This is a genomic window from Methylobacterium brachiatum (assembly GCF_900113845.1).
Lineage (GTDB): Bacteria > Pseudomonadota > Alphaproteobacteria > Rhizobiales > Beijerinckiaceae > Methylobacterium > Methylobacterium brachiatum.
Genome location: NZ_FOQW01000012.1, coordinates 1 through 112,267 on the forward strand (window position 1 = coordinate 1; position 112,267 = coordinate 112,267).

The 112,267-nt window shown below is 70.0% G+C and carries 102 protein-coding genes and 1 pseudogene (1 of these 103 cut by a window edge); 52 read left to right on the forward strand and 51 right to left on the reverse strand.

The window, feature by feature from the left end:
- From BMZ47_RS16590 to BMZ47_RS16615, 6 genes are all read left to right on the forward strand, one after another.
- The coding region (locus tag BMZ47_RS16590) for a DNA translocase FtsK (protein WP_280142733.1) at positions 1 to 393 on the forward strand (393 nt) is incomplete at its 5' end.
- Between the two features lie 492 nt (positions 394 to 885).
- Positions 886 to 1,410: an Hsp20 family protein gene (locus BMZ47_RS16595; protein WP_007563478.1), complete on the forward strand. Its 525-nt coding sequence runs from the start codon at positions 886 to 888 to the stop codon at positions 1,408 to 1,410.
- Positions 1,411 to 1,562: 152 nt separating this feature from the next.
- A complete protein-coding gene (locus tag BMZ47_RS16600; RefSeq protein ID WP_007563476.1) occupies positions 1,563 to 2,090 on the forward strand; it encodes an Hsp20/alpha crystallin family protein in 528 nt (175 codons plus the stop codon).
- A gap of 231 nt (positions 2,091 to 2,321) precedes the next feature.
- Positions 2,322 to 2,738: a hypothetical protein gene (locus BMZ47_RS16605; RefSeq protein ID WP_091863477.1), complete on the forward strand. Its 417-nt coding sequence runs from the start codon at positions 2,322 to 2,324 to the stop codon at positions 2,736 to 2,738.
- Between the two features lie 16 nt (positions 2,739 to 2,754).
- Entirely contained in the window at positions 2,755 to 3,108 is a 354-nt protein-coding gene (locus BMZ47_RS16610; RefSeq protein ID WP_091863478.1) for a hypothetical protein, read from the forward strand.
- A gap of 69 nt (positions 3,109 to 3,177) precedes the next feature.
- Positions 3,178 to 3,933: an NADH dehydrogenase ubiquinone Fe-S protein 4 gene (locus BMZ47_RS16615; protein ID WP_091863479.1), complete on the forward strand. Its 756-nt coding sequence runs from the start codon at positions 3,178 to 3,180 to the stop codon at positions 3,931 to 3,933.
- Positions 3,934 to 3,937: 4 nt separating this feature from the next.
- Here BMZ47_RS16615 and BMZ47_RS16620 read toward each other — a convergent pair whose 3' ends face one another.
- From BMZ47_RS16620 to BMZ47_RS16630, 3 genes are read right to left on the reverse strand one after another with little or no spacing between them, the layout of a single operon-like run.
- Positions 3,938 to 4,978: an aldose epimerase family protein gene (locus tag BMZ47_RS16620; RefSeq protein WP_091863480.1), complete on the reverse strand. Its 1,041-nt coding sequence runs from the start codon at positions 4,976 to 4,978 to the stop codon at positions 3,938 to 3,940.
- 14 nt (positions 4,979 to 4,992) lie between these two features.
- A complete protein-coding gene (locus BMZ47_RS16625) occupies positions 4,993 to 6,270 on the reverse strand; it encodes a nuclease (RefSeq protein ID WP_091863481.1) in 1,278 nt (425 codons plus the stop codon).
- A gap of 42 nt (positions 6,271 to 6,312) precedes the next feature.
- Positions 6,313 to 7,164 (reverse strand): hypothetical protein, encoded by an 852-nt coding sequence (locus BMZ47_RS16630; protein WP_091863482.1) that lies wholly within the window; start codon positions 7,162 to 7,164, stop codon positions 6,313 to 6,315.
- 291 nt (positions 7,165 to 7,455) lie between these two features.
- Here BMZ47_RS16630 and BMZ47_RS16635 point away from each other — a divergent pair, with 291 nt between their 5' ends.
- The 3 genes from BMZ47_RS16635 to BMZ47_RS16645 are packed head-to-tail and all read left to right on the forward strand — an operon-like array spanning position 7,456 to position 9,967.
- Positions 7,456 to 8,409, forward strand: coding sequence for a lipid kinase (locus BMZ47_RS16635; RefSeq protein WP_091863483.1), 954 nt, complete (start codon positions 7,456 to 7,458; stop codon positions 8,407 to 8,409).
- The gene (locus tag BMZ47_RS16640; protein WP_091863484.1) at positions 8,406 to 9,155 is read left to right on the forward strand and encodes a TerC family protein; all 750 of its coding nucleotides are present in this window, start codon (positions 8,406 to 8,408) and stop codon (positions 9,153 to 9,155) included. The genes BMZ47_RS16635 and BMZ47_RS16640 overlap by 4 nt, the downstream gene beginning before the upstream one ends.
- A 29-nt stretch (positions 9,156 to 9,184) precedes the next feature.
- Positions 9,185 to 9,967, forward strand: a complete 783-nt coding sequence (locus tag BMZ47_RS16645; protein WP_091863485.1) for an ABC transporter substrate-binding protein — start codon at positions 9,185 to 9,187, stop codon at positions 9,965 to 9,967.
- A 181-nt stretch (positions 9,968 to 10,148) separates the two neighbouring features.
- On the opposite strand, the gene leuS is transcribed toward BMZ47_RS16645, so the two are convergent.
- On the reverse strand, positions 10,149 to 12,731 hold the full coding sequence (leuS, locus tag BMZ47_RS16650) for a leucine--tRNA ligase (RefSeq protein WP_091863486.1): 2,583 nt from the start codon (positions 12,729 to 12,731) through the stop codon (positions 10,149 to 10,151).
- A 375-nt stretch (positions 12,732 to 13,106) separates the two neighbouring features.
- Here leuS and BMZ47_RS16655 point away from each other — a divergent pair, with 375 nt between their 5' ends.
- The 3 genes from BMZ47_RS16655 to BMZ47_RS16665 all read left to right on the forward strand — a co-directional run bounded on the left by BMZ47_RS16655 (position 13,107) and on the right by BMZ47_RS16665 (position 14,651).
- Complete coding sequence (locus tag BMZ47_RS16655) at positions 13,107 to 13,859, forward strand: YggS family pyridoxal phosphate-dependent enzyme (protein WP_091863487.1); 753 nt, start codon at positions 13,107 to 13,109, stop codon at positions 13,857 to 13,859.
- A gap of 109 nt (positions 13,860 to 13,968) precedes the next feature.
- Positions 13,969 to 14,367, forward strand: a complete 399-nt coding sequence (locus tag BMZ47_RS16660; protein ID WP_091863488.1) for a type II toxin-antitoxin system RelE/ParE family toxin — start codon at positions 13,969 to 13,971, stop codon at positions 14,365 to 14,367.
- Positions 14,364 to 14,651 (forward strand): helix-turn-helix domain-containing protein, encoded by a 288-nt coding sequence (locus BMZ47_RS16665; RefSeq protein WP_244536845.1) that lies wholly within the window; start codon positions 14,364 to 14,366, stop codon positions 14,649 to 14,651. The genes BMZ47_RS16660 and BMZ47_RS16665 overlap by 4 nt, the downstream gene beginning before the upstream one ends.
- Before the next feature lie 9 nt (positions 14,652 to 14,660).
- Here the strand turns inward: BMZ47_RS16665 and BMZ47_RS16670 are convergent, their stop codons facing one another.
- Complete coding sequence (locus tag BMZ47_RS16670) at positions 14,661 to 15,158, reverse strand: L,D-transpeptidase family protein (RefSeq protein ID WP_091863600.1); 498 nt, start codon at positions 15,156 to 15,158, stop codon at positions 14,661 to 14,663.
- Between the two features lie 448 nt (positions 15,159 to 15,606).
- Between BMZ47_RS16670 and BMZ47_RS16675 the strand changes: the two genes are divergently transcribed.
- The 4 genes from BMZ47_RS16675 to BMZ47_RS16690 all read left to right on the forward strand — a co-directional run bounded on the left by BMZ47_RS16675 (position 15,607) and on the right by BMZ47_RS16690 (position 18,695).
- A complete protein-coding gene (locus BMZ47_RS16675; protein ID WP_007563457.1) occupies positions 15,607 to 16,293 on the forward strand; it encodes a response regulator transcription factor in 687 nt (228 codons plus the stop codon).
- 123 nt (positions 16,294 to 16,416) lie between these two features.
- On the forward strand, positions 16,417 to 16,866 hold the full coding sequence (locus BMZ47_RS16680; RefSeq protein WP_091863490.1) for a cyclic nucleotide-binding domain-containing protein: 450 nt from the start codon (positions 16,417 to 16,419) through the stop codon (positions 16,864 to 16,866).
- Between the two features lie 97 nt (positions 16,867 to 16,963).
- Positions 16,964 to 17,809: a 2,3,4,5-tetrahydropyridine-2,6-dicarboxylate N-succinyltransferase gene (gene dapD / locus BMZ47_RS16685; protein WP_050734628.1), complete on the forward strand. Its 846-nt coding sequence runs from the start codon at positions 16,964 to 16,966 to the stop codon at positions 17,807 to 17,809.
- A gap of 25 nt (positions 17,810 to 17,834) precedes the next feature.
- Entirely contained in the window at positions 17,835 to 18,695 is an 861-nt protein-coding gene (locus BMZ47_RS16690) for an alpha/beta fold hydrolase (protein WP_091863601.1), read from the forward strand.
- A gap of 326 nt (positions 18,696 to 19,021) precedes the next feature.
- Here the strand turns inward: BMZ47_RS16690 and BMZ47_RS16695 are convergent, their stop codons facing one another.
- Positions 19,022 to 19,594 (reverse strand): glutathione S-transferase family protein, encoded by a 573-nt coding sequence (locus BMZ47_RS16695; RefSeq protein WP_091863602.1) that lies wholly within the window; start codon positions 19,592 to 19,594, stop codon positions 19,022 to 19,024.
- 90 nt (positions 19,595 to 19,684) lie between these two features.
- Here BMZ47_RS16695 and BMZ47_RS16700 point away from each other — a divergent pair, with 90 nt between their 5' ends.
- Entirely contained in the window at positions 19,685 to 20,350 is a 666-nt protein-coding gene (locus tag BMZ47_RS16700; protein WP_091863603.1) for a helix-turn-helix transcriptional regulator, read from the forward strand.
- A 90-nt stretch (positions 20,351 to 20,440) separates the two neighbouring features.
- Here the strand turns inward: BMZ47_RS16700 and BMZ47_RS16705 are convergent, their stop codons facing one another.
- On the reverse strand, positions 20,441 to 20,887 hold the full coding sequence (locus tag BMZ47_RS16705) for a hypothetical protein (RefSeq protein ID WP_091863491.1): 447 nt from the start codon (positions 20,885 to 20,887) through the stop codon (positions 20,441 to 20,443).
- Between the two features lie 246 nt (positions 20,888 to 21,133).
- Between BMZ47_RS16705 and BMZ47_RS16710 the strand changes: the two genes are divergently transcribed.
- The 5 genes from BMZ47_RS16710 (at position 21,134) to holA (ending at position 27,175) form a co-directional block, all read left to right on the forward strand.
- A complete protein-coding gene (locus BMZ47_RS16710; protein WP_091863604.1) occupies positions 21,134 to 22,003 on the forward strand; it encodes an acid phosphatase in 870 nt (289 codons plus the stop codon).
- A 131-nt stretch (positions 22,004 to 22,134) separates the two neighbouring features.
- Positions 22,135 to 24,393 carry a TonB-dependent siderophore receptor gene (locus BMZ47_RS16715; protein ID WP_091863492.1) on the forward strand — a complete coding sequence of 753 codons (2,259 nt, stop codon included), beginning with the start codon at positions 22,135 to 22,137 and terminating at the stop codon, positions 24,391 to 24,393.
- A 112-nt stretch (positions 24,394 to 24,505) separates the two neighbouring features.
- Positions 24,506 to 25,459 (forward strand): AEC family transporter, encoded by a 954-nt coding sequence (locus BMZ47_RS16720; protein ID WP_091863493.1) that lies wholly within the window; start codon positions 24,506 to 24,508, stop codon positions 25,457 to 25,459.
- A 119-nt stretch (positions 25,460 to 25,578) separates the two neighbouring features.
- Positions 25,579 to 26,124: an LPS assembly lipoprotein LptE gene (gene lptE / locus BMZ47_RS16725; protein WP_039902944.1), complete on the forward strand. Its 546-nt coding sequence runs from the start codon at positions 25,579 to 25,581 to the stop codon at positions 26,122 to 26,124.
- 7 nt (positions 26,125 to 26,131) lie between these two features.
- On the forward strand, positions 26,132 to 27,175 hold the full coding sequence (gene holA, locus BMZ47_RS16730; RefSeq protein ID WP_007563444.1) for a DNA polymerase III subunit delta: 1,044 nt from the start codon (positions 26,132 to 26,134) through the stop codon (positions 27,173 to 27,175).
- Between the two features lie 211 nt (positions 27,176 to 27,386).
- Here holA and BMZ47_RS16735 read toward each other — a convergent pair whose 3' ends face one another.
- The 6 genes from BMZ47_RS16735 to BMZ47_RS16760 all read right to left on the reverse strand — a co-directional run bounded on the left by BMZ47_RS16735 (position 27,387) and on the right by BMZ47_RS16760 (position 33,095).
- Positions 27,387 to 28,301 (reverse strand): ParB/RepB/Spo0J family partition protein, encoded by a 915-nt coding sequence (locus BMZ47_RS16735; RefSeq protein WP_091863494.1) that lies wholly within the window; start codon positions 28,299 to 28,301, stop codon positions 27,387 to 27,389.
- Between the two features lie 60 nt (positions 28,302 to 28,361).
- Positions 28,362 to 29,255, reverse strand: a complete 894-nt coding sequence (locus BMZ47_RS16740) for a ParA family protein (RefSeq protein ID WP_007563442.1) — start codon at positions 29,253 to 29,255, stop codon at positions 28,362 to 28,364.
- A complete protein-coding gene (rsmG, locus tag BMZ47_RS16745; RefSeq protein WP_091863495.1) occupies positions 29,252 to 29,887 on the reverse strand; it encodes a 16S rRNA (guanine(527)-N(7))-methyltransferase RsmG in 636 nt (211 codons plus the stop codon). Before rsmG ends, BMZ47_RS16740 begins: the two co-directional genes overlap by 4 nt.
- A complete protein-coding gene (gene mnmG, locus BMZ47_RS16750; RefSeq protein ID WP_091863496.1) occupies positions 29,884 to 31,773 on the reverse strand; it encodes a tRNA uridine-5-carboxymethylaminomethyl(34) synthesis enzyme MnmG in 1,890 nt (629 codons plus the stop codon). Before mnmG ends, rsmG begins: the two co-directional genes overlap by 4 nt.
- Positions 31,774 to 31,941: 168 nt before the next feature.
- Entirely contained in the window at positions 31,942 to 32,163 is a 222-nt protein-coding gene (locus BMZ47_RS16755) for a heavy-metal-associated domain-containing protein (protein ID WP_007563439.1), read from the reverse strand.
- A 59-nt stretch (positions 32,164 to 32,222) separates the two neighbouring features.
- The gene (locus tag BMZ47_RS16760; protein WP_091863497.1) at positions 32,223 to 33,095 is read right to left on the reverse strand and encodes a MipA/OmpV family protein; all 873 of its coding nucleotides are present in this window, start codon (positions 33,093 to 33,095) and stop codon (positions 32,223 to 32,225) included.
- 300 nt (positions 33,096 to 33,395) lie between these two features.
- Here BMZ47_RS16760 and BMZ47_RS16765 point away from each other — a divergent pair, with 300 nt between their 5' ends.
- Complete coding sequence (locus BMZ47_RS16765; RefSeq protein WP_091863498.1) at positions 33,396 to 34,847, forward strand: EAL domain-containing protein; 1,452 nt, start codon at positions 33,396 to 33,398, stop codon at positions 34,845 to 34,847.
- Positions 34,848 to 34,857: 10 nt separating this feature from the next.
- On the opposite strand, the gene BMZ47_RS16770 is transcribed toward BMZ47_RS16765, so the two are convergent.
- The 6 genes from BMZ47_RS16770 to bla form a co-directional block, all read right to left on the reverse strand.
- Positions 34,858 to 36,135 carry an OprO/OprP family phosphate-selective porin gene (locus tag BMZ47_RS16770; RefSeq protein ID WP_244536846.1) on the reverse strand — a complete coding sequence of 426 codons (1,278 nt, stop codon included), beginning with the start codon at positions 36,133 to 36,135 and terminating at the stop codon, positions 34,858 to 34,860.
- Positions 36,136 to 36,235: 100 nt separating this feature from the next.
- Positions 36,236 to 37,150: an alpha/beta hydrolase gene (locus BMZ47_RS16775; protein ID WP_091863500.1), complete on the reverse strand. Its 915-nt coding sequence runs from the start codon at positions 37,148 to 37,150 to the stop codon at positions 36,236 to 36,238.
- Between the two features lie 291 nt (positions 37,151 to 37,441).
- Positions 37,442 to 38,290 carry a pantoate--beta-alanine ligase gene (gene panC / locus BMZ47_RS16780; RefSeq protein WP_091863501.1) on the reverse strand — a complete coding sequence of 283 codons (849 nt, stop codon included), beginning with the start codon at positions 38,288 to 38,290 and terminating at the stop codon, positions 37,442 to 37,444.
- Positions 38,291 to 38,359: 69 nt separating this feature from the next.
- Complete coding sequence (locus tag BMZ47_RS16785) at positions 38,360 to 38,722, reverse strand: hypothetical protein (RefSeq protein WP_091863502.1); 363 nt, start codon at positions 38,720 to 38,722, stop codon at positions 38,360 to 38,362.
- Positions 38,723 to 38,793: 71 nt separating this feature from the next.
- Positions 38,794 to 39,282, reverse strand: a complete 489-nt coding sequence (locus BMZ47_RS16790) for an aminoacyl-tRNA deacylase (protein WP_091863503.1) — start codon at positions 39,280 to 39,282, stop codon at positions 38,794 to 38,796.
- Between the two features lie 12 nt (positions 39,283 to 39,294).
- Positions 39,295 to 40,182: a class A beta-lactamase gene (gene bla, locus BMZ47_RS16795; protein ID WP_091863504.1), complete on the reverse strand. Its 888-nt coding sequence runs from the start codon at positions 40,180 to 40,182 to the stop codon at positions 39,295 to 39,297.
- A gap of 170 nt (positions 40,183 to 40,352) precedes the next feature.
- Here bla and mnmE point away from each other — a divergent pair, with 170 nt between their 5' ends.
- A complete protein-coding gene (mnmE, locus tag BMZ47_RS16800; protein ID WP_091863505.1) occupies positions 40,353 to 41,678 on the forward strand; it encodes a tRNA uridine-5-carboxymethylaminomethyl(34) synthesis GTPase MnmE in 1,326 nt (441 codons plus the stop codon).
- Positions 41,679 to 41,956: 278 nt separating this feature from the next.
- Here mnmE and BMZ47_RS16805 read toward each other — a convergent pair whose 3' ends face one another.
- Together BMZ47_RS16805 and BMZ47_RS16810 are read right to left on the reverse strand one after the other, a co-directional pair.
- On the reverse strand, positions 41,957 to 42,436 hold the full coding sequence (locus BMZ47_RS16805; protein WP_091863605.1) for a hypothetical protein: 480 nt from the start codon (positions 42,434 to 42,436) through the stop codon (positions 41,957 to 41,959).
- A gap of 85 nt (positions 42,437 to 42,521) precedes the next feature.
- Positions 42,522 to 44,144 carry an ABC-F family ATP-binding cassette domain-containing protein gene (locus BMZ47_RS16810; protein ID WP_007563425.1) on the reverse strand — a complete coding sequence of 541 codons (1,623 nt, stop codon included), beginning with the start codon at positions 44,142 to 44,144 and terminating at the stop codon, positions 42,522 to 42,524.
- 239 nt (positions 44,145 to 44,383) lie between these two features.
- On the opposite strand from BMZ47_RS16810, the gene BMZ47_RS16815 reads away from it, so the two are divergent.
- On the forward strand, positions 44,384 to 44,644 hold the full coding sequence (locus BMZ47_RS16815) for a hypothetical protein (RefSeq protein ID WP_007563424.1): 261 nt from the start codon (positions 44,384 to 44,386) through the stop codon (positions 44,642 to 44,644).
- Between the two features lie 135 nt (positions 44,645 to 44,779).
- Here BMZ47_RS16815 and ypfJ read toward each other — a convergent pair whose 3' ends face one another.
- On the reverse strand, positions 44,780 to 45,685 hold the full coding sequence (gene ypfJ / locus BMZ47_RS16820) for a KPN_02809 family neutral zinc metallopeptidase (protein ID WP_091863506.1): 906 nt from the start codon (positions 45,683 to 45,685) through the stop codon (positions 44,780 to 44,782).
- A 140-nt stretch (positions 45,686 to 45,825) separates the two neighbouring features.
- On the reverse strand, positions 45,826 to 46,707 hold the full coding sequence (locus BMZ47_RS16825; RefSeq protein WP_091863507.1) for a uracil-DNA glycosylase: 882 nt from the start codon (positions 46,705 to 46,707) through the stop codon (positions 45,826 to 45,828).
- 282 nt (positions 46,708 to 46,989) lie between these two features.
- Between BMZ47_RS16825 and BMZ47_RS16830 the strand changes: the two genes are divergently transcribed.
- The 3 genes from BMZ47_RS16830 (at position 46,990) to BMZ47_RS16840 (ending at position 52,599) form a co-directional block, all read left to right on the forward strand.
- Complete coding sequence (locus BMZ47_RS16830; protein WP_007563421.1) at positions 46,990 to 48,663, forward strand: electron transfer flavoprotein-ubiquinone oxidoreductase; 1,674 nt, start codon at positions 46,990 to 46,992, stop codon at positions 48,661 to 48,663.
- Positions 48,664 to 48,814: 151 nt separating this feature from the next.
- Positions 48,815 to 50,683: a tetratricopeptide repeat protein gene (locus tag BMZ47_RS16835; RefSeq protein WP_007563420.1), complete on the forward strand. Its 1,869-nt coding sequence runs from the start codon at positions 48,815 to 48,817 to the stop codon at positions 50,681 to 50,683.
- A gap of 242 nt (positions 50,684 to 50,925) precedes the next feature.
- Positions 50,926 to 52,599 carry a formate--tetrahydrofolate ligase gene (locus BMZ47_RS16840; RefSeq protein WP_007563419.1) on the forward strand — a complete coding sequence of 558 codons (1,674 nt, stop codon included), beginning with the start codon at positions 50,926 to 50,928 and terminating at the stop codon, positions 52,597 to 52,599.
- Positions 52,600 to 52,838: 239 nt separating this feature from the next.
- On the opposite strand, the gene BMZ47_RS28070 is transcribed toward BMZ47_RS16840, so the two are convergent.
- Positions 52,839 to 53,018 carry a hypothetical protein gene (locus BMZ47_RS28070; RefSeq protein WP_139221008.1) on the reverse strand — a complete coding sequence of 60 codons (180 nt, stop codon included), beginning with the start codon at positions 53,016 to 53,018 and terminating at the stop codon, positions 52,839 to 52,841.
- Positions 53,019 to 53,155: 137 nt separating this feature from the next.
- Positions 53,156 to 54,520, reverse strand: coding sequence for an 8-oxoguanine deaminase (locus BMZ47_RS16845; protein ID WP_091863508.1), 1,365 nt, complete (start codon positions 54,518 to 54,520; stop codon positions 53,156 to 53,158).
- A gap of 160 nt (positions 54,521 to 54,680) precedes the next feature.
- On the opposite strand from BMZ47_RS16845, the gene BMZ47_RS16850 reads away from it, so the two are divergent.
- Both BMZ47_RS16850 and BMZ47_RS16855 read left to right on the forward strand, forming a co-directional pair.
- The gene (locus BMZ47_RS16850) at positions 54,681 to 55,340 is read left to right on the forward strand and encodes a MarR family transcriptional regulator (protein ID WP_091863606.1); all 660 of its coding nucleotides are present in this window, start codon (positions 54,681 to 54,683) and stop codon (positions 55,338 to 55,340) included.
- Entirely contained in the window at positions 55,337 to 56,044 is a 708-nt protein-coding gene (locus BMZ47_RS16855) for a response regulator (RefSeq protein WP_007563416.1), read from the forward strand. The genes BMZ47_RS16850 and BMZ47_RS16855 overlap by 4 nt, the downstream gene beginning before the upstream one ends.
- 10 nt (positions 56,045 to 56,054) lie before the next feature.
- Here BMZ47_RS16855 and BMZ47_RS16860 read toward each other — a convergent pair whose 3' ends face one another.
- The 6 genes from BMZ47_RS16860 to BMZ47_RS16885 form a co-directional block, all read right to left on the reverse strand.
- Positions 56,055 to 56,309: a hypothetical protein gene (locus tag BMZ47_RS16860; RefSeq protein WP_007563415.1), complete on the reverse strand. Its 255-nt coding sequence runs from the start codon at positions 56,307 to 56,309 to the stop codon at positions 56,055 to 56,057.
- A gap of 205 nt (positions 56,310 to 56,514) precedes the next feature.
- Positions 56,515 to 57,339 carry a 2-keto-4-pentenoate hydratase gene (locus tag BMZ47_RS16865; protein ID WP_091863509.1) on the reverse strand — a complete coding sequence of 275 codons (825 nt, stop codon included), beginning with the start codon at positions 57,337 to 57,339 and terminating at the stop codon, positions 56,515 to 56,517.
- Positions 57,340 to 57,374: 35 nt separating this feature from the next.
- Positions 57,375 to 58,256, reverse strand: coding sequence for a TIGR01459 family HAD-type hydrolase (locus tag BMZ47_RS16870; RefSeq protein WP_007563413.1), 882 nt, complete (start codon positions 58,254 to 58,256; stop codon positions 57,375 to 57,377).
- A gap of 86 nt (positions 58,257 to 58,342) precedes the next feature.
- Positions 58,343 to 59,587: an extracellular catalytic domain type 1 short-chain-length polyhydroxyalkanoate depolymerase gene (locus BMZ47_RS16875; protein ID WP_425285073.1), complete on the reverse strand. Its 1,245-nt coding sequence runs from the start codon at positions 59,585 to 59,587 to the stop codon at positions 58,343 to 58,345.
- 138 nt (positions 59,588 to 59,725) lie between these two features.
- Complete coding sequence (dnaQ, locus tag BMZ47_RS16880; protein ID WP_091863511.1) at positions 59,726 to 60,442, reverse strand: DNA polymerase III subunit epsilon; 717 nt, start codon at positions 60,440 to 60,442, stop codon at positions 59,726 to 59,728.
- A gap of 238 nt (positions 60,443 to 60,680) precedes the next feature.
- Complete coding sequence (locus tag BMZ47_RS16885) at positions 60,681 to 62,465, reverse strand: glucan ABC transporter ATP-binding protein/ permease (RefSeq protein WP_039902940.1); 1,785 nt, start codon at positions 62,463 to 62,465, stop codon at positions 60,681 to 60,683.
- A 272-nt stretch (positions 62,466 to 62,737) separates the two neighbouring features.
- Here BMZ47_RS16885 and BMZ47_RS16890 point away from each other — a divergent pair, with 272 nt between their 5' ends.
- Both BMZ47_RS16890 and BMZ47_RS16895 read left to right on the forward strand, forming a co-directional pair.
- Positions 62,738 to 63,511 (forward strand): motility protein A, encoded by a 774-nt coding sequence (locus BMZ47_RS16890; protein ID WP_039902939.1) that lies wholly within the window; start codon positions 62,738 to 62,740, stop codon positions 63,509 to 63,511.
- A 1-nt stretch (position 63,512) separates the two neighbouring features.
- Positions 63,513 to 64,346, forward strand: coding sequence for an OmpA/MotB family protein (locus BMZ47_RS16895; RefSeq protein WP_007563408.1), 834 nt, complete (start codon positions 63,513 to 63,515; stop codon positions 64,344 to 64,346).
- A gap of 5 nt (positions 64,347 to 64,351) precedes the next feature.
- Here the strand turns inward: BMZ47_RS16895 and BMZ47_RS16900 are convergent, their stop codons facing one another.
- Entirely contained in the window at positions 64,352 to 64,861 is a 510-nt protein-coding gene (locus BMZ47_RS16900; protein WP_208601062.1) for a CAP domain-containing protein, read from the reverse strand.
- Positions 64,862 to 65,008: 147 nt separating this feature from the next.
- Between BMZ47_RS16900 and BMZ47_RS16905 the strand changes: the two genes are divergently transcribed.
- Together BMZ47_RS16905 and BMZ47_RS16910 are read left to right on the forward strand one after the other, a co-directional pair.
- Positions 65,009 to 65,308, forward strand: a complete 300-nt coding sequence (locus BMZ47_RS16905) for a toxin-antitoxin system TumE family protein (protein WP_007563406.1) — start codon at positions 65,009 to 65,011, stop codon at positions 65,306 to 65,308.
- Positions 65,305 to 65,682 carry an HVO_A0114 family putative DNA-binding protein gene (locus tag BMZ47_RS16910; RefSeq protein WP_007563405.1) on the forward strand — a complete coding sequence of 126 codons (378 nt, stop codon included), beginning with the start codon at positions 65,305 to 65,307 and terminating at the stop codon, positions 65,680 to 65,682. Before BMZ47_RS16905 ends, BMZ47_RS16910 begins: the two co-directional genes overlap by 4 nt.
- Before the next feature lie 14 nt (positions 65,683 to 65,696).
- Here BMZ47_RS16910 and BMZ47_RS16915 read toward each other — a convergent pair whose 3' ends face one another.
- Positions 65,697 to 68,405: a DUF3772 domain-containing protein gene (locus BMZ47_RS16915; protein WP_091863512.1), complete on the reverse strand. Its 2,709-nt coding sequence runs from the start codon at positions 68,403 to 68,405 to the stop codon at positions 65,697 to 65,699.
- A gap of 622 nt (positions 68,406 to 69,027) precedes the next feature.
- On the opposite strand from BMZ47_RS16915, the gene BMZ47_RS16920 reads away from it, so the two are divergent.
- Positions 69,028 to 69,576 carry an HNH endonuclease gene (locus tag BMZ47_RS16920; RefSeq protein WP_007563401.1) on the forward strand — a complete coding sequence of 183 codons (549 nt, stop codon included), beginning with the start codon at positions 69,028 to 69,030 and terminating at the stop codon, positions 69,574 to 69,576.
- Between the two features lie 814 nt (positions 69,577 to 70,390).
- On the opposite strand, the gene BMZ47_RS16930 is transcribed toward BMZ47_RS16920, so the two are convergent.
- Complete coding sequence (locus tag BMZ47_RS16930; protein ID WP_091863514.1) at positions 70,391 to 71,254, reverse strand: outer membrane protein; 864 nt, start codon at positions 71,252 to 71,254, stop codon at positions 70,391 to 70,393.
- A 449-nt stretch (positions 71,255 to 71,703) separates the two neighbouring features.
- Between BMZ47_RS16930 and BMZ47_RS28985 the strand changes: the two genes are divergently transcribed.
- From BMZ47_RS28985 to BMZ47_RS16955, 6 genes and pseudogenes are all read left to right on the forward strand, one after another.
- Positions 71,704 to 72,657 (forward strand): NAD-dependent epimerase/dehydratase family protein, encoded by a 954-nt coding sequence (locus tag BMZ47_RS28985; RefSeq protein WP_244536847.1) that lies wholly within the window; start codon positions 71,704 to 71,706, stop codon positions 72,655 to 72,657.
- A 10-nt stretch (positions 72,658 to 72,667) separates the two neighbouring features.
- Positions 72,668 to 74,566, forward strand: coding sequence for an HAD-IIIA family hydrolase (locus tag BMZ47_RS16940; RefSeq protein WP_091863516.1), 1,899 nt, complete (start codon positions 72,668 to 72,670; stop codon positions 74,564 to 74,566).
- An 18-nt stretch (positions 74,567 to 74,584) separates the two neighbouring features.
- On the forward strand, positions 74,585 to 75,586 hold the full coding sequence (locus BMZ47_RS16945; RefSeq protein ID WP_091863517.1) for a GHMP family kinase ATP-binding protein: 1,002 nt from the start codon (positions 74,585 to 74,587) through the stop codon (positions 75,584 to 75,586).
- 360 nt (positions 75,587 to 75,946) lie between these two features.
- Positions 75,947 to 76,507 carry a D-sedoheptulose-7-phosphate isomerase gene (locus tag BMZ47_RS16950; RefSeq protein WP_208601063.1) on the forward strand — a complete coding sequence of 187 codons (561 nt, stop codon included), beginning with the start codon at positions 75,947 to 75,949 and terminating at the stop codon, positions 76,505 to 76,507.
- 144 nt (positions 76,508 to 76,651) lie between these two features.
- Positions 76,652 to 77,191, forward strand: a complete 540-nt coding sequence (locus BMZ47_RS28075) for a class I SAM-dependent methyltransferase (protein ID WP_139221010.1) — start codon at positions 76,652 to 76,654, stop codon at positions 77,189 to 77,191.
- Positions 77,192 to 77,639: 448 nt separating this feature from the next.
- Positions 77,640 to 78,440 (forward strand): annotated as a pseudogene (locus BMZ47_RS16955) (IS5 family transposase).
- 188 nt (positions 78,441 to 78,628) lie between these two features.
- Here BMZ47_RS16955 and BMZ47_RS16960 read toward each other — a convergent pair.
- Complete coding sequence (locus BMZ47_RS16960) at positions 78,629 to 79,621, reverse strand: outer membrane protein (RefSeq protein WP_050734593.1); 993 nt, start codon at positions 79,619 to 79,621, stop codon at positions 78,629 to 78,631.
- 223 nt (positions 79,622 to 79,844) lie between these two features.
- Here BMZ47_RS16960 and BMZ47_RS16965 point away from each other — a divergent pair, with 223 nt between their 5' ends.
- Positions 79,845 to 80,177: an MmcQ/YjbR family DNA-binding protein gene (locus BMZ47_RS16965; protein WP_007565394.1), complete on the forward strand. Its 333-nt coding sequence runs from the start codon at positions 79,845 to 79,847 to the stop codon at positions 80,175 to 80,177.
- Between the two features lie 70 nt (positions 80,178 to 80,247).
- Here the strand turns inward: BMZ47_RS16965 and glmM are convergent, their stop codons facing one another.
- The 5 genes from glmM to ybgF all read right to left on the reverse strand — a co-directional run bounded on the left by glmM (position 80,248) and on the right by ybgF (position 86,973).
- Positions 80,248 to 81,591 (reverse strand): phosphoglucosamine mutase, encoded by a 1,344-nt coding sequence (glmM, locus tag BMZ47_RS16970; RefSeq protein WP_007565392.1) that lies wholly within the window; start codon positions 81,589 to 81,591, stop codon positions 80,248 to 80,250.
- Between the two features lie 134 nt (positions 81,592 to 81,725).
- Positions 81,726 to 82,472, reverse strand: coding sequence for a sulfite exporter TauE/SafE family protein (locus tag BMZ47_RS16975; protein ID WP_050734591.1), 747 nt, complete (start codon positions 82,470 to 82,472; stop codon positions 81,726 to 81,728).
- A 346-nt stretch (positions 82,473 to 82,818) separates the two neighbouring features.
- The gene (ftsH, locus tag BMZ47_RS16980) at positions 82,819 to 84,741 is read right to left on the reverse strand and encodes an ATP-dependent zinc metalloprotease FtsH (RefSeq protein WP_007565388.1); all 1,923 of its coding nucleotides are present in this window, start codon (positions 84,739 to 84,741) and stop codon (positions 82,819 to 82,821) included.
- Between the two features lie 147 nt (positions 84,742 to 84,888).
- Positions 84,889 to 85,899, reverse strand: coding sequence for a tRNA lysidine(34) synthetase TilS (tilS, locus tag BMZ47_RS16985; RefSeq protein ID WP_091863519.1), 1,011 nt, complete (start codon positions 85,897 to 85,899; stop codon positions 84,889 to 84,891).
- Between the two features lie 75 nt (positions 85,900 to 85,974).
- Positions 85,975 to 86,973, reverse strand: a complete 999-nt coding sequence (gene ybgF / locus BMZ47_RS16990; protein WP_091863520.1) for a tol-pal system protein YbgF — start codon at positions 86,971 to 86,973, stop codon at positions 85,975 to 85,977.
- 244 nt (positions 86,974 to 87,217) lie between these two features.
- Here ybgF and BMZ47_RS16995 point away from each other — a divergent pair, with 244 nt between their 5' ends.
- Positions 87,218 to 88,234, forward strand: coding sequence for a class I SAM-dependent methyltransferase (locus tag BMZ47_RS16995; protein WP_091863521.1), 1,017 nt, complete (start codon positions 87,218 to 87,220; stop codon positions 88,232 to 88,234).
- 61 nt (positions 88,235 to 88,295) lie between these two features.
- Here BMZ47_RS16995 and pal read toward each other — a convergent pair whose 3' ends face one another.
- On the reverse strand, positions 88,296 to 88,790 hold the full coding sequence (gene pal / locus BMZ47_RS17000; protein WP_007565379.1) for a peptidoglycan-associated lipoprotein Pal: 495 nt from the start codon (positions 88,788 to 88,790) through the stop codon (positions 88,296 to 88,298).
- A 347-nt stretch (positions 88,791 to 89,137) separates the two neighbouring features.
- Between pal and BMZ47_RS17005 the strand changes: the two genes are divergently transcribed.
- Positions 89,138 to 89,530, forward strand: coding sequence for a response regulator (locus BMZ47_RS17005; protein ID WP_091863522.1), 393 nt, complete (start codon positions 89,138 to 89,140; stop codon positions 89,528 to 89,530).
- A gap of 11 nt (positions 89,531 to 89,541) precedes the next feature.
- Here BMZ47_RS17005 and BMZ47_RS17010 read toward each other — a convergent pair whose 3' ends face one another.
- Complete coding sequence (locus tag BMZ47_RS17010; RefSeq protein WP_091863523.1) at positions 89,542 to 90,609, reverse strand: WcbI family polysaccharide biosynthesis putative acetyltransferase; 1,068 nt, start codon at positions 90,607 to 90,609, stop codon at positions 89,542 to 89,544.
- A gap of 40 nt (positions 90,610 to 90,649) precedes the next feature.
- Between BMZ47_RS17010 and BMZ47_RS17015 the strand changes: the two genes are divergently transcribed.
- Positions 90,650 to 91,717 (forward strand): GSCFA domain-containing protein, encoded by a 1,068-nt coding sequence (locus BMZ47_RS17015; RefSeq protein ID WP_091863524.1) that lies wholly within the window; start codon positions 90,650 to 90,652, stop codon positions 91,715 to 91,717.
- A 31-nt stretch (positions 91,718 to 91,748) separates the two neighbouring features.
- On the opposite strand, the gene BMZ47_RS17020 is transcribed toward BMZ47_RS17015, so the two are convergent.
- Both BMZ47_RS17020 and BMZ47_RS17025 read right to left on the reverse strand, forming a co-directional pair.
- Complete coding sequence (locus BMZ47_RS17020; RefSeq protein ID WP_007565372.1) at positions 91,749 to 92,141, reverse strand: DUF5615 family PIN-like protein; 393 nt, start codon at positions 92,139 to 92,141, stop codon at positions 91,749 to 91,751.
- Positions 92,138 to 92,851 carry a hypothetical protein gene (locus BMZ47_RS17025; protein WP_091863525.1) on the reverse strand — a complete coding sequence of 238 codons (714 nt, stop codon included), beginning with the start codon at positions 92,849 to 92,851 and terminating at the stop codon, positions 92,138 to 92,140. Before BMZ47_RS17025 ends, BMZ47_RS17020 begins: the two co-directional genes overlap by 4 nt.
- A 139-nt stretch (positions 92,852 to 92,990) precedes the next feature.
- Here BMZ47_RS17025 and BMZ47_RS17030 point away from each other — a divergent pair, with 139 nt between their 5' ends.
- Together BMZ47_RS17030 and BMZ47_RS17035 are read left to right on the forward strand one after the other, a co-directional pair.
- Positions 92,991 to 93,590 (forward strand): nitroreductase family protein, encoded by a 600-nt coding sequence (locus BMZ47_RS17030; protein WP_007565368.1) that lies wholly within the window; start codon positions 92,991 to 92,993, stop codon positions 93,588 to 93,590.
- 99 nt (positions 93,591 to 93,689) lie between these two features.
- Complete coding sequence (locus tag BMZ47_RS17035; protein WP_091863526.1) at positions 93,690 to 94,472, forward strand: SHOCT domain-containing protein; 783 nt, start codon at positions 93,690 to 93,692, stop codon at positions 94,470 to 94,472.
- A gap of 216 nt (positions 94,473 to 94,688) precedes the next feature.
- On the opposite strand, the gene BMZ47_RS17040 is transcribed toward BMZ47_RS17035, so the two are convergent.
- A complete protein-coding gene (locus tag BMZ47_RS17040; RefSeq protein ID WP_007565364.1) occupies positions 94,689 to 95,714 on the reverse strand; it encodes a KpsF/GutQ family sugar-phosphate isomerase in 1,026 nt (341 codons plus the stop codon).
- A 211-nt stretch (positions 95,715 to 95,925) separates the two neighbouring features.
- Here BMZ47_RS17040 and BMZ47_RS17045 point away from each other — a divergent pair, with 211 nt between their 5' ends.
- Positions 95,926 to 97,368, forward strand: a complete 1,443-nt coding sequence (locus BMZ47_RS17045) for an FAD-linked oxidase C-terminal domain-containing protein (RefSeq protein WP_007565362.1) — start codon at positions 95,926 to 95,928, stop codon at positions 97,366 to 97,368.
- A gap of 74 nt (positions 97,369 to 97,442) precedes the next feature.
- Here BMZ47_RS17045 and BMZ47_RS17050 read toward each other — a convergent pair whose 3' ends face one another.
- From BMZ47_RS17050 to BMZ47_RS17075, 6 genes are all read right to left on the reverse strand, one after another.
- Complete coding sequence (locus tag BMZ47_RS17050; RefSeq protein WP_091863527.1) at positions 97,443 to 100,211, reverse strand: bifunctional diguanylate cyclase/phosphodiesterase; 2,769 nt, start codon at positions 100,209 to 100,211, stop codon at positions 97,443 to 97,445.
- Positions 100,212 to 100,368: 157 nt separating this feature from the next.
- Positions 100,369 to 102,597: a putative bifunctional diguanylate cyclase/phosphodiesterase gene (locus BMZ47_RS17055; RefSeq protein WP_091863528.1), complete on the reverse strand. Its 2,229-nt coding sequence runs from the start codon at positions 102,595 to 102,597 to the stop codon at positions 100,369 to 100,371.
- A 290-nt stretch (positions 102,598 to 102,887) separates the two neighbouring features.
- On the reverse strand, positions 102,888 to 103,439 hold the full coding sequence (locus BMZ47_RS17060; RefSeq protein ID WP_007565356.1) for a Ros/MucR family transcriptional regulator: 552 nt from the start codon (positions 103,437 to 103,439) through the stop codon (positions 102,888 to 102,890).
- Positions 103,440 to 103,840: 401 nt separating this feature from the next.
- A complete protein-coding gene (locus BMZ47_RS17065) occupies positions 103,841 to 105,055 on the reverse strand; it encodes an ABC transporter permease (protein ID WP_007565354.1) in 1,215 nt (404 codons plus the stop codon).
- A 58-nt stretch (positions 105,056 to 105,113) separates the two neighbouring features.
- On the reverse strand, positions 105,114 to 105,632 hold the full coding sequence (locus tag BMZ47_RS17070; protein ID WP_091863529.1) for a DUF4112 domain-containing protein: 519 nt from the start codon (positions 105,630 to 105,632) through the stop codon (positions 105,114 to 105,116).
- A gap of 81 nt (positions 105,633 to 105,713) precedes the next feature.
- The gene (locus BMZ47_RS17075) at positions 105,714 to 106,868 is read right to left on the reverse strand and encodes an aminotransferase (RefSeq protein ID WP_091863530.1); all 1,155 of its coding nucleotides are present in this window, start codon (positions 106,866 to 106,868) and stop codon (positions 105,714 to 105,716) included.
- A 333-nt stretch (positions 106,869 to 107,201) separates the two neighbouring features.
- On the opposite strand from BMZ47_RS17075, the gene BMZ47_RS17080 reads away from it, so the two are divergent.
- The 4 genes from BMZ47_RS17080 to BMZ47_RS17095 all read left to right on the forward strand — a co-directional run.
- Positions 107,202 to 107,381, forward strand: coding sequence for a hypothetical protein (locus BMZ47_RS17080; RefSeq protein WP_091863531.1), 180 nt, complete (start codon positions 107,202 to 107,204; stop codon positions 107,379 to 107,381).
- 212 nt (positions 107,382 to 107,593) lie between these two features.
- The gene (locus tag BMZ47_RS17085; RefSeq protein ID WP_091863532.1) at positions 107,594 to 108,982 is read left to right on the forward strand and encodes an MdtA/MuxA family multidrug efflux RND transporter periplasmic adaptor subunit; all 1,389 of its coding nucleotides are present in this window, start codon (positions 107,594 to 107,596) and stop codon (positions 108,980 to 108,982) included.
- A gap of 22 nt (positions 108,983 to 109,004) precedes the next feature.
- The gene (locus BMZ47_RS17090; protein ID WP_091863533.1) at positions 109,005 to 112,130 is read left to right on the forward strand and encodes an MdtB/MuxB family multidrug efflux RND transporter permease subunit; all 3,126 of its coding nucleotides are present in this window, start codon (positions 109,005 to 109,007) and stop codon (positions 112,128 to 112,130) included.
- A protein-coding gene (locus BMZ47_RS17095; RefSeq protein WP_244536848.1) for an endonuclease domain-containing protein crosses the window boundary here: on the forward strand, positions 112,127 to 112,267 show its start. The gene runs 597 nt beyond the window's last position; 141 of the gene's 738 nt are visible here — the first part of the coding sequence; its start codon is at positions 112,127 to 112,129; the stop codon falls past the right edge of the window. The genes BMZ47_RS17090 and BMZ47_RS17095 overlap by 4 nt, the downstream gene beginning before the upstream one ends.

Sequence of the window (112,267 nt, forward strand, 5' to 3'; positions counted from 1 at the left end):
GGGCCGTTCTGCTCGGACAGCGAGGTCGAGAGCGTGGTCGCCCACCTCAAGCGCCAGGGCCGTCCCTCCTACCTCGACGCCGTCACCGCCGACGACGAGGAGGCTGCCCCCGAGAAGGGCGCAAAGGGCAAGGCCGGCGCGGCCGAGCTGGAACTCGACGGCGCCGTGTTCGACCAGGGCTCCTTCGGCGAGGCCGGCGGCGACCTCTACGACCAGGCCGTGCAGGTGGTTCTGCGCGACCAGAAGGCGTCGACCAGCTACATCCAGCGCCGCCTCCAGATCGGCTACAACCGCGCCGCCTCGATCATGGAGCGGATGGAGACCGAGGGCATCGTCGGCCCGGCCAACCACGCCGGCAAGCGCGAGATCCTGCTGGAGGAGGCTGCGGGCTGAGCCTCTTTAGGCTCGGCCGGGGGGCGGCTTCCTGTCGCCTCCGCGCCCCGATGCTCAGACATCGCACCTTGCAGGCCGCGACAGGCCCCCTCTCCCGGGCGGGAGAGGGTTGGGGTGAGGGATCAGGCTCTTCCGGAGGGGTCGCACCCCTCACCCTGTCCCTCTCCCGCATGGCAGGGGCGACCCGCGCCTCATCCGGAGATGCCTGGACCCAGTTGTCCGGGGAAGAGGGGTTGGCAAAGACGCACGCGTCCGCCCGCCAACCTCATCGGGAGCGATGCGTGAACCGCACGGTCCCACGCACCAGGCTTCGCGATCCCGGCTGAGGCAACGAAGTCCAGAATCCCACGAAAAAAATCGCCCCTCTTGCGGAACCTCCCCGCAAGGCAAACGTTACGCGCGTGCGAGGCTCGGAAACGAGCTCGCCTGTTGGGCGCCGGCCATGGTGTCCGGCGTCTCTTGTAGTCACGTTGCTCAATGGAGGATGTGGTTATGAGGACTTACGACGTTGCGCCCCTGTTCCGGTCGTCCATCGGGTTCGACCGTCTGTTCGAGCTGCTGAACCAGCCCGAGCGTGTCGAGACCACGGCCGCCTGGCCGCCCTACAACATCGAGAAGGTCGCGGACGACCAGTATCGGATCACCATGGCGGTTGCGGGCTTCACGCCCGACGAGATCGAGCTGACCCAGCAGGACACGGTTCTTCTCGTGTCGGGCCAGAAGAAGACGCCGGAGAACGAGCGGCAATACCTGCACCGCGGCATCGCGGCCCGCACGTTCCGTCAGACCTTCAACCTGGCCGACCACGTGAAGGTCGTGGGTGCGAACCTGGAGAACGGGCTCCTGACCGTCGAGCTCAAGCGCGAGGTGCCGGAGGCCCTGAAGCCCCGTCGCATCGCCATCGGCGGCGTCACGGCCACGTCCGGGCAGGACAACGCGCCCGCGCAGATCACCGAGAGCAAGGTCGCGCAGGCCAAGGCCGCCGAACCCCGGGTCGCCGAGGCCAAGGCCGCCTGATCGCGGCCGGTCCGAGCCCGGGCCGCCCGATTCGCGGACCGCCCGGGTTCCCCGCTTTGGACGAACGCCATCCCTCGGGGGCCCGCAGGCCCGCGGGCCGCCGACGGTCGATCCCATGAGATGCCCATGATGCCAAACTGAAGGAGGTCCCTATGAGCGTGAGAGATCTGATTCCGTGGAACCGCACGACCGGAACCCCGGCGCCGACCGCCCTGTCGAACGAGGCGGCCAATCCTTTCCTGACGCTCCACCGCGAGGTGAACCGCCTGTTCGACGACGTGTTCACCGGGTTCGGCTCGGTCCCGAGCCTGGCCAATCGCAGCTTCGGCTGGCCCAATGTCGAGCTGGTCGAGGCGGATGGCGGGCTGCGGCTCTCGGCCGAGCTTCCCGGCCTCGACGAGAAGGACGTCGAGCTCCTGGTCGAGGACGGCGTGCTGACCCTGCGGGGCGAGAAGCGCGCCGAGAACACCGACAAGGCGCGCGGCTACTCGGAGCGCAGCTACGGCCGCTTCGAGCGGGTGATCGCCCTGCCCTTCCCGGTCGAGGAAGAGAAGGTCGAAGCGTCGTTCCGCAACGGCGTGCTCACCGTGACGCTGCCGCGCTCGGAAAAGGCGCCGGAGCGGGGCCGCCGCATCGCCATCAACAGCGGCAACAACGGCGGCCAGAAGACGGCGCATTGAGGCGCGCCGCCGCTCGGGCGGGATCACGACGCCTGACGCGGTGGCCGACCCGGACCGGCAGGACGACCGACCGAGGACCTGCCGGCCGTGCCGGCCGCCCTGGAGCCGGCCCCGACCGCCTGGCGGGCGGGGGCCGGCTCCCGGTCCTTGGTCTGACGCGCTCGCCCGTGCCGAACCGCAATTCCCCGGGCGGCGAGCGGTTCAGCCTTCGCTGACGAGCAGGAGGGTCGCATGCAGCCAATCGATACAACCCCGATCGACACGCATATCGAGCGCCTCGGCCCGATGGCCGCGGCCAATCTGAGGGCGACCGCGGTCGACCCGTTCGAGGCCTTCGTGGCGCCGGGCGACGTGTTCCGGCATCCCCGGGAGGTCCTGTCCTATCCCGGCCTGTCGCGGGCCGAGAAGCGGGCAATCCTGGCCTCCTGGGCCTCGGATGCGCGCGCCGTGGATTCGTGCCCGACGCTGCGCTGCCTGCCCGGCTGCCGCGCCGAGCCGGTGCCGATCGACGACGTCCTGGCCGCGCTCCAGGCGCTGGACGGCACGCCCGCGCCCAGCGGACAGGCGACCGGCAAGCCGCGGATCCCGGTGGTGCTCGGCCGCCGCCTGCGGCGCGGCCCGGCGGCCCGGGACGCCGTGCTGAACTGAGACCCGGAGGCGATCGATGACGACCTTCGACCTGAAGGACCGCTATCGGTGGTCGGCCCGGCTCCGGCGCAGCCGGGCCGCGCCGCCGGCCGAGGCGGCGGAGCGGGCGACGTGGTCCACCCTCACGGGCTGGATCGCGTCCGCCGCCCTCTGCCTCGCCCTGGCGGCCCTCAGCCCGGCGCCGGCCATGCCCTGGGTCCTGGCGGGATTGCTGAGCGTGTCGGGCTTCGTCTGGCTCGGCGCCGCGATCACCCGGGCCGGGCCGCCGGCCAACGCCACGCACCTCACCGCCTGGGACGCCGCCCTCCTCGCCTTCGCGGCGAGCTTCGGCGTCCAATCCGCGGCGCGCCTCGGGCTGCTGGGCGCCTGAGCGCACCGCATCACCACCATCGCGCCGCCCGACGGCCCGGCTGTCGGGCGCCGCTTCAGGGAGGCACCTATGCAGACGACCATTCAGGATCGCGTGATCGGACTCGGACACAACAATCCCCCCGCCTTCATCGCCACGGCCCCGTGGCTCGCCGGCCGGAAGGCCCTGATCCGGCGCCAGCAGCGCCCGGTGGAGACCTCGGGCCGCGCCCGGGAAGGCACCTGGATCCTCACCTTCGCGCGCGAGACGCCGCCCGAGATCGAGCCGCTGATGGGCTGGACCGGCGGCAGCGACCCCCTCGCCACAGATGTCCGGCTCACCTTCCCGACCCGGGCGCAGGCCATCGCGTATGCGGAGCGCCAGGGCCTCGACTACGATGCGGATCCGGACCCCGCCGAGGCGCCCCGCAAGCGCCCGGTCGGCGCGGCGCGCTCGGATGATCGGCGGCACCCCGAACGCGCGCCGCTTCGGGTGGTGCTCGGCCGGAAACAGGCGCCGGCCGCGCCGCCGGGCTTTCCGGACGGGCCGGAGCTGGAACGGGCGCTGGTCAATCCGGCGGCGGTCTTCGCCACGCCGTCCGCCGTGCTGAACCACCCGCGGCTGCTGCGCGAAGGGAAGCGCGAAATCCTGCGGCGGTGGGCCTGGGACGAGTACCTGAAGGAGGTCGCCGCCGCCGAAGGCATGGCCGAGGGCGAGCCCTCGCAGCTCGAAGCGGTCAAGGCCGCGCTCCTGGCGCTCGGCGAGACCTGGCGTCCGAAACCCTCCGCCCCGGCGGTCGCCGTGCCGGTGCCGCAGGAGGACGAGGAGATGGTCCTCGCCGCGTGAGGCTTTACGCCACCGAGAACCGGAACGTCGTGACCGCCCGGAACACCTCCCCCGGCCGCAGGACCGCGGAGGGGAAGCCCGGCTGGTTCGGGGCGTCCGGAAACCCTTGCGTCTCGAAGCAGACGCCGTCGCCGGAGCGGTAGATCCGGCCGGAGGGGCCGATCAGCGTGCCGTCCAGGTTGTTGCCGGTGTAGAGCTGCAGGGCCGGCTGGGTGGTCGCCACGTCGAGCCGCCGGCCGCTGGCGGGATCGATGCAGGTCGCGGCCGGGCGCAGGCTGCCGGCGGGGCCGCGCAGCACGAAGGTGTGGTCGTAGCCCTTGGCGAAGGCCAGTTGCGGATCGCCGACCCGGATGCACTCGCCCAGCGCGTGCGGGGTGCGGAAATCGAACGGGGTGCCGGTCAATGCCCGGATCTCGCCGGTGGGGACCTGCGTCGCGTCCGTGGGGGTGAACGCGTCGGCCTCGAGCTGGACCACGTGGTCGAGGACGCTGCCGGTCCCCTCCCCGGCGAGGTTGAAGTAGCTGTGATTGGTGAGGTTCAGGACCGTCGGCCGGTCGGTCACGGCCTCGTAAGCGATGCGCAGCACCCCGTCCTCGGGCAGACTGTAGCGCACGCGGACGTCGAGATTGCCGGGAAAGCCCTCCTCGCCGTCGGGGGAGCGCCGGGCCAGGGTCAGGCTCGTGCCGTCGGCCGCCTCCACGCGCCAGAGATGGTTTCCGAAATTCCGGTCGCCGCCATGCAGGGTGTTGGGGCCCTCGTTCACCGGCAGCCGGTAGGTGTGGCCGTCGAGGCTGAAACGCCCGCCCGCGATGCGGTTGGCGTAGCGCCCGACCACGGCGCCGAAGCTCGGGCTCACCGTCTCGTAGCCCGCCAGCGTGTCGAGCCCGAGCACGACGTTGGCGCTGCGGCCGGCGCGGTCGGGCACCTCGATCGCCGTGATGACCGCGCCGAAATCGATGACGTGGACGCGCAAGGTCTCTCGGGCCAGCAGATGCCGGGTGACCGGCTGCCCGTCCACGGTGACGCCGAAAAGGTCGCCCGGCATGCCGCGATCCCCGCTCAGCGCTTCCAGACGCCGAGCCGCTCGCTGCGCGCGTGGTCCTCGGCCGCCACGAGTTCCGGGCTCGCCTCCGGGGAGGCCCGGCCGCCGCCATTGAACAGCACGACCTCGGACAGGTCGCGCCCGTTCACCAGGCAATTCATGGTCTCGCTGCCCGGTGCCGGCTGGCAGGTGACCGTGCGTCCGCCGATGTAGCGGGCCAGCTCGTCCGTCTGGCCGCCCCGCACCCACTCGACACCGAACAGATGCACGACCTTGCCGCCGACCTTCAGGGTCGCGGTGTCGATCACCTGGGCCGGGCCGGTGATGGCGTTCGCCGCGGGCGGCGGCGTGTCGGGCTCGGGCTCGCCGCCGGTCTCGGGCGGCGGTGTCACCGTGTCGGCGGCCGCGGGGGGGGATCCGGGCTGGGACGCCGTCGGCGGGGGATTCGTCGGCGCATTGGACGCCTGGGGCGGCGTCGGCTGGGTCGTCGGGGTGCTCGCGGAATCGGGCCGCGGGGGTTCTGGCTCGCGACCGGCCAGGACCAGCCCCGCCGCGACCACCGCCACCAACGCGGCCGTGCTCGCGCCCACGAGCCAGCGGCGATGCCGACGGCCGCTCTCATCCCCGATGCCGGTGCCGAAGCCGAGCCGATCGCGCAGACGGGGCAGGCCGTCGCGCAACGTTTCGCCGAGCCGGCCCGGCCCCTCGTTCCACGCCGCGACCGGATCCGAACCGCGCTCGGGCGCGGCGCTCTCCTCGGCGACGGGGTGGCCGAACCGCGTCCGCAAGCCAGTCCGCAGGCTCGCGAACCGGCCGGCCGCGTTCTGCGCCAGCACCCGCCCCTGCACCGAGGAGCGCTCGGCGAGCGAGCGGGCACGCTCGGATTGGGTCTCGACGAAGCGGGCCGTAGCCGCCTTCATCTCGTAGGCGCCGGTCAGGATCGGCGAATCCTTGGCCTCTTCCGCGACCGGTACGGGGGCCGGCTCGGGTTCCGCCGGCAGGAACAGGGCCGGGTGCCGCGCCTGGAGCTCGGCCACGAAATCCGCGAGCGTCATCGGCTCCGAGGTGCCCGGGCGCAGGCGCGGCACGCCGTGGCGGTCGAGCACCCGGTAGCCGTACGCCCCGGGCACGATCGCCGCCTCGGCCATGAGTTCGAGGGTCCGCACGGAGACCGGGCGCGGCCGCGCCCGGGCGATCGCCGTCCGGATCGCCTCGCGGAGGGCGGCGCGCTCCGGATCGTCGAGCGCCGGACGCGCCGGCGCCGCTTCCTGTTCCGCCACGGTTGAAGACGTCATAAACCCGATCCCGGCATCACCGTGCGCCGCACGGATGCCGCTTTACGCTTTGCCGGGCGAAGGGGCCAGGGTGCCGGCCTGGACGCTCCGGCGCAGGACCCGCCCGCTCTCGCCGACGATCACCGGGCGCGCCCCCGCGAAGCTCACCTCCAGGACCAGCTCGGCCGCCCCGGTGGAGATGGCGCCGCGATCCGGATTCGCGGTGCGGAAATCCACGATCGTGCGGATCGTGCAGGTCTCGGAATCGCAGGCGGTGCGGATCGACCGCGGCTCGTAGCGCCGTTCTGGCCAGCGCTGGACGAAGCTGCGCTTCTCGGCCACGAGGCCGGCCAGGGTGATCGGATGGCCGTAGAACCGCACCCGGCTCCCGTAGAAATGCGGCGCGGCGCCGACCATGGTCTCGCCTGAGCTCGAGACGGTGGCGAGGTAGTTCGCCGCGAGAGCCCGCGCGATGGCGGCCCGCTCGGCGGACGCCGCCGAGACCGGCGCCGGGGCGATGGCGGCCGGCGTGTCGGCGAGCCGGCGGGGATGCGCCGCATGGCGCCGCAGGGGCTCGCGGCTGGCCGGGCGTTCCAGCGCGGCCGCCCGTCTCGGGGCGGCGGCCCGGGTCGAAGCGGCCTTGGGCAGGGCGTCGTCCGCGGGCTCGGGCTTGGCCGCCTGCCTGACCGGCTTCCGGTCCTGCGCCGGCGGCTTGGCCTGTTCCTGAGACGCGGCTTTCGTCGGCTCCTTGGCCGGGGCAGCCGGCGCGGACGCCGCGGTACGTGCCGGCGGATCGACCCAGGAACTGGCAGACGTCGCCCCCTGCTGCTGGGCCGCGGCACCGCCGATGAGGGCCAGGGGCAGGATCACGCCGAGCGCGAGCGCACGGGCAGGGGTGGGAATGGTGGCGGACATCGGTGCCTTCCTGGCGGCCGGGGCGGACGTGATGAGAACGCGCCCGCATGCCGAAGCGGTTCCACGGGTGTTCCGGGCGCGCCCACGACTCTGCCGATCCGCAGGGCCGGCACCAGACGGGGATTGCGTGGATGACGGGGTTGCGCTCGCTCGTTTTGCCACCAAGTCGGGGACAATCTTGGCTGTCGCCCGTTCTAGGTTCTCATCGGGCCATTCCGCCGCCCAGCACATCGAGGTTCCCGTGGCCCCACCCGAGACCGAGGCGACCTCAGACCTGCATCGGAGTCCCCGGTGAGCGCGGGGCAGCGTCGGGCGCTGCTGATCTGCAACGCGAAGGCCCGCAACGGCGGCCTCGACCTCGACGAGGTGCGCAGCATCCTGCGCGCCGGCGGGATCGAGCCGGTGGAGCCGCCGCCGGATGCCGATTGCCGGGACGAGATCCGCGCCCGCGCCAAGGACGTCGATCTCGTGATCCTCGGCGGCGGCGACGGCACCATGAACATGGCCGCGCCGGCCCTGGTGGAGAGCGGGCTGCCGCTCGCCATCCTGCCGCTGGGGACCGCCAACGATCTCGCCCGGTCCCTCGGCCTGCCGCTGGATCCGCTGGCAGCGGCCCGGTTCATCCCGACCGCCCAGCCGCGGCCGGTCGATCTCGGCTGGGTCAACGGCCATTATTATTTCAACGTCGCCAGCATCGGCTTCTCGGCCGAGCTCGCCGGCGAGCTCACGGCCGAATCGAAGAAGACCTGGGGGGTGTTCGGCTACGCGGTCGCGGCCATCCGGGTCTTGCGCCGGGTGCGGCCCTTCACCGTGACGATCGAGCATGACGGCACGACCGAGAAGGTGACGACCATCCAGGTCTCGGTCGGCAACGGCCGGCACTACGGCGGCGGCATGACCGTGGAGGAAGCCGCCACGGTCGATGACGGCAAGCTCGATTTCTACAGCCTCGAAGTCGCCCATTGGTGGCGGCTGATCGCGCTCCTGCCGGCCCTGCGCCGGGGCACCCAGGGACGCGCGGCCGACGTGCGCGCCTTCCAGACGCGGGAGATCAAGATCTCGACGCGCAGGCCCCGGCCGGTGAACACCGACGGCGAGCTGACCACGCACACGCCGGCCCATTTCAAGGTCGTCCCGAAGATCCTCCAGGTCTTCGCCCCCGACCTGGCGAGCCGCCCCGGCCCGTTCCACTTGACTGCCCTCGGCAGCCGCCTCTTCCCGACCAGCGAGACGCCCGAGCCGTGACCGACCTGATTCAGCTTGCCACGCAGCCGGCCGTCTGGGTCGCGCTCGCGACCCTCGTGGTGATGGAGGTCGTGCTCGGCGTCGACAATCTGATCTTCATCTCGATCCTGACCAACAAGCTGCCCGCCGATCAGCAGACCCGGGCGCGTCGGATCGGGATCGGGCTGGCCCTGATCCTGCGGCTCGGGCTGCTGGGCACGGTCGCGTTCATCGTGCACCTGACCGAGCCGGTCTTCTCGGTGCTGGGCCAGGACTTCTCCTGGCGCGACCTGATCCTGATCGGCGGCGGCCTGTTCCTGCTGTGGAAGGCCACCAAGGAGATCCACCACAGCGTCGATCCCGATGAGACCGGCGAGAAGACGGTCGGCGGCACGATCGGGTTCGGCGCGGCCATCGGCCAGATCCTGCTCCTCGATCTCGTGTTCTCGATCGACTCGATCATCACCGCGGTCGGCATGACCGAGCATGTGCCGGTGATGATGGTGGCTGTTGTCGTGGCGGTGATCGTGATGCTGGTGGCGGCCGAGCCGCTCTCGGCCTTCATCGCCCGCAACCCGACCGTGGTGATGCTGGCGCTGGGCTTCCTGATCATGATCGGCATGACGCTGATCGCCGAAGGGTTCGGCGCCCATGTGCCGAAGGGCTACATCTACACCGCCATGGCGTTCTCGGCCGGGGTCGAGGGCCTGAACATGCTGGCCCGCGGGCGTCGGCGGGCGGCGGGCGGAGGCCAGAACCAGGCCTGAGCACGCGCCCGGAGAGGACGGGATCGACCATGCGGATCGCCGCGGCCCTGTGCGCCCTGCTCGTCTCCGCCCCGGCCCATGCGGAGCCCCGGATGACGCCCTCTCCCGCGATCCTGCACGACCTCGCCCCCACCGGCACGCTGCGGGCGGCGATCAACCTCGGAAATCCGGTGCTGGCCCAAGCCGGACCGGACGGCCCTGCGGGCGTGTCGGTCGATCTCGCCCGGGCGCTGGCGCGGAAACTCGGCGTGCCGGTGGCCTTCGTGACGTTCCCCGGGGCGGGCGCGGTCTCGGGCTCGGCCGGATCCGGAACCTGGGACATCGGCTTCCTGGCGATCGACCCGAAGCGCGCCAAGGGCATCGCCTTCACGGCGCCCTACGTGCTGATCGCCGGCAGCTACCTCGTGCCGGCCGCCTCGCCGATCTCCAGCATGGAGGCCGTCGATCGCGACGGGATCCGCGTCTCGGTGGGGCGCGGCAGCGCCTACGACCTGTTCCTGACCCGCACGCTGCGCCACGCCACCCTGGTGCGGGCGCCGACCTCGGCGGAGGCGATCACGGCCTTCGCCCGGGACGGCCTCGAGGTCGTCGCCGGGGTCCATCAGCCGCTTGCCGCCTACGCGTCCACCCACAAGGCGGTGCGGCTGCTGCCGGGGCATTTCATGGCGATTCCGCAGGCGATGGGCCTGCCGGTCGGACGGGATGCGGGCGCGGCCTATCTGGCCGAATTCCTCGCGTGGGCGAAGGCAGACGGACTCGTCGCGCGGAGCTTGGAGGCCAACGGGCAGGATCCCGGGCTGGCGGCGCCGTAGGGATGAGGTTACGGCAAGTCCAATCCACCACCTCATTCTGAGGCGCGAGCGCAGCGAGCCTCGAAGGAGACCTCCCGCCGGCCATGCGATTCCTGGAGGCCTCCTTCGAGGCCTCCGCTTCGCTACGGCACCTCAGGATGAGGGGGTGCGCGGGATAGACAGGCCAACTCCCGGCCAATCATCACACCACCAAATTCACGATCCGCCCCGGCACCACGATCACCTTGCGCGGCGGCTTGCCCTCCAGGATCTTCTGGACCGTCTCCAGGGCCAGGGTGGCGGCTTCCACCGCCTTGGCGTCGGCGTCGCGCGGCACGGTCACGTCCGCCCGCTTCTTGCCGTTGATCTGGACCGGCAGGGTGACCTCGTCCTCGACCAGGAGGCCGGCCTCGGCCTCGGGCCACAGGGCCTGGGCGGCGAGGCCGGGCCGGCCGAGCACCGTCCAGCATTCCTCGGCGAGGTGCGGCATCATCGGGGCGATGAGCTGCACCAGGATCCCCGCCGCCTCCGTCGCCGCCGCGCGCGAGACCGGCCCGCGCAGCCCGTCCTCGAGGGCGTTGGCCAGGGTGTAGATATGGGCGACGCAGCGGTTGAAACGCAGCCGCTCGATATCGTCCTGCACGGCGGCGAGGGCCCGGTGGGCGGCCTTGCGCAGGGTGAGGTCGGCGGCGCCGTCACCGGTCGCCACCTGGGCGGCGTTGACCAGGCGCCAGACCTTCTGGACGAACCGGGCGGCGCCCTGCACGCCCTCCTCGCTCCAGATCACGTCGCGCTCGGGCGGCGAATCCGAGAGCACGAACCAGCGCGCGGTGTCGGCCCCGTAGCTCGCGATGATGTCGTCCGGGTCGACCACGTTCTTCTTCGACTTCGACATCTTCTCGATGGAGCCGATCGCGATCGGCGCCTGAGTTTTCACGTGAAACGCGCGGCGCTCGCCCTCCTCGGCGGAGAAGCGGATCTCGGCCGGCGGCACCCAGGCGCCGGTCGCGTCCTTGTAGGTCTCGTGGACGACCATGCCCTGCGTGAACAGGCCGGCGAAGGGCTCGGAGACGCCGGCCCAGCCGGTCTCGCGCATCGCCCGCATGAAGAACCGGGCGTAGAGCAGGTGCAGGATCGCGTGCTCGATGCCGCCGATATACTGGTCCACCGGCAGCCAGCGGTCGACCACCGCGCGGTCGGTGGGGGCCTCGGTCAGCCAGGGCGCGGTGAAGCGGGCATAGTACCAGGACGAATCGACGAACGTGTCCATCGTGTCGGTCTCGCGCCTTGCCGGCGCGCCGCATTGCGGGCACGGCACGTTGCGCCAGGCCTGGTCGCGCTCCAGCGGATTGCCGGGCTGGTCGAAGGACACCTCCTCGGGCAGCTGCACCGGGAGGTCGGAGACCGGCACCGGCACCGGGCCGCAGCTCTCGCAATGGATGATCGGGATCGGGCAGCCCCAGTAGCGCTGGCGCGAGACGCCCCAGTCGCGCAGGCGGAACTGGACCTTGCGCTTGGCAACCCCCTCGGCTTCCAGGCGCTGCGCCACGGCCTCGAAGGCCTCCGCGGTGGTCATGCCGTTGAGGAAGCGCGAATTGATCATCCGCCCGTCCTCGACATAGGCGGTGGTGGTGATCAGGAAGGCTTCCGGATCCTGGCCCTCGGGGCACACCACCGGGACGTTGCCGAGCCCGTACTTGTTGGAAAAGTCGAGGTCGCGCTGGTCGTGCGCCGGGCAGCCGAACACCGCGCCGGTGCCGTATTCCATCAGCACGAAATTCGCGACGTAGACCGGCAGGGTCCAGGCCGGGTCGAGGGGGTGGCGCACCGTGAGGCCGGTATCGAAGCCGAGTTTTTCCGCCGTGTCGATCGCCGCCTGGGCCGTGCCCGTGCGCCGGCATTCCTCGATGAAGGCCTGGAGGTCCGGGTTATGCGCGGCGACCGTGGCGGCCAGCGGATGGTCGGCGGCGATCGCCAGGAACCGGGCGCCGAACAGGGTGTCGGGCCGAGTGGTGTAGACCGTTACGGATTCGGCCGCACCCGCCGGCGGCTGGGCGAGGACGAACCGGACCTCCAGACCCTCGGACCGGCCGATCCAGTTCTTCTGCATCAGCCGGACCTTTTCCGGCCAGCGGTCCAGACCGTCAAGGGCCGTGAGTAGGTCCTCGGCGAAGTCGGTGATCTTGAAGAACCACTGGGTCAGCTCGCGCTGCTCGACCAGGGCGCCGGAGCGCCAGCCGCGCCCGTCGATCACCTGCTCGTTGGCCAGCACCGTGTGATCGACCGGATCCCAGTTCACCTTGGCGGTGCGCCGGGTCACCAGACCCTTGTCCAGGAAGTCGAGGAACATGCGCTGCTGGTGCTTGTAATAGTCGGGATCGCAGGTCGCGATCTCCCGGCTCCAGTCGAGCGACAGGCCCATGGCCTTCAGCTGGTCGCGCATCGACGCGATGTTGGCGTAGGTCCAGTCCCGCGGGTTGACCTTGCGCTCCATGGCGGCGTTCTCGGCCGGCAGACCGAACGCGTCCCAGCCCATCGGGTGGAGCACGTTGAAGCCCCGGGCACGCTTGTAGCGGGCGACCACGTCGCCCATCGCGTAGTTGCGCACATGGCCCATATGGATCCGTCCCGACGGGTACGGGAACATCTCCAGGACGTAGTATTTCGGGCGCCCGTCGGCGTTGTCGGTCTCGAACAGCTTCTGCTCGGCCCAGGCGGCCTGCCAGCGCGGCTCGGCATCCTTGGCGTTGTAGCGCTCGACGGCGGAGGGGACGGTGCTGGTCATGGGTCCGGCTGGGTCAGGGGCTCGGCGGCTGATCGGGGCCAGCCGCGGCACGTTGCGGCCCAGTAGCATATCTGCGCCGGAGCCGGTCAACGGATGCATGGCTCCGGGCTTGCGCCCGCCACGCAACGGCATAGGTCGGCGGGCAACACATGATTCATGAGAGGGCCCGCACCAGGTCGGTCCCACCCATCCCCCTCATCCTGAGGCGGCGGAGCGAAGCGGAGACCTCGAAGGAGGTTTCCAGCCAGCCGCGCGATCCCTGGAGGGCTCCTTCGAGGCCCAGTGATCTTCGATCGCTGGGCACCTCAGGATGAGGGGGTGGGTGGGATCGCCCTTCTCCTGGGACGGGTCCGGCAGCGACAGGACAGGCACGCGATGGACGACGCGATCACCGCCCCGAACGCCCCCCCGACGGACGGGATGGGCCAGCCGACCGCCAAGCCGCCGGTCGGCGAGGCCGATGTCGCCGCCGGGCTCGCCGAGGTCCGGGCCGCCATCGCGCAGGCGGCCGAGGATTCGGACCGCGACCCGGCGACGATTCAGCTCGTGGCGGTCTCCAAGACCGTGCCGGCGGCGGGCATCGTCCCGGCCCTGGAAGCGGGGCACCGGGTGTTCGGGGAGAACTACGTCCAGGAATCCACCGCGAAATGGCCGGCGCTGCGCGCCCGCTATCCGGACGTCGAGCTGCACCTCGTCGGGCCGCTGCAATCCAACAAGGCCCGCGAGGCGGTGGCCCTGTTCGACGTGATCCACTCCCTCGACCGGCTGTCGCTGGCGGCCGCGCTCGCCAAGGAGATCGACCGTGCTGGCCGGGCCCCGAAGCTGCTGATCCAGGTCAATACCGGTGCGGAGCCGCAGAAGGGCGGGGTCCTGCCGGACCAGCTCGACACCCTGCTGGCCGAATGCCGTGACACCCACGGCCTCGCGATCCAGGGCCTGATGTGCATCCCCCCGGCGGACGACCCGCCCTCGGGCCATTTCGCCCTGCTCGCCGGGCTGGCGCGCGAGCACAACCTGCCGATCCTCTCCATGGGCATGAGCGCCGATTTTCCGGCGGCGATCCAGCAGGGCGCCACCCATGTCCGGGTCGGGACGGCCATCTTCGGGGCTCGGGCCCGGAAGGCGTGAGGGCGACCTGATCTGAGGCGGTCGGCGGTCGACGTGCTGAACGGGCTATCAAATGTCGTGATCCGTGATATGCTTTTTCACGCATATATCGAGTCTCGGTCGCGGACTCATGGTCCTAGGCAAGAAGCCGCTTCGGCGCACAACATCGCGCATAGCGAATGCTCCTCAAGAAGCTTGGTCGGTTTCATTTCTCGACGAGACTGTCGTTGCTGAAGTCGACGCTTGGCCGATCAAGCTTCGTGCTGCATTGGACCGGATCGTTGCGCGGATTGAGACGCGGGGCCTGCTGAGCCTCACCGAGGAGCATGCGAAACACATTCGGGGTCGGATCTGGGAATTGAGAGCTCGGACTGATGGCACCATCGGCCGTGCCCTCTACGTCACGGTGACTGGCAGGCGTGTGATCATCGTTCTCTGCGCGATCAAGAAAACACAGGCTACGCCGAAGCGATGGATCGATCTCGCCGAGGCTCGGGCCCGGAACATCGACACAGGAGAAACGGGGTGACGATTCCCTTCAAGACCGTCCGGGAACGCTGGCATGCGGATCCCGCCTATCGTGAGGCGCACGCAGCGATCGGACCCGAGATGGATCTCGGCTTCTCCATGGCGGAGGCACGGGCACGGGCCAAGCTGACCCAGGAAGAGGTCGCCCGGCGGATGCAGACATCCCAGGGGCAGATCGCCCGATGGGAGCGCGGACAGGTTATGCCATCGACCGCCTCGCTGCGCCGCTACGCGGAGGCCGTCGGTGCCCGCCTCCGGATTCAGCTCGAGGTCACGGAGACCTAACGGCCCTCGTCACCCGATCCGTAGATGCGTCCGCGGGCCGAGGCGTTTGAGCAGCCGAAGCAGGTCCGCCCGGGCGAGCGCCACGCAGCCCTCGGTGGGGCGGTAGCCGTCCCGGGCGATGTGCAGGAAGATCGCCGAGCCCCGCCCCTTCCGGATCGGGGCGCGGTTGTAGTCGAGGTCGATCACCACGTCGTAGAGCCCGTCGTCCCGCCACATCGACTCGGCGCTGACGCCCGGGGCCGGCAGGCGGATCGGCCGGTTGTAGCGGCGGTCGCGGCTTTCGTCGCACCAGCCATCATCCGGGCGGGTCGCCCGCAGGGGTAACGCCGTCGGCGGCCGCAGGCCCAGATGATCCGGCCGGTAGGCGCCACCCCGCAGGCGGAAGCGTCCGCGCGGGGAGCCGCCGTCGCCCTCGCGCTTGTCGCAGACGATGCCGCCCGCCCCGAGGGCGCAGGGGATCACGGCCGGGCCGACCAGGAGTTGCCCCCGGCGGCGGTCGCCGACCATCGCCCGGACCCGGATCTCGCTCAAGGTCACGCGAACGGGTCCGGGCCGCTCACGCCGATGTCCACGCACCAAAGCCCCCTCCCCTGCCGGCGACACGCGCCCCGTCCGGCCCGCGCTGCCGCGGGTCTGGGACGGATCGGTGGGCGTTATGCCCGGTATCCAATACCGAAACCGCGAAAAATTGCGCGCAAGGCAATTTCCGGCCACAAACGCAGCCCTATCCTTGCCGTGGAACCCAGGCCGTCGAAGCCGGGATTCGGGAGCGAACCAGCCCACCGCCCTGCGACGGGGGGACCGAACGCCCTCGGATTCCGGAGCGCCGGCCCCGTTTCCCTGGAGCCAGCCGTGTTGTCACACGATGGGCGGCGTGCTCCAGATCCTTGTCATCGCACGCTGTTTCCGGACCACGACTCGTCCGGTCCCGCAGCGTGTTCCAGGGCCCCGGACGATGTCGAATGTCTATCGCCTGCTGATCTGTGACGACGACGCGATCCTGCGCGACACGCTCACCGAGCAGCTCGATCTCTGCGAAGAATTCACCGTGGTCACCGAGGCCAACGCGGCGGATGCGGTCCGGCGGGTCGGGGCCGAGCGCATCGACCTGGCGGTGATGGATGTCGGGCTGCCCGATCTCGACGGGCGCGAGGCCGTGCGCCGGATGCGCGCCGGCGGCTTCCGCGGCCCGGTGATCATGCTCACCGCGCAGGATTCCGAGGCGGACCACGTCGAGGGCCTCGAGGCCGGCGCCAACGACTACGTCACCAAGCCGTTCAAGTTCGGCATCCTGCTCGCCCGGATCCGCGCGCATCTGCGCAGCCATGAGGCCTCCGAGGACGCGGTGTTCCAGATCGGCCCCTACACGTTCCGGCCCGGCGCCAAGCTGCTGGTCGGCGAGCGCGGCTCGAAGCTCAAGCTCACCGAGAAGGAGACCGCGATCCTGCGCTTCCTGTACCGGGCTGGCCGCGCCGTGGTGAACCGCGACACGCTGCTCGCCGAGGTCTGGGGCTACAACGCCCACGTCACCACGCACACGCTGGAGACCCACATCTACCGGCTGCGCCAGAAGATCGAGCCGAACCCCGCCACCGCGGCGATCCTCGTCACCGAGGGCGGCGGCTACAAGCTGTTGCCCTGATCGGCGCGCGTCAGGGCGAGACCCCGGAGCCGGGCCCGATTGCCACGTGATCGGAAACCGCTTTAGGGATTTGCGTGTAGGCGAGACCGAGGCTCGTTTGCGCGCAGGTGGTGGGGCGGTTCTTTGGGGCTCGACGACGACATCGCGATCCTCGCAGACGCGCCGCTGTTCGGCTTCCTCGACCGGGACGCCCTGCGCCTGCTGACCTTCGCGGCCGAGCGGCGCGAGCTGGCCGACGGCGACCTGCTGTTCGCCCGCGGCGACCCGGCCGATGGCGGCTTCGTGGTGATGTCGGGCACGATCCGGCTGGCGCCCCGGGTCCCGGATGCCGAGCCGGTGCGGGCCGGGCGCTCGGCGCTGATCGGGCAGCTCGCTCTGTTCGTGCGCGGCACCCGCCCGACCGAGGCCCGGGCCGAGGGCGCCGCCGAGGTCATGCGGATCACCCCCACGCTGATGCGCCGGGTGCTGGAGGAATTCCCCGCGGCCGCGCAATCCGTCTACGACACCCTGGCGATCGACTTGGTCGACCTCGTTGCCGATCTCGACCGCGTGCGGGTGCTGCTGGAGGATTGAGCGGGGTGGATTGCGGCTGCCCCGGGTGACAGCCCCGGTGCCCGCTTGTAAGCACGGGCTTCCGCAGAATGTCCCTCCGCAAGAGCAGCGTGCGCCCATGTCCACCTCCGACCTCGCCAAGACCATCGAGACGGCCTGGGAGGAGCGCGCCGGCATCTCGACATCCACGCAGGGCGCCGTGCGCGAGGCGGTCGAGGAGGCGCTGAACCTGCTCGATTCCGGCAAGGCCCGGGTCGCCGAGAAGAGCGGCAATCAGGATTGGGTCGTCAATCAGTGGCTGAAGAAGGCGGTTCTGCTGTCCTTCCGCCTCAACGACATGGCGGCGATCGAGGGCGGCCCCGGCGGCGCGCCCTGGTGGGACAAGGTCGCCTCCAAGTTCGCCGGCTGGGGCGAGGCCGAGTTCCGCGCCGCGGGCCTGCGCGCCGTCCCGGGCTGCTTCGTGCGCCGCGGCTCCTACATCGCCCCGGGCGCCGTGCTGATGCCGAGCTTCGTCAATCTCGGCGCCCATGTCGGCGAGGGCACGATGGTCGACACCTGGGTGACGATCGGCTCCTGCGCGCAGGTGGGGAAGAACTGCCACATCTCCGGCGGCGCCGGCATCGCGGGCGTGCTCGAGCCGCTCCAGGCCAACCCGGTGATCATCGAGGACGATTGCTTCATCGGCGCCCGCGCCGAGGTTGCCGAGGGCGTGATCGTCGGCCAGGGCAGCGTGCTGTCCATGGGCGTCTATATCGGCGCCTCGACCAAGATCGTCGACCGGACCACCGGCGAGGTGATGTACGGCCGCGTGCCGCCCTACTCCGTGGTGGTGTCGGGCACGATGCCCGGCAAGGCGCTGCCCGACGGCACCCCGGGCCCGGGCCTGTACTGCGCCGTGATCGTCAAGCGCGTCGATGCCGGCACCCGCTCCAAGACCGCCATCAACGAGCTGCTGCGCACCTGATTCTTTGGGACTCGAGGACGGTCCGGTGGAAACGACGCGCAAGAACCTGGACCTGATCGTGGCGGGCCGGCCCGTGCCGACTCCCTGCGACGTGATCGGCACGGGGCGGGACGCGCTGCTGCTGCCGGCCCTGTCCACGATCTCGGACCGGGCCGAGATGCGCGACCTCGCCCACGCCCTCGGCTCGGCGTACCGCTGCCTGGTGCCCGACTGGCCGGGCTTCGGCGCCCGGCCGCGGACCCGCCTGCCGCTGGAGCCGGGCACCCTGCACGCCTTCCTGGACGCGCTGCTCGCCGCCGCCCCCGGCCCCTACGCGATCGGGATCGCGGCGGGTCATGCCGCCGGCTACCTGGTCGCCGCGGCGCGACGACACCCGAAAGCCTTCGAGCGCTTGGTGCTGGTGGCGCCGACCTGGCGCGGGCCGCTGCCCACCGCGATGCCGAACCGGGCGCACTGGTTCCCGCGGATCCGCCGGGCCGTGGAGGCGCCGGTGCTCGGGGACGCGCTCTACCGGCTCAACATCAGCCCGCCGATCATCGGCCGGATGATGCGCGCCCATGTCTACGCCGACCCGGCCCACGTCACCCCGGCCCTGGTCCGGGCCAAGCACGCGGTCACCCGCCAGCGCAACGGCCGGTTCGGCACCGCCGCCTTCGTCACCGGCGGCCTCGACCCGGTGGGCGACCGCACCGCCTTCCTGGACCTGTTCGGCGACGGCCTGCCGCCGACCCTGGTGCTGCGCCCCGAGAAGGCCCCGCGCCGCTCCGGCGCCGAGATGGACGCGCTGATCGCCCACGGCCGGGTCACGGGCGTCCCGATCCCCGGGGCACTCAGCCCGCACGAGGAGTTCCCCAGCGCGGTGGCGGCCGCGATCCGGACGGGCTGACCTGAACAGCCCAGGTCTCAAGGTCTGTCCCACCACCTCCAGGGTGTTTGCAGCAGCGGATTGTCCCGCCTGCCCCAAGACGCTGGGTTCTTGCAGAGGCCGTTGCGGAAACGACCCCGTTTTCCCAGGACCGCGAAGCGGAGCCCGGGATCCAGAACCATCTTTGGGTCAAGGGCTTGCACCGTCGGCGTCTCTGGATCCCGGGCTCGCCTGGGGCGCCCCGGGTTAACGGAGTGGAGGCTGATGCCTCGGTGGAAATCCGGATTTCATTGAAGGAGCCTTGAGGCGAGGATCGTGTCAGCCAACCCGATCCTCGCGACCGGCGCTCAGGACGTGGCCTCTCCCATCATCCCCGCGCAGCGTTCCACCCAATCGCGAACGGCCGGATCGTCGGGGGTCATTTCCGTGAACCAGTGAAAGGGCGAGCTGCACAGCATATCCACGGCGCTGAACCGATCGCCCAGAAGCCAGGGCTTTTGGCGAAGCGGCTCTGCCAAGCGCTCGATCATCGTATCGAAGTTACGCAGGCTCGCTTCGATCGCCGGATGGTCGATGCCTGCCCATTTGAGGATCAACAGCGGCTCCATCACGCCCTGATAATAGAATAGCCAGGACAGATAGGCGCCACGCCCCGCCTCGCCGGGTAACGGAGCAAGCTTCGCCTTCGGATAAGTGTCGGTCAGATACAGGATGATTGCCCCACGCTCCCGCACGGCATCGGCGCCGTCCGTCAGATAAGGCACTTTCTTTTCGGGGTGCGGATTTGCGGGATCGGGGTGTCCCGACCCATCCAGTCGGGCGATGCTGACGTCGCGGATATCGAGATCGGCACCGAGCATTCTCGCCAGCGCGACCACTGTATCGGAACGCGATTGCGGCGCGTGGTAGAGAACCGGCACGGGAGCCTCCTTGGTCATGAGAGAGGCCGCAGGATAGAAAGGGCGTCCTGACAGAATACGGCAGCAGACGTGGCGCGACACGACAGGCTGATGCGATTGCTGGACGTGTTGCGGCGGCTGCCTCAACCCGTCACGGCCACGCGCTTGGCGGCAGAGACGGAGATCTCGTTGCGGCAGCTCTACCGCGATATCGCGACCTTGCGCGCGGGCGGAGCCCTGATCGATGGCGCGGCCGGTTACGGCTACACCCTCACGGAAGACCCGGCATTGCCGCCACAGAGCTTCTCCCGCCTCGAGATCGAGGCCTTGCTGTTGAGTGTTGCCAGTCTCGGCGATCTGGGCGACGCGAATCTCGCCGAGGCGGGACGCAATGCGCTGGCCCGCATCATCGGAACCCTTCCCGATCGTCAAGCGCGTCAGGCCATGCATGCCACGATGCATTCCTGGCGACCGCCAGCGGTACGCGCTGCCATCACCATCGACCTGGAAATCCTGCGTCAGGCTTGCTGGGACGAGCAGAGCGTCCGGATCGCCTATCGCGACAGGTCCGGACAGCGATCCGAGCGCGAGATCTTCCCGCTGGGTATGTCCTACAGCCCGAGGACGCTGATGCTGGTGGCCTGGTGTCTCCTGCGCGAAGCCTACCGGACCTTCGAAGTCGCCTGCATCGAGGGGCTTCAGCACGGCGACACCAGCTTTCGTCCAAGACGGGCGGAATTGCTGCGCCGATATATTGCGGTTAGCAAGAACAACTAAAGCATTTTGATCATTTTATTCGATATTCCTTAGAAAACCCAGACTCCAAAAGATCCGCGACTCTTTGGAGGCGCGGGCCGACCCCTGGCCTCATCGGGGCTCAGCCTTCGGGAACCCATGTTCCGGCGGCATCGTGATCACGCCGCGATGGTAGGGGAAGCGGGCGCGCTGGAGCGGGTCCGGCCCGGTGAAGATCAACCGCGTCCGGAACGACACCGGGCTGACGCACAAGAGATAGCCCCGCAGGGCCTTGTCGTCGGGTACGAACAGGGCGGTCGTCAGATACCGGCTCTCCGCCCGGACCCAAGCGGGCATTCGCAAACCCCAGCGCCGTGCCAGATGCTCCCCGGCCCCGCCCAGGAACGCATCGGCCTCCGGAAGCCCGAGCAGGCCCGGCTCGTCGGCGATGAACGCCGCCTGCCGCGCGACATCGCCGTCGGCGGCGTAGAAGGCGTCGAGGAAGTCGCGCAGGTGGTGGTCCCAATCCCCGTCCTCCCGCGCCCGCTCGACGACCTCCGCCAGGGAATGCGGTCTCATGGCGCCACCGGCAACGAAGCCTCCAAGAGGCGGGAGCGGTCGAGGGGCTGGGCCATGCGGTCGAGAAACTGAAACGGGGACGCCACAGCGTGCGCGCGGCCGGCAGTCCCGGTCAACCGCCGGTCGTCCGTCACGGCGCCCCCTGGACAGGATCGGAGGCCTGTGCACGGACTGAACCGTCCGGCCGAGCCGTTCGTTTGTCTGCGGGAGCGGCCCGCCTCCTTGCTCGACACCGCCACGGATCCGATGCTGCGCACCCTGTCCCTGCCGGCCCTCGCCGTCCTGATCGCCGCCGCGACACCTGTGCGCGCCGAGGATACGCCCTCCCCTGCCCCGCCGAACCCGCCGGCGGCGCCGTCCGTGGGGGCCGAAACGCTCAAGCCCGGCAAGCCGGCGGTGAAGCCCTATCTGGCCGACACGGCCGTTCCCGACGCCCTCCAGATCCTGCCGCCGCCGCCGGCCCACGATGCGCCCCTCGACAAGGCCGACCGGGCGGCCTTCAACGGCACCCGCGCCCTGAAGGGCAGCGCCCGCTGGGAGATCGCCGCCAACGACGTGTCGGAGGGCGCGACCGCAGTCCTCGACAATTTCGCCTGCGTGCTCGGCACCCGGCTCGACCAGACCCGGGTGCCGGCAGTGCTCAACCTCCTCGAGCGCGCCCGGCTCGATCTCGCGCGCGCGACCCGTGGCCCGAAGGTCCATTACCGCCGGCTGCGCCCCTTCGTGGGGAACGAGGCGCCGATCTGCGTCCAGCGGACCCAGGCGCTGACCGACAGCTTCAGCTACCCGTCCGGCCACGCGACCCAGGGTTGGGCCTATGCGCTGATCCTGGCCTCCCTGGTGCCCGAGAAGGCGACCCCGATCCTGGCCCGCGGCCGGGCCTACGGCGAGAGCCGCGTCGTGTGCGGGGTGCACTGGCTCAGCGACGTGGCAGCCGGGCGGATCACCGGCTCCTCGGTCCTCGCCACGCTGATGGGCGATCCGGGCTTCCGGGCCGACTTGGAGAAGGCCCGCACCGAGTTGCGCGGCGCCCTGTCCGGCGGCGGCACGGCACCCGACCAGGCCACCTGCACCCGCGAAGCGGAGGCCCTGCGCGAACCGCCGCTGGAGTTCTGAATGCGAATAACTTCAGATTTTAACAGCTCTAAGTGTGTGATTTGCAACACATTTTTGGGTTGATCAACGACGCGTGAACGAGGAATCCTGAGAGCGAAGCGCCGTCAAACAGCGCATCTCAGGGTTTGTCCATGTCCATGCGTTCCGGCCGCCTCGGGCTGCTCCTCACCTCCACGGCTCTGGCCACCGCCGCCACCGCCGCCATCGCACCGCACGCCGCCGCGCAGGGCGCCAACGTGCAGCTCAACGAGATCTCGGTGGAGGCCGCCCGCCCGGCTTCCGCACCGGCGGCCGGAGCCGGCTTCGGCGGCGCGAATGTCAGCGGTGGCGACGGCAACAGCGCGGCCACCAGCGGCGGGGGCGGCGGTCCGTCGGGGGTGACCGGCTATGTCGCGCGGGTGAGCCCCACCGCCACCAAGACCAACACACCGCTGATCGAGACCCCGCAATCGGTCTCCGTGGTCACGCGCGAGCAGCTCAACGACCGGAACGTCCAAAGCATCAACGAGGCCTTGGCCTACACGCCGGGTGTGTCCAACAACGTGTTCGGCTTCGATCCGCGCTACGACAGCTTCTACATCCGCGGCTTCGACGAGACCTATACAGGTGTGTTCCGGGATGGGCTGAGACAGGCGGGTGTTGGTTTCTCGGCGCCCCGCATCGAGCCCTACGGAACCGAGGCGGTCACCATTTTGCGGGGACCGGCTTCCGGTCTCTACGGTCTCGGGTCACCGGGCGGCATCGTCGATGTGACGTCGAAGCGGCCGGTCTTCGTGTCCTTCGGCGAAGTCTGGTTCCAAGGCGGCAATTTCGATCGCTACCAGGGCAATTTCGACATCGGCAGCCCCGTCGAGGGGAGCGACGGCACCCTCGCCTACCGGCTGACCGGCGCCTTCCGCGACTCGGACACGTTCCTGCCGAGCGGTAAAGATAACCGCTTCACGATCGCCCCAGCCATCACGTGGAAGCCCTCGGCCGACACCACCTTTACGCTGCTCACCGAATATCAGCGATCGAAGACACCTGGTGTCTCGACGTTCTATAATGCCCCTGGCTTCGTGGTGACACGCCTTTACCAAGGTGATGCCAGCTTCAATACCATCAACCAGGAATCCTACCGGATCGGCTACGCGTTCGAGCACAAATTTACGCCCGACCTGATCTTTCGGCAGAACTTCCGCTATCAGAACGTCGACACAACGCTGGCCTACACGCAGATCGACAGCGTGACCGGGCTCTCGGCCCAGCGCTCGAACGGCCTGATCAAGGACCGGCTCGGCTCGGTGGCGCTGGACAATCAGCTCGAGGCCCATCTCGTCGCCGGCCCGGTGGCTCACACGCTGATCGGCGGCGTGGATTATCTCCATTACGATTACCGGCGCCAGGCCGGCTTCGGGCTCATCCCGGACCTCGACCTCACGGGCATCACCACCTTCTCGACCTTCCGGGCCCGCACCTTCGTGCCGCGGCCGGCCCTCAGCTCCGCGTCGGAGCAGACCCATGACCAGTTCGGCCTCTACATCCAGGAGCAGGCCAAGTTCGACCGCTTCGTCCTGACCCTCACGGGCCGCCAGGACTTCGTGACCCAAACCACCCGCACCGGCACACCGGGCGACCTCGGCGCGGTGCAAAGCCGGAACGATTCCGTCTTCACGGGCCGCGTCGGCTTGAACTACCTGCTGACGCCCGATCTGGTGCCCTATGCCAGCTATGCGACGACCTTCACGCCTCAGAACGGCGTCGACATCAACGGCCGCTCGTTCAAGCCGGCCACCGGCGACCAGATCGAGGCCGGCGTGAAATACGCCATCCCCGGCACCAACATCACCGGCGCGGTCGCGGGCTTCGACATCGTGCAGTCGAGCGTGCTGCAGACCGACCCAACCAACGTCGCCAACACAGTCGCGAGCGGCGCAATCGAGTCCAAGGGCTTCGAGGCCGAGCTGACGGCCAATTTCGCGCCGGGCACGAACCTGACCCTCGCCTATACCCACCTCGACCTGCGCTATCTCAGCGCGACCTTCCCGGGCACGCAGCAATCGATCTCCGGAAACGCCGTCTCGGGAATCCCGGGCGATACCTTCGCGGCCTTCGGGACCTACCAGTTCCCGCTCGCCTCGCCGCTGCGCGGCCTCCAGATCGGTGGTGGCATCCGCTTCTCGGGCACCAGCTTCACGGACGACCTGAATACCGTCCGTAACCCGACGGTGACGCAGTTCGACGCGCTGGTCGCCTACGATTTCGCGGCCCTCGACCCGAAATACAAAGGCTTCCGGGCGCAGATCAACGCGTTCAACATCTTCGACCGCGATTACTACAACTGCCAGGCCGGCTTCTGCTACCGCGGCGCGCCCGCCACGGTGATCGGAAGCCTGATCTACCGCTGGTAGACGCCGGACCGGGCTGGGGCAGGGGAGCATGGCAGATCCCCGCTCCCGGCATTGGAGGTCGGCGGCACATCCGTCCTAAGGCCGGAGCATAATCCTCCGACTTGGGCCGCCCATGCTCTCGACCCTCCTGGTCGTGCTGCCGATCTTCGCGCTGATCTTTTCGGGCTGGCTGGCCCGGCGGCTCGGCGTGCTCGGCGCTGCCGCGACCACCGAACTCAACCGCTTCGTGGTGTTCCTGGCCCTGCCGGCGCTGCTGTTCGACGTCACCGCGCAGGTCCATTGGAGCGAGATCTGGAAGCCCGGCTTCATCGGCGCCTTCGGGTTGAGCAGCCTGGCGGTCTTCGCCGTCACCGTGCTGCTGCGGCGGGCCGGAGGGCATCCGCTCAGCGATGCCGCCGTGGACGGGCTCAATGCCGGCTATCCTAATACCGGCTTCATGGGCTTCCCCGTGGCACTGCTCGCCTTCGGCCCGGAGGCGCTGGCCCCGACCACCGTGGCGGCGATCCTGACGGTCTGCGGGGTGTTCGCCGTCGCGATCGTGCTGATCGAGATCGGGCTCCGGCGCGAGGCGCGGGGTGCCGGCCGGGACCGGCCGGGCGTTCCGGTCTGGCTCGCGGCCGGCCGGTCGCTGATCCGCAACCCCCTCCTGGTCTCACCGGCGCTCGGCGCCCTGATACCGATTGCCGGCCTCACCCTGCCGGCGTCGGTCGAGTCCTTCCTGAAGCTCCTCGGCGGGGCCGCCTCGCCCTGCGCCCTGGTGGCGCTCGGCCTGTTCCTGGCCCAGAAGCGCCGGCCCGGAGCCGCGCAGCCCCGGGCGGCCGCCCTGCTGGTCGGCCTCAAGCTCGTCGGGCAGCCCGCGCTCGCCTACGCGCTCGGCCGTTACCTGTTCGACCTGCCGCCGCTGCTGCTGCATGTCGCGGTGCTGATGGCCGCCCTGCCCACCGGGACCGGCCCGTTCATGCTGGCGGAGTTCTACCGCCGGGAGGCCGACCTCACCTCCACGGTGGTGCTGGTCTCGACGATCCTGTCGATCCTCACGGTCTCGGGCTATCTGGCGACAGTTTGAAACGACACGACCACGCTCTTGCCGCAGACAAATCGTAACGGTTGCCGCGTAGCGTCATGGCGCGGCCCTCCGGGTCCGCGCTAAACACGATCGAACAGAGCGGGGCGGACGGCGACGTGATGGTGCGTTCGGGAGTATCGGTTGCGGGCCGGATCGGCCGCCTCGCCTGCGTCGCCGGCCTGGCGCTGAGCCTGTCGGCCTGCTTCCGCCCCCTCTATGGACCGACCGCCTCCGGCGAGACCGTGCAGGCGCTGCTCGCCGCCGTGCAGGTCGACGACGTGGCGATGGCTCAGGGCCAGGAGCGGCTCGGGCATTACCTGCGCAGCGAGCTGATCTTCGAGCTCGACGGATCGGGCCAGCCCGCGAGCAAGCGCTACCGGCTGAAGCTCTCGGGCTCCGAGATCGTGCAGACCCCGATCGTCTCCTCCACCACCGGCCGCGCCGAGGCCGGCACGCTGGTGGCCAACATCAAGTACAGCCTGGAGGATATGGCCGGCGCCAAGGTCTACACAGAGGGCGTGGCGACCTCGACCGCGACCTACGACCGGTCGGTCCAGCGCTTCGCCAGCCAGCGGGCGGCGCGCGACGCCGAGATCCGCCTGGCCAGCGTGCTGGCGGACCAGATCAAGACGCGCCTGGCCGCCGTGCTCTCGACCAAGCCGTGAGCCGGCTTTGACCGCGGTCAAGGCGGGCGAGATCGAGGGCCTGATCCGGCGCGGGCCCGATCCGCGCATCCCGGTGATCTTGGTCTACGGGCCCGATACCGGCCTGGTCACCGAGCGTGCGCGAAAACTCGCCGAGGATTTCGTCACCGACCCGGGCGATCCTTTCGCGCTGGTGCGGATCGACGGCGACACCCTCGCCTCCGATCCCGGCCGGCTCTGCGACGAGGCCGGGACGATGGGGCTGTTCGGCGGCCGCCGGTCGATCTGGGTGCGGCCGGGCAGCCGCAACTACGCGCCGGCCGTCGAGGCGGTGCTGGGTGCCGCGGTGGCCGATGCCCGCATCGTCGTCGAGGGCGGCGACCTCGCGAAGAACAACCCGTTGCGCGTCCTCTGCGAGCGCTCGCCCAAGGCGCTGGCGATTCCCTGCTACGCCGACGACGAGCGCACGCTCTCCGACCTGATCGAGCGCACCCTGCAGGAGCGCGGCCTGCGCATCGACCGCGCCGCCCGGGAAGTCCTGGCCCGCAGCCTCGGCGGCGACCGCCGGGCCAGCCTGATGGAGATCGAGAAGCTTGCCCTCTACGCGGCCGGGGAGGGGCACGGGGACACGGTCGTCACCCTCGACCATGTCGAGGCCATCACCAGCGACGTGGCAGCCAGCGTGCTCAACACCCTGATCGACGCCGCCTTCGACGGCCGTCGCGAGGCGGTGGAGCGCGACTATCGGCGCTTCCGGCACGAGGGCCTGGATCCCGGCGTGGTGCTCGGCTCGGCCCTGCGGCACGCCCTAACCCTGCTGGCGACCCGCCTCGACAATCCCGACAAGACCCCGGCCCTGATGGCGGCCTCGTGGCGGGGGCTGCATTTCAAGCGCAAGGCCAGCATCGAGGGGCAGCTCGCCACCTGGCCGGCCGGTACCCTCCGGCAGGCGGTCAAGGCCCTTCAGGACGCGATCCTGGCCTGCCGGCGGGCCGAGCCGGAGCTGGCGCACGCCCTGGCCTCCGCGGCGCTGCTGCGGGTGGCGGAGGCGGGCGCCCGGCGGCGGCGTTAGGCCATCCAGCAGCTTCGCCTTCGACAAGGCAAGACGGTCTGCATCCATCCCATCCGCGCCCTCATCCTGAGGTCGGCCCGCGCAGCGGGCGCCTCGAAGGAGCCCTCCAGACGCCTCCGCGATCCCTGGAGCTCTCCTTCGAAGCCTTCGCTTCGCTCCGTCACCTCAGGATGAGGGAAGGGGTGGGATGGACGCCGGAAAGAAGCTTTTCTCAGCTCTCTTCCGAAACCTTGAACCGGTTGAGCAGCGCCTCGAGCTCGTCCCGGGTCTCGTAGCGGATCCGGATCTCGCCCGAGGCCTCGTCCTTGGGCTTGTAGGTCACCTCGACCCCCAGGGCCCGGCGGATCCGCAATTCCAGGTCGCGCACCGGGGCAGGGCGCTCGGCGGAGAGGCGCGGGCGGCCGGGGCGGGGGGTATCGGGGGCCGCGGCCTCGGCCGCCTCGGCGGCCGCCACCGCCTCGACCTCGCGCACCGACAGGCCCTCGGCCACGACCCGGCGGGCCAGGGTCTCGGGATCGCGCACCGCCAGGAGCGCGCGGGCATGGCCGGCCGTGAGCTCCCCGGCGGTGACCCGGTCCTGCACGGCGGGCGGCAGGTTGAGCAGCCGCAACGTGTTGGCGAGGTGGCTGCGGCTCTTGCCGAGGATCTCGGCCAGTTCCTTCTGGGTGTAGGCGAAGTCCTGCATCAGGCGCTCGTAGCCCGAGGCTTCCTCGATCGGGTTGAGGTCGGAGCGCTGGACGTTCTCCAGGATGGCGAATTCCAGGGAGGCGCGGTCGTCGATCTCGACGATCACCACCGGCACCTCGTCGAGCCCGGCCTTCTGGGACGCCCGCCAGCGGCGCTCGCCGGCCACGATCTCGAAGGCGCCCGGCACGTCGGCCAGCGGCCGCACCACGATCGGCTGAATGATGCCGCGCTGGGTGATCGAGGTCGCCAGTTCCGCGAGTTCCGCCTCGCCGAAGCTCCGCCGCGGGTTGCGCGGGTTCGGGCGCAGGAACTCCACCGGGACCTTCCGCTGCGGCTCGATCTTGCCGTCGGTCTTGGCCGCCTGTCCGGCATCGCCGAAATCGCCGATCAGCGCCGCGAGCCCGCGCCCGAGACGGGGTCGTGCCCCCTCCTCCGCCATCCTTGTCACCCGTGTCACGCTCCGCACTCGATCCGTCCGAATAGGAAAAGGATCACACAATCACGCCGCCGCCGGCACGCGGCCTTCACGCTGGATCACCTCGGAGGCGAGGCGCAGATACGCCTGGCTGCCGGCGCATTTCAAATCGTAGAGCAAAGCCGGCTTGCCGTGGGACGGCGCCTCGGAGATGCGGACGTTCCGGGGGATCACGGTCTCGTAGACCTTGTCGCCCATGAAACCGCGGACATCCGCCACCACCTGGGCGGAGAGGTTGTTGCGCGGGTCGAACATCGTCAGCACGATGCCCTGGATGGTCAGCTTCGGGTTGAGGGCGCCGCGGACCTGCTCGACGGTGCGCAGCAGCTGGCTCAGGCCCTCAAGGGCGAAGAACTCGCATTGCAGCGGCACCAGCACCGCGTCGGCGGCGGCCAGCGCGTTGATGGTCAGCAGGTTGAGCGAGGGCGGGCAATCGATCAGCACGTAGCTGATCCGCTCCAGACCCTTGGCCTGGGCGATGTCCTTCAGCACGCCGCGCAGCCGGTGGGCGCGGTCGGGCAGGGTGGCCAGCTCCATCTCCAGGCCGAGGAGATCCATGGTGGAGGGCGCGATCGACAGGCGCGGCACCGCCGTGGGGATCACCGCCTCGGCGAGCGACGCCTCGCCGGTCATGACGTCGTAGGTCGAGACCTGGCGGCGCGCCCGGTCGATCCCCAGCCCCGTGGAGGCGTTGCCCTGCGGGTCGAGGTCGAGCACCAGCACGTCCTCGCCGATCGCCGCCAGGGCCGTGCCGAGGTTGATCGCCGTGGTGGTCTTGCCGACGCCGCCCTTCTGGTTGGCCAGCGCCAGGATCCGCAGGGGATGTCTCACGGACGGTCTTTCGGCAGGGGTTAAGACGGGATCGCTGGACGGATCCACGGACCGGTCGGCGGAATCGCCGAGGATCGCTTCGGTCATCGATGGCTCGGGGCGGCGAGGGCAGTGACGCGCACGATCCGGGCTTCGGAATCAGTCCGGCTCGGCACGAGGTCGTTAACGACTCTCCACTGCGCGGCCGCCTGGGTCAATTCAGCTTGCACGTCCCGGCCCTTCGGAAACAGGCCGGTGGTGCCCGTTTTCAACAGCGGCTCCGTCCAGGCGAGGAGCTGCGTCATGGGTGCGAGCGCGCGCGCGCAGACGATATCGACGCCCTGATACGCGCCGATCAACGCCTCGATCCGGGCGTTGCGTACCCGCGCCGGCGCGCCGGTGAGGCGGGCGGTCTCGGTGAGGAAGGCGCATTTGCGCGCGTTGCTCTCGACCAGATCGACCTGGATGCCGCGCTCGCGGCCCGCGATGGCGAGGATCAGGCCCGGGATGCCGGCGCCGGAGCCGAGATCCAGCCAGGTCCGGGCTTCGGGAGCGAGGTCGAGCAGCTGGAGCGCGTCGTCGATATGGCGGCTCCAGACCTCCGCCAGCGTGGCGGGGCCGACGAGGTTCTTGATCGGCTGCCAGCGCCGGAGCTGCGCGACGTAAAGGTCCAGCAGCTCGGCTGTTTCACGTGAAACACCGGAGGCGGCGAGGATTCGGGCGCGGTCGGGATCGCTCATGGCACGCGCCGGCCGGCATCGGGCGCGGCCCGTCGCGCATGGGCGGCCAACAGGGTGAGGGCGGCCGGCGTCACGCCCTCGATCCGGGCGGCCTGGCCGAGGGTGCCCGGCCGGACGGTCTCGAGCTTCACCCGCATCTCGTTCGAGAGCCCGCTGATCCCGGCATAATCCAGGCTCGCGGGCAGCCGCACCGCCTCGTCGCGCCGGAAGGCGGCGATGTCGGCGTTCTGCCGGTCGAGATAGACCGCGTAGGTCGCGTCGGTCTTGAGGCGGTCCGCGATCCGGGGCGCGGTCTCGGCCAGCTTCGGCCAGATCGCGGCGAGCTGCGCCCAGGTGATCTCGGGATAGGCGAGCAGCTGGAACGCGCTGCGGCGGATGCCGTCGCGGTTCAGCATGATCCCGTGCACGGCGGCCTGGCTCGGGGTCAGGCTCACGGCATCGAGTCGGGCCCGCGCCGCCTGCAATTCCTGCTGCGCGGCCGCGAAATGGTCGGCGCGACGCCCGCCGACGCAGCCCAGCGCCAGGCCCCGCGGCGTCAGCCGCTCGTCGGCATTGTCGACCCGCAGGGACAGGCGGTACTCGGAGCGCGAGGTGAACATCCGGTAGGGCTCGCTGACCCCGTGGGTCACGAGGTCGTCGATCATCACGCCGAGATAGGATTCGGCCCGGTCGAAAGCCGCGAGGTCGAGACCGCCGGCGCGCCGGGCGGCGTTGAGCCCGGCCACGAGACCCTGGCCGGCCGCCTCCTCGTAGCCGGTGGTGCCGTTGATCTGGCCGGCCAGGAACAGGCCGGGCAGGCGCTTCACCTGAAGCCCGGTATCGAGCTCGCGCGGGTCCACGTAATCGTACTCGATGGCGTAGCCCGGCCGCAGGATCGCGGCGCGCTCCAGCCCCGGGATCAGCCGGATGATCTCGCGCTGGACCTCCTCGGGCAGGGCCGTGGAGATGCCGTTCGGGTAGATGGTCGGGTCGTCCAGCCCCTCCGGCTCGAGGAAGATCTGGTGCCCCTCCCGGTCGCCGAAGCGCACGACCTTGTCCTCGATCGACGGGCAGTAGCGCGGCCCCCGGCTGGCGATGCCGCCGGAATACATCGGCGAGCGGTGCAGGTTGGCGCGGATCAGGTCGTGGACCGCCTGGGTGGTCCGGGTGATGCCGCAGCGGATCTGCGGCGTGGTGATTTTCTCCGTCAGCGTCGAGAACGGCACCGGCTCGGCATCGGCCTCCTGCATCTCCAGGCCCGACCAGTCGATGGTCCGGCCGTCGAGGCGGGGCGGGGTGCCGGTCTTCAGGCGGCCGAGCCGCAGGCCGAGGCGGTCGAGGGTCTGGGCCAGCCCGATCGCCGGCGCCTCGCCGACGCGGCCGGCGGGGATCTGGCGCTCGCCGATATGGATCAACCCGCGCAGGAAGGTGCCGGTGGTCAGCACCACGGCGGCGCAGGTGATCACCCGCCCATCCGCCAGCACGACGCCGGAGAGACGGCCCTCCGGGTCGCGGGTGAGGTCCTCGCAGGCGCCCGCCACCACGGTGAGGCCCGCGGTCTCAGCCACGGCCGCCTGCATGGCGGCGGCGTAGAGCTTGCGGTCGGCCTGGGTGCGGGGGCCGCGCACGGCCGGTCCCTTCCGGCGGTTGAGCAGGCGAAACTGGATGCCGGCCGCGTCGGCGACCCGGCCCATCAGCCCGTCCAGGGCATCGACCTCGCGCACGAGATGGCCCTTGCCGAGCCCCCCGATGGCGGGATTGCACGACATGGCGCCGATCGTGGCGGGGTCGTGGGTGACCAGCGCCGTGCGGGCGCCGCACCGCGCCGCGGCTGCGGCCGCCTCGACGCCGGCATGGCCGCCGCCGACGACCACGACGTCGAACCGGTCGGATGAGGTGGTGAGCATGCGAGTGATTACGCGGGCGCAGCGGGAGCGGTCAACGCGTCCGGCAAGCGCTGGGGATGCGCGCGGTCAGTGGGGCGGCCTTCGCCCGGCCGCCGACCGATGCCCTTCCGCTGCGGCCCCTTACGACGAGGCCGGGGAGGGGGACTGGCCGATGAGAGAGAACGCCGCTCAGCCGGTCATCGCCGTGGCGGTGTAGCCGGCCTTCGTCAGCGCATCCGCGATGACCAGGGCCTGGGCATCGGTGCGGATCGCGACACGCCCGGCTTCGCGATCGACCTGGATCTCGGCCGCCGGGTCGATCCGGTTGACCGTACGGGTCACCGCGGCGGCACAGCCGTCGCAGGTCATCCCCTCCACCTGCATCAGCAGGTCGGCGCGCATCTCGTTCATCCGGGCCTCCATGAACCGTATCACCGGCATGTCGGGGCGGAGCGCGGCCGGCGCAAGCGTCAGAACTGCGCCGGCATGTGGAACGCGTAGTCGATCTTCAGGCCGAACTGGTACTGGTCGGGATTGCCGAACGGGCGCCGCACCAGCGGGCTGTCGCCCGAGGCGCCCAGGATGCGGGTGTAGCCGGCATAGGCCGTGTAGGCCCAGGTCTCGCTCTGCGTGTAGGTCACGGCGCCGAGCACGCCCGCCGAGTAGAAACCGCCGGGATTGTACGGGACGACCCGGCCATTGAGCGCGGCCTCGGCCGGCGACACGCCGAAATACTTCCGGGCGTAGCTGGCATCGCCGATGTTGAGGCGCGGGCCGATCGAGAACAGGAACGGGCCCGTGGGCATCAGGTAGTCGGCCGCCACCGAGCCGACCGTCCCGTGATGCCCGTACACGCCCTGGCGGATCTCCACGCGCGTGCGGATGGAGGGGGAGGGGTAGAACTCCGCGAACACGCCGGGCTCGAGGGCGATGCGTGCGTCCCGGAAGCCGAGCAGGTGGCGCCGGTCGTCGCCGTAATAGCGGCCGGGCACGATGCGGGCGGTCGGCCCGATGCTGAACATGGGGTTGTCGTAGACCGAGACGCTGAAGCCGTCATCCGGCGTCGAGAAGCGGCGCGGCTCGCCGGCCTTGCGGATGTCGATCCCGGGATAGCCGACCGCGGTGTAATCCGAGGCCCCTGGATAGCGTGGGATCGCCTGGAGCGAGGCGCTGACCGTGACGATCCAGGTGCTGGGATCGACGGCATTCGGATCGACCCGGGTGAAGACCGGTCCCGAGCGGGAGGATGCCGACCCGAGATCAGCCGCGACGGTCGGCGCAGCACCGAAGGCGAGAACGAGGGCGCCGACGGACGAGCCGACGCGACGGAAAGAACGGAGCATCGGAACGCACTTCGGAACGCTTGGAGACACTGTGGTCATAGCCACGCTTTATGGCGCCTTTTCTTTCCGTTCACATGAGTGCGCAGTGCAACCCTCTTCCGAGCATTCGCAAACCGCCGGGACGTGGCGATTCCGCAACGTTCCCGCTTGCGCCGGCACCACACAATGCGGAATTCGCCGTCCCTCGCCTTGCCGTGGGGGCCGCGCGGCGACAAAGATCGACGAATCGGTCTTCGCCCGCCGAATCATCCCGGGACTTCCCCCGGCGGCCGGTGCGTGACCCTGGTAGGTGTTCTGACGATGGTCCCGGTCCTCGGCCGGTACGCGGGGCTGTTGGCGGCCGGGCTCCTGGCGCTCGTCGTGCTCGGGCCGCTGGCGGTGTTCGCGCCGCTCATGAGTGCCCTGGCGCTCGGTGGGCTCGCCGCCGTCGCGGCCGGCATCGCCCAGGCGCGTACCGCCTCCCTGAAGGCACGCTGCGAGAAGCTGTCCGGCGAGGTCGATCTGCTGTCCCGGCGCCTGCTGAAGGCCGAGACCGCCGCCGTGCCGCCGCGGCCGGAGGCCGGGGACGCCGCGCTCCGGGCCGAGGTCGAGGAGCTGACCGTCGAGCTCGGGCTGCTCAGCGGCATCGTCCGTGACCTGACCACGGTGGTCAGCACCCAGGATTCCGAGATCGCCAGCCTCAAGGCCCGGCCCGAGCCGCGCCCGGAGCTGCCGCCCGCTGCTGTGCCGGAGCCGGTGCGGGCCCAGACCGCCCCGGAACCCGAGGGCCCGGCGCTCACGAGCCGTCCGCATCCAATCCCGCCGGCAGCCCCGAGCGAGCGGGTCCCGGCCGCCCAGCCGCTCACGCGGGAACTGCCCCCCGAGCCGGCACCGGCACCGCGGCCGATCCCGCCCCGTCCCGTCGCCCGCACGCCCGCCCCCTGGGTCGAGAGCGAGGCGGAGATCGTCCGGGCCTTCGAGGCGGACGCGCTGGAGATCCACCTGCAGCCGGTGGTGACCCTGCCCCAGCGCAAGGTGACGGCCTACGAGGCCCTGGCTCGCCTACGGGTCGACGGCCGCCTCGTCGAGCCGGAGGCGTTCCTGCCGGTGCTGGAGCGCTACGGCCGCACCACCGAGCTCGACCGGCGCATGCTGCAGCGGGCCTCCATCGTGGTGCGTCACCTCGCCCGCCGGGGCAGCGAGACCCTGCTGACCTACGGCCTGTCCCCGCTCTCGCTGTTCGAGCCCGGCCTGCTGCGGGAACTGGCGCGCACGGTCGCGGACGATCCCGCCCTGGCGGGGCTGGTGATCGCCCTGCCGCAGGCCAGCTGGAACGGCCTGGATGGCGGGCAGCGCGGCCTGCTCCTGTCCCTGCGCGGCCGGATCGGGTTCAGCCTCGACCGGGCGGAGGATTTACGCTTCGACGTGGCCCAGCTCGCCGGGCTCGGGGTCGGCCAGGTCAAGGTGCCCGCCGACATGCTGCTGCGTCCCGGGGCGGACCGGCGGCTCCTGTCGGACATCGCGATCGAGGATCTCGCCCCGGCTTTGGCCCGGGCCGGCATCCGCCTGGTCGCGACCGGCGTCACCGACGAGGCGGACGTGCCGGACCTGATCGACCTCGACATTCCGTACGGTCAGGGGGCGGCCTTCGCGGCGCCGCGGCCCGTGCGCGCCGAGGTCCTGGCCGCACCGCCCGAGGCCCCGCCGCCCCCGCCGGTGGAGCCGGAGCCGGAGCGGCGGCCGTTCCGCTCGGTCCTGCGCCGGGCGGTCTGAGCGCCGCCCGTCACCAGTAGATCTGCAGACGCCCCAGGATCGTGTCGACCGAGAAGGGTGCGGTCCCCAGCGCGTCGGACTGGGCCGCGCCCGGCTGCACGCGGCCGTGGATGACGTTCGCGATCAGGCGCAGGTTCGGCTCTGGGTACCAGCTCAGGCCCAGGGTCACGTCCCGCTCGGCGCCGCCGCGAAAGCCCCGGGCGTTCAGCTCGATGGCGCTGTAACGGGCGGACAGCTCGAAGACGCCGATCCCGCCCCGGGAGATCCGCTGGTCGTCGCGCGGCTGGATGCCCTTGAACGTCGCGTAGGTCGTGCCGCCCTTCGGGACCAGCGCGTAGGCCCGGCCCGCGCCGTTCAGCACCCAGCCGGCCTCGACATAGCCGCCCTCGAACCCGAGGCTCGGAAGGGCGCCGCCCGGCCCGGCGAACCGATCGATGGCGGCGTGGATATACTCCGCCTGCACCAGGATCGGGCCGTTGCGATAGGCGAACTCGGCGCCGATCCGCGACACGCGCGCCGCGTCCGGCAGGTCACCGGTATCGACGAAGGGCCGGGCGAACAGGAACGCCTCCGCCGGGGTGGAGAAGCTGAACGCGCCATCGCCTCGGGCGCGGCTCTGGACGATGCCGGCCACCCCGAGATGCAGGGTCTCGCGTTCCTCCAGGATCGGCGCCACCGTGGCACGGCCCGCAGCCGCCACCCCGTCCCCGGTGATGCCGTTGCTGGCCGCGTCGCCGAACACGCTCGCGACGGCCGTCCAGGCCTGCCCGTGATGCCCGATCGCGAAGCCGAAGCGCCGGTCCGGCACGAAGGCGTTGGCCAGGGAGCGCTCGGCGAACAGCGTGTCGTTGTTGCTCTGCAGCCATTCCAGGCTGAACGGCACCTTCATGTTGCCGAGAGTCAGGATCGTGTCCGGCAGCCCCTTCCAGGCGACGAACGCGTCGTTGATCGGCAGGATCGGGTCGCTGAAATCGTACTGGAAGGCGACGACCCAATCCTTCCCGATGGTGAGCGTCGGCTCGATCCAGGAGCGCCGCACCGCCACGGTGTCGGGGAAGGTCGCGCCCAGGCCGGGCCGGCTGAAGCGCGCCGCGCCGGCATCGATGTGCAGGCGGCCGCCGATCTGGAGCTTCACCTCCGGCTCGGGGAAGCTGAGCGTCAGGCCCTTCGGGTCGTAGCGCAGGCGCTCGCCATACGGGCCGGCCATGCCCTCGATCGCGTCATCGGCCGCGTCGGCCGGCGAGGCAGCCGCCAGCGAAAGGAGCAGGAGGGCAGGGGCGCGGCGCATTCCCATCACCGGGCACAGAGCAGGTTGACGGGCGCGCGCCAATCACATCGGGCAGGGAATGCGCGAATCAGCGGGCCCGTGGCCGGGCGGACACGGCGCCTCAGTCCTCGGCCGCCCCGTCGAGCTGCGCCCGGATGTAGCGCCCCGCGCTCGCCAGGGACCGCCGACCGGCCGCCACCTCCGGGTAGAACAGGTGCCAGGCGTGGATCATGTGCGGCCAGACCTGGAGCGTGACGGCCACGTCCGCCGCCGCCGCGACGCCGGCGAGCCGCAAGGCGTCGTCGAGCAGGGTCTCCGCGGAGCCGACCTGGATCAGCGTCGGGGGCAGGCCGGCGAGGTCCGCGTAGATCGGCGAGACCAGCGGGTCGCGCGGGTCGGTGCCGTTGAGATAGGCGCTCGCCAGCTCGGCCAGGTAGGCCCGGCTGATCAGCGGATCGACCGACGCCTTGGCGTCCAGGCTGCCGCCGGTGAGCGCCAGATCGGTCCAGGGCGAGCTGAGCCACAGGCAGCCGGGCAGCGGCAGGCCCCGCTCCCGCAGGGACAGGATGGCCGCCAAGGCGAGGCCGCCGCCCGCGCTCTCGCCGGCCAGCGCGATGCGCTCGGGCGTGAACCCCGATTCGAGCAGGAACCGGTAGCCGGCCAGGGCATCACCGATCGCCGCCGGGAACGGGTGCTCGGGCGCAAGTCGATAGGCGAGGGCGAGGGTGCGCGTTCCGGCCTCCCGGCCGGCCTGGGCCACGACGTGGCGATGGCTCTCCAGCGACCCGGAGACGTAGCCGCCCCCGTGCAGGAACAGGATCACCCGGTCCCGATCCGCCCCCGGCGTGGCAGTCCATTCCGCGGGCAGGTCGCGTATCTTCGTGGGCTGGACATGGACATCGTCGGGCAGCGGGTCGTTCGCCCCGAGCGCATCCACGCGGGCGCGACGGGCCGCGAGATCGGCCGGGCGCGGGCTGGCGGCCAGGCGAGCGCGGATCCGGTCGATGTCGCTCACGTCGGGCGAGGGGGTCGGCATCGGCGGGTCTCGGCGCGGCGGGCATTGGCGTCACGATGGCCGGGGCCGCGTGATCGGCCCAGATGAGCGCGATCCGGATGCTGACGCAACGGGGTTCGGCGGGGCGAAGGATTGCAGAGCTCCGCCCGGCACCCGCACGAGGTCCATGACCTTTTGAAACCGGGGGTTCTCTGCCGATGCAGCCGGTCCGGCGAGGGGTCAGATCGATGCGATCCCGATTCCCCCCGATCCTGAGGTGCGAGCGCGGGGAGCCTCAGGATGGGGGGTCGAACAGACCGGTCGAGCGGCCCTTCAGACCGCCACGTTATCGATCAGCCGGGTCCGGCCGAGGAACGCGGCGACGAGAACCCGGGCGGGTCGGTCCACCCGCTCGACCGGTGCCAGGGTCCGGGCGTCGCAGACCGCGAGATACTGCACCTGGAAGCCCGCGGCCTCCAAGGCGGCGCGACCCTGGGCGATCGGCGCCGCGACCGGGGTGCCGTCTCGGGCCGTGGCGGCGATCTCGGCCAGCACCGCGTGGAGTCTCGGCGCCACCGTCCGCTCCTCGGGCGAGAGGTAGCGGTTGCGCGACGACAGGGCGAGGCCGTCCGCTTCACGCACCGTCGGCACACCCTGGATCTCCACCGGGAGGTCCAGATCGGCCACCGCCTGCTGGATCACCCGAAGCTGCTGGAAGTCCTTCTCGCCGAACAGGGCGGTGTCGGGCCCGACCTGGTTCAGCAGCTTGGTCACCACCGTGGCGACCCCGGAGAAATGCCCGGGCCGGAGCGGGCCGCACAGCCCCTCGGTCAGGCCCGCGACATCGATCCGGGTGCTGAAGCCCGGCGGGTACATGGTCTCCACGGCGGGCGTCCAGGCGGCGTCGGCGCCGGCCCGGCCGAGCAGTGCCAGGTCGGCCGCGAGATCGCGCGGGTAGCGCGAGAAATCCTCGTTCGGGCCGAACTGGGTCGGGTTGACGAAGATGCTCGCGACGACCCGCCGGCCGATCCGCCGGCCCTCGGCCACAAGGGCGAGATGGCCCTCGTGCAGCGCTCCCATGGTCGGCACCAGGACGACCCGCTCGCCGGCACGCCGCCAATCGGCCACGCTCCGGCGCAGGGAGGCGAGATCGCTGAAACGCTGGGGGATCGATTCGGACACGGGTCGGGCTCCGCGGCGGGGCGCCGATCTAGAGCATGATCCGCGGGCGCGAAAGCCGCCTGGGCCGGTTCAGGGGCAGTAGGGCAGGAGCGACCGGCCGAACGGGTCGTCCACGCCGAGCGGAGGCGTGAAGCCGTAATAGCTCGGATGCGACAGGCCGTATTCCGAGCCGACGTAACTCGGATCGTCCGGCGCGTTGGTCGGCACCGGCACGCGACGGGGCGTGCAGCCCACCGGGACGGCCCGGCTGCGGATGGCGTAGACGGGCCGGCGCTCGATCCCGTCGTTGCGCGGGAAGAAGCGTGGGCCGCTGCGGGTGATGGCTTCGTAGCCCCCGGGCCCATCGAGATCCGCCGCGCGGGCGCCAGGCCCGGCGACCAGCAGAGCGAGGCCGAGCGCCGTCCCGATCCCGTGCCGCACCGTCGCCTGCATGCCGAACCCGTCCCCGATACCGGCCCAGGGTGCGGGAGCAGGGTAAACAGGGACTTACACGGGTGGCGTTCCTAGACCAGCGCCACCACCAGAGCCGACAGCGCGGTCACCAGATCCCCCTCTGCCAGGCGGATCTGCAGGCCGCGCCCGCCACCATTGATGTGGATCTCGGCGACCGGGTTCGACAGCGCGCCGGCATCGATCGCGGTCGGAAAGACGCGCTTCTGTCCGAGCGGACTGATGCCGCCGACATGGTAGCCGGTGAGGCGTTCGGCATCCGCGGGTTTGAGCATCGCGGCGGTCTTGCCGGAAAAGGCCGCCGCCACCCGCTTCATCGACACCTCCTTATCGGAGGCCACCAGCAGGCAGACCGTCTTTCCGTCCACCGCCGCCATCAGGGTCTTCAGGACCCTGCCGGGCTCGACACCCAGCGCCTCCGCGGCCTGAAGGCCGATGCGCGGCGCCTCGGGATCGTAATCGTAGGCGTGCAGGCTGTAGCGAAGACCAAGCCTGTCCAGGGCCTGGGTCGCTCGGGTCGTCTTAGCGGGCGTCTTCGCCATCTCGGTCTCGGCTCACGCGGCGCCGGCCCGGGCGGCGACGAGGCGGCCGATCTCCGCATGGGCCACCTCGACGACCTCCGTTGGGGCCTGGGCCCCGGTGACGTACACGCAGGCGAGGATCGGCGCACGCCCCGGCGGTCGCAGGATCGCGACGTCGTTGACCGTGCCGTGATCGCCGGTGCCGGTCTTGTCGCCAGCGGTCCAATCCGGCGGCAGCCCGGCCCGCAGGCGCTTGAACCCGGTCTGGGACGCGACCATCCAGGCTTCCAGCCGCGCGCGCGAGGCCGCCGACAGGCTCGGTCCGAGGAGCAGGCGCGCGAGCGTGGCGCGCATCGCCTCCGGGCTGGTGGTGTCGCGCGGGTCGCCTTGCAGGGCGGTGTTCAGGGTGGGCTCATTGCGGTCGAGGCGGGTCACCGTATCGCCGATGCCGCGCAACCAGAGGGTCAGCGCCTCCGGACCGCCCAGCGCCGCCAGCAGCAAATTGGCGGCGCTGTTGTCGCTCCATTCGAGCGCGGCGGCGCAGAGATCCGCGACGGTCATGTGCCCGGTGCCGCCGCCGGCCTCCAGGCCCTTCCGGATCACCGGCGCGTAGCTCAGAAGAACGTCGTTCCCGTAGGTGACGAGCCTGTCGAGGGATTCAGTGCCCGCATCGACCCGTACCAGCACGCAAGCCGCGGCCAGGACCTTGAAGGTGCTGCACATCGGGAACAGCTCATCCGCGCGATGGCGCAGGAAGACGCGCTCCGGCGTTCCGGCCGAGACACCGAGGCGTCCGCCGAGCCGCTTCTCGATCGCCGCGAGTGCAGATTCGACCGCCTCGGCCTGCGCATATCCGTGTCGCGGGATCAGCGGCGCCGTGAGGGCGCCGAGGCAGGCGGCGCGGCGGGTCCAGGACGTCATGGCGTGATTCGATCTTCCGAGGGCATCGGCAGCTCAGGTGATGGCCGAGCTTGGCCATTCCGTGGCCGCGGATGGAGTGGCCGCGCCGAAATCGTTATAGGGGCGGGACGCCGTGTTTCACGTGAAACGCGCCCTCCGGATCCACGCGGATGCCGACATCTGCCAACGCCATGATCGAGACGGAAACCCTCTTCGCCCCAGCCAGCGGCTTCGGCCGCGCCGCCGTCTCGGTGATCCGTGTGAGCGGCCCGGCGGCGGGGCACGTGCTGGTCGCCCTGAGCGGCACGCTTCCGCCGCCCCGGCGCCTGTCGTTGCGGACCTTGCGCGATCCCGCGAACGGCACCGAGCTCGACCGGGCGCTGGTCGCGTGGTTCCCGGGACCCGACACCTATAGCGGCGAGGACATGGCCGAGCTGCACCTGCATGGCGGCACGGCAGTCCGCATGGGGGTCCTCACCGCTCTGGCCCGGATGCCCGGATGCCGGGCCGCCGGGCCGGGCGCCTTCACCCGCCGGGCGGTGCTCAACGGCCGGATGGACCTGGCCGAGGCCGAGGCGGTCGCCGACCTGATCGACGCGGAGACCGAGGGACAGCGCCGCCAGGCCCTGCGCCAGCTCGACGGCGCGCTCAGCCGCCAGGTCGCGGCGTGGCGGGAGGAAGCGATCGACTGCCTCGCCGCCGCCGAGGCCGCCCTCGATTTCGCCGATGAGGGCGATGTCGACGATGTCGGCCTCGACGCCGCCCTGTTCGGCCGTGCCGACGCCCTGCGCCAGGACATCGCAAAAGCCCTACAGGATGGCCGTCGGGGCGAGCGCCTCCGCGAAGGTTTTTTCGTCGTCCTGGCCGGCGAGCCGAATGCCGGAAAGTCGACCCTGCTCAATGCCCTCAGCCGGCGGGACGCGGCGATCGTGTCCGATATGCCCGGGACCACCCGGGACGCCATCGAGGTGCGCCTGGATCTCGGCGGCCTCCCGGTATTCCTCGTCGATACTGCGGGCCTGCGCGACACGGCCGAGCCGGTGGAGGCGGAAGGCATCCGCCGCAGCCGCGCCCGGATCGGCGCCGCCGATCTGATCCTGGCCCTCGTCCCACCGGGCGGGACCACGCCGGACCTCGGCGCGTACGCAATTCGAACGCTGACCGTGCACACCAAGGCCGATCTATTTGCCGGCTCATTAGATCTGTCGCCCGCGGGGGCGATCGCCGTCTCGGCACGGACCGGCGCCGGCTTGGAGGCCTTGCTCGACGCGATCCAGGCCGAGGCTCAGGCTGGGCTCGGAACTGGGGATGCGCTGGTCACCCGAGCCCGCCACCGGGCGGCGCTCGAAGCCTGCGTCACGCATCTCGACCGGTTGCTCGCAGGGGAGGGGGCCCTGCCCGAACTCGCCGCCGAGGACCTGCGGCTCGCCGTCCGATCCCTCGGCGAGGTGGCCGGTCATGTCGGCGTGGAGGACGTCCTGGACCGGCTGTTCTCGGGATTTTGCATCGGTAAGTAATTTCCATAGCCGGCATATTTTTTACGGAAGTCTGTTCGTCCCCGCATGCTCCTGCGAGGAAAAGAACGGTCTCTCCCACCCAACTCCCTGACCCTGAGCTGCCGCGTCAGTGGCCTCGCGGGAGGCCTCCGGCCCACCGCGCGATCCCCGAAAACCTTCTCTGAGCCCGAACGGTCTTCGAGCGCCCGACGCCTCAGGACAGGGGGAGATCTGGGGCCCTGCCGGTTTCGGACCTCAAGCTGAAGGATCAGGCGTCGCCGGTCCTCTCCGACCCGGCTCTATTGCGGGATCCGCAGGATCCGCGGGCGCCAGATCCCAAGCACGACGTTCGCGGTAGCCACTGCGAGCAACACCCAGAGCGTCCCGCGCTCACCCTCGAGCGAGGCCGCCAAGGCTGTGGGATCGAGGAGACCGGCCAATGCCCGGGCGCTCTGCTCGGCCTCGCGCCTCATCGGGCCCTGCACGTAGACCAGGCCGCCCTCGAACATCAGGACGCCGGTGGCGAGCTTCACCCATGCCCAGCCGGCGTTAAGATAGCCGCGGTTGAGCGCCATCGCCAGCAGCCCCGACAGCAGGGTGACGGCGAGCGACGGCAGGAACACCCAGGTGGCGACGGCCCCCATGGCGCCCCGGATCGCGGCGTAGCCGGGAAGGGCGGCCGGCGCCGGGGCGAGGGCCAGCATCACGACCAGGGAGGCCATCGCGCCCAACACGCCGGCGGCGCCCATCGTGTGCAGGAACTTCAGCAGGCGTCGCACGGCGTCTTTGCCCCGGCCCAATCCACGCCAGCTTAGCGTCGGATCCCGCGCCGGCGTGAGGCTTTAAGGTCGCGCCCGGGGGCCCTCAGCTGCGCAGCCCCGGCGCCTCCTGGCCGGTGCGGGCGACGTATTCGGTGTAGCCGCCGCCATACTGGTGGATGCCCTCCGGGGTCACCTCCAGCACCCGGTTGGACAGGGCCGCCAGGAAGTGCCGGTCGTGCGAGACGAACAGCATCGTGCCCTCGTAGGCGCCAAGCGCCGCGATCAGCATCTCCTTGGTGCCCATGTCGAGGTGGTTGGTCGGCTCGTCGAGCACCAAGAAGTTCGGCGGGTCGTACAGCATCAGGGCCATGACCAGCCGGGCCTTCTCGCCGCCCGAGAGCACCCGGCAACGCTTCTCGACGTCGTCGCCCGAGAAGCCGAAGCAGCCGGCCAGTGCCCGGAGCGAACCCTGGCCCGCCTGCGGGAACGCCTCCTCCAGGGTCTGGAACACGGTGCGGTCACCGTCGAGCAGGTCCATGGCGTGCTGGGCGAAGTAGCCGAGCTTGACGCTGCCGCCGACCGTGACCGAGCCGTCATCCGGCTCGGTGGTGCCGGTGACGAGCTTCAGGAGCGTCGACTTGCCGGCGCCGTTGATGCCCATCACGCACCAGCGCTCCTTGCGGCGCACCGAGAAGTCGAGCCCCTCGTAGATCGTGCGGCTGCCGTAGCGCTTGTGCACGCCCTTGAGCATCACGACGTCGTCGCCCGAGCGGGGCGCCGGCTGGAACTCGAAGGCCACGGATTGCCGCCGCCGGGGCGGCTCGACGCGCTCGATCTTGTCGAGCTTCTTCACCCGGCTCTGCACCTGGGCGGCGTGGGAGGCCCGGGCCTTGAACCGCTCGATGAAGGCGATCTCCTTGGCGAGCATCGCCTGCTGGCGCTCGAACTGCGCCTGCTGCTGCGCCTCGTTCAGCTTCCGCTGGCCCTCGTAGAAGGCGTAATCGCCCGAGAAGGTGGTGAGCGCGCCGCCGTCGATCTCGATCACCTTGGTGACGATGCGGTTCATGAACTCGCGGTCGTGCGAGGTCATCAGCAGCGCGCCGTCATAGGCCTTCAGGAACGATTCGAGCCAGATCAGGCTCTCGATGTCGAGATGGTTCGAGGGCTCGTCCAGCAGCATCACGTCCGGGCGCATCAGGAGGATGCGGGCGAGCGCCACGCGCATCTTCCAGCCCCCCGAGAGGGCGCCGACATCGCCCTCCATCATCTCCTGGCTGAAGCTGAGACCGTCCAGCACCTCGCGGGCCCGGCCTTCCAGGGCATAGCCGTCGAGCTCCTCGAACCGGGCCTGGACCTCGCCGTAGCGCTCGACCAGGGCATCCATCTCGTCGGCGCGGTCGGGGTCCGCCAGCGCCGCGCCGAGCTCGGCGAGCTCCGCCGCCACCGCGCTCACCGGGCCGGCGCCGTCCATCACCTCGGTGACCACGCTGCGGCCGGACATCTCGCCGACATCCTGGCTGAAATACCCGATGGTGATGCCCCGGTCGGCGGAGACCTGGCCCTCGTCGGGCTGCTCCTGGCCGATGATCATCCGGAACAGGGTGGTCTTGCCGGCCCCGTTGGGCCCCACGAGCCCGACCTTCTCGCCCCGCTGGAGGGCGGCCGAGGCCTCGATGAAGACGAGCTGCCGCCCGTTCTGCTTGGTGATTTTGTCCAGGCGTATCATGAAGGCTGGTGACTGTGTCCGGGGGAGATCGCTCCGGGCCGCTTACGGCATGGATCGAGACGGCGCAAAGACGGAGCCGGGATCGCGGGCTTTCGGCTGCTTCATGCAACGCAGCTCCGGTATCGGGAGCTGAGCGCCGGCTGGGCCGTTGCCCGGTGCGACGCCTTCGGTTGGGCATCATCCTTCCCTAGAAGCCGGCAAACACCTTTCGGGCCGCGGCCCTTGAGACGAGGAACACGATGCTGTTCGGTTGGTGGAAGACGAGCCTGGACATGGCCATGCTGGGGCTGGAAGCGCAGGGGGTGATCGCCCAGCGCATGGCGATGTTCGCGGTGGGCGGCCCGGCCGCGCAGCTCGAGGCGCAGCGCATGGTCACGGAGAAGATCATGGCGGCGAGCGAAGCGGCCCTGATGGTCGCCTCCGGAGCCTCCAACAGCAAGGTGATCCGCAGCTACCGCCGGAAGGTCCAGGCCAACGCGAAGCGGCTGAGCGAGCGCTGAGGGACTGTTCAGCTCGCAGCGTCATTGCGAGCGTAGCCAAGCAACCCAGTGTAGCGCGGGCCCTCAGATCATCGCGGATCCCTAGGTTGCTTCGCTACGCTCGCAATGACGGATGGACCACCGGCCGGTTCCGTCTCAGTTGTTCGCCGTCCGGAACGTGTCGCAGGCCTTGGTCTGGCCGCTCTTGAAGCCGGCGGTGAACCAGCGCTGGCGCTGCGCCGAGGAGCCGTGGGTGAAGGAATCCGGCACCACGTAGCCCTGCGAGCGCTTCTGCAGCGAATCGTCGCCGATCTGGGCGGCCGCGTTCAGGGCCTCGTCGATATCGCCCTGCTCGAGCTCGGCGTACTTGTCGTTGGAATTCTTGGCCCAGACGCCGGCGAGGCAATCGGCCATCAGCTCGATCCGCACCGACAGGGCGTTCGCCTCGGCCTTGCTGGAGGCCTGCTGCTGGCGGGCCTGGACCTTGCCGAGGATCCCGAGCACGTCCTGGACGTGGTGGCCGACCTCGTGGGCGATGACGTAGGCGTAGGCGAAGTCACCCTTCACGCCGAACTTGGTCGCCATCTCCTTGAAGAAGCCGGTGTCGAGATAAACTTTCTTGTCGAGCGGGCAGTAGAACGGCCCCATGGCGGCCTGGGCCGAGCCGCAGCCCGAGCGGGTGCCGCCGGTGTAGAGCACCAGGGTCGTCGGGGTGTATTGCTTGCCGGTCTGCTGCGGCAGGATCTGGCTCCACACGTCCTCGGTGTTGCCCAGGATCTTCGAGGCGAACCGGCCGCTCTCATCCGTGGGCGCCTGGCGACGCCTGGCCTGCGTCTGCGGGTCGGCCTGCTGTTCCTGATGGCCGCGGCCGCCGATCTGCTGCGCGCCCCCGATCAGGATCGCCGGGTTGATGCCGGTGAAGTAGCCGATGATCATCAGCACCACGATGGTGCCGATCCCGAGGCCGCCGGCGCCGCCGCCCGGGAAGCCCATGCCACCGCCGCCACCCTCGCCGCGGCGGTCTTCGACGTTGTCGGAGCTGCGTAGATCGTCCCAGCGCATGGTCCCGTCCTGATGCCGCGCCCACCGATTCCGGCAGGGCACGGTTCCTACCTGTGCATCGCCTATGTCCGAAAGCCGGCAGACACCGTTCGGGACGAAGCTCTAATGACGGGAGGGAACGCCCGGTTCCGCGCCCATGGTCAAGCTTTTCCGTCGAGCAAGGCGCGCAGGGCCCGGAAATCCCGCCAGGCCAGGCGCTTCTGCACCGGCTGGCGCAGCAGGAAGGCCGGGTGGAGCGTGGCGAGCAGCTTCGCCTCACGGGTCGGCAGCTTGTAGGGGAACAGCCGGCCGCGGGTGCGCAGGATGCCGTCCTTGGTGCCGGTCAGGGTCTGGGTCGCCGGCGCACCGAGGCAGACGATCACCTCCGGGTCGACCAGCTCGATCTGGCGCTCCACGAAGGGTCGGCACACCGCCACCTCCTGGGGGGTCGGGTTGCGGTTGCCCGGAGGCCGCCAGGGCACGATGTTGCCGATATAGGCGCTGGTCCGGTCGAGGCCGATCGCCGCCATCATCTTGTCGAGGAGCTGGCCCGACCGGCCCATGAACGGCTTGCCGATCCGGTCCTCGTCGGCCCCCGGCGCCTCGCCCAAGAACATCACCCGGGCCTCGGGGTTGCCGTCGGCGAAGACCAGGTTCTTGGCGGTGAAGCGCAGCGGGCAGGCGTCGAAATCCGCCAGGATCTTTTCCAGCTCGGCGAGGCTCTTGGCCTCGCGCGCCCGGGCTCGCGCATCACTCGCCGCCTCGTCCGGCTGCGCGCTCGCCGCGCGCCCGAAGGTCCGGGCCGGGGCTGCCGGCGGCGGCGAGCCCGGGGGCGGCACGAGCGAGTTGGACTGGGCAACGGGCCGGGGCGCTGCGGCTTGGCGCCGGGGCGCCCGCAGGGTCGGGGCCGGCATGTCGGCCTCGCCGAACCGGTCATGCGGCTGCTCGTCGAGGGCCGCGTCGGCGCCGGCCTCCACGTGGAAGTCGAGATAGGCGATGAGGTCGGCTTGCGCGTCGTTGGGGCTCGGCATGCTGATCAGCATGTGGGGCGCTCGATGCCTGTGGACAACTCTTGAAACCCGCTCGACGGCAAGGACTTGCGTGACCGAACGGCGCGGCCCCGTCCGCCGTGCCGCGCATGCCCGTTACCGCTGAGTCGCCCCGAACCCGTCCGCATTCCCCACCCATGCGGCATAGGAGAGCTTTCGCTCAAGTCCGGGCTCCGGCAGCTTGCCTTTCCAGTCTGGAATCGCTTGAGACGGCAGCACGCAATGCCGATCCGGCAACGGATCGGGCCAATCGACAAGAAAACAGGAGGCTCGACGATGGCGCTGCCCGAACGCGAAAGCATGGATTTCGACGTGGTCGTGGTCGGCGCCGGCCCGGCCGGGCTCGCCACCGCGATCCGCCTGAAGCAGCGCGCCGCCGAGATCGGCGAGGAGATCTCCGTCGTCGTGGTCGAGAAGGGCTCGGAGGTCGGCGCCCACATCCTGTCGGGCGCGGTGATCGACCCGATCGGCCTCGACCGGCTGCTGCCGGACTGGCGCACCGATCCGGAGCGGCCGCTGAAGACCGAGGTCCAGCGCGACGAGTTCATGATGCTCACCAAGAACAGCGGCATCACCCTGCCGAACGTGTTCTTCCCCAAGCTCATGTCGAACCACGGCAATTTCGTCGGCTCGCTGTCGAACACCTGCAAGTATCTGGGCGTCCAGGCCGAGGCGCTCGGCGTCGAGATCTATCCGGGCTTCCCGGCCTCCGAGGTGCTGTTCGACGAGTCCGGCGCGGTGGCGGGCATCGCCACGGGTGATCTCGGGATCGGCAGGTCGGGCGAGCCGCGCGACGACTACACCCGCGGCATGGAGCTGCGCGGCAAGTACACGGTGTTCGGCGAGGGCGCCCGGGGCAACCTGACCAAGGGGCTGGTCCAGCGCTTTGCCCTCAACCGACACAGCGACCACCAGAAATACGGGCTCGGCGTGAAGGAGCTCTGGCAGCTGCCGGATTCCACCTTCGAGCCGGGGCTGGTGCGCCACACGATGGGCTGGCCCCTGCCCAACAAGGCCGGCGGCGGCTCCTGGCTCTACCATTTCGACGACAACCTGCTCTCGGTCGGCTTCGTCACGCACCTGAACTACGAGAACCCGACCCTGTCGCCGTTCGAGGAGTTCCAGCGCTTCAAGACCCACCCGATGATCGCCGAGACCTTCGTGGGCGCCAAGCGGATCGGCTACGGGGCGCGCGCCATCATGGAGGGCGGCTGGCAATCGGTGCCGAAACTGGTCTTCCCGGGCGGCTGCCTGGTCGGCTGCTCGGCCGGCTTCGTCAACGTGCCGCGGATCAAGGGCTCGCACAACGCGATCCTGTCCGGGATGCAGGCGGCCGACGCCATCGCGGACGCCCTGAAGGCCGGCCGAGCCGGCGACGAGCTCACCGCCTACGAGGCCGGCTGGCGCGACAGCCCGATCGGGCAGGACCTCAAGGCCGTGCGCAACGTCAAGCCGCTCTGGTCGCGCTACGGCACCCTGGTGGGCGTCGGCCTCGGCGGGGTCGACATGTGGGCCACCAGCCTGCTCGGCGCCTCGCCGTTCGGCACGCTCAAGCACGGCAAGCCGGACCATGCCTGCCTCAAGCCGCTCTCGGAGGTGACGCCGATCACCTACCCGAAGCCCGACGGCAAGCTGACCTTCGACCGGCTCTCCTCGGTCTATCTCTCGAACACCAACCACGAGGAGGACCAGCCGCCGCACCTCAAGGTCCGCGACATGGAGCTCCAGAAGCGCTCCGAGCACGACGTCTACGGCGGCCCCTCGGCCCGCTACTGCCCGGCCGGTGTCTACGAATGGGTGGAGGATGCCGCCGCCAGCGACGGCGTGCGCTACCAGATCAACGCGCAGAACTGCGTCCACTGCAAGACCTGCGATATCAAGGACCCGAACCAAAACATCGATTGGGTGACCCCGGAGGGGCCGGGCGGGCCGAACTATCCGAATATGTGAGGGCGTCGGGCCGGGAGGGCGCGGCGCCATCCTTTCGCCTTGCGGGGCTGGCGGGATGGGTTCAGTGTCCCCGGCGTTTTTCACGGGGATAACCCGCCATTCTCGCGCCCGGCCCCTTGGCTGGCCGGCGCCCAGGAGCCGCGACCGGTTCATGATGACAACACGCGCCCGCCGGAGCGTCTCGGCGCTCGCCCTGCTGCTCGCCGCCGGTCTGCCGCAGACCGTGCTCGCCGCACAGCCGCGGGAATCGAGCCCGGTGCTGGATTACGAGCCCGCGGAATCCCTGGAGGGCAACTTCCTGTCCGCCTACATCGCGGGCGCGTCCCGGGACACGGCGGCGGCGGCGACCTTCTACCGGGAGGCGGTCAAGGCCGATCCGCGCAATGCCGAGCTGGTCGAGCGCGCCTTCATCTCGCTCTTGGCCGACGGCGCCCTGCCGGATGCGTTCCGGGCCGCCGAGAAGCTGATCGCGCGCGATCCCACCAACGGGCTCGCCAACCTCTCCCTCGGGGTGCGCCAGATCAAGGCCGGCCAGTGGGCCGCCGCCCGCCAGAATTTTTCCCGCAGCGGCCGCGGTGCGGCCACCGACCTGACCGCGACCCTGCTGACCGCCTGGTCCTATGCCGGCGCGGGCGACGGCAAGAAGGCGCTGGAGACGGTCAACAAGCTCCGGGGCGAGCGCTACTACAACACCTTCCGCGACTACCATGCCGGCCTGATCGCCTCGGTGATCGGCGACAACGCCGAGGCCGAGCGCCGCCTCAAGGCCGCCTACGAGGCCGACCGCAACACCCTACGCATCGTCGACGCCTATGCCCGGCTCGAGGCCAGCCTCGGCCGCACCGACCTGGCGATCCAGGCCTATTCCGACTTCGACCAGCTCTCGCCGCGCCACCCGCTGGTGCGCGACGCCCTGGACAAGCTGAAGGACGGCAAGCCCCTGACCCGGCTGATCGGCACCGCCCAGGAGGGCGCCGCCGAGGTGCTCTACGGGCTCGGCTCGGCGGGCTCGACGCAGGGCGACGAGCTGCCCGCGGTGATCTACCTGCGGCTGGCGCTCTACCTCGCCCCGGACCACGCCCTCGCCCGGCTGACGCTCGCCGACACCCTCGACCGGATGAAGCAGACCGAGCGGGCCAACGAGGCCTACGCGCAGATCCCCGCGACCTCGCCGCTCAAGCTCAACGCCGACATCCAGATCGGCCTCAACCTCGAGCAGATGGGCAAGGGCGACGAGGCGCTCGCCCATCTCGACGCCGCCATGAAGGCGCATCCCGACGACATCGACGTGATCACCGCGCTGGGGAACGTCCAGCGGGCGCGCAAGAAGTACGAGGAGGCGGCCGCCACCTATTCCCGCGCCATCGCGCTGATCGGCGACCGGCCGCTGTCGAATTACTGGACGACCTTCTACTTCCGCGGCACCGCCTACGAGCGCGCCAAGCAATGGCCCAAGGCTGAGGCCGACCTGAAGAAGGCCCTGTCCCTGGTGCCGGCGAGCCAGCCGGCCGCCAAGGCGCAGGTGATGAACTACCTCGGCTATTCCTGGGTCGACCAGAAGATCAACATCGACGAGGCGTTCAAGCTGCTGCAGCAGGCCGCCGATGCCAGCCCCCGGGACGGCATGATCGTCGACAGCTTGGGCTGGGCCTATTACCGCCTCGGCCGCTGGGACGACGCGGTGCGCGAGCTGGAGAAGGCGGTCGAGCTGAAGCCCGGCGACCCGACCATCAACGACCACCTCGGCGACGCCTATTGGCGGGCCGGCCGGCGCCTCGAGGGCAAGTTCCAGTGGCAGCACGCCAAGGACCTGAACCCCGAGCCGGACGACCTCGCGCAGATCAACGAGAAGCTCAAGGACGGCCTGCCCGACACCGAGAAGCCGACCGCGACCGCCGAGACCACACCGGCTCCGGTCGCCGTGCCGCACAACGCCGAGAACCCGGAACTGCCCAAGGGCGCGCCGCAGCCGCACGAGGCGCCGGGCGCCGCCGACAAGGCCAAGAAGTCCGGGGGCTGAAACCCCTCCGGGCCGCATCCTCTCCGGCGCGGCAAGAGTAATTTGTCGGCCGGCTCATAAAAATCGACGGGCATTTCCGTCCGGTTTGACGCACAGTGCTGCCGCTGCTCGCGGGGCGGCCTCGCCGTGCGTCCGCGCCCGTGCGAGACCGGCGCGACACGTCATCGTGAGGCAAGATCCCCGTACGATAACAGTCGACGGGTGGGCGGGCGCCGTGCCCGCGGAGCCAGGGAGGAACGCCCATGCCCTCAGATATCGAGATCGCCCGCGCGGCGACGCTCAAGCCGATCGCGCAGGTCGCCGAGAAGCTCGGCATCCCGGATGCGGCGCTGCACAATTACGGCAAGCACATCGCCAAGCTCGACCACGGCTACATCGCCGGGCTCGAGGGCAAGGCGCCCGGCAAGCTCGTGCTGGTGACGGCGATCTCGCCGACCCCGGCGGGCGAGGGCAAGACCACCACCACGGTGGGCCTCGGCGACGCGCTGAACCGCATCGGCGAGAAGACCATGATCTGCCTGCGCGAGCCCTCGCTCGGCCCCTGCTTCGGCATGAAGGGCGGGGCGGCCGGCGGCGGCAAGGCGCAGGTCGTGCCGATGGAGCAGATCAACCTGCACTTCACCGGCGATTTCCACGCCATCACCTCGGCCCACAGCCTCGCGGCCGCGCTGATCGACAACCATGTCTACTGGGCCAACGAGCTCAACATCGACGTGCGCCGCATCCATTGGCGCCGCGTCGTCGACATGAACGACCGGGCCCTGCGCCAGATCACCCAGTCGCTCGGCGGCGTCGCCAACGGCTTCCCCCGGGAGGACGGGTTCGACATCACCGTCGCCTCCGAGGTGATGGCGGTGTTCTGCCTCGCCAAGGACCTCGCCGACCTTGAGGAGCGCCTCGGCCGGATCGTCATCGCCGAGACCCGCGACCGCAAGCTCGTCACGCTCAAGGACGTGAAGGCCACCGGCGCCATGACGGTGCTGCTCAAGGACGCCCTGCAGCCGAACCTGGTGCAGACGCTGGAGGGCAACCCGGCCCTGATCCATGGCGGCCCCTTCGCCAACATCGCCCATGGCTGCAACTCGGTGATCGCGACCCGGGCCGGCCTGCGGCTCGCCGACTACACCGTGACCGAGGCCGGGTTCGGCGCCGATCTCGGCGCGGAGAAGTTCCTGGACATCAAGTGCCGGCAGGCCGGCCTGACGCCCTCGGCGGTCGTGGTGGTGGCCACGATCCGCGCCCTCAAGATGCATGGCGGCGTCGACAAGAAGAGCCTCGGCGGCGAGAATATCGGCGCCCTGGAGAAGGGGTTCGCCAACCTCGCCCGCCACGTGACCAACCTGCGCGGCTTCGGCCTGCCCGTGGTGGTGGCGGTCAACCACTTCTACGCCGACACCGATGCCGAGCATGCCCGGCTCAAGGAGCTGTGCCGCGAGCGGCTGGACGTCGAGGCGATCACCTGCCGCCACTGGGCCGAGGGCGGCGCCGGCGCCGAGGATCTCGCCCGGGCCGTGGTGCAGCTCGCCGCCGCCGAGCCCGCCCCGATCCGCTACGCCTACGAGACCGAGGCGCCGCTCACCGACAAGATCCGGGCGATCGCCACCAAGCTGTACGGCGCCGCCGACATCCAGATCGAGACCAAGGCCGCGGGCAAGCTCGCCACCTTCGAGAAGGACGGCTACGGCCACCTGCCGATCTGCATGGCCAAGACCCAGTACTCGTTCTCCACCGACCCGAGCCTGATGGGCGCCCCCGAGGGCCACATCGTCGGCGTGCGCGACGTCCGCCTCTCGGCGGGCGCGGGCTTCGTGGTGGCGATCTGCGGGGAGATCATGACCATGCCGGGCCTGCCCCGGGTCCCGGCCGCCGACACGATCCGCCTGGATGCCGACGGGCAAATCGACGGGTTGTTTTGAGCCGGAGCGCTCGGGCCGCCTTTCTGCGGGCTACGATGTTCACACATCGGTTCGTGTAGGCGCGACGCGCCCCCTCTCCCGCACGGGAGAGGGGACCCGAGCCTCATTCGGCGAGGTGTGAATCCGGTAGCCCCTTCCAGGCAGAAGGACTGGGTTACCGCTTCAAATCACACTTTTTCAGCTGAGCTGGCTCGGTTTACTGAGAAGGCCCTCACGAGGTCTCGCGACGAGCAGAAACATCAGTCGAGATCAGCGCCTTGAGCGAGGTCGCGCGTGGGGGGAAACTCCACCGCCACGTCTTCGAAGCCTGCCGGTTGGCCCAGGGTTTGGGTGATGAAGTTTGGTCCCTCGGCCGCAGCCTTCTCGGCGTGGTCGGTATCGTGTTCGGGTTCTCCGCTGGACCGAGTGGCGATCGTCATGGGCGGCCTCCCCAACCTCGGCGCAGCTTCGTAGCAACGCCTACGAACTTCACCTTCAAGTCTCACCGAGACCGGGCAGGGTTCCACCCTGCACCCGCAAAAGGTCCCGGACCTTTTGAATCCGGATCCTTCGAGCCTCACCCCGCTCCGAACAACGCCTTCGCCAGCCGCGAATGGTCCTCCCGCAGGCGGACCGCATCGACACCGAACGGCTGGCCGTCGATCACCCGCCATTGACCCGCCACCATCACCCGGTCGGCCCGGGTCGCGCCGCACAGGACCAGGGCGGCCAGCGGATCGTGGGCGCCGGAGAAGCGCAGCTCGTCCAGGGTGAACAGGGCGAGGTCGGCCTCGCGGCCCGGCTCGATCCGGCCGATATCGGAGCGGCCCAGGCAGGCGGCCGAGCCCTCGGTGGCCCAGCGGAGCGCATCGAGATGGGTCACGGTCTCGGCTCCGTAGGTGAGCCGGTTCAGCATCAGCGCGTGGCGCACCCCCTCCATCAGGTTCGAGCTGTCGTTCGAGGCCGACCCGTCGACGCCGAGGCCGACGGGCGAGCCCGCCGCCTCCAGCTCGCAGGTGCGGCAATGGCCGGACGCCAGGGTCATGTTCGAGGTCGGGCAATGGCAGACGCCGACCCCGGCCTTGCCGAGCCGGGCGACCTCGGCATCGTTGAAATGGATGCCGTGGGCGAGCCAGACCCGCTCGCTCATCCAGCCGACCTCCTCGAGGTAATCCACCGGACGGCAGCCGAACATCGACAGGCAGAACTCGTCCTCGTCCAGCGTCTCGCCGAGATGGGTGTGCAGGCGGCAGCCGTGCCGGGCGGCGAGGTCCGCGCTCTCGCGCATCAGCCGCTTCGTCACCGCGAAGGGCGAGCAGGGCGCCAGCCCGACCTGCACCATCGCCCCGGGGGCCGAGTCGTGGAACAGGTTCAGCACCCGCTCACAATCGGCCAGGATCGTGTCGTCGTCCTGCGTCAGCGTCTCGGGGGGCAGGCCGCCCTCGCGATCGGACAGGCTCATCGAGCCGCGGGTGATGGCGGCGCGGATCCCGAGGCCGCGCGCCTCCTCGACCTGGATGTCGACCGACTGCTCCAGCCCCTTCGGGAACAGGTAATGGTGGTCGCCCGCCGTGGTGCAGCCCGATAGCAGCAGCTCGGTATAGGCCACCCGGGTGGCGAGCCGGAACGCCTCCGGGGTGATCCGGCCCCAGACCGTGTAGAGCGCCTTCAGCCAGGGAAACAGCGGCTTGTTGATCGCGATCGGGTGCGCCCGCGTCAGGGTCTGGAACGCGTGGTGATGGGTGTTGATGAGGCCCGGGATGACCACGTGGCGCGAGGCGTCGAAGGTCTCGTCCACCGGGGCGGTCGGCTGGGCTCCGACGGCGACGCGCTCGACGATCCGGCTGCCCGCAACCACGATGCCGCCCCCGGCCCCCTCCGCCAGGATGGCCAGCGGATCGCGGATCCAGACCCGGCGGGCCCGTGCGTCGGCGTCGCTCATGCTGTTCCCCTCGGGTCCCGGTATCGGCCCGGTCCGGTATCGGACCCGGAGCGGCGGCCGGCAAGCCCCGGATCGGTCCGGCATGGCTGTCTCGCGCGCGGGCGTCCTCGGGCTTGACGCTCCCGGGCGGCGCTGAGACATGTCAGCGGGACTGACCTTCTTGCCATCCGGACGGTCCCCACGTGACGGCCTGCCCCCCGTGACCTCATCGGCACAGCGCGACGGCCTCGGCGTCTCCGGGCTCTCTGCCGCGCCCGGTCCCGCCACGCCAAGTCCTGTCACGGCGAGTCCTGTCACGCCGAGCCCCGTACCCCGCCGGGCCGACGGCGTCGCGGCGGCTCCGGCGCATGGCCTCGGCAGCGACGACCTGATCGAGCTCCTGTTCTTCGCCTACCGGGATTTCGTCGGCGATCCCGACCGGATCCTGGCCGCCTACGGCTTCGGCCGGGCGCATCACCGGGTGCTGCATTTCGTCGACCGCTATCCGGGTCTGACCATCGCGGAATTGCTCGACATCCTGCGGATCACCAAGCAGAGCCTCAACCGGGTGCTGAAGGACCTGATCGGCCAGGGCTACGTCGCGCAGAAGACCGGCCCGAGCGACCGGCGCCAGCGCCTGCTGTATTGCACGCCGTCCGGTGCGGAGCTGGCCGCGGACCTCACCCGGGTCCAGGCCCGGCGCCTCGCCCGGGCGCTCGCCGCCCCGGACGCGCTCGGCTCCCCGGAGGATTTCCTGATGGCGATGATCGAGCCGGAGGATCGCGCGGCGGTGCGGCGCCTGATGGCCCGGCGCGGATCCAGCGCGGGTGGCGACGCGTGACGGCCGCCCCCCGGGCCGACCTGCCCGACACGGCGCCGCACGTCCTCGTGGTCGACGACGACCGGCGCCTGCGCGAATTGCTCGCCCGCTACCTGACCGACCAGGGGTTTCGCGTCACCGTGGCGGCCAGCGCCGCCGAGGCCCGGGCCCGGGCCCAGAGCGTCGTGTTCGACGCGATGGTGCTCGACGTGATGATGCCCGGCGAGAACGGCTTCGACTACGCCCGCAGCGTCCGCGAGACCTCCCGGGTGCCGATCCTGATGCTCACCGCCCGCTCCAACCCGAACGACAGGGTGATGGGCCTGGAGATCGGCGCCGACGATTACCTGCCCAAGCCGTTCGAGCCCCGGGAGCTGACCCTGCGGCTCAACAACATCATCAAGCGCAGCGTCGGCCCGCGCGAGGCGGCGGCCGAGGCCGTGACCTTCGGGCCGTTCGCGTTCCGCATCGACCGGGGCGAATTGCGCCGGGACGACGCGCTGATCCGCATCACCGAGCGGGAGCGCGAGATCCTGACCATCCTGGCCGCGGCCGGCGGCGCCAATGTCGAGCGGGAGCAGCTCGCCGGCCCCGGGGGCGCCGCCGCGGAGCGCACGGTCGACGTGCAGATCAACCGCCTGCGCCGCAAGACCGAGGTCGACCCCGCCAACCCGGTCTTCCTGCAGACGGTGCGGGGCGTCGGCTACCGGCTCGCGGTGGATTGAGGCCGGCTCGTCAGACGAGACGCGGCTCGCCGGGCTTCAGCTTCAGCCCCTTGGAGACCCGGGTGGAGAGGCTGCCCACGACAGCGACCACCATGGGCCCCTCGGCCAGGGCGCGGACCGCCTCGATCGCCGCCTCGGCATTGGGCTTCATGACCGCGTAGACCGCGGGGGCGGGTTTGGGACCCGACCGGCCGCGACGGCCGGATCGCTCCGGGGTCATGGACACCAGGTAGGTCGTGTAGCGGCTCCGTGCGCGTCCAGGCATGTCTCAGCATGTGGCATGTCGGCTAATTATCGCCAAAGCCCGACGCCGCGGCGGAACCGGGGCGGAGGCGATGACGGACGGCACAGGGCGAATCCCGTGCCGCACGAGACCGCCCGATCCCGCCATACCGCATCCGGCGCCATGCGCGACGGATTTCGTGCGGATGCGCAGCGGCTTTGTGCCGGACAGACGCGCGCCGGTGCGGTCAGGCCAGGCTGAGGTCGAAGCCGGGCAGCGGCAGGCCGGACAGATGCGCGGTCCAGACCTGCCCGGGCGCGACCGGCAGGGCGTCGGTCAGCGTCCCGGTCGAGACGATCTCGCCGGCCGCGAGGGGTGGGCTACCAAAATCCTTAGCCAGCACAGCGACGAGATGCCGGAGCGCCGCCAGGGGGCCGCCCCCGAGCACGTTGCCGGCGCTGCCCCGGTCGGCGACCACACCGTCGCGCAGAAGTTCGACGGAAAAGCCCGCCAGCCCGTCGATCCAGCTGCGCGCCGCGTCCGGGTCGATCCGGACGCGCTCGCCGAGCACCAAAAGGCCGTGCAGACCGAAGGCCGCCACCGTGTCGGGGGCGGCGAAACGCCAGCCGGGGAACAGCGATTGCACGATCTCGAAGCCCTGGGCGACCCAGGCGAGGCAACCGGTCAGCGCCGCGTCGTCCATGCCGGGCTCCGGCACCCGGGCCAAGCCGAACACGATCTCCGGCTCGATCCGCGGCTCGACCAGGGCGGCGAGCGGGACCGGGCCGGTCAGGGCGGCGTGGTCGTGCAGGGTCGTGTCGTAGACATGTCCCCAGATCGGCGCGTGGACGCCGTAGGTTTCCCAGAGGGTCGTGTTGGTGAAGCCGATCTTGCGGCCCACCGGCTTTTCGCCCCGCGCCGCCCGCAGGCGCCGGACCTCCTCGGCCACCCGGTAGGCAGTCGCGAGGTCGAGGCCGGAATCCCAGCCGGTCAGGGGCGCGATCTGCCGGCGATGCTCGTGCGCCGCCAGGATCGTGCGGGCATGGGTGGCGGCGGGGACGGGATCGCTCATCCCCGCTCTGTAGCATGGCCGCCGGGGCCGGTGCTCTACCAGACCAGCCGCTCGATCACCGCGTCCGGATGCACCGCCTGGCGGCCGAGCCACTCGGCGACGTCGCCGAGGCGATGGTGCTCGGCCGAGACGCCGAGCTCCTCGGCATGGATGCCGCGGGCCACCAGCAGGCTGGCGATGCCGAAGCCGCGGGCGCCGGCGATGTCGGTGCGGATCGCGTCGCCGATCGCCATCACCCGGGCCGGATCCACCGGCGCGCCCGTGAGCTCGGCCCCCTTGGCCAGCGCCGCCTCGTAGACCGGGCGGTGCGGCTTGCCGGCATAGATCACGGCGCCGCCGAGCTCGGCATAGGCCGCCGCGAGCAGGCCCGCGCAGGGGATCAGCCGGTTGCCGCTCTCGACCACGAGGTCGGGATTGGCACAGATCATCGTCAGCCCCCGGGCCGCCAGCCGCATGAGCTCGTCGCGGTAATCGTCGGCGGTCTCGCTGCGGTCGTCGAACAGGCCGGTGCAGACCACGAGGTCGGCCTCCTCCTCCGGGACGAGGCTGAGATCGAGGCCCTGGAAGATCCCGAGGTCGCGCTCCGGCCCGAGATGCCGGATCCGCGCCCCCGGGCGGCCGGCGATCAGCTCGCGGGTGAGGTCCCCCGAGGTCAGGATCGCGTCGTAGGCCTCGCGCGGCACGCCGAACCGGTCGAGGATGCGGCCCACCCCGTCCCCGGGCCGGGGCGCGTTCGAGACCAGGACCACCCGGCGCGGCCGCGCGCCCGGCAGGCCGCGGAACCGGATCAGCGCCTCGCCGGCCGGGACATGGGCCTTCTGGCCGTCATGCAGCACGCCCCAGACGTCGCAGAGGAGCAGGTCATAGCGCTCCGCCACCTGCGCGAGGCCGTCGAGGGTCGGGATCGGTGCGGTCATGGATGGGTCCGGTCACGGTTTTAAAAGGTCTAGGACCTTTTGCGGGTGCAGGGCCGCGCCCTGCAAGTCTCCGGACGCGCGCGCGTTTACTGCGGCCCGAGCCGATGCGCGGCGAAGAAGTCGAGCATCGCCCGCGAGGCGTCGGGGCCGTCGGAATCGGTGTAGCTGCCTTCTGGGCGGCCACCGGACCAGGCATGGCCGGCGCCGCGCACCCGCCAATCCTCGACCATGACCCGACCGGTCTCGTCCTGGTAGCGGGTGCGGGTGAACGGGTGGCCGCGGCCCTCGAAGGTCTCGGACCGGGCCGTCAGGCCGGCGACGTTGGCCTGGGCCAGCACCTGATCGGCGTTGCGCACGCTCACGGTGCCGTCATCCTCGCCGTGGAACACGATGGTGGGGATGCGCTGGCCGACAGGCGCTGCGCCGAAGGACGGCGCGGTGCCCAGGCCCGGCGCGCCGACCTGCATGGCCATCAAGGCCGAGCCGAGATCGCGGGCGCAGCCGGCCGCGAGACCCGAATGCACGCCCACCGCGGCGTAGAGATCCGGATAGGCCCGGGCGATGTTCAGGGCGGCCGCGCCGCCCGCCGACATGCCGGCGATATAGACCCGGGTCGGGTCGATCGGGTGAGCCGCCATTACGGCCCGGGTGATGCCTGCGATGATCGCGGCCTCGCCGGATTCCCGGCGCTGGTCGCGCGGCTCGTACCAGTTCCAGCAGCGCTGGACATGGGCCTGCCGGCTCTGGGCCGGGTAGGCGACGAAGAAGCCCGCGCGCTCGGCCAAAGCGTTCATGCCGGTGCCGGCGGCGAAATCGTCCGGGTTCTGCGTGCAGCCGTGCAGCATCACCACCAGCGGCGCCGGCTCGGCCGGCTGGCCCGGAATGAACAGCTTGTAGTCGCGACTGCCGGCCGGCTCGACGTGGCTGAGGGCGACGAAGCGGCTCTCGGCCGGCGTCCGGGGGGCCGGCGGCCGCGCGGGGATGCGCCGCGCATGGCCGAGCCCCTTCAGCACCGGCGCCAGGCCGCGCACGACCTTGCCGACCGCCTTGCGGACCCGCACCGCCGGCTCGGCGATCACCGTGCGGGCGGGCTCGGCGCGCGGCATCTTCTGCCGGACCTCGCGCTGGGCCTCTTGGGGCGCTTCCGCGCGGCGGGTCGCGGCCTGGGGGGCTGGCGCGTCGGGCGGCGGCGGCGCGGCCGCGTAGCCCCCGAGGCTGCGCTGGATCAGGGCGGTCGCCTCGTCCAGACGACCGAGGCTCGTGAGGCGGGTGACCTCGATCATGTCGGCGAAGGGCGAGCGGACATTCCTGTCGCGGACGCCGTCCTGCATATCCTTCAGCTTGCTGAAGGGATCCATGATGGGTGCACGCTTGGTCACATCAGCGTCCGTGTCGCGGCCGGGGGTTGGCGCGAAGCTCGCCATATGGTGCGACGCAATAGAGGCCGATGTGCGATGCGGCAAGGCCGGTCAGGCCGGGTCGTCGGCGCCGATATAGTCGGCCCAGATCGGCGCCGAGCCGAGGCTCGCGCGGAAGCTGTCGTGCCTCGCCCGCTCCTCATCCGTAAGGCGACTCCGATACGGGCGGGGGGCCGCCGGAACCGCCTGGACGACGGCCTGGACCTGCGGTCCGGCCTGGGCATCCAGGAGGCCGAGGCTGGTCTGCTTGCCGCCGAGCAGCTCGACATAGACCTCGGCCAGGATCTGGGCGTCGAGCAGCGCCCCGTGCTTGGTCCGCCGGCTGGTGTCGATGCCGTAGCGATTGCACAGGGCGTCGAGGTTGTTGGCCGCGCCCGGATGCTTGCGGCGGGCCATCGGCAGGGTGTCGACCACGTCGTCCAGCTGGATCGGCGGCGGCGCGTTCGCTCCGAGCCGGGCATATTCCATGTTGAGGAAGCCGACGTCGAAGGGGGCGTTGTGGATGACAAGGCGGCCGTCCGCCAGGAAGGCCTGCAGCTCGCCGACGATCTCGGCGAAGACCGGCTTGTCGGACAGGAAGGCGTCCGACAGCCCGTGGACGTTGAACGCGCCCTCCGAGACCGCCCGCTGCGGGTTGCAGTAGCGGTGGAAGGTGCGGCCGGTGGGGATGTGGTTGAGCAGCTCGACCGCGCCGATCTCGATCAGCCGGTCGCCGTTCCGCGCCTCCGTGCCGGTGGTCTCGGTGTCGAGGACGATCTCGCGCAGCATGTTTTTGCGACTCAGAGGGTCAGGATCACTTGCCCGATCGGGGACGGGGCTCCGGGGCGGGTGAGCGTCTTCGGAAGACACTGTCTCCTGAAAGGTTGAGACTTCCCTAGAGCTATCGTCCCGAAAGGGAGCTGCCGGCTTTCGGGAAAAAGACGATGCAAAGCAAAAAGCTAGCGCATCGTGCCGGTTCGGATATCCGGCACGATGCGCTGAGCGCCGGCTGACCGGCGCCCGTTCCTCACGCCGCCAGGGCCAGGCGACCCTCGTCCTCGTCGGCCGCGGCCGCCATGAACTGGGCCCGGGCGAGCTCGGCGAAGCGGCCGTTCTGGGCGACCAGCGCGTCGAACGTGCCGGCCTCGACGATCCGGCCCTCGTGGAAGACCAGGATGCGGTCGGCGTTGCGGATCGTGGCGAGCCGGTGGGCGATCACGAAGGTGGTGCGTCCCTCCATGACGGCTTCCAGGGCGCCCTGGAGCTTGCGCTCGGTGGCCGCGTCCAGGGCCGAGGTCGCCTCGTCGAGGATCAGGATCGGCGGGTTCTTCAGCAGCGCCCGGGCGATCGAGAGCCGCTGGCGCTCGCCGCCGGAGAGCGACCGGCCGCGCTCGCCGATCACCGTGTCGAGCCCGTCGGGCTGGCGCGCCATGAACGCACCGGCCTGGGCCCGCTCCAGAGCGTCGAGCATCTCGGCATCGGTGGCGTCGGGGCGGCCGACCTGCAGGTTCTCGCGGATCGAGCGAGCGAACAGCATCGGCTCCTGGAACACCACGCCGATGTTGTGGCGCAGGGACGAGAGGCCGATGTCGCGCACGTCGATGTCGTCGATCCGGATCGACCCGGAGGCCGGATCGAAGCTGCGGTGCAGGAGGCCGAGCGTCGTCGACTTGCCCGAGCCGGTGGTGCCGACCAGGGCCACGGTCTCGCCGGGACGGGCCGAGAACGAGACGCCGTCGAGCGCCTGGCGCCGGCCATCGTACGAGAAGGCGACGTCGTCGAAGGTGACCTCGCCCTCGAACCGGGCGACCTGGCGGGCATGCGGGCGGTCGGCCACGGCCGGCACGGTGTCGTAGATCTCGAAGAACTCGGCGATCTTGGGCGCCTGCTGGAACAGTCCGTTAACGAAGCCGACCACATGGTCGAGCCGCGCCACGAAGGCGGTGGCCAGGCTCATGAAGGCCACGACCTCGCCCACCGTGGTGGTGCCAGCCTGATACAGCCAGATGCCGGTGACGAAGATCGCCGTCATGGTGATGGTCGCCGAGGCGCGGGTCGCGACGTTGGCGAGCGCCCACCAGGACAGGACCGGGATCTGCGCGGCGAGCAGGTTCGTGATGATGCCGCGCATCGCGTCCTTCTCGGCCTTGGCGCGGGTGAAGGACTGGATCACCGCGACGTTGCCCAGCGCGTCGGAGGCGTGGGCGGCGAGGCCCGAATTGAACGCCTCGACCTGGCCCTGGAGCGTCTCGGTCCGGCGCATCACGAAGGTGGTGAGCGCCGTGAAGGCGAGCACCAGGACGACCAGGATCGAGCCGAGCTGCCAGTTGATGAACAGGGTCATCGGCAGGAGCACGACCAGCGAGACCAGGGCGACGAGGTGGTCCCGGAAGAAGCCGAGCCACAGCCAGGCCATGCCGTTGGTGCCCTCCAGCATCGCCTTCAGCACCCGGCCCGAATGGTTCGCCGAGTGGAATGCCAGCGGCAGGTCGAGCACGTGCTCGAAATAGCTCGCCATCGAGGACAGGCGGTTGCGGTGGGCCAGCCGGTCGGCGTGGAGCGCGATGAACACGCCCGCCGCGATGGTGAAGAAGCCGAACGCCACCCAGGCGGCCAGCAGGGGCAGCATCGTGCCCATGGCGTTGCCGCCGCGCTGCAGGTGGGTGAGCTGATCGATGATCCGGCCCATGAGCAGCGGCTCGGCAAACGCCGCGATCGCCAGCACGACGTTGGTGGCGGCCAGACCGATGGCCAGCCGCCGCTCCGCCTTCAGGAAACCAAGGACCCGCCCGTACAGACGAACCATCGCCACCGCTCCACCACCCCCGGCGCGGCCCGTGTGTCCGGGTCTCGCGCCAATTCTTAAGGTCCGTGCGGCGGGCGGACACAGCCGCCCTCGCCACCAAACCCCTCACACGACACGGCTTATGCCCGGGCCCGCCTGAACGGGCGATGACGGCCCTCGACAGGGTCGAGACCATCGCCTTTACGGTTCGTTCAGCAAGATTTCCTACCGCTGTGAATAACCCGGCCGCAAGCGACCGCGGGGTCAGCTTTTTTACGTTCCGGACCGGGCGCCGCAGCATGGATCTCGCAACTGCACTCGGCCTCCTCTCAGGCCTCGGCGTCGTGGTCGGGCTGATCGTGCTCGATGGCGGCCATTTCGGCGCCTACGCGTCGGAGCACGCGGTCGTCGTGGTGTTCGGCGGCGCCACCGCGGCCACGATGATCCGCTTCCCCTTCTCGGTGATCGTCCACGGCCTGCCGATGGGCCTGCGCTTCGCCTTCATGATGCGCTCGGTGAAGCCCCAGGAGCTGATCGAGGAGATCACCAAGCTCGCCGACGTGGTCCGCAAGTCCGGCCCGATGGCGCTGGAGAACATGGAAATCTCCGACCCGTTCCTGGCCCAGGGCGCGCGCTACATCGCCGACGGCTACGACCGGGACTTCATCCGGGACACGATGGAGCGGGACCGCGACAACTTCCTGATGCATCTCGACGAGGGCTCGAAGGTCTACCGGGCCTACGGCGACTGCGCCCCCGCCTGGGGCATGATCGGCACGATCCTCGGCATGGTGGCGATGTTCGCCAACATGTCCGACCCCTCGAAGCTCGGCCCCGCCATGGCGACCGCCCTGCTCGCCACCCTGTACGGTGCCGTGATCGCCAACCTGATCACCCTGCCGCTCGCCGACAAGCTGCACGTCAAGCTGGAGGAGGAGGACGTCTCCCGCTCCCTGATCATCGACGGCATCCTGATGATCCGCGACCAGAAGAGCCCGATGCTGGTGCGCGAGATGCTGGTCGCCTACCTGCCGCACAACCATCGCGAAGCGCTGCTGGAACCGGCCGCCTGATATGGCCAGACGGAAGCGCGGCGGCGCGCATGGCGGCCATGGCTGGTTCGTGACCTTCGCCGACCTGATGGCGCTCCTGATGAGCTTCTTCGTGATGGTCGCGGCCTATTCGACGCAGGACCAGAAGAAGATGCAGGTGGTCGCCGGCTCGATGCGCGACGCCTTCGGGGTGAACAAGGAATCGAAGTTCGCCGGCATCCTCGAATCCGAGGGCCTGCCGGCCGCCGACCACGTGAAGTACCTGCGCAGCATCCCGCCCGAGAAGGCCACCGACCGGACGACGCCGCCCCGGCGCGACCAGAGCAGCGAGTTCGGCCTGACCGAGACCGGCGAGCCGGACAATTTCGGCCTCGCGGCGGCCTCCCTGCGGCAGGCGCTGCAGGACATGCCGGACATCGCCGAACTGTCGAAGAACGTCGTGATCGTCCGGACCGACCAGGGTCTCGAACTGTCGATCGTCGACCAGGACGGGCGCGCGATGTTCCCGGACGGCTCGACCCGCCCGAACGAGCGCACGAGGCGCCTCCTGGAGAAGCTCGCCCCGGCCTTGCGGCAGATGCCCAACCGCATCGCCATCACGGGCTTTACCGCCACCGAAAGGCCGGGCCAGCGCCTGCCGGTGTCGCCCTGGGAGCTGTCGGCCGGCCGGGCGATCAGCGTGCGGGAGATCCTGGCCGGGGCGGGCGTGCAGGACGACCGGTTCGCCTCGGTCTCCGGCAAGGCCGACACCGAGCCGATGTTCCCCGACAACCCCTATCTCGCGGCCAACCGCCGGGTGACGGTGACGCTGCTGAAGGAGGCGCCCCCGGTGCCGAACGTGAAGGGGCTGCCGTAGCGCGCCTACTTGGCGGTGAGCAGCGCCCAGTAGACCTTGTATTTCGAGCCCGGCGCGTAGGCGGTGGCGATCCCCATCCGGGTCGCCCGGGGGTCGAGCATCGTGGCGTCGTGCGGCGCGCTCTCGCGCCAGCCGGAGAACGCCTCGGCCAGGGTGTGATAGCCGGCCGACAGGTTGGCGTTGACGTCGGAGAAGCCGAGCCGCCCGACCGCGGCCTTCACGGTCTGCGCCTTGCTCGGCCGGTCGGCGACCGCCATGGCGGCCGCCTCGGCCTCGGCCAGACGCTGCAGCTCGGGATCGACCGTGAGCGGCCCCGCACCGCGGTTGCGGCGATAGGACGAGATCATGTCCCGGGCGGCGTCGGTGTCGACATGGGCGGCCTGGCTGGCCAGCGGCAGGTAGATGCTCGGCAGCGCCGCCGTGGTCGGCGCCTCGGTGGCGCAGGCGCCGAGCAGCGCCAGCGCCGGGATGCAGGCCGCCGCCCAGAAGCCTCGTCTCAGGTTGCGTGCGCCCACGTTCGAAGATCCATGCTCGCGCATCCGGCTCGGACGCCCGGCCCATATAGGGAGCCCCGGGCGATCGCGCGACCGGACCTTCTGACCGTATCGCCCGGCCCGATCAGACGCTTTACGCCATAGAAGGCCTATGCCATCTCATGTCATATGCCGCGTGCGACGCTTCTGATCGATGCCAAGAAGGTCTACGCGGACGGCTCCATTCTTCAGCTCAAGCTTTGGGAACTCAAGCCGCCGAACCGGGTCCGCGGCTCGGCGCACGGCCTCAAATACTCGCTGTTCTACGGGCGCGAGGGCCTGCGGATCCTGGCCTACGACAACGAAGCCGGGAAGGGCGATCACGTCCACCGCGGCGACGTGGAAACTCCGTACCGGTTCACCACCTACGAAAAGCTGCTGGACGACTTTCTGACCGAGGTCGGGACTCTGCGCGGAGGCCAACTATGAGCGACGAGGTGACATACGTCATCGGCGGATCCGTCGAGGACATGCGGGATCGCTTCCTCACGGCCGTGCGGCGTGCCGAGGCCGGCGAGGCGCCGCAGCCTGAGCGGATCGTCACCTTCGAGAACTGGTCCGCCTTCCTCAAGACCTTCTCGCCGGCCCGCATCGCGCTCCTGGAGGCCCTGACCGGAGGCCCTGCCGAATCGATCAATGCGTTGGCCGGATCGCTTCGCCGGAACTACCGGCGCGTGCATGACGACGTCACCGCGCTGGAGCGAGCCGGCCTGCTGACGCGCAGGGGCAGGCAGGTGATGCTCGCCGCCGACGGCGCGCGCGCGCATCTCGATCTGCGGCCGTCTCAGCGCGCGACGCGCTGAGACGCACTCCCCCGTCAACCCCCGGCGCTCCGGAGGCCGCGGTCGCGCTGCGGCTGGGACGGCGGCGCCTCCTGGGGCTCCGGGATCTCCTTCGGCTCCTGAGGCCCGGGGGCGGGCGCGGCCTGGCCGAACCGGCTCGCGATCTCGCCCATGGCGGCCTGCATCGTCTCGAAGCCCTGCACGGTGACGATGCTTGCGCCGGGGCCGAGCGGCGGGATGAAGCCCGCGCCCGACAGGGTGGCGAACACCGCGTAGTTCAGGTCGGTCTGGACCTTCAGGCCGAGGCTGACATCGACGATCCAGACCAGCAGCTCGAATTCCAGGAACGGGTCGCCGATCTTCTTGAACACCACCCGGGGCGCCGGGTCCTTCAGCACGTCGGCATGGGCCTGGGCGCAGCCGACGATCATCTCGGCGGCCCGCACCGGGTCCTGGTTTCGCAGGACGCTGACCGTGATGCTGACCCGGCCCGAACGGTCGCCGCGCACGCGGTTCTTGACCACCCCGGAAATCAGGTTCGAGTTCGGCACGATCACGGCCGAGCGGTCGAAGGTCTGGATCTCGGTGGAGCGCACCGAGATGCGCTTCACGATGCCCTCCGAATCGCCGATCACCACCTGGTCGCCGACCCGGATCGGGCGCTCCCACAGGAGCAGCAGGCCGGAGACGAAGTTGTTGACGATCGACTGCAGGCCGAAACCGATACCGACCGACAGGGCGCCGGCCACGATGGTCAGCTTCTCCAGGCTCAGGCCGAGATACGAGAAGGCGAGCGCCAGGGAGAGCAGGAAGCCGCAATAGCCCGCGATCGTGGTGATCGAGTTGCGCAGGCCGGCATCGAGGTCGGTGGCGGGCAGGTAGGTCTGTTCCAACCAGCGCTGCACCGCCCGGGTGACGAACACGCCGAGCACCAGGATGCCGATGCCGAAGGCGATGCTCGACAGCGAGATCGTCACGTCGCCGACCTTGAAGCCGAAGAAGGCCTGCCGGATCGACGAGACGATGTCGGTGGAATCGAGCCCCCAGGGCGCCAGCACGAGCAGCGCCGCCACCAGCATCAGCACGACCCGGGCGGCCCCGGTCGCCAGGACCGAGATCTGGTTCAGCGAGCGCTTGCGCAGGCCGGTATTGGCCTGGAGCGCGGTGGCGAGCCGGGTCTCGTCGGTGAGCGCGCGGCCGATGAAGGTGTCGACGCTCTGGACCAGCAGGTAGAGCAGCACGAGCACGCCCGCGGCCCAGATCAGCTGGTCGATCAGGAAGGCCGCGAAGGCGACGTAGCCGACGAGCGCGCCGAGCCCGATCAGCGCGACCCCGGCCCAGCCGAGGAGCCGGGCTGGGCCGCCGATGCCCGTGGTGGTCTTGGTCGGCACGTAGGGGCCGAAACAGGCCTCTTCCTCCTGCTCGGTATCGGCGAAGCGGTGGAGGCCGACCGCCAGGATCAGCGCGGTGGCCACGGCGCCGAGGCCGCGGGTCGCGATCGAGATCGGCAGCGCCGCCGAGATGCCGGAATTGAGCGCCTCCACGGATTTCACCACGGTGATCACCGTGGCGATGCCGACGGCCAGGCGCGTGAGCCGGGTGGCGGCCGCGTCGCCGACCGGGGCGGGGCGCCAGGCCGGCTTGTCGGGGCTCAGCAACCCGTCGCACAGGGCCTCGACGAAGGCGATGAAGGCCAGCCCGCCCAGGATCGCGGCGGCCACCGGCAGCAGCCGGGACGGCAGCAGGTTGGTGGCGTCGAGCGCGTAGTAGACCGCGTAGGAACCCGCCACCGCCGGCACCGTGCCGAGCAGGATCACCCGCCAGGCGGCCAGCAGGGTGGCGCGGCGCGACGGCTCGGTGGCGGAGGCGTCCCGGCGGGCGGCCCGGGGCGCGATGTTGCGCCGGCCGAAATACAGCGCGACCGAGATCCCGAAGGCGAGCCCCAGGAACAGCAGGTTGCCCATGCTGCCGTTGCGCGAGAATAGCAGCCCGATATCGGACACGGCGCTCTGCAGCGAGCGGGTATCGCGCGGTATGTCGGCCATGACCTTGGCCCAGAGGCCCGGGCTGACCAGCGGCTGCGAGCGCTGGAACAGGTCGCGGGTGAACGATTCGCGCCGGCGGTTCGACACCCGGTCGATGATCTGGTCGCCCTGCACCAGCAGGGAGCGGGCGAGCCGCTGGGTCTCGTCGATGCGGGTCACCGCCGCCTCGCGCTCCACGCGCTGCTCGGCGATCTCGGGGCTTTCCTGGGTGTCCTTGGGCTTCGGGCCGAGCTGCGCCAGCCGCTCGCGCGCCGCCTCGAGGGGCGCGTCGAGCCGGGTGATCAGCGCGCGGATCTCCTCGGTGACGGTCCCGGCGCTATCGCGGATCGCCGCCAGGTCGGTGGCGGTCAGGTCGGGATGCCCCAGCTGCTTCTCGCGCGCCTCGAGCTCGGCCTTGGCGGCATCGAGCTGGGCCCGGACCGCCTTGAGCTGCTCCGACATCTCGGGTTTCGGCGCCGCGGGCTTGGCGTCGGGCGCCTTCGCGTCGGCCGGCTTGGCGTCCGCGGGCTTGGACTCGGAGGGCTTGGCATCGGCGGGCTTGGTCCCCGGGTGCTGCCCGGCCGGCGCCTCGCCCTGGGCCCAGGATGCGGGCGGCGCGGCGGCCGGGATGCCCAGCATCAGCGCGGCCAGGAGGGCCAGCGCGGCGGGCCGGCGCGGCGCGCCGTTCGGCTTCCGGGGGCGCACGGGCGTGCGGATCATAGGCTACCTCTCGTCGGGCGCGCCGGGCGCGGTCGGAGCCCGGCATCGGCGGACCGGCGGTCGTCGGGAACCGCGCGGGCCTTCTCCAGCGCTCGCCGCCGGGGGGATACCGGCGGGGACGCCGGTTCGGCGTCGGCGAGCGCGTGAATCGAAGCCTGAGGGGCGCGCCTGATCGCAGGGCGATTCGGGCACGGCCCTCGAGGCCGGGCGCTGTGGGCTTCCAATAGGGCGAAACCGTGCCCCTGCCCACCCTCGCGCCGGCCGGCGCGCCCGGCACCCGTTGTGGGTGCGTCCCCGGGACCCTGAGGGACGAGCTTCACAAGGCTGTCACGGTGGGATTAGATGAACACCAGATGGACAGGGCCTTTTCGTCGTCACGCGAAAGGGTTCGGCCGGCGCCGATGCCGGTCCGGCCCGGCCGCGTTCCGGTTGCTACCGCACCGACTGGCGTCACCGCGCGCCGGCCCGCCGCCCTGTTGCTCCTTCCGCCTCTCCCGCCGAGCCGACGTCCCGTCCGCCGGCCCGTCCTGTACCGGCCCGCGGCCGCGTCGGACGGGCCGGTGGGGCGCCGGCGCGTTCCCGCGCGTTATACGCGTCAGAGATAGTCCGAAGAGTCGCGCCGATGATGGATCTCCAAACCCTCGTCCTGAACGCGGATTATCGGCCGCTCTCCTACAATCCGCTCTCGCTCTGGTCGTGGAAGGACGCCTTCACGGCCCTGTTCCTCGACCGCGTCACCCTGGTGGCGAGCTACGACGTCGAGGCCCGCTCGCCCTCGCGGGCGCTGCGGGTGCCGAGCGTGGTAGCCCTGAAGAACTACGTGACGCTGGCCCGCAGCCCGGCCTTCACCCGCTACAACATCTACCTGCGCGACGGTTTCAGCTGCCAGTATTGCGGCCTGCGGCTGCCCTCGGGCGGCCTGACCTTCGATCACGTGGTGCCGCGCTCCCGGGGCGGCCTGTCGAGCTGGGAGAACGTCGTGGCGGCCTGCTCGCCCTGCAACCTGCGCAAGGCCAACCGGACGCCGCAGGAGGCCGACATGCCGCTCGCGACCGAGCCCCGCCGGCCGACCCGCTACGAGCTGCACCACCGGCAGCCCGAATTCGACCACCGCCAGTACCACCACACCTGGCTCGACTACCTGTACTGGGACAGCGAGCTGGAGAGCTAAGGCGGGGCATCCGTATCAGGTCTCGACGCGACGAGGCTCTCGGCCGCAGGTGAGGAGAAGTGCACGATGCCTCTTGCAGTCCTCGAGAGCCAGTCCTGCATGTCGGGGACGGAGTTCCGCGCCTTCCAGGCCGACCGGCCAGATCACGAGCGTTAGGAACTCATCGAAGGGGTTCCAGTCATGATGACGCCTCCCCTGCTGGAGCACAACGTCATTGCGACGAACCTGCAAAACCCCTGAATGCCGCGCCTGGGGCGCACGATGCCAGCCGTTACGCAGCTCAGAGGCCAGGAGTCGAGTTCCCATGGCCGCCAGCCATCCTCGCCGACATGGAGAAGCATGGCAGCTACAAGCCGGAGCCCAACGTCGCCGTGGTTGATAACGATGCCGTCATCAGCAAAGCACGCTTCACAGATGACGCCTTCCTGCTCACCGGAATCGTCTCGAAGACGGATGAGGATCTGACCCCGATCCGCAGTGAGCGCTGGATCGACGTCAAGGTCCGGCTGTATCGCGCGCCCCCCCTGCCAAGCCATCATCGTGGCGGAACAGGACCGTGTTTCCGTCCTGGTTTATGTCCGAGACGCCCGGGACGGATGGGTGATCCAGACCCTGACGGAGCTAGACGACTGGCTTGAAATCCCGTCGGCCGGCCTCTCCTGCCGTGTCGGCGATCTCTACAGGGACATGCGCTGGCAACCGCGTCCGACCCGGACCCCGCAATCCTGATCGACATCGGGAACTGGGCGAGACGGCCTTCTCCCCAAGACGGTGCGACGAGCGCGCATCGATAGACTCCCGCGGAGGGGCGGCATCAGAACTTGATGGCGGCGCCGGCCCGGACGGTGTTCAAGTTGACCTTGTGGCCGTCGAAGCTGTCGAACAGCACGTATTGATACTCGGCGCGCAGGAGAATGTTCGGCGTGATCGCGTATTCGATGCCGGCCCCCAGCGCGACGCCCGCGACGACCTTCGTCCGCGACCGCTGCTCGTAATACGCGGTGTTGAACCGATTGACGTAGGTGGGCGTCCCGGCCAGGGTGGCGTTGTACGCGCTGACGTCGAATCCGGAATCGGAGTAGCTGAGCGAGTCCGCGACGCGGGCGCGGCCGATCGCGACGCCGCCCGTGACATACGGCATGAGGCTGTCGATGGCGTAGCCGAGGCGGGCCCGCAGCGTCCCGTAATCGTTGATCCGTGTGGCCGACGTCCCGTTCAGCGCAAGCGTCTCCTGCAGGCCCAGCGAATTGGTCTTCGTGCGACTGATGCTGTCGCCGGAATAGCCCAGGCGGCCGAAATTCGTGTAGTCGCCCTCGATGCCGAAGACGAAGCTGCCGTATTGGACGTTGTAGCCGGTATAACCACCGAAGCTTGCGGAGCCGACTCGCTTCGAGGGCGGGCTCAGCAGGCCCGAGGCACCGAAGTCCGTCTCGGCGGTCGAATCGTGCGAGCGACCATAGACCATCGGCGAGAGCGCGTTCTTGAAGCCGAGCGCCGCCGAGGTGTAGCCGCCATGGCCGCCGACATAGACGCCGCTCCAGTCGATCACCGGGACCGCAGCGGGAATCGGGTCGTACTCGGCTCCGCGCAGGTAATCGTAATCGAGGTCGGCGGCCCGGGCGATGTTGACACCGCTAAGACCGAGGACCGCCAGCAGCGGAAAGGTGACGGTACGCATCGGGATCGTCCTGGAACTGAAGCGACGTACGGCGGATCGAACCTCGACATAGGGATAATCGGGTAACCTTAACCATCCGTTGCCTGATATGGGTCTTCGGGTCTCAATTCTGCTGCAGAGGCATTGTCGGCGGTCCGTCGGTCTACATCGCGCGACGTCGGACACGTTCCCGGAGGCATCCCGGGCTTGCTCGGTGCCTCCCGCAGACGGGGGACGGCGCGTAAGGGTGTTCGCGCCCGTGTCATCCCATGTGGATCGGCGCGTCGTGGCGCTCGCCGGATCCGGTCCGGCAGTTGAGTTCGCTGCTGTTTGCCAGTAAGTGGCCAACACCGGCAAATTGCGCGCATCCTGCAAAGCGAAGAGCGTACCTCCTGACGCTGATTTCGCGCACGTCTGGGCGAAAAATAATCGCACGACCTTAAGGAATTAAAGGCATGGCTCTCCATATATTGACGGGCGGTGCCGGATTTATTGCAACAAATTTAATCCATCGTCTCATATCACTAGGTCATACAGTTTTAGCGTTGGATGACCTTTCGCGCGGGCGGCCGGATTTCTGGGCGCCGTTCCAGGACCGGCCGTGCTTTCGCTCAACGATCGTCGATTGTGCCGATCTTCAGGCCTTCCGGGCTGCACTGCACGACACCGTCGGCGACGGCGCTGCCGCCATCTGGCATCTGGCCGCCAATTCCGACATCCCAGCCGGCATCGCGGATCCGCGCATCGATCTCCAGCAGACGTTCCTGACCACGTTCAACACGCTGGTCCTGATGCGCGAGTTCGCGATCCCCACGCTCCATTTCGCATCGAGTTCGGCGATCTACGGGGATCGCGGTGAGACCGTGATACACGAGGATATCGGGCCGTTGGAGCCGATCTCGAATTACGGCGCCATGAAGCTGGCCTCCGAGGCGCAGATCCGCGCCGCCGTGGAGGCGTTCCTGCCCCAAGCCAACATCTTCCGGTTCCCGAACGTCGTGGGCGTACCGGCGACGCACGGCGTGCTCATCGATTTCGTCAACAAGCTCAAAGCCAATCCGCGCACCCTCGACGTGCTCGGCGACGGCACGCAGAGGAAGGCGTATCTGCACGTCGAGGAACTCGTCGACGCGATGCTGTTCATCGCCGGGCACGCGCGGGGCCGCTACAACGTCTTCAACATCGGCCCACCCGATGAGGGGGTCACGGTGCGCGCGATCGCCGAGGCGGTGCGCGACCGCGTCTCGCCGGACGCCGAGATCCGCTACGGGACGGGCGGACGGGGCTGGGTGGGCGATGTGCCGCGCTTCCGGTACGCGACGGAGCGGCTCGCCGAACTCGGCTGGCGTCCGCAGCGCGACTCGATCGGGGCGGTGCGACGGGCGATCGACCAGATCGTCGCGCAAGAACTCGGCGACGTCTGAGGCGCACGCGATGCAGGCCGTCATTCTCGCTGGAGGCAAGGGCACGCGCCTCGCCGAACGGCTCCAGGGCCGGCCGAAGCCCCTTGTCGACGTCGCAGGTGTCCCCCTCCTGGAGCGCCAGATCGTTACCCTGCGGACTTACGGGGTCGATGACGTCGTCATCCTCGTCAACCACGCGGCCGACCAGATCGAAGCGTTCTGCAGGGAGCGGAAGAATTTCGGCCTCGCCCGGCTGACTCTGATCGACGACGGCGTACCTCGGGGCACCGCCGGCGCAGTGCTCGCCTGCCTCGATCGGCTCGCGGACCGGTTCCTCGTCGTCTACGGGGACACGCTCTTCAACATCGACATCGATCGGTTCCTGACTGCGCACGCGGAGGCGGGTGCCGACGCGACGCTGTTCCTTCACCCCAACGACCACCCCTCCGACTCGGATCTCGTCGCGGTGCAGGATGGCCGCGTCACCGCCTTCCTGCCCAAACCGCACCCACCCGGTGCGCTACGGCCGAACCTCGTTAACGCGGCGTTCTACGTCATCGAGAGGCGGCTTCTGGACGGCTGGCGGAGCTTCCCGACGCCGGCGGATTTCGGGCAAGATCTCTTTCCCGCCCTGCTGGAGCGGGGGGCGTTCCTCCAAGGCTTCAACAGCTTCGAATACATCAAGGACCTCGGGACGCCGAAGCGGCTCGACACGGTGTATGCCCATCTCAGGAGCGGCGTGGTGGCGCGCGCGAGCCTCCGCACGCCGCAGGCCTGCGTCTTCGTCGATCGAGACGGCACCCTCAACGCGTTGCGGGATTACGTGCGCCGGCCGGAGGATCTCGTCCTGCTGCCTGGGGCGGTGGAGGCTGTGCGGCGCTTCAACGAGGCCGAGCAACGGATCGCCGTGGTGACGAACCAACCCGTGATCGCGCGCGGGGAGTGCTCGCCGGAGGGCCTGCGCGCGATCCACGCCAAGCTCGACATGGCGCTGGGCGAAGCCGGCGCCTTCATCGACCGCCTCTATGTCTGCCCCCATCATCCGGATGCGGGATTTCCGGGTGAGGTTCGTGCCCTGAAGGTCGCCTGTGCGTGTCGCAAGCCGCAGCCTGGGCTGATCCTTCAGGCCGCCCGGGATCTGAATGCCGATCTCGCGCGCTCATGGATGATCGGCGACAGCACGAGCGATCTCGGCGCGGCCCGCAACGCCGGCGTCCGCTCGATCCTCGTGTTGACCGGTGAGGGCGGGCGCGACGGCAAGTACCGGGTCCGCCCGGACTTCACCGTGCCTGACATCGCCGCCGCGGCCACGTTTATCCTCGACATCCATCCGAGGCTCGTCGCGGAGACGGCTGCCCTCGTGGACGGGGCGCGACCGGGAGACATCATCTGCATCGGCGGTCCAGCCCGCTCGGGCAAGTCGACGGTGGCGGCGGTTCTGGCGCATGAGCTTCGCCGTGCCGGCCACGACGCCCGCGTACTGCCGCTCGATTCCTGGATCAGACCGGAGGCGGAACGGACGGAGGCCGTGCTCGGCCGTTTCGACGTCGCCGCGGCAACCGCCGCCCTGGAGCCCTGGCTCGAGGGCGGCGCGACCGAGATCGACCTGCCCTATTACGACAGGCGACGGCGCCTGCGCTGCCCCGGAGAGTCGGTCGGCCTGCGGGCGGACACGGTGGTGATTCTCGAAGGCGTCCCGGCCCTGATGCTCCCCCTCGAAACGGACCGTCGCGTGCTGACGATCCATCTCGGAACCGGAGAGGCCGGCCGCCAAGCCCGCGTGATCGCCGACCTGATGGACCGCGGGCTCGCCGACCGCGACGAAGCTGCCGCCGTCTATGCCGCGCGCCAGCGCGACGAGATCCCGCTTGTCGAGCGGGCGGGCCGCGGCGCCGGCCTGCGGCTCATCCTCGACCCCTGCTTCTCCTGACTCCGCGACCGCACCGTCATGATCATCAGCCGAACACCCCTGCGTATGAGTTTCGTCGGTGGCGGCAGCGACATGCCGGACTTCTACCGTCGACACGGGGGTGCGGTCCTGAGCACCGCGATCGACAAGTACGTGTACGTCAACATCAACCGCAAGTTCGACGGCGGCATCCGCCTCGCCTACTCGAAGACAGAGGAGGTCGAGTCGGTCGATGAGATCGAGCACCGGCTCGTGCGCGCGACCTTCGAGTGCCTCAACCTCACCGGCGGGGTCGAGATCACGACGATCGCCGACATCCCGTCGCGGGGAACCGGCCTCGGCTCCTCAAGCACTTTCACCGTCGGACTTCTGAACGCGGTCAGCGCCTATCTAGGCCGGCACATCTCTGCCGACGACCTGGGGCGCCTGAGCTCGGAGATCGAGATCGAGCGCTGCGGCGCGCCGATCGGCAAGCAGGACCAGTATGCGGCCGCCTATGGCGGCTTGAACCTCATCGAGTTTAAGGCCGACGACAGCGTGCTCGTGTCGCCAATCATCATGCCGGCGGCCCAGCGCCAAGCCCTCGAGCGGCGCATCATCGTATTCTACACCGGCATCACCCGCAGTGCATCGGGCATCCTCAAGGAGCAAGCGCAGGCCGTGGTGAGCGACCAGGCCAAGCGCGGGGCGCTGATCCGCATGGTCGAGCTCGCCTATCAGCTGCGGGACGAGTTGCAGCGCGGCAGCCTCGACGCCTTCGGGGAGATCCTGGACGACAACTGGAACCTGAAGAGGACGCTGAGCAGCGGTGTCAGCTCGGCGGAGATCGACGCGTGGTACGTGCTGGGGAAGCAGGCCGGCGCCCTGGGCGGGAAGATCCTGGGAGCAGGCGCCGGGGGCTTCCTGATGTTCTACGCGCCCGAGGATCGGCATCCCGCGATCGCCGAAGCTCTGAGCCACCTGCGGCAGGTCTGGTTCCGCTTCGAACAGCTAGGCAGTCGGATCATTTTCTACAATCCTAATACAAATAATCATGAATAATGCTGGTTTATAATTTGTAAATCTGACTTCCCTTTCATTTAATCGACTAAACTCCACTCGTATTTGGAGCGAAATATCACTGTTTATTCGATAACAATTTCTCGCACCCCAAATCGAATCGGTTGATTTGCGATCCATCAACCGTCTAATGTCCGTCAAGCTGCGTAGCAGGCAGGGATCAGCTGCAACCTCGCGCATGAAAATACACATGCTTGCGAGCACAGAGGAATCAATGCTTTGATGGGCGGCCGAGCGTGTTCGCTCTGAAGTTCAGAGAGGCGCTCCCGTGAACTCTTGCTTCCTAGTAAGATCTCAATGACGTACGCGAATGCTTGGCTAAGCCAGCCCCAGGTCACGGCCGTGGGTTCGTTCGCCTCCGATTACCTCGGACGACTGACCACGATCCTCGGGGCGCTGAACGCCCGGGAGCTCGATCAGGCGATCGAGGTCATCCGCGGTGTCTGGCAGGCAGGAGGGCAGATCATCACGCTCGGCAATGGCGGTAGCGCCATCACGGCGCTCCACTTCGCAACCGACTGGAGCAAGGGCGTGTTCGAGGCCACGCGGCGGCCTTTTCGCGGGCGGAGCCTGATCGACAACATGGGTATCGTGACGGCCTACGCGAACGATGTGTCCTATGCCGACGTGTTCGTCGAGCAACTCCGCAATATCGCCACCCCGCAGGATCTCGTGGTCGCCATCTCCGGCAGCGGCAATTCGGAGAACGTCGTTCGTGCCGTGCGCTACGCCAACGAGATTGGCTGCGAGACGCTCGGCTTGGTGGGATATTCCGGTGGCAAGGTGAAACCACTCGCCAAGCACGTCGTCTGGGCGCAAGTCAACGACATGCAGATCGCTGAAGATGTTCACGCCATCTTCGGACATATCGTCATGCAGGCTCTCTGCCGAACTGAGGGTTAGTCCTAGGAGCGATCATGTTTCTAAACACAGTAGGAAACTGATTTTATATCGCATGACGCCGTTTCGCGCCGAGCTGCCCGATGTGTAGATACATCGGTCGTTCCAGTTTCATATCGCGACGCCCAAGTTAAGGATAAATAGACCTTGAGTGAAATAAATCCCAAGAAGCTTGAGCTTGGCTGCGGAGTCAACCAAACGCCGGGATACTTGCACAACGATATAAACCCTTTCGATGGCGTTGATATCGTAGGAAATCCCTGGGAAATCGACCTTCCGGACCATTCCATGCAAGAGGTTATCGCGCTCGGCTTGATGGAACATCTGACTTACCAGCAGTTCAGCATGACGCTCGACAAGGTACGCAGGTTACTCGAGCCGGGGGGCATCTTCCTATTCGACGTCCCCGACATTCCAGCCTGGTGCCGATACGTCGTCGACCATTTTGAGGGAAAAGAAATCCCGTTTTCGATCGATCATGTTTTCTGCACTCTGTACGGCTGGCAGCGTTGGCCGGGCGATGAGCACAAGTCCGGATGGTATCGGGAAAAACTCGATCAAGCTCTGAACCAAGCTGGGTTTACGGAAATAAAATACGGCCTGCAGCCATTTCAAGAACGCAGCATCGCTCGGCGTCGCATGTCCCGCCCTCAAGATGCGCACCTTTATTGTCAGACGCGAGCATGAAGCTGGCCTGACGTTGAATGTTCTGTTCCTTCCAGGGCACGGTTGGACGAGAATCGGTTGAAGCTTGCCGTATAAGCCGGATTGGATGTGCCAGAGTTCGCCAAGGGGATGATTTTCCTATTTGCGAAGCGATTCCAGGCCTGCGTCGTCCGGGTTCCGCCAGAAGCTGCGATAAGTAAACCGGGTCGGCTTCCCGAGGGCGGCCGTATCTTCCATTTGGGGGGCCGTATCAGGGGATGGCGTTTGATGGATCGCGCGCATCGCCGTTCCTTGCGCGTGAAGGGGCATCAAACAATAGTCCCACCGCGCCCATCCGGGATATGAGGGTATGCCGCCTTCGCATGCGCCCATCGACGTGGGATCGATGCTAGGGTGTGAACCGAACCAAGCCATTGGGGGGTATTTGGTTTTATGATTCCGGGCCGCCGTTTGCAGCGTGGAGGCGGCGATGGCGGACCTGTTCTGGCTCTCGGATGAGCAGTGGGCGGTGATGGCCCCGTTCATGCCCAAGGATCAGCCCGGACCGGAGCGGAAGGACGACCGGCAGATCATCTCCGGCATCCTGCATGTGCTCACCTCGGGCTGCCGCTGGCGTGACTGCCCCGCCGCGTATGGGCCTCGCACGACCGTCTACAACCGCTTCAACCGCTGGTCCGGCGTGGCTTCTGGAAGGCGATGTTGGCGGCCCTGGCCAAGGCCGGCTGGTCGGGCGAGGCGGCCGCCATCGACAGCACCTACGTGCGCGCGCATCGCTCGGCGCACGGCGGGAAAGGGGGGCGCAGGCTCAGGCCATCGGGCCCCTCATCCTGAGCTTGTCGAAGGACGCGCGGCGGCCAGACGACCAAGGTCCATGCGCTCACCGATGTCCTCGGCCGGCCCGGCGTGCTCCTGCTGACGCCCGGCAACGCCAGCGATGTCACCGCCGCTCCGACCGTCCTGGCCGAGGCACCAGGCCGGAGCCGCCGCCTGAGCGCCGACAAAGGCTACGACGCTGATTGGCTGCGCGCTGACCTACGCAGAAGCGGCATCATGCCGATCATCCCGGGCAAGCGCGGCCGCAAGCGGAAGATTCGCCATGACAGGCCCTGCTATCGGGAGCGGTGGCGGATCGTCCTTCGACAGGCTCAGGATGAGGGCGACCTTCAACCGCCTCAAGGACTTCCGCCGCATCGCAACTCGATACGACAAGCTTGCCCGCAACTACGCCTCAGCCGTCGCGCTGGTTGCCGTCGTCGCCTTCTGGTGCTGATCGAGTCTAGACCCTAGGTCGCAGGCTTCGCGGCCAATGCTTCGTTGGCACCCGCGGATGAACAATCTCCACAGCCACCACAGAAAGCCGCGCCCGATCTCTCCGATCGGGCGCGGCTCCAACTCACGGATCTGACGCGCGCTCCCCCGTACCGATGTCCACGTCGGCGGAAAGCGCCCTGCGTGCGATCAGTACTTGCGGACCAGCGGGCCGGGGATCGGCTCCGGCATCAGCGGCGGCAGCGGCGCCGCGACCAGGCCGCCGAGGTAGTAGCGCAGTCCGATCTTCACGTCGTGGGCCTCGATGTCCTTCACCTTGATCGGGCGCAGGGCCTCGGTGCAGCACGGCACGAAGCCGGCGCCGGTCTCGGCCTTGCCGAGGTTCAGGTAGCGATAGGCCACCTCGATCTTCAGGGCGTCGCTCACGTCATAGGCGAGACCGGCATGCAGCGCCCAGGCGAAGCTGCCGCTGGTCTTGCTCTTGTAGAACTTGCTGCCGCTGTTGGTGTTGTACACCGGGTTGCCGTTGTTGTCGTAGACCGGCGCGTAATTGTAGTAGGGCTGGCCGCACTTACAGTCGTAAATCGGGTTGCCGTAATCGTAGGCGTAGGTCGGGCTGGTGAACTGCTGGTTGGTCGAGTAGCCCGAGATGTGGTTGAAGGCGTAGCCGACGCCGCCGCCGATGAACGGGGTGATCCCGTACCAGGTGCCGAGGTCGAAATACGCGTTGGCCAGCACCACCGCGGAATCGAAGTTGCTGGTCGACTTGTTGACCCCATAGGAGCCGAGGCCGTTGTCGAACTCGGGGCCCTTGTAATACTCGCTGCCGCGCAGGCCGGTGGAGTAGCGGTACTCACCGGTCACGTCGCCGCGCAGGAACGGGGTGAACTGGTAGCCGACGCCGACACCCGCGAAACCGCCGCCGCCGATCTCGTTGCCGAACGACCGGTTGGCATCCGCGTAGCCGGTGTAATCGTAGGCCTCGGTGTATCTCGGGCGGGTGTAGACGCTCGCGCCGACATCGCCGCGCAGGTACCAGCCGCCGCCGACCTCGATCGGGGGCGGAGGGGGCGGGGGCGGAGGCGGGGGCAGCAGGTCCGCAGCAGCGGCTAGGCAGGGCGCGCCGACGCTCGCCGCGAGCGTCAGGCTACGCACCAAAGCGTTCAGCTTGGAGCGGGCCATAAGGATTCCTTCACTGGACTCGTGTGCCGGAAGCTTGACATGCCGGCTCTGATGACGAGGCGAAGGATGGATCGAACGTCTTAAATCCGGCTTAACGTTAAATGTTAGCCTTGCCGGGCGCTTACAGCCTGGACAAGCCACAGCTCTGCATAGGATTCGCCAGTCTTGGTCGCAGCACCCGGCACGATCGCGACACCCTTCGCCCACGGGCCGGGCTGAGCCGGTGCTGCCCGAGGACGTGCGCGCCCTGGCGCTGATGCTGCCCGAGACGGTGGCGGGCGCCCATCGCGGCAACCCGGATTTCCGCGTCGGCGGTCGGGTGTTCGCGACCCTGTGGGTCGAGGAGGACCGGGTGGTGCTGCGCCTGGCGCCCGCCGACCAGGCCGAATTGTGCGAGGCCGAGCCGGACCTGTTCACGCCGCTCGACGGCGCCTGGGGCCGGCGCGGCTGGACCAATCTCGACCTCGACCCGTGCGAGGAGGAGACCCTGCGCGCCGCCCTGCTGGCGGCCTGGCGGTTCACCGCGCCGGCGATCCTGCGCGCCGCCTACGCGTGAGCGGTGAGCCCTCAGGGGCTCCGCCCCTGAACCCCGCCGAAGGGCCGCGGGCCCTTCGGGATCCCGGGCCTCAGGCCGCGACCTTGGTGACCGCCTCGACCACCTCGTCGACCACCTCGTTGACGAGGCCGCGGTCGTCGCCCTCGGCCATCACGCGGATCACCGGCTCGGTGCCGGAGGGGCGGATCACCAGGCGGCCGCCATTACCCAGGCGGGCGCGGGCCTGGGCGATCGCGCTGACCACGCTGTCCTGGCTGAGCGGCTCGCCGGCCCGGTAGCGGACGTTCTTGAGGATCTGCGGCAGCGGGTCGAAGCAGTGGCAGACCTCGCTCACCGGCCGGCCCTGGCGCTGCACCACGCTGAGCAGCTGCAGGGCCGCCACCAGGCCGTCGCCCGTGGTGGTGTAGTCCGACATGATGATGTGGCCGGATTGCTCGCCGCCGAGATTGTAGCCGTGCTCGCGCATGTGCTCGAGGACGTAGCGGTCGCCCACTGCGGTGCGGGCCAACGTCAGGCCGAGGCCGCCGAGGAAGCGCTCCAGGCCGAGATTGGACATGATCGTCGCCACCAGCCCCGGCTGGGTGAGCCGCTCGTCCTCCTGCCAGGAGCGCGCGACCACGGCCATCAGCTGGTCGCCGTCGACCACGTGGCCCTTCTCGTCGACGATCAGCACCCGGTCGGCGTCGCCGTCCAGCGCGATGCCGATATCGGCCCGGCGCTCGCGCACCTTGGCGACCAAAGCCGCCGGGGCAGTGGAGCCGACATCCCGGTTGATGTTGAACCCGTCCGGCTCGGTGCCGATGGCGATCACCTCGGCGCCGAGCTCCCACAGGGTTTCGGGGGCGACCCGGTAGGCGGCGCCGTTGGCGCAATCGACCACCACCCGCAGGCCGTCCAGCGTCACGTGCCGGGGCAGGGTGCGCTTGGCGAACTCGATGTAGCGGGCATGCACGCTCTCGATCCGCTTGGCCCGGCCGAGATCGGCGGAGCCCGCCAGCTTCGTGTGCAACTCGGCGTCGATCAGCTCCTCGATCTCATGCTCGATCGTGTCGTTGAGCTTGAACCCGTCCGGGCCGAACAGCTTGATGCCGTTATCCTCGAAGGCGTTGTGCGAGGCCGAGATCATCACCCCGATATCGGCCCGCATCGAGCGGGTCAGCATCGCCACCGCGGGGGTCGGCACCGGGCCGAGCAGCAGCACGTCCATGCCCACCGAGGTGAAGCCCGCCACCAGGGCGGTCTCGATCATGTAGCCGGACAGGCGGGTATCCTTGCCGATCACCACCCGGTGGCGGTGATCGCCGCGCTGGAACACCAGGCCCGCCGCCTGCCCGACCTTGAGGGCGAGTTCCGGGGTGATCACCCCGTTGGCCCGGCCCCGGATGCCGTCGGTTCCGAAATACTTGCGCGCCATCAGGATCTCCGGTGCCGGGCCTCTCGCCCGGCCAACGCGGCGACAGAGTAGCCCGACAGAACTTAGCAGATTGGATTGCCCCGGGTGCTCCCCGACAAAGACGGTCGAAATGCGGCGTGACCCCGGGCGGGGCGCTACAGCACCCGCGGGAGTGCCGCCGCCAGCAGCGTGATCCCGGAGATCGTCAGGAGGCCGAGCACCACCCGGCGGAAGGCCGTCTCGCTCAGGCCGACATAGACCCGGGTGCCCAGCAGGACCGGGATCAGCATGGCGGGCAGCACCACGGCCAGCATCGGCAGCGCCGTGCGGGTGACGAGGCCCGAGCCGAGATAGACGAGCATCGTGACGGCCAGCATCGTCAGGTTGAAGTTCTGGATGATCGTGCGCTGCACGTCGCGCTCGTAGCCGCGCAGCACGCACCACAGGGTCGGCAGCGTGCCGGTGAAGCCGCCGAGCCCGCCGAGCATGCCGCCGCTCATGCCGACGACGGCGTCCGCCAGCCGCCCGCCCGTGGTGATCCGCGGCAGGTCCTTGGCGAGCAGCATGGCCGGGCACCAGACCACCAGCAGGGTGCCAAGCACCACCTTGAACCAGTCGGCATTGAGGTGCGGCAGCAGGAACACGCCCAGCGGGATGCCGGCGAGCCCGCCCAGCACGAACGGGGCGAGGCGGGCCCGGTCGAAGCCCCGCCGGACCGTGACGGCGGCCACGACCTGGCCGGTGAGCGACCCGGCCACCGCCAGGACGGCGGCGAGCTGCGGATCGATCACCCAGGCCCAGAACGACAGGGCCACCAGCCCGAAGGCGAAGCCCGACAGCCCCTGCACGAAGCCGGCGACCGCGGCCCCGAGGGCGACGACGAGATACACGGACAACGCCATCGGGTGCGCGGCTCGAAGAGATTCCCGTCCCGGTCTTCCCGATTCGCCCGCCGGAGCCGAGCCTTCGGCCAAGCTTCCGGAGGATGTTCACGGACAGGCGGGGCGGATTGTCATGCGGGACGGCCCAGGGCGGTCAGTCTGGATCTGCCACGCGCCGTCGCTCCACGGCGATCCATGGTGGTCACACATCGATCGGCGCGGACCGCGACGTGCCCCCCCGTACGGGAGAGGGGACCCGCGCCATATCGGGCGCTGTGACGTCAGATCATCGCGCAACGGGCCCGGCGCGGAAAAACCCAACGAAAAAGGGCGCCTCGCGGCGCCCTTCTCATCATTCCATTCCGGCTCAGGCCTGCGGCTGAGGCTCCAGGCCGCCGTCGCTCTCCTTCGGCCGGCCGCGGCCGGCGGAGGGGACCGAGGAGCCCCGGGCCGGGGTCGGAGGCACGTCGCCGCCGTCGCGGATCGGGGGCTGGCCGCGCAGGAGGTTGCGGATCTCGTCGCCCGAGAGCGTCTCGTATTCGAGCAGCCCCTGGGCCAGGGCTTCCAGGTCGTCCTTGTGCTCGGCTAGGATGCGGCGGGCCTCCTCCAGGCCGGTCTCGACCAGGCGGCGGACCTCGGCGTCGATCTTCTGGGCGGTCGACTCGGAGACCGATTGCTGCCGGCCCATCGACATGCCGAGGAAGACCTCGTCGTTGTTCTCGCCGTAGGCCACGGTGCCGAGCTCGGGTGAGAAGCCCCAGCGGGTCACCATCATCTTGGCCAAGCGAGTCGCCTGCTCGATGTCCGACTGGGCACCCGAGGTCACCTTGTCCCGGCCGAAGGTCATCTCCTCGGCGATGCGGCCGCCCATCATGATCGCCAGCCGCGAGGTCATCTGCTCGAAGCTCATGGAGAGCTTGTCGCGCTCGGGCAGCTGCATGACCATGCCAAGCGCACGGCCGCGCGGGATGATGGTCGCCTTGTGGACCGGGTCGGTGGCCGGGACGTTCAGCGCCACGATGGCGTGGCCGCCCTCGTGATAGGCGGTGAGCCGCTTCTCGTCCTCGGTCATGACCAGGGTGCGCCGCTCGGCGCCCATCATGACCTTGTCCTTGGCGTCCTCGAACTCGTGCATCGTGACGATGCGCTTGCCGCGACGGGCCGCCAGCAGGGCCGACTCGTTGACGAGGTTCATCAGGTCGGCGCCCGAGAAGCCCGGGGTGCCGCGCGCGATGGTCTTGAGGTCGACATCGGGGGCCAGCGGCACCTTGCGGACATGGACCCGCAGGATGCGCTCGCGGCCGGTGACGTCCGGGTTCGGCACCATGATCTGGCGGTCGAACCGGCCGGGCCGCAGCAGCGCCGGGTCGAGCACGTCGGGGCGGTTGGTCGCCGCGATGATGATGACGCCCTCGTTGGCCTCGAACCCGTCCATCTCAACGAGGAGCTGGTTCAGGGTCTGCTCGCGCTCGTCATTGCCGCCGCCCAGGCCGGCGCCGCGATGGCGGCCGACCGCGTCGATCTCGTCGATGAAGATGATGCAGGGCGCGTTCTTCTTGGCCTGCTCGAACATGTCGCGCACGCGGCTGGCGCCGACGCCCACGAACATCTCGACGAAGTCGGAGCCCGAGATGGTGAAGAACGGCACGTTGGCCTCGCCCGCGACCGCCCGGGCGATCAGGGTCTTACCGGTGCCGGGCGGGCCGACGAGCAGCACGCCGCGCGGGATCCGGCCGCCAAGCCGCTGGAATTTCTGGGGGTCGCGCAGGAACTCGACGATCTCCTGCAGATCCTCCTTCGCTTCCTCCACGCCCGCGACGTCGTCGAAGCTGACGCGCCCGTGGGCTTCGTTCAGGAGCTTCGCCTTCGACTTGCCAAAACCCATGGCGCGGCCGGCGCCCGACTGCATCTGGCGGCTCAGGAAGATCCAGGCGCCGATGAAGACGAGGATCGGCAGCCAGCTCACGAGCAGCTGGATGAACCAGGGGGTGTTGTCCGACGGCGGGCGGGCCGTGATCGTCACGCCCTTGCCCTGGAGCTTGGAGACCAGGCTCGGGTCGTTGGGCGCGTAGCTGGTGAAGTTGCCGCCCCCGACATAGGTGCCGGACACGTCCTGCCCGGAGATCACCACCGACTGGATCTTGCCGGCATCGGCGTCGTTGAGGAGCTGGCTGTAGGCGATCTCGCTGCCGCCGCCCCGGTGACCCGGGTTCTGGAACAGGGTCACGAGGGCCAGCACCAGCAGGAAGATGACGACCCACAAGGCAAAGTTGCGAAAATTCGGGTTCATCGATCGATCCTTGGTGCGTGCGGCCCCCTAGACGGACACATCGCGCGGCTTTGCCGGTCCATCCGTGCACACCTCGCCAATGTAGGCGGGGGGGCCTTCGTTGCCAAGTAAGCCGGTCCCCCCTGCGGCGAGGGGAACATCTGTTCTTCAATCCGCCGCCCTGGAACGCCGGGGCGGCGCAAGGGTGAGGGTCACGATACCGGCGGCATCGGCGGCGACCAGGATCCCCGCCAGGGTCCGCCGGATCGGCTCCCGGCGGCGCAGGGCCGGAAGCAGCGCGTCGAGCACCAGGGATTCCAGGCGCTCCAGGCGGCGCGGCCCGGCGCCGGCCCGGGTCAGGGCGGTGTCGAGGCCGCGCAGGGCAAGGGCTTCCGGCAGGGCCGCCAGCGCGGCGCCGTCGAGGTGCAACGCCGCGGCGTCGGTATTCTTTGCCGGCAGAAGGGCCACCGCGAGGGCTTGCTCGGCCGCGACCCGAAGGGCGTCGTCGTCCCGGGCGGCCCGTTCGGCGAGGCGCGCGAGCCGCGCCGGGCTCAGGCCCTCGCGCTCCAGGGCGGCCCAGGTGGCGCGCAGGCGCGCCCGGGCGAAGCGCGGATCGGCATTGGCCGGGTCGCGGACATGCGGGATGCCCCGGGCCACGCACCAGGCCGTCAGGGTCGCCTTCGGCAAGGCCAGGAACGGCCGCCCGAGGGTGATGCCGGGGGCGAGGGGGCGCTCGGTCCGCATGCCGGCGAGCCCGGCCGGTCCGCTACCGGCGGCGAGCCGCATCAGCACGGTCTCGGCCTGGTCGTCCTGCGTGTGCCCGGTGAGCACGAGGCCGGCGCCGACCGCCTCGGCATGGGCGGCGAGCAGCCGGTAGCGGGCGGCCCGGGCCGCGTCCTGCAGGCCGGTGCCGGGCTTCGGGCCGGCCCAGGTCAGGACCGCATGCGGCAGGCCGAGCGCCCGGGCCGCCCGGCCGACGCCCTCGGCCTCCGGTCCGGAATCCGGGCGCAACCCGTGATCGACGGTGGCGACCTGCACGCAGGCGCCGAGCGCCGCGGCGGCGTGCATCAGCGCGCTCGAATCGGGCCCGCCCGAGACGGCGAGCAGCACGCCCCGGTCGGACCGGCCGAGCCAGGGCCCGAGGGCGCGGAGGACCGGATCGTCCGATGGACCAGTCATGGATTCAAAAGGTCCGCGACCTTTTGCGGGTGCAGGGCAGAGCCCTGCTGCCGGGCATGCCCTTCGGGATCCCGGTCAGGCCGAGCAGCGGGCGCGCTTCTGCTCCCGGACGACGCCCTGGCGGACGGTGCTGCCGGCATTGGGGAACTTCCGGTCGAGCTCGGCCAGGGTCGCGCAGGCCTGCTCGCGGGCCCCGAGGGCGTTGAGCGTGACGCCGAGCTTCAGCATCGCGTCCGGCGCCTGGGACGAGCGGGCATAGTCGGTGGAGACCTTCAGGAACTGCTCGGCCGCCTCGCGGTTGCGGCCGCGGGCCAGGTAGCTCTCGCCCAGCCAGTAGGTCGCGCCGGCGACCCGGTTGTCGCGGGGATGCGACTGGATGAACTGGCGCAGGCCCATCTCGGCCTGCTCGTACTGCTTGGAGCGGACCAGCTCGACCGCGGCCTCATAATCGGCGGCCGGGTCGCCGGTCCGGGTGGCGGCCACGCTCTCGGCCGGTCGGGTCGCCGGGACCGGGATCGCGCCGGTGCGGGCGGGCGGCCGCAGGTCCACCGGCTCGTCGTAGCCGGGGGCGGCGCCCTCGGCGTCGGGATCCTCGTCCTCGATCGCGGCCCGGGGCAGAGCCTGCGGTCGGGCCGGCGCCGCCTCGGCGGCCTCCCGGGCCGGCAGGGGCGGGGAGGGCGGGGTGCTGCCGAGCGGCATCGGCGCCCCGGGGGCGCCGGGGGCCTGGGACGGGTCGAAGGCGTCGCCGCGCTTGCCCGGACGTCCGGCACCCGGATTGCCGCCATTGACCGCGCCGGCCGGAGCCGGCGCCGCCGAGGGGGCCGCCTTGCCGCCGCCCTTCCCCTCGTTCAGCCGGAACTCGACATCCTCCTGGAACTTGCGCAGCTGCTCTTTCAGCTGGCGGTTCTCGTACTGGAGGGTCTCGATCTGCCCGGCCATGATCCGGGACTGGTTCTCGATGCGCCCGAGGCGCACCACCAGTTCCGAGGCGTCCTGCGCGGCGGCCGAGTGGCCGAGGAGCAGGGCCCCGAGAATCGTCGTGAGCGCGAGGCGAGTGCGAAGACGGGCGGGCATGATGGGCTGCGGTCCGATGGAAGCGCGAGGCCCTATCAGATGCGCCGTTCCGCGGCAAAACTGCGGCGCGCTCCGGTCGGAGTCGGGGCCGCGCGCAGAGGTCCGGGCCGAACCGCAAGCCGCACGCCATCTTGGGCGCCTACGAGGTCGGTCCCTTCCGTGCTGCAGCGCGGGTTCTGCCCGGGGGTGCGCGACCGCGTCAGACGTCGGCGCGCCCCGGGCGGAAGCCGCCGAGGTCGCCGATTTGACCGATCCGTCTCCGCCTCTTCGCCAGCCGGTCCGCGATCCCCGCGCCGCGGAGGCGCCGCGGGATCGGGAGCTGCATCTCCTGGTCGGCCTTACCAAAGCGAGCAAGCTCATCGAGATCGGGCCGGCCCACAACCCGCTCGTGCCGCGCAGCGCCGGGTGGAACAGCTTCAGCCTCGACCACGCCACCCGTGCGGATCTGATCACCAAATACGCCGGCGACCCGGCGGTGGACCCGACGCGGATCGAGGAGGTCGATTTCGTCTGGCACGGCGGATCGCTGACCGATGCCGTCCCGGCCGAGCACCACGGCACCTTCGACGGGTTCATCGCCAGCCACGTCATCGAGCATACGACGGATGTCGTCAGGTTCCTGCAGGCGGCCCGGACGCTCCTGCGGCCCGAGGGCGTCGTGGTCCTGGCCGTGCCGGACAAGCGCAAGTGCTTCGACTTCTACCGGAACCCGTCGACCACGGCCGACGCGATCCTGGCCTACGAGGAGAAGCGGGACCGGCACGATGTGCGCACGCATCTCGATTACGGCCTGCGGATCGCGAAGAAGGGCGGTTTCCCGGCCTGGTTCGAGAGCGACACCCAGCCGGCCGAACTCGTCTGCGGCATCGACGTGGCCTGGCAGATGCTCGGCTACCGCGACGTCCGCGACTACGTGGACGTCCATAACTGGGTGTTCGTGCCGGCGAGCTTCGAGCTGATGATGCTCGAACTCGGCCAGCTCGGGCTCCTCGACCTGCGGGTCGAGAGCCTGACCGAGATGCCGGACACCGAATTCCTCGTCCGGCTGCGGCCGGGAACGGATACGATCGATCCGGCGGAGACCCAGCTGCGCCGCCGCGGGCTCCTGGAACGGATGCTGATCGAACTCGCCGATCAGACCCGGCAGATCGCGGGGAGCCCGCTCGCCGTTCCACCCCCGGATTCGTCCCGGCCCGGAGCGGGCGCCCGATGGCGCCGCTGGCTCGCGGCCGGGCCCTGGCGTCGCCGCGTCGATCTTTGAAAGCCCGGTTCCCGGAGGGCGGCATACCCTCCGGAAACCGGATTCCGGCGGGATCGCCGCCTTAGGCGCCGGCGCCGCGGTCGAGCACGATCACCGCGCGGCGGTTCTGCGACCAGCACGAGATGTCGTTGCACACCGCCACCGGCCGCTCCTTGCCGTAGGAGACGGTGCGCATCCGGTTCGCCCCGATGCCCCGCGTGGCCAGGTAGTCGTTGACCGCCTGGGCCCGGCGGGCGCCCAGGGAGAAGTTGTACTCGCGGGTGCCGCGCTCGTCGGCATGGCCCTCGATGATGAAGGTGTAGCGCGGGTAGCGCTGCAGCCAGGCCGCCTGCTTGTCCAGGGTGGCGGTGGCGGTGGGCGTCAGGTCGGTGGAATCCGATTCGAAGAAGACCCGGTCGCCGATATTGACGACGAAGTCCTGCGCGCTGCCCGGGGTCGCGGCGCCGGCCCCGAAGGCGGAGGCGTCGGCGAGATCCTTGTCGTTGCTGCAGGCGCCGAGCCCGAGGGCGGCGCAGACAGCGAGGCCGAGGGCGAGTGCGCGGAAACGCTGGGGCATGATCGTTCAACTCCTCGAGCGGTGCCGAAGGCCGGCTGCTGGTCTTCGAGGCGGGTCCGCGTAGTCCTGAGCGCCGGTGATAGGCGCGGATGGTTAAGCGACGGTTCCGACCGGCGCCGCGGAGCCTCCTGCGAGTCCCGGCCGGTCGGCGGCGTGCGCTGCCGCACGCAGGAGGATGCTGACGCGCCCGGATTGCGGCACCGCCGGGGCGGCGGCGCAAGCGCGGCTATTTCCGCCCCGCCGGTTGCCGCGATGCAACAGGGCCGGATACCGCTTTCGAGGCCGCTTTAAGGGATCCTCAACCCTGTGGGTTCTTGATTCAACCAATCGATCCGCGGACCGCCCCCATGCCCCCCGCCCAGTGCGTCCTCATCGTCGAGGATAGCTACCTGCTCCTCGAGATCATCGCGAGCCTGTGCGAGACGCAGGGCATCCGGGTGATCGAGGCCTCCACGGGCGAGGCGGCGCTGACGCTGCTGCGGGCGCGGGGCGCCGAGATCGACTGGCTGTTCACCGACATCCATCTGCCCGGGCTGATCGACGGTTGGACCGTGGCCCACGCCTTCCGGGCGATCCATGCCGACCGGCCGGTGGTCTACACCTCGACGGATTCGAGCGGCGGACGGGGCGTCCCGGGCAGCCTGTTCCTGCGCAAGCCGTTCCAGGTGCAGGCGGTCAACCGCCTTGTGCGGATGATGGTCGAGGGGCTGAGCGACGCGCCCCTGTGCGCGGCAGTCTGAGCGGGTCTCGCCTATCCGGCCCGGAACAGGGCGACGATCTCGGGCGCGGCGAGCCACGCATCCACCCGCTGGCAGGCGAGGTCGCCGGCCGACATCGCGTCGTAGATCGCGAAGCTCGCCGCGATGAAGCCCGGCAGGTCGTAGAGCTTCGGGAAATCGTCGCCCCGGGGCTTCATCTTGAATAGGAACGAACCGGTCAGCCCGAAATGCTCGGCGATCGGCGGGTAGAGCGGCCAGACCACGTCCTGGGCCAGCTCGTCGCCGAGATAATCCTCGACCTCCACGGGCTCGGGCCGAATCCCGCTCTCCAGCAGCAGCCGCCGGGCGATGTCGCCGATGACGAAGGCCTTGGGGTGGTTCATCACGTGCATGAAGGCGCCCCGGCGGGCCCAGCGGGTCACCTCCCGGTCCAGGCCGAAGCCCAGGGCGGACGCGGACGCCACCAGCTCGTGGACGGCCGGATCCCAATGGTCGAGATAGCCGAGCCGCCGGAACACGTCCTCGCGGAACAGGGCGGCGGTGCGTCCGGCATCGAGGCCGAGCCGGTGGGCGCAGAGGACGATCGCCGAGTGGTACTGCCCCATCGGCGAGGGCGCGAGCTTGAGCGCAGCGAGGTCCGAGGCCTGGCCGACATAGACCATGTCGGGATGGAAGGCCGAGAACACGATCGACGGGAACAGCTTGAGCCGCGGGTCGGCCGCCCGCAGGGTCGCGATATCGCCCCCGGGGATCAGGCCAGCCGGGAAGGCCTGCGAGAAGACGTGGTCGTGGGAGCGCAAGGTCCGGATCAGGCCGTCGACATGGCCGTGGTCGCGCTTGAGCGAGCCCATGGGCAGGTAGCGCACGGGGCTCTTCGGCGCGAGCAGGCGCATCGCCTGGGCGATCCCCCGGGCCTGGCAATTGCCCAGCACCGCGATGGCCGGTCCGTCGCGCGTCGTGGCGGCGCGCGCGCGGTTTCGCCATGGTGTCGCCCAGGTAGGCGCCCAACTGGGTGTCGACAGGGAAAACGCGCTGCGGGCGCGCCGGGGCAGATCGTTCAGGGCCACGTCGCGTGCCGGTGTCAGCGGACGGCTCAGCATCCCCGAGGGCGCTCGCCGTCGTGAAGAAGAGGGTTCGAAGATGGCGTTGAATCCGTATACGGGTCTACCGGCCGAGCGATTCTGGCGCAAGGTCGTGACCAACGTGCCGCCCTTCGCGGTCAATCCGCACCCGAAGGACACGTTCGCGATCGGGCCGACCGACAAGGTCGCCACCGGCGGCTCCTGCTTCGCGCAGCGGGTGGCCGAGGCGGTGCGCGGCGCCGGCTTCAACTACTACCTGACCGAGCCGCCGCCCCCCGGCATGAGCGCCGAGGAGGCCAATGCGCGCCAGTTCGGCACCTTCTCGGCCCGGTACGGCAATCTCTACTACACGCGCCAGTTCGTGCAGCTGTTCGACCGGGCCTACGGCCGCTTCGAGCCGGAGCTGAAGGCGTGGCTGCGCGACGACGGCCGCTACGTCGATCCGTTCCGCCCCACCGTCGAGCCGGCGGGCTTCGCCAGCGAGGCCGAGGTGGTCGCGGCCCGCGACGCGCATCTGGCCGAGGTGCGCCGCCTGTTCGAGACCCTGGACGTGTTCGTGTTGACGCTGGGCCTCACCGAGGGCTGGCGCTGGCGGGCCGACGGCGCGGCGCTGCCGCTTGCCCCCGGGGTCGCGGGCGGCACCTTCGATCCGGAGCTCTACGAGTGCGTCAATGCCGGCGCGGCCGAGGTCCTGGGCGACCTCAACGGCTTCCTGGACCGGCTCTGGAGCGTGAACCCCAAGGCCCGGGTGATCTTCACGGTCTCGCCGGTGCCGATGATCGCGACCTACATGGACCGGCACGTGATGGAGTCGAACAGCTACTCCAAGTCGGTGCTGCGTGTGGCCGCCGGCGAGGTGGTCGGCCGGGGCGATCCGCGGGCGGTGTATTTCCCCGCCTACGACATCGTCACGAGCAACGTGAATGCCGGGCGCTACTACAACGAGGACCAGCGGACCATCAACGACGCGGGCGTGCGCCACGTCATGCGGCTGTTCCTCTCGACCTTCGCGCGCGACCGCGCGGCGGCGGCCCCGACCCACGCCCCCGTGGACCTCGCGGCCGAGTTCGAGGGCAATGCCGGCGTGATCTGCGACGAGGAGGAGATCGAGCGCAGCGTGGCGTGACCGACCGCGCCGAGCATGCGGGCCGGCGCGCCTACAGGGTGCCGATCCGCGTGCTCGTCAGCGGAAGCTCGAACATCGATCCGGGCCTGGCCCGCTCGGCGAAGGTCTCGATCCCGCTCCAGAGGGCCAGGATGCGCTCCGCCTGCTTGACCAGGGGCGCCTTGCAGAGGCCTGCCGACAGGAAGAAGCCGGTCAGCCGCGACGCCCGGAAAGCGTTGAACTCCGCCTTGTTCCTGCGGATACGGCGGTCCCCCGAGATAACCACCCAGCCGCCCTCGCGGCTCAGCTCGGAGATCCATTGCAGGTCCGTCACCCCGGGCCCGTAACGCTCGCGGATGTGGAGGATCTGATGCTCACCCGCGAACAGGGCCGCCAGGGCCCGGGCCAGGGCGGGCGAAAGGTTCTCGTCGACGACGACTTTCACGCCGCCTGGAGGGACGCTTCGAACCGCACGGCATCCCGGACCACGGCTACGGGAACCTCGTACAGACGCGCCACCCGCTCGGTCGAGCCCTCGGCTGTGACGGCCTCGGCCAGGGCCACGGTCGGCACACCGGAGATGGCTGCGATCGGCTGGCCGAAGGCACGGCGCGGGTCGATGACGATCGAATCCCGACCCTGAAACGGCCGCCAGCGGACGACGATGTCACCCTCGATGTCGAGATCGCGAAACGTCTGCTCCAGGACCGCCCGGATGACGTATTGTCCGCGTGCCAGATCGATCACCTCGCTCTCGCCATCGGATTTCAGGCTTTCGAGGAAGATCGTGCGTCCGTCGGTCTTGAACCGGCGGGTTGAGAAGGGCCGGGCATCCTGCACGGCCTCGCGCGCGGCTTCGAGGCAGCGGCGGATCACGCGCAGATCGACATTCTCGCGTACGAACGCCTGGACGAAGCGCAACTCGATCAGATCGCGGAAGCCGAGTTCCAGGTGATGATCGTTCGCCGGCAGTTCGGGCGTCCAGAGCGGCGGCATCCGCCCCGGACGGCCGCCGGAGGTGAACCCATAGCCCCCGAGCCAGCGGCTGATGGTCCGGGCCGGCAGGCGAATCAGCCGTGCAGCCTCGGGAACGGTGTAGAACCCGGTCCCCAGGGGAGCCGCCTCAAGGGCAGAACTGTCCGTACGCGCCGTCATCGCGGCGAGCGTACCCCGCTCGGAGGCGCTCCGCTACGGGCATGGCGGCCCGGCCGCACCCGGTTCGGGTTTGCCATCGGCCGAACGTTTCGGGCAGTGTCGGCGCCACCGAAGCGTAACCGTGCCGGAGTCGATCCCCGTGAGCCTGCCCCCGCCCCGCCAGCCCGACCACGCCATCGACCCGATCTTCGTGGCGCGGCACTCGCCCCGCGCCTTCACGGGCGAGGCGCTGCCCGAATCCGAGCTGCTCCGGATGATCGAGGCGGCGCGCTGGTCGCCCTCGGCGTACAATTCGCAGCCCTGGCGCTTCCTCTACGCCCTGCGGGGGGATGCCAACTGGGACACGTTCTTCGGCCTGCTGGTGCCCGGCAACCAGAAATGGGTCTCGGGCACCGGCGCAATCCTGTTCCTGGTCTCGAACGGGTTGATGAAGGTCGGCGACGAGCTGAAGCCGTCCTACAGCCACTCCTTCGACACCGGCACCGCCTCGCTGGCCTTCCAGCTCCAGGCGATCCACCAGGGCTGGCACGCGCACGGCATGACCGGGTTCGACCATGTCCGCGCCCCCGAGGTGCTGCGTCTGCCGGAGAACCACCGGGTCGAGGCCGCCTTCGCGGTGGGCCGCAAGGTCCCGGATGCCGAGCTCACCGAGGAGCAGCGGCCCCGCGAGGCCCCGAACGGCCGCCGGCCGATCACCGATTTCCTCATCGCCGGCCCGTTCCCGCAATCCGACCGCTAACGCAGTCCGGAACCGGGGGTGCGACCGGGACTTGGTCGATATTGCCATCGCGCGGCGGGGCTGACGCATCCCCCGCCCCGCGCCGATCGGAGTTCGCCCATGGACCCGAAACCCTCGGCCCCGCCCGGCGGCACGGCCGCCCCCGCGCCGTTCCTGGACGAGGGCGGGTTCGACCACGCCTCGGGCCTGCAGAGCATCGCCGAGCGCCACGGGGTCAGCCTCGATGCGGTCCGCCATCTGGTCCAGGCCCTGGAGCGCGGGCACGGCACGATGGCGCAGTTCAACCATGCCGATCTCGGCGGGATGGGGCAGTGGTTCTCCGGCGGCATGGTGATGGTCGGCCGGATGTTCGACGACGGGCTGAAGGCGCGGGTCGACGCCCTCTGCACCGAACTCGCCGCGGCCCTGCCGGCGGGCGGGTTCTCGGACGCCACACCCGAATCGCGGCGCGGGGGCGGCGATTGGTGGCCGGCCGGCCTCGGGCACCCCGCGAGCACCGGCGCGCAGGACGGGATGCGCTACGCCTATTTTCCCGAGACGCGGCGGCTCGCGATCGATTCCGGGGCCGGCATTGCCCTCTACGATACCGGCGAGCACCACATCTCGGGGGTCTCGCAGGCGAACGGCAGCCTCGACCTCACGGGCCCGCGGGGCGTCGTCGCCCTCGACCGCCTGCGCCGCATCGAGGCGGAGACGGCCGCCCCCCGGCAGGTCGACCCAGCCACACCGCCGGCCGCCCCGTCTCAGCCGGCCGCGCCGGAGGCGTCATCCTCGGGCGACGTCCTGGCGACGATCGAGCGGCTGGCGGAGCTGCACGCCCGCGGCGTGCTCACCGAGCGGGAGTTTTCGGACAAGAAGGCGGAGCTGCTGGCGCGGCTGTGACGTTTCGGGCCGCAGGCCTGTCGCCCATCGCGCCTCCCATCCACCCCCCTCATCCTGAGGTGCCGAAGCGAAGCGGAGGCCTCGAAGGAGCCCTCCAGGGATCGCAGCGACTCATGGAGGGCTGCTTCGAGGCCCGACGATCTCCGATCGCTGGGCACCTCAGGATGAGGGGTGGATGGGAAGATCCTCGCTCGCGATCAGCGGGGCATCGACCGCTCAGGCGATGCCGGCGCGCAGCAGATCGTGGACGTGGACGATGCCCACCGGCCGGCCATCCGTGACCGCGAAGACCGCGGTGATCAGCCGGCGGTTCATCAGTTCGAGGGCCGCCTGGGCGAGCTTGTGCGGCTCCACGGTGATCGGGTCGCGGGTCATGATCGCCGAGACCGGGGTATCGAGGATCTCGGGGCCCATGTGGCGGCGCAGGTCGCCGTCCGTGACGATGCCGACGAGGCGGCCGGCGCCGTCGGTGACGCCGACGCAGCCGTAGCGGCGCGCCGCGATCTCGATCAGCACCTCGGACATCAGCGCGGTCTCGTGAACCAGCGGCATGTCCTGCGGACCGTGCATCACCTGCTGCACGGTCTTCAGCCGGGCCGCGAGCGTCCCGCCCGGATGGAGCGTGTGGAAGCGCGCCGAGGTGAAGCCGCGCCGCTCCAGCAGCGCCACCGCCAGGGCGTCGCCGAGCGCCAGCTGGATCAGGCTGGAGGAGGTCGGGGCGAGGTCGTGCGGGCAGGCCTCGCGGACCCGAGGCAGTTCCAGCAGCACGTCGGCGGCCTTGCCGAGCGTGCTGGCGCCGTTGCGCGTGATGGCGACCAGGGGAATCGAGAAGCGGCGGCTGAAGCCGACGAGGTCGGACAGCTCCGCGGTCTCCCCGGACCAGGACAGGGCAACGATCACGTCGTCGCGGGCGATCATGCCGAGATCGCCGTGGCTCGCCTCGGTGGGGTGGACGAAGAAGGCGTGGGTGCCCGTGGAGGCCAGCGTCGCGGCGATCTTGCGGCCGATATGCCCGCTCTTGCCGATGCCGCTGACGATCACCCGGCCCTTGCTCTGCAGGATGGTCTGGACCGCCTCCTCGAAGGCCACGCCGAGCCGGCCCTGGAACGCTGCGCTGGTCTCCTGCAGGGCGGCGATGCCCAGTTGCAGGCTGCGGATCCCGACATCGCGGGTGCTGGCGAGGTTCGTGGACGCCGAATCGTAGAGATCGTCGCGCAGGGCGCTGGAGGCGGGAGCGTTCATCGGTTCCGTTCTGGACCCGTCGGGCGGATCCGGCGCCCAAGGGGCTGCAAGGGGGCGATGCGAAGCAAGGCTCGCGACGCTAGGGAGCCGTCATGGTTGAAATGTGACGCCGGGACGACATGCCGCCCCTCTCTGTCCGCCCGGCGGTTGAAGGCAGGCCCCGGCGGGTCCATGCTCCCGGCACGCCAGATCAAGAGAGGGCCCGAGCCCCATGACCATCCGCTTCCCCGAGCCCGACCCAAAAATCCTCGCCCGGCGGGAGGCGATCCTGGCGGGCCTCGCGCCCCTGGTCGCCCCGGAGGCGCTGGTGACCAGCGAGGACGAGCGCCGGGCCTTCGAGACGGACGGCCTCACCGCCTACCGGCAGATGCCCCTGGCCGTGGTCCTGCCCTCGACCACCCAGGAGGTCGCGGCCGTGATGGCCTATTGCCACGCCCAGGGCGTGCGGGTGGTGCCGCGGGGCGCCGGCACCTCGCTCGCCGGCGGGGCGATCGCGCAGGGCGACGCGATCATCCTGGGGGTCGGCAAGATGACCCAGGTGCTCGACCTTGATTTCGAGAACCGCACCGCCCGGGTGCAGAGCGGGCTCACCAACCTGGCGATCTCGGGCGCCGTCGCCCATGAGGGCTTCTTCTACGCCCCCGACCCGTCGAGCCAGCTCGCCTGCACCATCGCGGGCAACATCGCGATGAATTCCGGCGGCGCGCATTGCCTGAAATACGGGGTGACCACCAACAACCTGCTGGGCGTCACCCTGGTGCTCAACGACGGCACCGTGGTGGAGGTCGGCGGCCAGCATCTCGACAGCCCGGGCTACGATCTCCTGGGCCTGATCTGCGGGTCGGAAGGGCAGCTCGGCATCGTCACCGAGGCGACGGTGCGGATCCTGCGGGCGGCCGAGGGCGCCCGGCCGGTGCTGGTCGGCTTCTCGAAGGTCGAGGATGCGGGCGATTGCGTCGCCGCGATCATCGCGGCCGGCATCATCCCGGTGGCGATCGAGTACATGGACCGCGAGGCGATCCTGATCACCGAGGATTTCGCGAAAGCCGGCTACCCGCGCGACGCCGAGGCGATGCTGATCATCGAGGTCGAGGGCTCGGATGCCGAGTGCGAGGCGATGCTGGCGCGCATCGAGGCGATCGCCGAGGATTTTCGACCAACCAGCCTGCGCGTGTCTCGCTCGGAGGCCGAATCCGCGGCGATCTGGAAGGGCCGCAAGTCCGCCTTCGGGGCCACGGGCCGGATCTCCGACTACATCTGCATGGACGGCACGATCCCGACCGGCCAGCTCGGGCCGGTGCTGGAGCGGATCGGGGCGATCTGCGCCGGGCACGGCCTGCGGGTGGCCAACGTGTTCCATGCCGGCGACGGCAACCTGCACCCGCTGATCCTGTTCGACATCAACAAGCCGGGCGAGTTGCAGAAGGCCGAGGCCGCTGGCGACGAGATCCTCAAGCTCTGCGTCGAGGTCGGCGGCTGCCTCACCGGCGAGCACGGCGTCGGCATCGAGAAGCGCGAGCTGATGCGCTTCCAGTACAGCCAGGCCGACCTGGAGCAGCAGATGCGGGTGAAGGCGGTGTTCGATCCCGACTGGATGCTCAACCCCGCCAAGGTTTTTCCGCTGGAGGGACGGCTGGAAGCCAAGGCAGCCTGAATTCGGGGATCCCAAAGGGCTCAGCCCTTTGGCGGGTCGTCAGGGCAGAGCCCTGATGACGCTCTGACTCTTTGTCAGGCCGCCACACCGTCGCGACTCTGCCCGACTTCCGGCGCCCGCAGGCTTCCCGAGGTGAGGGCGAGGATCGCGGCGAGGTCGGCCACCGGCGCGGGGCGGCCGAACAGGTTGCCCTGCAGCTCCTGGCAGCCTTCCTCGCGCAGGATCCGGGCCTGCTCGGGGGTCTCGACCCCCTCGGCCAGGACGTCGATCTTCAGGGCCCGTCCGAGCCAGACCATGGCCCGCAGGATCTCGACGCTGCCGCCGTCGCGCGCCAGCCCGCGCACGAAGCCGGGGTCGATCTTGAGCCGGTCGAACGGGAACCGGTGCAGGGTGCCGAGGCTCGAATACCCGGTCCCGAACGCGTCCATGGCGATCCGCACGCCCGCGGCCCGCAGCGCCCGCAGGACCGACAGGTTCGCGGCGTTGTCCTGCGACAGGACCGATTCCGTGATCTCGAGTTCGAGGCGTTCCGGGCGCAGGCCGCTCTCAGCGAGCGCCGCCCGCACATCCGCGTCGAGGCCCTCGCCGGCGAAATGCAGGGGCGACAGGTTGACCGCGACCCTCACCGAGTCCGGCCAGGCGGCGGCGGCCCGGCAGGCGGTGGCGAGCATCCAGGCACCCAGCGGCTTGATCAGCCCGACCTCCTCAGCCAGCGGGATGAACTCTGCCAGGCCGACATCGCCGTGCTCGGGGTGATGCCAGCGCGGCAGGGCCTCGAATCCGTGCAGGGCTTGGCTGTGGGCCCCGACGATCGGCTGGAAATGCAGCACGAACCGGCCTTCGGCCAAAGCGTGCCGCAGGTCGGTGCCGAGCTGGCGGCGGCGCTGGATCTCGACATCCATGGCCGGATCGAAGAAGCGCCAAGTGCCGCGCCCGGCGGCCTTGGCCTGGTACAGGGCGATGTCGCCCTGCCGCAGAAGCGTGGCGGCAGTGCCGGAGGCGTCGTCGGCGCTCGCGATGCCGATGCTGGTGCCGATCGCGAGCGTGTAGCCGTTCACCGTGATGGGAGCCTCGAGCGCCGCCACGAGGCTCCGGGCCAGGCGCGCCGCATCCGCCGGCAGGGCGGCCATGCCGAGGACGATGGCGAACTCGTCGCCGCCGAGCCGGGCCACGAGGTCGTCGGCCGCCACCGTCGCGGCGAACCGGGCCGCCACCGCGCAGAGCAGCGCGTCGCCGACCGGATGCCCGTGGGTGTCGTTGACGGTCTTGAACCCGTCGAGATCGAGGCACAGCACCGTGGCCGGGGCGCGGGGGTCGCAGCGGGCGAGCGCGGCATCCATGCGCTCCTTCAGGACGAGGCGGTTCGGCAGGCCCGTGAGCGCGTCGTGCCGGGCCATATGGGCGACCCGGGCCTCGCTGCGGCGGCGCTCGGTGACGTCCTCGTGGGTGCAGAGCCAGCCGCCGCCGGGGATCGGCGCGTGGACCACGTTGACCGCCCGGCCGTCGGCGAAATCGCAGGTCAGCGAGACCGGATGGCCCTGCGCGGCGGTGTGCTCGCAGGCCGCCACCAGGGCCGCGGCGGCTGCCGGGCCGAGGCCGCGCTCGGGGTCTTCCAGATGGGCGAGGAGGGCGGGCAGCGCGGTCCCGGGCCGGCGCAGGGCCTCGGGCACCGCGTACATCCGCGCGAAGCGCGCGTTCATGACGATGAGGGCGGCGTCCCGGTCGAACAGGCACAGGCCCTGGACCATGTTGTCGAGGGCGATGCCGAACCGGGCATCCTGGACGCGCAGAGCCCGCTCGCCGCGCTCGCGCGCCTCGGCCGCCGCCCGGGCCGCCTCGGACTGGGCGAGCTGCGCCTGCGCGCGGGCCCGCCGGCGGCCGAGCAGGACCAGCCCGAGCAGCCCGAGATCGAGCAGGAGCGTCGCGGCGCCCACGATGGCCGCCTGCTGGCGCACGGCCGCCAGGCAGGCCGCGGCGGTGCGGCTGACGCTGAGGATCAGCGGGTAGGTCTTCAGGGCGCGGGCGGCCACGAGCCGGTCCTGGCCGTCGATCGGGCTGACGGTGCGCGTGACGCCGCCGAGGGCGGGGCTTGCGGAGATCAGGGTCGCGCCGGCCTGAGAGAAGATCCGGCCGATCGTCCCCGGGAAGTGCGGGTGCCGGACCAGCAGCATGCCGTCGTTGCGGAACAGCGACACGACGGCGTCGTCCGCCGGCGAGATCCGATCGTACAGGCCCTCAAAATAACCGAGCTCGACCGCGCCCAGGACCAGGCCGAGGAAGGTGCCGTCCGGGGCCGCGACCTTCCGGGCGATGTAGATCGTCATGGCGCCGTCGCCCCGGTTGGAGACCGGACGGCCGACGTAGCGCTGCAGGCTCGGCTCGGAGGAGAGCGCCTTGAAGTAGTCCCGGTCGGCGATGTTGACCGTCGGGATCGGCCAGTAGCGGCTGAAATTGAGCAGCTGTCCGCGCGCATCGACCAGCGTGATGGCGTTGGCCTGCGGCAGCGCCGCGATCCAGGTCCGCAGGGCCGCGTGCATGGCCGGCCGGGAGGCCACCTCGGCATATTGGTCGGCGCTGCGGATCCCCGCGGTCCGGAACTCGGCCAGGACGGCATCCTGGACGAGCTCGATCGCCTGCAGGGCCCGGTCCGCCTGGTCGGCCAGGATCGTGGCGAGGCCGCCGAGGCTGCGCTCGTTGTCCTCGACCGCGCGGGTTTCCAGGTGGACGATGAACAGGGCGGCCGAGCCGGTGATGACCAGGGCGAGGCCGAGGGCCGCCCAGGCCCGCAGATCGAGCGCGTGCCGCCCGCCCATGCGCCGGCCCGCCCGCGCGACGAACGGCATGATAGATTTCGAACCCACCTGACCACGCCCGAACAACGCTCGATAACAGCGCTATAGTGGCCCCGTTAATGAGTTGTTGTTCCGATCGTGTGGATCGGCGGGCGATTCGACAATTGATTTTCGTGTGCGTTGTGTGCCGCCCGGGCGATCCCGGCCGTCACTCGGCCGCGCGCAGGGTCGGGACGCTCAGCCACGCATCCCCCTGACGGGCTGCCAGGAGACCCGTCAGGGCGGCGGCCGGCATGGCCCGCCCGTAATGGTAGCCCTGGCCGACCTTGCAGCCCAGCGCCCGCAGGACGACCTCCTGGCCCTCGGTCTCGATGCCCTCGGCCACGGTGTCGAGGCCGAGATCGTTGCTCATCCGGATGATGGCGCGGGTGATCGCTGCGTCGTTAGCCTGGGTGAGCAGGTCGCTCACGAAGGTCCGATCGATCTTCAGGGTCGTGAGCGGGAAGCGCTTGAGGCTGCTCAGTGAGGCGTAGCCGGTCCCGAAATCGTCGAAGGCGATGCGCACCCCGAGGGCGCGCAGGTCCCGGATCGTCCCGAGGGTGCGGTCGTCGCTCTGCAGGACGACCCGCTCGGTGATCTCCAGCTCCAGCCAGTCCGGCGCGACGCGGTGGCGGGCGAGCGCGTCGGCGACCTCGCGCACGAGGTTGCCCGCCTTGAACTGGGCGGAGAACAGGTTCGCCCCGACCCGGAAGGGCGGCAGCCCCTGGTTCCGCCAGGCCGCGATCTGCCGGCAGGCGGCGTCCAGCACCCAGGCCCCGACCGGGAGCGCCAGCGGGCTCATCTTGATCGCTGGAAGGAACGCGCCGGGCAGGAGGAGGCCGCGCTCCGGGTGCTGCCAGCGGATCAGGGCTTCGGCGCCGACGAGCCGGCCGGTCGCGAGGCAGATCTGCGGCTGGTAATGCAGCACCAGCTCGTCGCCGTGCAGCGCGCGCAGCAACGCGTCCTGGGTGCTGCGCACCGCCACCGCGGCATGGCGCATCTCGGAGGTGAACATCCGCGCACCGCCCCCGCCCTCCTGCTTGGCCCGGTAGAGCGCGAAATCGGCGCTGCCGATCAGCTCCTCGCCGCTCCGGCCGTGATCGGGGGCCAGGGCGAAGCCGATGCTCGCGCCGACCCGCAGGACATGGGCCTCGACCACGACCGGATCCGCCAGCGCGGCCAGGATCGCGCTGGCGCAGGTGCGCGCCGCCAGGGGATCGCCGGTCCCGGGCAGCAGGACGACGAACTCGTCGCCGCCCAGGCGGGCCATCACGGCCCGGCGCGGCAGAACCGCCGGGATCCGGACCGCGATCGCCTGCAGGAGCGCGTCGCCGACCGCGTGGCCGAGGCTGTCGTTGACCGCCTTGAACCCGTCGAGATCGACCAGCAGCACCGTGGCGGCCTCACCGCGGCGATACAGGTCGTTCAGCAGGGACTCGAACCGACGCCGATTCGTGAGGCCGGTCAGGTCATCCTGGTGGGCGAGCTGGAGCAGACCGGCCTCGCGCCGACGCCGCGCGGAGATGTCCTGGATGACGGCGCCAAGATTCGGTTCGCGCGCGTCGTCCCAAAGGGACAGGGAGACCTCCACCGGGCATTCCGTGCCGTCCTTGCGCCGGACCATCACCTCGAGGGTGCGGCCGACGACTTTCGCGAGATGGCCTTCGAAGATCCGCCCCAGGGCGGCCCTGTGGGCCGCGCGCATCCGCTCGGGCACGATCAGCTCGAAGGGCGCGCCCAGCATCTCGTCGAGATCGTAGCCGAACAGGGACGCGGCCGCCCGGTTGGCAAACCGGATCCGCCCCTCCCGGGTGAGCGCCAGCAGCGCCAGCTCGGTGGCGTTGGCGAAGCCCATCATGGACAGCCGCGCCAATTCGCTGCGCCGCAGGGTCATCTGCTCGACCACCATCGCGGCGAGATCCGCCAGCGCCTGGCGGTCATGGGCCGGGAAGAGCCCGCGCGGCGCCGTGTCGGCCACGCACAGGGCCCCGAGCCGGAAGCCGTCGGCGGTGATCAGGGGGGCGCCCGCGTAGAAGCGGACGAAGGGCAGCCCCACGACCCGAGGATTGTCGATGAAGCGCGGGTCGCGCTGCGTATCCGGGATGACCAGAACATCGTTCGACCGGATCGTGTGGGTGCAGAACGACGCGCTGCGGGGCGTCGGCCCCTGATCGAGGCCGACCGGACCGAGGCCGGTCTGCGCCTTGAGCCATTGCCAATGCTGGTCGATCAGCGAGACGTAGGCGATCGGCGTCCGGAACAGGCGCGCGGCCAGCCGGGCGATCGCGTCGAAGCGCTCCTCCGGGGCCGTTCCCGTGATCTGGAACCGGCCCAGCGCGTGAAGGCGCAGCGATTCCTGCTCCGCCAGAGCATATTCCGACGTGGTCGCTGCCGACACCAGTTCTGCCCCCGGCGCTTCAGACCCGACATTCGCGGGCGCTGCCGGGGATGAACTTAATCCGCGAGTCTTATCGGAGGTTTAAATCAGTGGTTGTTGCGGCGTTCCGGTCCTGAAGACCGCGTCGCGCCCGTTCAAAACGACGGCTCTCGACCGTTTCCGGCCGCGAGCCTGTATCCGTCCGGCGATCGCGCCGCAATCTGTGTCACCCGCGACGCGATTGCCTCAATCCGAGATCGCGAAATCGTGCCCCGGCCCATGACGGGGCCGGGGACGATCCGCGAGAGCCCTCAGGCGGCCTCGACCGACTTGCGGCTGGCGCGCCCCTTGGCGGCGGGGGCGGATTCGATCTTGCGGCCGCGGCGGGCCGGGGCGGGCGTCGGCTCCGCGTCGGTCTCGACGTCCAGTTCCTTGCCGCCCTGCTGGGCGCGGCCGGGCTGGCCGAGTCCGAGGCTCTTGGCCAGGGCCGAGCGCTGCGCCGAATAATTCGCCGAGGTGGTCGGGTAATCGGCCGGCAGGCCGAAGCGCTCGCGGTAGCTCTGCGGATCCAGGCCGTGCTTGGTCAGGTGACGCTTGAGCGTCTTGTACGACTTGCCGTCGATGAAGCTGATCAGGCCATCGGGCCGGATCGACTTGCGGATCTGGGCCGGGGTCGGCCGATCCACAGTGTCTTCGGCTGCGGCGGAAGGTCCCGAGGCGATCGAATTCAGCGCCTCATGGATGCTCGCGATCAGCGACGGCAATTCGGTGGGGGGCAGGGAGTTGTTGGCGACATAGGCCGCGACGACGTCCACGGTCCGCTCGATATAGTGCACTTGGGATGTCGGCGCTTCTTCGGACATTCTCACTTTCCCTGGGTTGGACGCTCGTTGAGGTAGCCTCTTACTGCGAATTAAAACAGCGGCTGGAAAAAGCAAGGTGACCCATACAATTCCCCGTGATCGTGTGAAAGTTCAGGTCTACATCGACCGGCCATGGCTACAGGTTGAAGTTGCATTGGCAGCGTTTTCACCGCACTTGCCCAGCGCTTTGTCCTCACGCGGGCGACGAATGCTGCTGCAGGCCGGAGGCCGGGTTTTCGCTGGCGGGAGAGACAGTTACGCCCTAGGTGAACGGCGGCCGCGCGCGGTCTAGGCGGGTCTTTCCCGGCACTGCACCGGTCTTGCCATGAAGACGCAAAATATTTTTGCTGACCCGTCAATTGCCTGTGTGTTCCCGCACAGCGGGGACGGCTGATTCGGGCTCAGGCGAAGGATTTGCGCGGATCGAACGCGTCGCGCACTGCTTCGCCGGCAAAGACCAGGAGGCTCAGCATCACCGCGATCACCAGGAATCCGGTCAGCCCGAGCCACGGGGCGGTCAGGTTGTCCTTGCCCTGGGCGAGCAGCTCCCCGAGCGAGGGCGAGCCGGGCGGCAGGCCGAAGCCGAGGAAATCCAGGGAGGTCAGCGTCGTGATCGAGCCGTTCAGGATGAACGGCAGGAAGGTCAGGGTCGCCACCATGGCGTTGGGCAGCAGGTGAACCGTCATGATCCGCAGGTTCGACAGGCCCAGCGCGCGCGCGGCCCGGACGTATTCGAAGTTCCGGGCTCGCAGGAACTCGGCCCGTACGACGCTGACCAGCGCCACCCACGAGAACAGCAGCATGATCCCGAGCAGGACGAAGAAGCCCGGGGCGATGAAGGCCGAGATGATGATGATCAGGTAGAGGGTCGGGATGCCGCCCCAGACCTCGATGAAGCGCTGGAAGGCGAGATCGACCCAGCCGCCGAAATAGCCCTGCACGGCGCCGGCCACGACCCCGATCGCGGACGAGACCGCGGCCAGGATCAGCCCGAACAGAACCGAGATGCGGAAGCCGTAGATCACCCGCGCCAGCACGTCCCGGGTGGTGTTGTCGGTGCCGAGCCAGTGCCAGGGAATGTCGGCGCAGGTCGCGCCGCCGAGCTTCTCCGCCACCGGCTTGCACTGGGCGTCCGAGAGCATCCAGGTCGGCGGCGAGGGCGAGGGCGTCGGCAGGTCCTCGTTGATCGTGTCGTAGGAGAACCGGATCGGCGGCCAGAGCGCCCAGCCGTGCTCGGCGATCTCCTTGCGGATCTCGGGCGAGCGGAAATCCGTGACAGCCAGGAACCCGCCGAACTTCTCCTCCGGGTAGTCGACCAGAACCGGGACCAGCCACTCGCCCTTGTAGGACAGGACGATCGGACGGTCGTTGGCGATGAATTCGGCGAACAGGCTGAGGACGAACAGCGCGGCGAAGATCAGGAACGACCAGTAGCCGAGGCGGTTGCGCCGGAAATTGTCGAGCCGGCGCCGATTGAGCGGCGACAGCCAGCCGCGCCCGCCCGAAACCGGGGCCGGCGCGGGAACGGCCTCATCGGGCCGCAGGACGATCGGCTGGGCGCCGGGCATCGGCGCCGGGACGACCTCGCTCTCGCCGGGACGCGCGATCTCGTTCATGGCCGCGGCCCTTGGCGAACGGGACGGGCCACGTCCGGCCCCGACGTCCGGAGACCGATCAGGTGTCGAGGCGGATCGCGGTGCCCTCGATCTCGTTCGGGCGGACGCCGCCGGTCCGCTCCATCCAGCGCCGGAGCAGGTGAACGTTGCGGCGGTTGGCCTTGAAGGCGGCATCGAACAGGTCGCCCGCCAGGGGGACCACGCCGAGCAGGCCGTCGACGGCGACGTTCAGCCCCATCCGGGCGACCAGCCAGCGAGGCGCTCCGAGGCGCTTGGCCTCGTAGACGATGAACGAGGAGATCACCATGCTGGCCACGTCGCCGATCACCGGCACGAGGCCGATCAGCGCGTCGAACCCGACCCGCCGGTTGATCCCCGGGATCACGAAGGCGGTGTCCATGACATGCGCCAGCGTCTCCAGACGGGCGAGGCTCGCCTCGCGGTCGAGATTCGCCGACAGGAACGGCGGCAGCCGGGTGGACGTCGCGCCGGCGGAATTCCTGCCGCCGGGAAAGGCCTCGGCGCCCACGAAGGGACCGGTCCGGGGAGCCTGCCGGGAAGCCTGGGTGAAATCCATCGCGGGGATCCGTCGGAGAGCCATCACCCTCAACGACGTGGCCCCCCGGCCGGATCCTCGCAAGGCGGCGGCCTGCGACCATCATGCCGCACCCCCGGCGAGACCGCGCATCCGCTCCAGGGCGGTGTCCAGGGTGGCGTCGGCCTTGGCGAAGCACAGACGCACGAGGCTGCGCACCGACCCGTCCGGATAGAAGGCGCTGACCGGGATCGCCGCGACGCCGTGGCGGGTGACCAGAGCCTCGCAGAAGGCCACGTCATCGGCGTAGCCGAGGCCGGTTATGTCGATGTTGAGGAACCACGTGGCCTGCGCCGGCAGGACCCGGAAGCCGAGATCGCGCAGGCCCGCGTCCAGCCGGTCGCGGGAGGCGGCGTAGCCCGCCCGCATGGCGTCGAACCACGGATCCGGCTTGGCGAGGCCGTAGGCCACCGCATCCTGGAGGTTGGGCGGCGTGGTGAAGGTCAGGAACTGGTGCGCCTTGGCGAGCACGCGCATCAGCCGGGCATCGGCCATCACGAACCCGACCTTCCAGCCGGTGAGCGAGAAGATCTTGCCCGCCGAGCCGATCTTGACCGTCTGCTCGCGCATCCCGGGCAGCGCCATCAGCGGCTGGTGGCGGGCGCCGTCGAAGACCACGTGCTCCCAGACCTCGTCGCAGATCGCGGTGACGTCGAAGCGCGTGCAGTACCCGGCGAGCAGCGCCAGGTCGTCCGCCGCGAACAGGGTCGCGCTCGGGTTGAGCGGGTTGTTCAGAACCACGGCCCTGGTCCGCGGGCCGAACGCGGCGGCGAGCGCCGCCTCGTCGAGCCGGAAGAAGGGTGGCTGCAGGGACACGATCCGCGGCACGCCGCCGGCCCGCTGCACCAGGGGCAGGTAGGCATCGTACATCGGGGCGAACAGCACGACCTCGTCGCCGGGCTCGATCAGCGCCAGCAGCGCGCCGGCCAGCGCCTCGGTGGCACCGGAGGTCACCATCACCTCGGTGTCGGGGTCGAGGGTCAGGCCCTGGTGCCGGGCGTAATGCGCGGCCACGGCCTCGCGCAGGGCCGGCAGACCCATCATCGGCGGGTACTGGTTCCAGCCGTCGATCAGGGCCCGGGCGCCGCGCTCGCGCACATCCGCGGGGCCCGGATCGTCCGGAAAACCCTGCCCGAGATTGACCGCGTCGTGGGCCCGGGCGAGCCGCGACATGGTCTCGAACACTGTGGTCGGCAGGGCGGCGAAGACCGGGTTCATGCGGGGCGGGACGCCGCTTCGGGCGCTGCAGACGAGCGAGACATCCTCGGCATGTAGCATGGGGTCGGCGGCGTGCGGAATGTGCGCGGCCGCACAGACCCGGACGACACGATCGGACGCCGGGACTGACGAATGTTGACATTCATCAGTCGTATCGTAGGTTCGTCTCACGGCTGGGGCGGCGCTCTCACCGGCGGGGCTTTGCCCCCTCGCTCCGTCAGCGAGACGCCGCTCCGGTCCCGTCAAAGGGCCATCGATCCCCGGATCGGTGGCCCTTTTCGCATGCCGGGGGCCGGTCGCTCTGGTAGCGTCTCAGGCCCGACGGATGCGACCATGCGGACGACACGCTGCCTCCTCCTCGCCGTGCTGATCGCCGGCCTGGGCCTCGCCCTCCGCCTCGGCGTGCCGGTCGCGCCCGTGGACCCGCCGTTCCGCGCCGTGCTCGACGCCTACGCGGCACCGGATTCGTCCGCGGCGGAGCCCAGCAACACGGCTGAAACCTCGCCGCCCTAGTGACGGCGCATTGGCCGGGCATCCAACACCCGCCCGGCGACGGAATATGCCGCAGCGGCCGGACGCCGTCCGGCCCCTATAGCCGCGTAGGCCGATGCGACCGTCCGGGCCGCCGAAGCGTAGGCGGCCGGGACATGCGCCATGGGGGCGTGCACAGCGAGGGATAGGGTACCGTCGGTCGCGCAGGCGTCCGGCATGTGCTCTAGTCAGGCATGAACGAGAGTTCACCGATCCGCACCGACACGGCGCGCGCCTACCAGCCGGGCGAGGCGCCGGCGCGCGACGTCCGCACGCGGCGATTCCGGCCGATCCGGTGGCTCGTGATCCTGGCCCTTCTGGCCGGAGCCGGGGCGATCGGGCACCGCTGGTACGAGGCGCGCACCGACAAGGGCGCCGAGCCGGCCACGGCCCACAGGGCCGGCGGCCGCGGCGGGCGGCACGGCGGCGGCGACATGGCGCAGGCGGTGGGCATCGCCACCGTGACGACCGGCGACATGCCGGTGGTGCTCCAGGGCCTCGGCACGGTGACGCCGCTCGCCACCGTGACGGTGAAGTCGCAGATCAGCGGCTACCTGATGGCCGTGAAGTTCCGCGAGGGCCAGACCGTCAAGGCCGGCGACGAGCTCGCCCTGATCGATTCTCGCCCCTACGAGGCGCTGCTCGCCCAGTACCAGGGTCAGCTCGCCCGCGACCAGGCGCTGCTGCAGAACTCGAAGCTCGACCTCCAGCGCTACCAGACGCTGAACCGGCAGGACTCGATCTCCAAGCAGAACGTCGACACGCAGGCCGCCCTGGTCAAGCAGAACGAGGGCACGGTGGCGGCCGACCAGGCGCTGGTCGACCAGCAGAAGCTCAACATCGCCTACACCCACATCACGTCGCCGGTGGACGGGCGGGTCGGCCTGCGCCAGGTCGACCAGGGCAACTACGTCTCGGCCGCCTCGACCGCGATCGTGGTGGTGACCCAGCTCCATCCGATCTCGGTGATCTTCACCCTGCCGGAGGACGACGTCGCCCGGGTGATGCGCCAGGTCCGGGCCGGCGCCAAGCTCGCCGTGCGCGCCTACGACCGGGGCGACGCCCACCAGATCGCGGTCGGCAGCCTCGACACGGTCGACAATCAGATCGACACGACCACCGGCACGGTGAAGCTCCGGGCCTTGTTCGACAATGCCGACGAGGAGCTGTTCCCGAACCAGTTCGTCAACGCCAAGCTCACCGTCGACACGGTGCGGGGTGCCGCCCTGGTGTCGAATTCCGGCCTGCTGCAGGGCACGCCCGGCACCTACGTCTACCTGATGGACGGGGACAGCAAGGTCACGGTCCGGCCGGTCAAGACCGGGGAGACCGACGGGACCAACACCGTCGTGGTCTCGGGCCTGAAGCCCGGCGACCGGGTCGTCGTCGACGGCACCGACCGGCTCAAGGACGGCGCCGAGGTCCGGATCACCGACGGCGCGCAGGCCGCGGGCGCGACCGGCGCGGTCACGGGCGCGGGCGACAAGCCCGGCGGCAAGCCGGCCGCCGGACCCGACGGGACGGCCGATACCGCCCGCCCGGCCGCTCCGGAGGGCGGGCGCCGGCGCCGGCAGCAGCCGTGAGCCCGGCTTCGGCGCGCCTGCCATGAACCCGTCCCGCCTGTTCATCCTGCGGCCGGTGGCGACGACGCTGCTGATGCTGGCGATCCTGATCGTCGGCGGCGTGTCGTACCTGAACCTGCCGGTCTCGGCGCTGCCGGCCGTCGACTACCCGACGATCCAGATCCAGACCTTCTATCCGGGCGCGAGCCCCGAGGTGATGACCTCCTCGGTCACGGCGCCGCTGGAGCGGCAATTCGGCCAGCTCGCCAACCTCAATCAGATGACCTCGCAATCCTCGGCGGGCGCCTCGGTCATCACGCTGCAATTCAGCCTGGACCTGGCCCTCGACGTGGCCGAGCAGCAGGTCCAGGCCGCGATCAACGCCGCCGGCAACCTGCTGCCGTCGGACCTGCCGGCCCCGCCGATCTACGCCAAGGTCAACCCGGCCGACGCGCCGGTCCTGACGCTGGCTCTGACCTCGAAGACCCTGCCGCTGACCCAGGTGCGGGACCTCGCCGAGTCGCGGCTCGCCCAGAAGATCAGCCAGGTGGCGGGCGTCGGCCTGGTCAGCATCTCGGGGGGCCAGCGCCCGGCGATCCGGGTGCGGTTCAACGCCCGGGCGCTCGCCGCCTACGGGCTGAACATCGACGACCTGCGCACCACCATCACCAACCTGAACGTCAACACCCCCAAGGGCTCGATCGACGGGCCGAAGCAATCCTACGCGATCAACGCCAACGACCAGATCCGCGACCCGAAGGCCTATAATTCGGCGATCATCGCCTATCGCAACGGCGCCCCGGTGATGCTCTCGGAGGTCGCCGACGTGGTCGAGGGGCCGGAGAACACCAAGCTCGGCGCCTGGGCCGACGGGACGCCGGCGGTGATCCTCAACATCCAGCGCCAGCCGGGCGCCAACGTCATCGCCACGGTCGACAAGATCAAGGCGCTGCTGCCCCAGATGCAGGCGAGCCTGCCGACCGCGGTGGCGGTGGCGCCGCTCACCGACCGCACCACCACGATCCGGTCCTCCGTGGAGGACGTGCAGTTCGAGCTCGGGCTGGCGATCGCGCTGGTCGTGCTGGTGATCTTCCTGTTCCTGCGCAGCCTGTCGGCGACGCTGATCCCGAGCCTGTCGGTGCCCCTGTCGCTGATCGGCGCCCTCTCGGTGATGGACCTCTACGGCTTCTCCCTCGACAACCTGTCCCTGATGGCGCTGACCATCGCCACCGGCTTCGTGGTCGACGACGCCATCGTGGTGATCGAGAACATCGCCCGCCACGTGGAGGCCGGCGATTCGCCCCTCGAAGCGTCCCTGAAAGGGTCGCGCGAGATCGGCTTCACCATCATCTCGCTCACCGTCTCGCTGATCGCGGTGCTGATCCCGCTGCTGTTCATGGGCGACGTGGTCGGGCGCCTGTTCCACGAATTCGCGATCACGCTGGCGGCCACCATCGTGATCTCCGCGGTGGTCTCGCTGACCCTGGTGCCGATGCTGTGCGCGCGCCTGCTCAAGCACGTGCCCGAGGCCCAGATCCGCCGCCGCGAGGGCGTGGTGTCGCGCGCGGGCCGGCGCGCCATCGACGGCCTGATCGCCGGCTACGGCCGCGCCCTGCGCGTGGTCCTGAACCACCAGGGCCTGACCCTGCTGGTGGCCCTCGGGACCCTGGTCCTGACCGTCTACCTGTTCGTGGTCATCCCCAAGGGGTTCTTCCCGGTGCAGGATACCGGCGTGATCCAGGGCATCACGCAGGCGGACCAGTCGGTCTCCTACGGGGCGATGGCCGAGCGCCAGCAGCGGATGGCCGCGATCATCCTGCAGGATCCGGACGTGGCCAGCCTGTCCTCGTTCATCGGGGTCGACGGCCAGAACGTCACGCTCAATTCCGGCCGGATGCTGATCAACCTCAAGCCGCGCGACCAGCGGACGGACTCGGCCAGCGCGATCATCCGGCGGATCAATGCGGCGGCCCGGGCCGAGCCCGGCATGCGCCTGTACATGCAGCCGATCCAGGACCTGACCATCGACACCGCGGTCTCGGCGACCCAGTACCAAGTCATCCTCGAGACCCCGAACCTCAACGATTTCGAGACCTGGGTGCCGCGCTTCACCGAGGCCCTGGCGAAATCCCCCGTGGTCGCCGATGTGGCGAGCGACCACCAGGCGCAGGGGCTGGCCGCCTACGTCACCATCGACCGGCCCACGGCCGGCCGCTACGGCATTACCCCGGCGACCATCGACAACGCTCTCTACGACGCCTTCGGCCAGCGGATCATCTCGACGATCTTCACCCAGTCCAACCAGTACCGGGTGATCCTGGAGGCCGACCCGAACCTGCACACCACCCTGCGCAGCCTCGAGACGATTTACCTGCCGTCCTCGACAGCGGCCAACGGCCAGGTGCCGCTCTCCGCGGTGGCGCGGATCAGCGAGCGGCGGGCGCCCCTGCTGATCTCGCATCTCGGGCAGTTCCCCGCCACGACGGTGTCGTTCAACCTCGCACCCGGCGCGGCCCTCGGGCAGGCGGTCGAGGCGATCGAGCAGGCCAAGGCGGCGATCGACCTGCCGCCCTCGTTCCGGGTGGTGCCGCAGGGCTCGGTCTTCGCGTTCCAGTCGGCGCTCAGCAACGAGCTGTTCCTGGTGCTCGCGGCGATCATCACGGTCTACATCGTGTTGGGCGTGCTCTACGAGAGCTTCATCCACCCGATCACGATCCTGTCGACCCTGCCATCGGCCGGCATCGGGGCGCTGCTGGGCCTGATGCTGTTCGGCCTGTCCCTCGACATCATCGCGGTGATCGGCATCGTGCTGCTGATCGGCATCGTGAAGAAGAACGCGATCATGATGATCGACTTCGCGCTCCAGGCCGAGCGCGAGGACGGGCTCGATCCCCGGGAGGCGATCTTCCAGGCCTGCCTGCTGCGCTTCCGCCCGATCCTGATGACCACGCTGGCCGCCCTGTTCGCCGCAGTGCCGCTGATCCTCGGCACCGGCGTCGGCTCGGAGCTGCGCCAGCCGCTCGGCATCTGCATCGCCGGCGGCCTGATCGTCAGCCAAGTGCTGACCCTGTTCACGACCCCGGTGATTTATTTGGCGTTTGACCGGCTGGAACGCCGGATCGCCGGGCGGCGGGGTCCTGCCCTCGAAAGCGGCGAGGCGGTGCCGTGACGGGTCGGGACGATTCCGCGCCTCTCCCTCCCCCCTCTGCGGGGGAGGGTGGCCCCCGAAGGGGGTCGGGAGAGGGGAGCGACGGTGCAGGATGTGGCGCGCGCCGCGACGAGGGGCGCCGCTTCGACGCGATCTCG

Bases quoted from the DNA above. Each gene is read 5' to 3' on its own strand.
- rsmG (WP_091863495.1), bottom strand. From the start codon at position 29,887: ATGAGCGATCCCGACCGCGCCCGAATCCTCGCCGCCTCCGGTGTTTCA.
- BMZ47_RS16875 (WP_425285073.1), bottom strand. From the start codon at position 59,587: ATGCAGGACGGCGTCCGCGACAGGAATGTCCGCTCGCCCTTCGCCGAC.
- BMZ47_RS16740 (WP_007563442.1), bottom strand. From the start codon at position 29,255: ATGACCGAAGCGATCCTCGGCGATTCCGCCGACCGGTCCGTGGATCCG.
- BMZ47_RS17060 (WP_007565356.1), bottom strand. From the start codon at position 103,439: ATGTCCGAAGAAGCGCCGACATCCCAAGTGCACTATATCGAGCGGACC.
- BMZ47_RS16655 (WP_091863487.1), top strand. From the start codon at position 13,107: ATGGACGACGCGATCACCGCCCCGAACGCCCCCCCGACGGACGGGATG.
- mnmE (WP_091863505.1), top strand. From the start codon at position 40,353: ATGATCGAGACGGAAACCCTCTTCGCCCCAGCCAGCGGCTTCGGCCGC.
- BMZ47_RS16810 (WP_007563425.1), bottom strand. From the start codon at position 44,144: ATGATACGCCTGGACAAAATCACCAAGCAGAACGGGCGGCAGCTCGTC.
- BMZ47_RS16785 (WP_091863502.1), bottom strand. From the start codon at position 38,722: ATGCAGGCGACGGTGCGGCACGGGATCGGGACGGCGCTCGGCCTCGCT.
- BMZ47_RS16775 (WP_091863500.1), bottom strand. From the start codon at position 37,150: ATGCCGACCCCCTCGCCCGACGTGAGCGACATCGACCGGATCCGCGCT.
- ypfJ (WP_091863506.1), bottom strand. From the start codon at position 45,685: ATGCGCTGGGACGATCTACGCAGCTCCGACAACGTCGAAGACCGCCGC.
- BMZ47_RS16895 (WP_007563408.1), top strand. From the start codon at position 63,513: ATGGCCAGACGGAAGCGCGGCGGCGCGCATGGCGGCCATGGCTGGTTC.
- BMZ47_RS16770 (WP_244536846.1), bottom strand. From the start codon at position 36,135: ATGCGCCGCGCCCCTGCCCTCCTGCTCCTTTCGCTGGCGGCTGCCTCG.
- pal (WP_007565379.1), bottom strand. From the start codon at position 88,790: ATGCCCCAGCGTTTCCGCGCACTCGCCCTCGGCCTCGCTGTCTGCGCC.
- BMZ47_RS16710 (WP_091863604.1), top strand. From the start codon at position 21,134: ATGCTGCGCACCCTGTCCCTGCCGGCCCTCGCCGTCCTGATCGCCGCC.
- BMZ47_RS16755 (WP_007563439.1), bottom strand. From the start codon at position 32,163: ATGAACGAGATGCGCGCCGACCTGCTGATGCAGGTGGAGGGGATGACC.
- BMZ47_RS16645 (WP_091863485.1), top strand. From the start codon at position 9,185: ATGCGGATCGCCGCGGCCCTGTGCGCCCTGCTCGTCTCCGCCCCGGCC.
- BMZ47_RS16700 (WP_091863603.1), top strand. From the start codon at position 19,685: ATGCGATTGCTGGACGTGTTGCGGCGGCTGCCTCAACCCGTCACGGCC.
- BMZ47_RS16960 (WP_050734593.1), bottom strand. From the start codon at position 79,621: ATGGCCCGCTCCAAGCTGAACGCTTTGGTGCGTAGCCTGACGCTCGCG.
- BMZ47_RS17085 (WP_091863532.1), top strand. From the start codon at position 107,594: ATGAACGAGAGTTCACCGATCCGCACCGACACGGCGCGCGCCTACCAG.
- BMZ47_RS16890 (WP_039902939.1), top strand. From the start codon at position 62,738: ATGGATCTCGCAACTGCACTCGGCCTCCTCTCAGGCCTCGGCGTCGTG.
- BMZ47_RS16860 (WP_007563415.1), bottom strand. From the start codon at position 56,309: ATGCCTGGACGCGCACGGAGCCGCTACACGACCTACCTGGTGTCCATG.
- ybgF (WP_091863520.1), bottom strand. From the start codon at position 86,973: ATGCCCGCCCGTCTTCGCACTCGCCTCGCGCTCACGACGATTCTCGGG.
- BMZ47_RS17010 (WP_091863523.1), bottom strand. From the start codon at position 90,609: ATGCTGAGCCGTCCGCTGACACCGGCACGCGACGTGGCCCTGAACGAT.
- BMZ47_RS17070 (WP_091863529.1), bottom strand. From the start codon at position 105,632: ATGGATTTCACCCAGGCTTCCCGGCAGGCTCCCCGGACCGGTCCCTTC.
- BMZ47_RS17040 (WP_007565364.1), bottom strand. From the start codon at position 95,714: ATGAACGCTCCCGCCTCCAGCGCCCTGCGCGACGATCTCTACGATTCG.
- BMZ47_RS16670 (WP_091863600.1), bottom strand. From the start codon at position 15,158: ATGGTCGGCGACCGCCGCCGGGGGCAACTCCTGGTCGGCCCGGCCGTG.
- BMZ47_RS16720 (WP_091863493.1), top strand. From the start codon at position 24,506: ATGCTCTCGACCCTCCTGGTCGTGCTGCCGATCTTCGCGCTGATCTTT.
- BMZ47_RS16675 (WP_007563457.1), top strand. From the start codon at position 15,607: ATGTCGAATGTCTATCGCCTGCTGATCTGTGACGACGACGCGATCCTG.
- BMZ47_RS16830 (WP_007563421.1), top strand. From the start codon at position 46,990: ATGGCGCTGCCCGAACGCGAAAGCATGGATTTCGACGTGGTCGTGGTC.
- BMZ47_RS16835 (WP_007563420.1), top strand. From the start codon at position 48,815: ATGATGACAACACGCGCCCGCCGGAGCGTCTCGGCGCTCGCCCTGCTG.
- BMZ47_RS16870 (WP_007563413.1), bottom strand. From the start codon at position 58,256: ATGACCGCACCGATCCCGACCCTCGACGGCCTCGCGCAGGTGGCGGAG.
- bla (WP_091863504.1), bottom strand. From the start codon at position 40,182: ATGACGTCCTGGACCCGCCGCGCCGCCTGCCTCGGCGCCCTCACGGCG.
- BMZ47_RS16790 (WP_091863503.1), bottom strand. From the start codon at position 39,282: ATGGCGAAGACGCCCGCTAAGACGACCCGAGCGACCCAGGCCCTGGAC.
- BMZ47_RS16920 (WP_007563401.1), top strand. From the start codon at position 69,028: ATGATGGATCTCCAAACCCTCGTCCTGAACGCGGATTATCGGCCGCTC.
- BMZ47_RS16910 (WP_007563405.1), top strand. From the start codon at position 65,305: ATGAGCGACGAGGTGACATACGTCATCGGCGGATCCGTCGAGGACATG.
- BMZ47_RS16630 (WP_091863482.1), bottom strand. From the start codon at position 7,164: ATGTCCGCCACCATTCCCACCCCTGCCCGTGCGCTCGCGCTCGGCGTG.
- BMZ47_RS16765 (WP_091863498.1), top strand. From the start codon at position 33,396: ATGGTCCCGGTCCTCGGCCGGTACGCGGGGCTGTTGGCGGCCGGGCTC.
- BMZ47_RS16595 (WP_007563478.1), top strand. From the start codon at position 886: ATGAGGACTTACGACGTTGCGCCCCTGTTCCGGTCGTCCATCGGGTTC.
- BMZ47_RS28070 (WP_139221008.1), bottom strand. From the start codon at position 53,018: ATGACGATCGCCACTCGGTCCAGCGGAGAACCCGAACACGATACCGAC.
- BMZ47_RS16915 (WP_091863512.1), bottom strand. From the start codon at position 68,405: ATGATCCGCACGCCCGTGCGCCCCCGGAAGCCGAACGGCGCGCCGCGC.
- BMZ47_RS16660 (WP_091863488.1), top strand. From the start codon at position 13,969: ATGGTCCTAGGCAAGAAGCCGCTTCGGCGCACAACATCGCGCATAGCG.
- BMZ47_RS16840 (WP_007563419.1), top strand. From the start codon at position 50,926: ATGCCCTCAGATATCGAGATCGCCCGCGCGGCGACGCTCAAGCCGATC.
- BMZ47_RS16905 (WP_007563406.1), top strand. From the start codon at position 65,009: ATGCCGCGTGCGACGCTTCTGATCGATGCCAAGAAGGTCTACGCGGAC.
- BMZ47_RS17080 (WP_091863531.1), top strand. From the start codon at position 107,202: ATGCGGACGACACGCTGCCTCCTCCTCGCCGTGCTGATCGCCGGCCTG.
- BMZ47_RS16705 (WP_091863491.1), bottom strand. From the start codon at position 20,887: ATGAGACCGCATTCCCTGGCGGAGGTCGTCGAGCGGGCGCGGGAGGAC.
- BMZ47_RS17075 (WP_091863530.1), bottom strand. From the start codon at position 106,868: ATGAACCCGGTCTTCGCCGCCCTGCCGACCACAGTGTTCGAGACCATG.
- BMZ47_RS17015 (WP_091863524.1), top strand. From the start codon at position 90,650: ATGGCGTTGAATCCGTATACGGGTCTACCGGCCGAGCGATTCTGGCGC.
- BMZ47_RS17005 (WP_091863522.1), top strand. From the start codon at position 89,138: ATGCCCCCCGCCCAGTGCGTCCTCATCGTCGAGGATAGCTACCTGCTC.
- BMZ47_RS16620 (WP_091863480.1), bottom strand. From the start codon at position 4,978: ATGCCGGGCGACCTTTTCGGCGTCACCGTGGACGGGCAGCCGGTCACC.
- BMZ47_RS17035 (WP_091863526.1), top strand. From the start codon at position 93,690: ATGGACCCGAAACCCTCGGCCCCGCCCGGCGGCACGGCCGCCCCCGCG.
- BMZ47_RS16605 (WP_091863477.1), top strand. From the start codon at position 2,322: ATGCAGCCAATCGATACAACCCCGATCGACACGCATATCGAGCGCCTC.
- BMZ47_RS17045 (WP_007565362.1), top strand. From the start codon at position 95,926: ATGACCATCCGCTTCCCCGAGCCCGACCCAAAAATCCTCGCCCGGCGG.
- BMZ47_RS16715 (WP_091863492.1), top strand. From the start codon at position 22,135: ATGTCCATGCGTTCCGGCCGCCTCGGGCTGCTCCTCACCTCCACGGCT.
- dnaQ (WP_091863511.1), bottom strand. From the start codon at position 60,442: ATGCTGCGCGAGATCGTCCTCGACACCGAGACCACCGGCACGGAGGCG.
- lptE (WP_039902944.1), top strand. From the start codon at position 25,579: ATGGTGCGTTCGGGAGTATCGGTTGCGGGCCGGATCGGCCGCCTCGCC.
- BMZ47_RS16815 (WP_007563424.1), top strand. From the start codon at position 44,384: ATGCTGTTCGGTTGGTGGAAGACGAGCCTGGACATGGCCATGCTGGGG.
- BMZ47_RS17090 (WP_091863533.1), top strand. From the start codon at position 109,005: ATGAACCCGTCCCGCCTGTTCATCCTGCGGCCGGTGGCGACGACGCTG.
- BMZ47_RS16760 (WP_091863497.1), bottom strand. From the start codon at position 33,095: ATGCTCCGTTCTTTCCGTCGCGTCGGCTCGTCCGTCGGCGCCCTCGTT.
- leuS (WP_091863486.1), bottom strand. From the start codon at position 12,731: ATGACCAGCACCGTCCCCTCCGCCGTCGAGCGCTACAACGCCAAGGAT.
- BMZ47_RS16600 (WP_007563476.1), top strand. From the start codon at position 1,563: ATGAGCGTGAGAGATCTGATTCCGTGGAACCGCACGACCGGAACCCCG.
- BMZ47_RS16930 (WP_091863514.1), bottom strand. From the start codon at position 71,254: ATGCGTACCGTCACCTTTCCGCTGCTGGCGGTCCTCGGTCTTAGCGGT.
- BMZ47_RS16845 (WP_091863508.1), bottom strand. From the start codon at position 54,520: ATGAGCGACGCCGACGCACGGGCCCGCCGGGTCTGGATCCGCGATCCG.
- BMZ47_RS16625 (WP_091863481.1), bottom strand. From the start codon at position 6,270: ATGACGTCTTCAACCGTGGCGGAACAGGAAGCGGCGCCGGCGCGTCCG.
- glmM (WP_007565392.1), bottom strand. From the start codon at position 81,591: ATGGCGCGCAAGTATTTCGGAACCGACGGCATCCGGGGCCGGGCCAAC.
- BMZ47_RS16610 (WP_091863478.1), top strand. From the start codon at position 2,755: ATGACGACCTTCGACCTGAAGGACCGCTATCGGTGGTCGGCCCGGCTC.
- BMZ47_RS16735 (WP_091863494.1), bottom strand. From the start codon at position 28,301: ATGGCGGAGGAGGGGGCACGACCCCGTCTCGGGCGCGGGCTCGCGGCG.
- BMZ47_RS16945 (WP_091863517.1), top strand. From the start codon at position 74,585: ATGATCATCAGCCGAACACCCCTGCGTATGAGTTTCGTCGGTGGCGGC.
- BMZ47_RS17025 (WP_091863525.1), bottom strand. From the start codon at position 92,851: ATGACGGCGCGTACGGACAGTTCTGCCCTTGAGGCGGCTCCCCTGGGG.
- BMZ47_RS16615 (WP_091863479.1), top strand. From the start codon at position 3,178: ATGCAGACGACCATTCAGGATCGCGTGATCGGACTCGGACACAACAAT.
- BMZ47_RS16940 (WP_091863516.1), top strand. From the start codon at position 72,668: ATGCAGGCCGTCATTCTCGCTGGAGGCAAGGGCACGCGCCTCGCCGAA.
- ftsH (WP_007565388.1), bottom strand. From the start codon at position 84,741: ATGAACCCGAATTTTCGCAACTTTGCCTTGTGGGTCGTCATCTTCCTG.
- BMZ47_RS17050 (WP_091863527.1), bottom strand. From the start codon at position 100,211: ATGCCGTTCGTCGCGCGGGCGGGCCGGCGCATGGGCGGGCGGCACGCG.
- mnmG (WP_091863496.1), bottom strand. From the start codon at position 31,773: ATGCTCACCACCTCATCCGACCGGTTCGACGTCGTGGTCGTCGGCGGC.
- BMZ47_RS16825 (WP_091863507.1), bottom strand. From the start codon at position 46,707: ATGCTGATCAGCATGCCGAGCCCCAACGACGCGCAAGCCGACCTCATC.
- BMZ47_RS16975 (WP_050734591.1), bottom strand. From the start codon at position 82,472: ATGGCGTTGTCCGTGTATCTCGTCGTCGCCCTCGGGGCCGCGGTCGCC.
- dapD (WP_050734628.1), top strand. From the start codon at position 16,964: ATGTCCACCTCCGACCTCGCCAAGACCATCGAGACGGCCTGGGAGGAG.
- BMZ47_RS16865 (WP_091863509.1), bottom strand. From the start codon at position 57,339: ATGAGCGATCCCGTCCCCGCCGCCACCCATGCCCGCACGATCCTGGCG.
- tilS (WP_091863519.1), bottom strand. From the start codon at position 85,899: ATGACTGGTCCATCGGACGATCCGGTCCTCCGCGCCCTCGGGCCCTGG.
- BMZ47_RS17065 (WP_007565354.1), bottom strand. From the start codon at position 105,055: ATGAACGAGATCGCGCGTCCCGGCGAGAGCGAGGTCGTCCCGGCGCCG.